This is a genomic window from Roseateles albus, from assembly GCF_028595345.1.
Classification (GTDB): Bacteria; Pseudomonadota; Gammaproteobacteria; order Burkholderiales; family Burkholderiaceae_C; genus Paucibacter_A; species Paucibacter_A albus.
In genome coordinates, this window is record NZ_JAQQXT010000007.1 from 56,410 (window position 1) to 170,388 (window position 113,979).

The 113,979-nt window shown below is 61.4% G+C and carries 100 protein-coding genes, 1 pseudogene and 1 riboswitch (2 of these 102 cut by a window edge); of the genes and pseudogenes, 45 read left to right on the forward strand and 56 right to left on the reverse strand.

The window, feature by feature from the left end:
- The 7 genes in view from PRZ03_RS12490 to PRZ03_RS12520 are tightly spaced (at most 54 nt apart) and all read left to right on the forward strand, a layout consistent with a single transcriptional unit that may run on beyond the window.
- On the forward strand, positions 1-253 hold the 3' portion of the coding sequence (locus PRZ03_RS12490; RefSeq protein WP_273600596.1) for a hypothetical protein. The gene continues 212 nt to the left of window position 1, outside the view; the window shows 253 of its 465 coding nt (coding positions 213-465); the start codon falls outside the window, past its left edge; its stop codon occupies positions 251-253.
- A 27-nt stretch (positions 254-280) separates the two neighbouring features.
- On the forward strand, positions 281-1,048 hold the full coding sequence (locus PRZ03_RS12495) for a C39 family peptidase (RefSeq protein WP_273600597.1): 768 nt from the start codon (positions 281-283) through the stop codon (positions 1,046-1,048).
- 2 nt (positions 1,049-1,050) lie between these two features.
- Positions 1,051-2,058, forward strand: a complete 1,008-nt coding sequence (locus tag PRZ03_RS12500) for a transporter (protein ID WP_273600598.1) — start codon at positions 1,051-1,053, stop codon at positions 2,056-2,058.
- Between the two features lie 7 nt (positions 2,059-2,065).
- Positions 2,066-3,694, forward strand: a complete 1,629-nt coding sequence (locus PRZ03_RS12505; RefSeq protein WP_263532351.1) for an OmpP1/FadL family transporter — start codon at positions 2,066-2,068, stop codon at positions 3,692-3,694.
- A gap of 42 nt (positions 3,695-3,736) precedes the next feature.
- Entirely contained in the window at positions 3,737-4,297 is a 561-nt protein-coding gene (locus PRZ03_RS12510) for a DUF2059 domain-containing protein (RefSeq protein ID WP_273600599.1), read from the forward strand.
- A gap of 54 nt (positions 4,298-4,351) precedes the next feature.
- Positions 4,352-5,443 (forward strand): carbohydrate kinase, encoded by a 1,092-nt coding sequence (locus PRZ03_RS12515; RefSeq protein ID WP_273600600.1) that lies wholly within the window; start codon positions 4,352-4,354, stop codon positions 5,441-5,443.
- A gap of 5 nt (positions 5,444-5,448) precedes the next feature.
- A complete protein-coding gene (locus tag PRZ03_RS12520; RefSeq protein WP_273600601.1) occupies positions 5,449-6,372 on the forward strand; it encodes a pseudouridine-5'-phosphate glycosidase in 924 nt (307 codons plus the stop codon).
- Positions 6,373-6,389: 17 nt separating this feature from the next.
- Here the strand turns inward: PRZ03_RS12520 and PRZ03_RS12525 are convergent, their stop codons facing one another.
- Entirely contained in the window at positions 6,390-6,932 is a 543-nt protein-coding gene (locus PRZ03_RS12525) for an MOSC domain-containing protein (RefSeq protein WP_273600602.1), read from the reverse strand.
- 131 nt (positions 6,933-7,063) lie between these two features.
- Between PRZ03_RS12525 and PRZ03_RS12530 the strand changes: the two genes are divergently transcribed.
- Positions 7,064-8,314, forward strand: a complete 1,251-nt coding sequence (locus tag PRZ03_RS12530; RefSeq protein ID WP_273600603.1) for an efflux RND transporter periplasmic adaptor subunit — start codon at positions 7,064-7,066, stop codon at positions 8,312-8,314.
- Positions 8,311-11,400 (forward strand): efflux RND transporter permease subunit, encoded by a 3,090-nt coding sequence (locus tag PRZ03_RS12535; RefSeq protein ID WP_273600604.1) that lies wholly within the window; start codon positions 8,311-8,313, stop codon positions 11,398-11,400. Before PRZ03_RS12530 ends, PRZ03_RS12535 begins: the two co-directional genes overlap by 4 nt.
- Here PRZ03_RS12535 and PRZ03_RS12540 read toward each other — a convergent pair.
- From PRZ03_RS12540 to PRZ03_RS12555, 4 genes are read right to left on the reverse strand one after another with little or no spacing between them, the layout of a single operon-like run.
- Positions 11,397-12,197 (reverse strand): ChbG/HpnK family deacetylase, encoded by an 801-nt coding sequence (locus PRZ03_RS12540; protein ID WP_273600605.1) that lies wholly within the window; start codon positions 12,195-12,197, stop codon positions 11,397-11,399. The two genes, PRZ03_RS12535 and PRZ03_RS12540, sit on opposite strands and share 4 nt — an antisense overlap.
- On the reverse strand, positions 12,194-12,583 hold the full coding sequence (locus PRZ03_RS12545; RefSeq protein ID WP_273600607.1) for a GtrA family protein: 390 nt from the start codon (positions 12,581-12,583) through the stop codon (positions 12,194-12,196). Before PRZ03_RS12545 ends, PRZ03_RS12540 begins: the two co-directional genes overlap by 4 nt.
- A complete protein-coding gene (locus PRZ03_RS12550; RefSeq protein WP_273600608.1) occupies positions 12,580-13,629 on the reverse strand; it encodes a glycosyltransferase family 2 protein in 1,050 nt (349 codons plus the stop codon). Before PRZ03_RS12550 ends, PRZ03_RS12545 begins: the two co-directional genes overlap by 4 nt.
- Positions 13,626-15,104 (reverse strand): ArnT family glycosyltransferase, encoded by a 1,479-nt coding sequence (locus PRZ03_RS12555; protein ID WP_273600609.1) that lies wholly within the window; start codon positions 15,102-15,104, stop codon positions 13,626-13,628. The genes PRZ03_RS12550 and PRZ03_RS12555 overlap by 4 nt, the downstream gene beginning before the upstream one ends.
- A 268-nt stretch (positions 15,105-15,372) precedes the next feature.
- Between PRZ03_RS12555 and PRZ03_RS12560 the strand changes: the two genes are divergently transcribed.
- On the forward strand, positions 15,373-16,239 hold the full coding sequence (locus tag PRZ03_RS12560; RefSeq protein ID WP_273600610.1) for a hypothetical protein: 867 nt from the start codon (positions 15,373-15,375) through the stop codon (positions 16,237-16,239).
- A gap of 44 nt (positions 16,240-16,283) precedes the next feature.
- The gene (locus PRZ03_RS12565) at positions 16,284-17,399 is read left to right on the forward strand and encodes a helix-turn-helix domain-containing protein (protein ID WP_273600611.1); all 1,116 of its coding nucleotides are present in this window, start codon (positions 16,284-16,286) and stop codon (positions 17,397-17,399) included.
- Between the two features lie 16 nt (positions 17,400-17,415).
- Here PRZ03_RS12565 and PRZ03_RS12570 read toward each other — a convergent pair whose 3' ends face one another.
- From PRZ03_RS12570 to hemE, 4 genes are all read right to left on the reverse strand, one after another.
- Positions 17,416-17,694 carry a hypothetical protein gene (locus tag PRZ03_RS12570; protein ID WP_273600612.1) on the reverse strand — a complete coding sequence of 93 codons (279 nt, stop codon included), beginning with the start codon at positions 17,692-17,694 and terminating at the stop codon, positions 17,416-17,418.
- A 318-nt stretch (positions 17,695-18,012) separates the two neighbouring features.
- Positions 18,013-22,671, reverse strand: coding sequence for a choice-of-anchor D domain-containing protein (locus PRZ03_RS12575; RefSeq protein WP_273600613.1), 4,659 nt, complete (start codon positions 22,669-22,671; stop codon positions 18,013-18,015).
- 145 nt (positions 22,672-22,816) lie between these two features.
- Positions 22,817-24,958, reverse strand: coding sequence for a primosomal protein N' (locus PRZ03_RS12580; protein ID WP_273600614.1), 2,142 nt, complete (start codon positions 24,956-24,958; stop codon positions 22,817-22,819).
- Between the two features lie 363 nt (positions 24,959-25,321).
- Positions 25,322-26,407, reverse strand: a complete 1,086-nt coding sequence (hemE, locus tag PRZ03_RS12585) for a uroporphyrinogen decarboxylase (RefSeq protein WP_273600615.1) — start codon at positions 26,405-26,407, stop codon at positions 25,322-25,324.
- A 109-nt stretch (positions 26,408-26,516) separates the two neighbouring features.
- Between hemE and PRZ03_RS12590 the strand changes: the two genes are divergently transcribed.
- The 4 genes from PRZ03_RS12590 to PRZ03_RS12605 all read left to right on the forward strand — a co-directional run bounded on the left by PRZ03_RS12590 (position 26,517) and on the right by PRZ03_RS12605 (position 29,581).
- Positions 26,517-27,377, forward strand: a complete 861-nt coding sequence (locus PRZ03_RS12590; RefSeq protein ID WP_273600616.1) for a DNA ligase — start codon at positions 26,517-26,519, stop codon at positions 27,375-27,377.
- 139 nt (positions 27,378-27,516) lie between these two features.
- Positions 27,517-28,137: a LemA family protein gene (locus tag PRZ03_RS12595; protein ID WP_263532366.1), complete on the forward strand. Its 621-nt coding sequence runs from the start codon at positions 27,517-27,519 to the stop codon at positions 28,135-28,137.
- An 83-nt stretch (positions 28,138-28,220) separates the two neighbouring features.
- Positions 28,221-29,051 carry a TPM domain-containing protein gene (locus PRZ03_RS12600; RefSeq protein WP_273600617.1) on the forward strand — a complete coding sequence of 277 codons (831 nt, stop codon included), beginning with the start codon at positions 28,221-28,223 and terminating at the stop codon, positions 29,049-29,051.
- A gap of 2 nt (positions 29,052-29,053) precedes the next feature.
- Positions 29,054-29,581 carry a TPM domain-containing protein gene (locus tag PRZ03_RS12605; RefSeq protein ID WP_273600618.1) on the forward strand — a complete coding sequence of 176 codons (528 nt, stop codon included), beginning with the start codon at positions 29,054-29,056 and terminating at the stop codon, positions 29,579-29,581.
- 16 nt (positions 29,582-29,597) lie between these two features.
- On the opposite strand, the gene ppk2 is transcribed toward PRZ03_RS12605, so the two are convergent.
- The 14 genes from ppk2 to PRZ03_RS12675 all read right to left on the reverse strand — a co-directional run bounded on the left by ppk2 (position 29,598) and on the right by PRZ03_RS12675 (position 41,188).
- Positions 29,598-30,416, reverse strand: a complete 819-nt coding sequence (gene ppk2, locus PRZ03_RS12610; RefSeq protein WP_263532369.1) for a polyphosphate kinase 2 — start codon at positions 30,414-30,416, stop codon at positions 29,598-29,600.
- Between the two features lie 65 nt (positions 30,417-30,481).
- On the reverse strand, positions 30,482-31,339 hold the full coding sequence (locus PRZ03_RS12615; RefSeq protein ID WP_273600619.1) for a D-hexose-6-phosphate mutarotase: 858 nt from the start codon (positions 31,337-31,339) through the stop codon (positions 30,482-30,484).
- Between the two features lie 118 nt (positions 31,340-31,457).
- A complete protein-coding gene (locus PRZ03_RS12620; RefSeq protein ID WP_263532371.1) occupies positions 31,458-31,874 on the reverse strand; it encodes a F0F1 ATP synthase subunit epsilon in 417 nt (138 codons plus the stop codon).
- A gap of 70 nt (positions 31,875-31,944) precedes the next feature.
- A complete protein-coding gene (atpD, locus tag PRZ03_RS12625; RefSeq protein WP_263532948.1) occupies positions 31,945-33,369 on the reverse strand; it encodes a F0F1 ATP synthase subunit beta in 1,425 nt (474 codons plus the stop codon).
- A gap of 50 nt (positions 33,370-33,419) precedes the next feature.
- On the reverse strand, positions 33,420-34,304 hold the full coding sequence (atpG, locus tag PRZ03_RS12630; RefSeq protein ID WP_263532372.1) for a F0F1 ATP synthase subunit gamma: 885 nt from the start codon (positions 34,302-34,304) through the stop codon (positions 33,420-33,422).
- 52 nt (positions 34,305-34,356) lie between these two features.
- A complete protein-coding gene (gene atpA / locus PRZ03_RS12635) occupies positions 34,357-35,910 on the reverse strand; it encodes a F0F1 ATP synthase subunit alpha (RefSeq protein WP_263532373.1) in 1,554 nt (517 codons plus the stop codon).
- An 85-nt stretch (positions 35,911-35,995) separates the two neighbouring features.
- Positions 35,996-36,529 carry a F0F1 ATP synthase subunit delta gene (locus PRZ03_RS12640; RefSeq protein ID WP_263532374.1) on the reverse strand — a complete coding sequence of 178 codons (534 nt, stop codon included), beginning with the start codon at positions 36,527-36,529 and terminating at the stop codon, positions 35,996-35,998.
- 2 nt (positions 36,530-36,531) lie between these two features.
- Entirely contained in the window at positions 36,532-37,002 is a 471-nt protein-coding gene (locus PRZ03_RS12645; protein WP_263532375.1) for a F0F1 ATP synthase subunit B, read from the reverse strand.
- 42 nt (positions 37,003-37,044) lie between these two features.
- Positions 37,045-37,290, reverse strand: a complete 246-nt coding sequence (gene atpE / locus PRZ03_RS12650; RefSeq protein ID WP_263532376.1) for a F0F1 ATP synthase subunit C — start codon at positions 37,288-37,290, stop codon at positions 37,045-37,047.
- Between the two features lie 79 nt (positions 37,291-37,369).
- Positions 37,370-38,266 carry a F0F1 ATP synthase subunit A gene (gene atpB, locus PRZ03_RS12655; protein ID WP_263532377.1) on the reverse strand — a complete coding sequence of 299 codons (897 nt, stop codon included), beginning with the start codon at positions 38,264-38,266 and terminating at the stop codon, positions 37,370-37,372.
- Between the two features lie 25 nt (positions 38,267-38,291).
- Positions 38,292-38,855, reverse strand: a complete 564-nt coding sequence (locus PRZ03_RS12660; protein ID WP_273600620.1) for an ATP synthase subunit I — start codon at positions 38,853-38,855, stop codon at positions 38,292-38,294.
- 95 nt (positions 38,856-38,950) lie between these two features.
- Entirely contained in the window at positions 38,951-39,865 is a 915-nt protein-coding gene (locus tag PRZ03_RS12665) for an SMP-30/gluconolactonase/LRE family protein (protein WP_273600622.1), read from the reverse strand.
- Positions 39,866-39,951: 86 nt separating this feature from the next.
- On the reverse strand, positions 39,952-40,443 hold the full coding sequence (locus tag PRZ03_RS12670) for a GNAT family N-acetyltransferase (RefSeq protein WP_273600623.1): 492 nt from the start codon (positions 40,441-40,443) through the stop codon (positions 39,952-39,954).
- 46 nt (positions 40,444-40,489) lie between these two features.
- Complete coding sequence (locus PRZ03_RS12675; RefSeq protein ID WP_273600624.1) at positions 40,490-41,188, reverse strand: cytochrome b/b6 domain-containing protein; 699 nt, start codon at positions 41,186-41,188, stop codon at positions 40,490-40,492.
- Between the two features lie 147 nt (positions 41,189-41,335).
- Between PRZ03_RS12675 and PRZ03_RS12680 the strand changes: the two genes are divergently transcribed.
- Positions 41,336-41,794 carry a c-type cytochrome gene (locus tag PRZ03_RS12680; protein ID WP_273600625.1) on the forward strand — a complete coding sequence of 153 codons (459 nt, stop codon included), beginning with the start codon at positions 41,336-41,338 and terminating at the stop codon, positions 41,792-41,794.
- Positions 41,795-41,821: 27 nt separating this feature from the next.
- Here PRZ03_RS12680 and PRZ03_RS12685 read toward each other — a convergent pair whose 3' ends face one another.
- The 7 genes from PRZ03_RS12685 to PRZ03_RS12715 form a co-directional block, all read right to left on the reverse strand.
- On the reverse strand, positions 41,822-42,454 hold the full coding sequence (locus PRZ03_RS12685; protein WP_273600803.1) for a glutathione S-transferase family protein: 633 nt from the start codon (positions 42,452-42,454) through the stop codon (positions 41,822-41,824).
- Between the two features lie 152 nt (positions 42,455-42,606).
- Complete coding sequence (locus PRZ03_RS12690; RefSeq protein WP_273600626.1) at positions 42,607-43,353, reverse strand: alanyl-tRNA editing protein; 747 nt, start codon at positions 43,351-43,353, stop codon at positions 42,607-42,609.
- 13 nt (positions 43,354-43,366) lie between these two features.
- On the reverse strand, positions 43,367-44,017 hold the full coding sequence (locus tag PRZ03_RS12695) for a VOC family protein (protein WP_273600627.1): 651 nt from the start codon (positions 44,015-44,017) through the stop codon (positions 43,367-43,369).
- Positions 44,014-44,865: a PhzF family phenazine biosynthesis protein gene (locus PRZ03_RS12700; RefSeq protein WP_273600804.1), complete on the reverse strand. Its 852-nt coding sequence runs from the start codon at positions 44,863-44,865 to the stop codon at positions 44,014-44,016. The genes PRZ03_RS12695 and PRZ03_RS12700 overlap by 4 nt, the downstream gene beginning before the upstream one ends.
- A 2-nt stretch (positions 44,866-44,867) precedes the next feature.
- Positions 44,868-46,079, reverse strand: coding sequence for an aminotransferase-like domain-containing protein (locus PRZ03_RS12705; protein WP_273600628.1), 1,212 nt, complete (start codon positions 46,077-46,079; stop codon positions 44,868-44,870).
- Positions 46,080-46,117: 38 nt separating this feature from the next.
- Positions 46,118-46,828 (reverse strand): aspartate/glutamate racemase family protein, encoded by a 711-nt coding sequence (locus PRZ03_RS12710; RefSeq protein WP_273600629.1) that lies wholly within the window; start codon positions 46,826-46,828, stop codon positions 46,118-46,120.
- Between the two features lie 3 nt (positions 46,829-46,831).
- Positions 46,832-47,449, reverse strand: a complete 618-nt coding sequence (locus tag PRZ03_RS12715; RefSeq protein WP_273600630.1) for a LysE family translocator — start codon at positions 47,447-47,449, stop codon at positions 46,832-46,834.
- Positions 47,450-47,606: 157 nt separating this feature from the next.
- On the opposite strand from PRZ03_RS12715, the gene PRZ03_RS12720 reads away from it, so the two are divergent.
- From PRZ03_RS12720 to PRZ03_RS12730, 3 genes are read left to right on the forward strand one after another with little or no spacing between them, the layout of a single operon-like run.
- Complete coding sequence (locus tag PRZ03_RS12720; RefSeq protein ID WP_273600631.1) at positions 47,607-49,010, forward strand: aminotransferase-like domain-containing protein; 1,404 nt, start codon at positions 47,607-47,609, stop codon at positions 49,008-49,010.
- Between the two features lie 52 nt (positions 49,011-49,062).
- A complete protein-coding gene (locus tag PRZ03_RS12725) occupies positions 49,063-49,692 on the forward strand; it encodes a response regulator (protein ID WP_263532389.1) in 630 nt (209 codons plus the stop codon).
- Positions 49,689-50,459 (forward strand): fumarylacetoacetate hydrolase family protein, encoded by a 771-nt coding sequence (locus PRZ03_RS12730; RefSeq protein WP_273600632.1) that lies wholly within the window; start codon positions 49,689-49,691, stop codon positions 50,457-50,459. The genes PRZ03_RS12725 and PRZ03_RS12730 overlap by 4 nt, the downstream gene beginning before the upstream one ends.
- A gap of 36 nt (positions 50,460-50,495) precedes the next feature.
- Here the strand turns inward: PRZ03_RS12730 and PRZ03_RS12735 are convergent, their stop codons facing one another.
- The 3 genes from PRZ03_RS12735 to PRZ03_RS12745 all read right to left on the reverse strand — a co-directional run bounded on the left by PRZ03_RS12735 (position 50,496) and on the right by PRZ03_RS12745 (position 53,995).
- On the reverse strand, positions 50,496-52,391 hold the full coding sequence (locus PRZ03_RS12735) for an ATP-binding cassette domain-containing protein (RefSeq protein WP_273600633.1): 1,896 nt from the start codon (positions 52,389-52,391) through the stop codon (positions 50,496-50,498).
- 148 nt (positions 52,392-52,539) lie between these two features.
- A complete protein-coding gene (locus tag PRZ03_RS12740; protein ID WP_273600634.1) occupies positions 52,540-52,881 on the reverse strand; it encodes a hypothetical protein in 342 nt (113 codons plus the stop codon).
- A 160-nt stretch (positions 52,882-53,041) separates the two neighbouring features.
- Positions 53,042-53,995, reverse strand: a complete 954-nt coding sequence (locus PRZ03_RS12745; RefSeq protein ID WP_263532393.1) for a helix-turn-helix domain-containing protein — start codon at positions 53,993-53,995, stop codon at positions 53,042-53,044.
- On the opposite strand from PRZ03_RS12745, the gene PRZ03_RS12750 reads away from it, so the two are divergent.
- On the forward strand, positions 53,994-55,403 hold the full coding sequence (locus tag PRZ03_RS12750; protein ID WP_273600635.1) for a cytochrome P450: 1,410 nt from the start codon (positions 53,994-53,996) through the stop codon (positions 55,401-55,403). The genes PRZ03_RS12745 and PRZ03_RS12750 overlap by 2 nt on opposite strands.
- On the opposite strand, the gene fghA is transcribed toward PRZ03_RS12750, so the two are convergent.
- From fghA to PRZ03_RS12770, 4 genes are read right to left on the reverse strand one after another with little or no spacing between them, the layout of a single operon-like run.
- Positions 55,351-56,196: an S-formylglutathione hydrolase gene (fghA, locus tag PRZ03_RS12755; protein ID WP_273600637.1), complete on the reverse strand. Its 846-nt coding sequence runs from the start codon at positions 56,194-56,196 to the stop codon at positions 55,351-55,353. The two genes, PRZ03_RS12750 and fghA, sit on opposite strands and share 53 nt — an antisense overlap.
- A gap of 2 nt (positions 56,197-56,198) precedes the next feature.
- Entirely contained in the window at positions 56,199-57,305 is a 1,107-nt protein-coding gene (locus PRZ03_RS12760) for an S-(hydroxymethyl)glutathione dehydrogenase/class III alcohol dehydrogenase (RefSeq protein ID WP_273600805.1), read from the reverse strand.
- Positions 57,305-58,267: a glutathione synthase gene (gene gshB / locus PRZ03_RS12765; RefSeq protein WP_273600638.1), complete on the reverse strand. Its 963-nt coding sequence runs from the start codon at positions 58,265-58,267 to the stop codon at positions 57,305-57,307. The genes PRZ03_RS12760 and gshB overlap by 1 nt, the downstream gene beginning before the upstream one ends.
- A 14-nt stretch (positions 58,268-58,281) precedes the next feature.
- Complete coding sequence (locus PRZ03_RS12770) at positions 58,282-59,448, reverse strand: benzoate/H(+) symporter BenE family transporter (protein ID WP_273600639.1); 1,167 nt, start codon at positions 59,446-59,448, stop codon at positions 58,282-58,284.
- Positions 59,449-59,537: 89 nt separating this feature from the next.
- On the opposite strand from PRZ03_RS12770, the gene PRZ03_RS12775 reads away from it, so the two are divergent.
- Complete coding sequence (locus PRZ03_RS12775; protein WP_273600640.1) at positions 59,538-60,323, forward strand: class II glutamine amidotransferase; 786 nt, start codon at positions 59,538-59,540, stop codon at positions 60,321-60,323.
- A 15-nt stretch (positions 60,324-60,338) separates the two neighbouring features.
- Here the strand turns inward: PRZ03_RS12775 and PRZ03_RS12780 are convergent, their stop codons facing one another.
- Positions 60,339-62,189, reverse strand: a complete 1,851-nt coding sequence (locus PRZ03_RS12780) for a potassium transporter Kup (protein ID WP_273600641.1) — start codon at positions 62,187-62,189, stop codon at positions 60,339-60,341.
- Positions 62,190-62,341: 152 nt separating this feature from the next.
- On the reverse strand, positions 62,342-63,616 hold the full coding sequence (gene gshA / locus PRZ03_RS12785) for a glutamate--cysteine ligase (protein ID WP_273600642.1): 1,275 nt from the start codon (positions 63,614-63,616) through the stop codon (positions 62,342-62,344).
- Positions 63,617-63,740: 124 nt separating this feature from the next.
- Here gshA and PRZ03_RS12790 point away from each other — a divergent pair, with 124 nt between their 5' ends.
- Positions 63,741-64,142: a response regulator transcription factor gene (locus PRZ03_RS12790; protein WP_263532401.1), complete on the forward strand. Its 402-nt coding sequence runs from the start codon at positions 63,741-63,743 to the stop codon at positions 64,140-64,142.
- 94 nt (positions 64,143-64,236) lie between these two features.
- On the opposite strand, the gene amt is transcribed toward PRZ03_RS12790, so the two are convergent.
- Genes amt through PRZ03_RS12805 form a run of 3 tightly spaced genes read right to left on the reverse strand, consistent with a single transcriptional unit; the run spans position 64,237 to position 66,923 of the window.
- Complete coding sequence (gene amt, locus PRZ03_RS12795) at positions 64,237-65,769, reverse strand: ammonium transporter (RefSeq protein ID WP_273600643.1); 1,533 nt, start codon at positions 65,767-65,769, stop codon at positions 64,237-64,239.
- Between the two features lie 26 nt (positions 65,770-65,795).
- The gene (glnK, locus tag PRZ03_RS12800) at positions 65,796-66,134 is read right to left on the reverse strand and encodes a P-II family nitrogen regulator (RefSeq protein WP_263532403.1); all 339 of its coding nucleotides are present in this window, start codon (positions 66,132-66,134) and stop codon (positions 65,796-65,798) included.
- A gap of 36 nt (positions 66,135-66,170) precedes the next feature.
- Complete coding sequence (locus tag PRZ03_RS12805) at positions 66,171-66,923, reverse strand: TorF family putative porin (protein WP_273600644.1); 753 nt, start codon at positions 66,921-66,923, stop codon at positions 66,171-66,173.
- Between the two features lie 258 nt (positions 66,924-67,181).
- On the opposite strand from PRZ03_RS12805, the pseudogene PRZ03_RS12810 reads away from it, so the two are divergent.
- A pseudogene (locus tag PRZ03_RS12810) lies at positions 67,182-68,216 on the forward strand (YifB family Mg chelatase-like AAA ATPase); the annotation flags it as partial.
- 591 nt (positions 68,217-68,807) lie between these two features.
- Positions 68,808-69,998, forward strand: coding sequence for a hypothetical protein (locus PRZ03_RS12815; RefSeq protein ID WP_273600645.1), 1,191 nt, complete (start codon positions 68,808-68,810; stop codon positions 69,996-69,998).
- On the opposite strand, the gene PRZ03_RS12820 is transcribed toward PRZ03_RS12815, so the two are convergent.
- Complete coding sequence (locus tag PRZ03_RS12820) at positions 69,995-70,654, reverse strand: hypothetical protein (protein WP_273600646.1); 660 nt, start codon at positions 70,652-70,654, stop codon at positions 69,995-69,997. The genes PRZ03_RS12815 and PRZ03_RS12820 overlap by 4 nt on opposite strands.
- Positions 70,655-70,899: 245 nt before the next feature.
- Here PRZ03_RS12820 and PRZ03_RS12825 point away from each other — a divergent pair, with 245 nt between their 5' ends.
- The gene (locus PRZ03_RS12825) at positions 70,900-71,475 is read left to right on the forward strand and encodes a recombinase family protein (RefSeq protein ID WP_273600647.1); all 576 of its coding nucleotides are present in this window, start codon (positions 70,900-70,902) and stop codon (positions 71,473-71,475) included.
- Between the two features lie 297 nt (positions 71,476-71,772).
- On the opposite strand, the gene PRZ03_RS12830 is transcribed toward PRZ03_RS12825, so the two are convergent.
- Positions 71,773-73,533, reverse strand: a complete 1,761-nt coding sequence (locus PRZ03_RS12830) for a recombinase family protein (RefSeq protein WP_273600648.1) — start codon at positions 73,531-73,533, stop codon at positions 71,773-71,775.
- Here PRZ03_RS12830 and PRZ03_RS12835 point away from each other — a divergent pair.
- Positions 73,525-74,037 (forward strand): magnesium chelatase subunit ChlI family protein, encoded by a 513-nt coding sequence (locus tag PRZ03_RS12835; protein ID WP_273600806.1) that lies wholly within the window; start codon positions 73,525-73,527, stop codon positions 74,035-74,037. The genes PRZ03_RS12830 and PRZ03_RS12835 overlap by 9 nt on opposite strands.
- 100 nt (positions 74,038-74,137) lie before the next feature.
- On the opposite strand, the gene PRZ03_RS12840 is transcribed toward PRZ03_RS12835, so the two are convergent.
- Both PRZ03_RS12840 and metH read right to left on the reverse strand, forming a co-directional pair.
- Positions 74,138-74,509, reverse strand: coding sequence for a hypothetical protein (locus tag PRZ03_RS12840; protein WP_273600649.1), 372 nt, complete (start codon positions 74,507-74,509; stop codon positions 74,138-74,140).
- A 4-nt stretch (positions 74,510-74,513) separates the two neighbouring features.
- Complete coding sequence (metH, locus tag PRZ03_RS12845) at positions 74,514-77,258, reverse strand: methionine synthase (protein WP_273600650.1); 2,745 nt, start codon at positions 77,256-77,258, stop codon at positions 74,514-74,516.
- Between the two features lie 54 nt (positions 77,259-77,312).
- Positions 77,313-77,431, reverse strand: a riboswitch (S-adenosyl-L-homocysteine riboswitch).
- A gap of 84 nt (positions 77,432-77,515) precedes the next feature.
- Here metH and PRZ03_RS12850 point away from each other — a divergent pair.
- The gene (locus PRZ03_RS12850; RefSeq protein WP_273600651.1) at positions 77,516-78,709 is read left to right on the forward strand and encodes an HD-GYP domain-containing protein; all 1,194 of its coding nucleotides are present in this window, start codon (positions 77,516-77,518) and stop codon (positions 78,707-78,709) included.
- On the opposite strand, the gene PRZ03_RS12855 is transcribed toward PRZ03_RS12850, so the two are convergent.
- The 4 genes from PRZ03_RS12855 to PRZ03_RS12870 all read right to left on the reverse strand — a co-directional run bounded on the left by PRZ03_RS12855 (position 78,710) and on the right by PRZ03_RS12870 (position 82,381).
- Complete coding sequence (locus PRZ03_RS12855) at positions 78,710-79,768, reverse strand: homocysteine S-methyltransferase family protein (protein WP_273600652.1); 1,059 nt, start codon at positions 79,766-79,768, stop codon at positions 78,710-78,712.
- A 109-nt stretch (positions 79,769-79,877) separates the two neighbouring features.
- Complete coding sequence (locus PRZ03_RS12860) at positions 79,878-80,639, reverse strand: ProQ/FinO family protein (RefSeq protein ID WP_273600653.1); 762 nt, start codon at positions 80,637-80,639, stop codon at positions 79,878-79,880.
- Between the two features lie 69 nt (positions 80,640-80,708).
- Positions 80,709-81,389, reverse strand: a complete 681-nt coding sequence (locus tag PRZ03_RS12865) for a DUF4197 domain-containing protein (RefSeq protein WP_273600654.1) — start codon at positions 81,387-81,389, stop codon at positions 80,709-80,711.
- A 26-nt stretch (positions 81,390-81,415) separates the two neighbouring features.
- The gene (locus PRZ03_RS12870; RefSeq protein ID WP_273600655.1) at positions 81,416-82,381 is read right to left on the reverse strand and encodes a fumarylacetoacetate hydrolase family protein; all 966 of its coding nucleotides are present in this window, start codon (positions 82,379-82,381) and stop codon (positions 81,416-81,418) included.
- Between the two features lie 52 nt (positions 82,382-82,433).
- On the opposite strand from PRZ03_RS12870, the gene PRZ03_RS12875 reads away from it, so the two are divergent.
- From PRZ03_RS12875 to glcF, 10 genes are all read left to right on the forward strand, one after another.
- Positions 82,434-83,477: a DUF3108 domain-containing protein gene (locus PRZ03_RS12875; RefSeq protein WP_273600657.1), complete on the forward strand. Its 1,044-nt coding sequence runs from the start codon at positions 82,434-82,436 to the stop codon at positions 83,475-83,477.
- Positions 83,478-83,644: 167 nt separating this feature from the next.
- Entirely contained in the window at positions 83,645-83,938 is a 294-nt protein-coding gene (locus tag PRZ03_RS12880) for a BTH_I0359 family protein (protein ID WP_263532413.1), read from the forward strand.
- 110 nt (positions 83,939-84,048) lie between these two features.
- Positions 84,049-86,349, forward strand: a complete 2,301-nt coding sequence (locus tag PRZ03_RS12885; RefSeq protein ID WP_263532414.1) for an ATP-binding protein — start codon at positions 84,049-84,051, stop codon at positions 86,347-86,349.
- A 59-nt stretch (positions 86,350-86,408) separates the two neighbouring features.
- The gene (locus tag PRZ03_RS12890) at positions 86,409-86,912 is read left to right on the forward strand and encodes a retropepsin-like aspartic protease family protein (protein WP_273600658.1); all 504 of its coding nucleotides are present in this window, start codon (positions 86,409-86,411) and stop codon (positions 86,910-86,912) included.
- Positions 86,909-87,862 (forward strand): TraB/GumN family protein, encoded by a 954-nt coding sequence (locus PRZ03_RS12895; RefSeq protein ID WP_273600659.1) that lies wholly within the window; start codon positions 86,909-86,911, stop codon positions 87,860-87,862. Before PRZ03_RS12890 ends, PRZ03_RS12895 begins: the two co-directional genes overlap by 4 nt.
- A gap of 74 nt (positions 87,863-87,936) precedes the next feature.
- Positions 87,937-88,689, forward strand: a complete 753-nt coding sequence (locus tag PRZ03_RS12900) for a PhaM family polyhydroxyalkanoate granule multifunctional regulatory protein (protein ID WP_273600661.1) — start codon at positions 87,937-87,939, stop codon at positions 88,687-88,689.
- Positions 88,690-88,769: 80 nt separating this feature from the next.
- Positions 88,770-90,269 (forward strand): FAD-linked oxidase C-terminal domain-containing protein, encoded by a 1,500-nt coding sequence (locus tag PRZ03_RS12905; protein WP_273600663.1) that lies wholly within the window; start codon positions 88,770-88,772, stop codon positions 90,267-90,269.
- A 3-nt stretch (positions 90,270-90,272) separates the two neighbouring features.
- A complete protein-coding gene (gene glcE / locus PRZ03_RS12910) occupies positions 90,273-91,355 on the forward strand; it encodes a glycolate oxidase subunit GlcE (RefSeq protein WP_273600664.1) in 1,083 nt (360 codons plus the stop codon).
- A complete protein-coding gene (locus tag PRZ03_RS12915; protein ID WP_273600666.1) occupies positions 91,342-92,034 on the forward strand; it encodes a class I SAM-dependent methyltransferase in 693 nt (230 codons plus the stop codon). The genes glcE and PRZ03_RS12915 overlap by 14 nt, the downstream gene beginning before the upstream one ends.
- A complete protein-coding gene (glcF, locus tag PRZ03_RS12920; RefSeq protein ID WP_273600667.1) occupies positions 92,034-93,290 on the forward strand; it encodes a glycolate oxidase subunit GlcF in 1,257 nt (418 codons plus the stop codon). The genes PRZ03_RS12915 and glcF overlap by 1 nt, the downstream gene beginning before the upstream one ends.
- A gap of 201 nt (positions 93,291-93,491) precedes the next feature.
- On the opposite strand, the gene pssA is transcribed toward glcF, so the two are convergent.
- Together pssA and PRZ03_RS12930 are read right to left on the reverse strand one after the other, a co-directional pair.
- Positions 93,492-94,109: a CDP-diacylglycerol--serine O-phosphatidyltransferase gene (pssA, locus tag PRZ03_RS12925; protein WP_273600668.1), complete on the reverse strand. Its 618-nt coding sequence runs from the start codon at positions 94,107-94,109 to the stop codon at positions 93,492-93,494.
- Positions 94,110-94,183: 74 nt separating this feature from the next.
- Complete coding sequence (locus PRZ03_RS12930) at positions 94,184-95,023, reverse strand: Crp/Fnr family transcriptional regulator (RefSeq protein WP_273600670.1); 840 nt, start codon at positions 95,021-95,023, stop codon at positions 94,184-94,186.
- Positions 95,024-95,394: 371 nt separating this feature from the next.
- On the opposite strand from PRZ03_RS12930, the gene PRZ03_RS12935 reads away from it, so the two are divergent.
- The 5 genes from PRZ03_RS12935 to PRZ03_RS12955 all read left to right on the forward strand — a co-directional run bounded on the left by PRZ03_RS12935 (position 95,395) and on the right by PRZ03_RS12955 (position 100,974).
- Complete coding sequence (locus tag PRZ03_RS12935; RefSeq protein WP_273600672.1) at positions 95,395-97,014, forward strand: PAS domain-containing sensor histidine kinase; 1,620 nt, start codon at positions 95,395-95,397, stop codon at positions 97,012-97,014.
- Positions 97,011-97,691, forward strand: a complete 681-nt coding sequence (locus tag PRZ03_RS12940; RefSeq protein WP_273600673.1) for a response regulator — start codon at positions 97,011-97,013, stop codon at positions 97,689-97,691. Before PRZ03_RS12935 ends, PRZ03_RS12940 begins: the two co-directional genes overlap by 4 nt.
- 565 nt (positions 97,692-98,256) lie before the next feature.
- Positions 98,257-99,093, forward strand: a complete 837-nt coding sequence (locus tag PRZ03_RS12945) for a PEP-CTERM sorting domain-containing protein (RefSeq protein ID WP_273600674.1) — start codon at positions 98,257-98,259, stop codon at positions 99,091-99,093.
- Between the two features lie 320 nt (positions 99,094-99,413).
- Positions 99,414-100,073, forward strand: a complete 660-nt coding sequence (locus PRZ03_RS12950) for an alpha/beta hydrolase (protein WP_273600676.1) — start codon at positions 99,414-99,416, stop codon at positions 100,071-100,073.
- An 88-nt stretch (positions 100,074-100,161) separates the two neighbouring features.
- Positions 100,162-100,974: a substrate-binding periplasmic protein gene (locus PRZ03_RS12955; protein ID WP_273600677.1), complete on the forward strand. Its 813-nt coding sequence runs from the start codon at positions 100,162-100,164 to the stop codon at positions 100,972-100,974.
- 9 nt (positions 100,975-100,983) lie between these two features.
- On the opposite strand, the gene ypfJ is transcribed toward PRZ03_RS12955, so the two are convergent.
- On the reverse strand, positions 100,984-101,874 hold the full coding sequence (gene ypfJ, locus PRZ03_RS12960) for a KPN_02809 family neutral zinc metallopeptidase (RefSeq protein WP_273600678.1): 891 nt from the start codon (positions 101,872-101,874) through the stop codon (positions 100,984-100,986).
- Positions 101,875-101,992: 118 nt separating this feature from the next.
- On the opposite strand from ypfJ, the gene PRZ03_RS12965 reads away from it, so the two are divergent.
- On the forward strand, positions 101,993-102,928 hold the full coding sequence (locus tag PRZ03_RS12965) for a sensor domain-containing diguanylate cyclase (protein ID WP_273600679.1): 936 nt from the start codon (positions 101,993-101,995) through the stop codon (positions 102,926-102,928).
- Between the two features lie 17 nt (positions 102,929-102,945).
- On the opposite strand, the gene trhA is transcribed toward PRZ03_RS12965, so the two are convergent.
- Positions 102,946-103,584 carry a PAQR family membrane homeostasis protein TrhA gene (gene trhA, locus PRZ03_RS12970; protein ID WP_263532432.1) on the reverse strand — a complete coding sequence of 213 codons (639 nt, stop codon included), beginning with the start codon at positions 103,582-103,584 and terminating at the stop codon, positions 102,946-102,948.
- Between the two features lie 54 nt (positions 103,585-103,638).
- Here trhA and PRZ03_RS12975 point away from each other — a divergent pair, with 54 nt between their 5' ends.
- Positions 103,639-104,469: a substrate-binding periplasmic protein gene (locus PRZ03_RS12975; RefSeq protein WP_273600680.1), complete on the forward strand. Its 831-nt coding sequence runs from the start codon at positions 103,639-103,641 to the stop codon at positions 104,467-104,469.
- A gap of 7 nt (positions 104,470-104,476) precedes the next feature.
- On the opposite strand, the gene PRZ03_RS12980 is transcribed toward PRZ03_RS12975, so the two are convergent.
- Both PRZ03_RS12980 and PRZ03_RS12985 read right to left on the reverse strand, forming a co-directional pair.
- Positions 104,477-106,141, reverse strand: coding sequence for an alkaline phosphatase family protein (locus tag PRZ03_RS12980; RefSeq protein ID WP_273600681.1), 1,665 nt, complete (start codon positions 106,139-106,141; stop codon positions 104,477-104,479).
- A 92-nt stretch (positions 106,142-106,233) separates the two neighbouring features.
- Entirely contained in the window at positions 106,234-110,163 is a 3,930-nt protein-coding gene (locus PRZ03_RS12985) for a two-component regulator propeller domain-containing protein (protein WP_273600682.1), read from the reverse strand.
- Positions 110,164-110,430: 267 nt separating this feature from the next.
- Here PRZ03_RS12985 and PRZ03_RS12990 point away from each other — a divergent pair, with 267 nt between their 5' ends.
- Positions 110,431-113,979, forward strand: partial view of a diguanylate cyclase domain-containing protein gene (locus PRZ03_RS12990; protein ID WP_273600683.1) — the 5' portion only. Its footprint extends 1,587 nt past the window's final position; the window shows 3,549 of its 5,136 coding nt (coding positions 1-3,549); it begins with the start codon at positions 110,431-110,433; its stop codon lies off the right edge, out of view.

A 113,979-nucleotide genomic window follows, 5' to 3' on the forward strand; every position in this document is an offset into this window, starting at 1 on the left:
CTATTTGCTGCTGCACAAGCTCAGCGGCACGCTGGATTTGCTCGGCCTGACGCTGCAGGCAGTAGCCGGGCCGGCGGAGATCGGCGACGTGATTCAGCTGACGCTGCCGACCTTTGTGGGCTTCAAGGATTTCGGCGTCAAGGCGATCGGCGTGCAGAGCGATCCCTTGGCCCCGATCGCAGCCAGCCTCGGGCAGATCCAGCTGAACGGCAGCGTGCAAATGCAGGGTCAGGTCTTGCTCTGGGCCAAGTGATGTTGAAACCTTTGGGGACCTTCTGATATGTGGATGATTTTGCTCGGCGCAGTGGCGGCGCTGATTGGCGGCGCGACGGTCAACACCCAGCACCCCTTCCAGGACATGCCGGAGAACCAGTTCGAGCTGCCCATGACTCAGGTGGGCGGCGGCGTGGCGCCGCTGTCGGTGCGGATCGAACCGCTTTCGGAGATCAAGTTCCGCAACATCGTCCACCAGGCCTATGACTACAGCTGCGGCTCGGCCGCGCTGGTGACCGTCATCAACAACTACCTCGGAATTCAGGTCAACGAGCAGCAAGCGATGGAAGGCATGTTGGCCTTCGGCGAGCGCGACAAAATCATCGAGCGGCGCGGCTTCTCGCTGCTGGACATGAAGCGCTATGTGATCAGCCTGGGCGCCGAGGGCGCCGGCTTTCGCGCCTCGATGAAGGATCTGGCCGAGCTGACGCAACCGGCCATCGTGCCGATCGACTATGCCGGCTTCAAACATTTTGTGGTGTTTCGCGGCATCCGCGGTGGGCGGGTCTTTCTGGCCGACCCGGCCATGGGCCACATCGTCTTCTCGACCCAGGAGTTCGAGGAACTCTGGGACCGTAACACGCTATTTCTGCTGACACCGGGCAAAGCCCAGGGCCAGAAAACCCTTTCCCTGCTGGCGATTGGCGACGAAGAGCTGGGCGTCATCGACGACGACCTGGTGCGCCGCCACGCCAACCTTCCCCTGCCGGACAACAGCGAAGCCTTGCGCAACGCAGTCCAAGCCAACTTTGGCATTTTCAATCTCCGACGCTGACCATGAAATCCCTGCTGATCCTCTCCACTGCCCTGCTGTTCGCCGCTAGCTCCCAAGCCCAAAGTACCGAGAAAGCTGCCGCCCCCAGCAAAGATGCCGCCCGCGAGGCCTTGGCCAAGCAAGACGGCGACAGTGACCAAACCGCCATCCTCAAGGCCGCACTGAGCGCCCAAGACAAGCAGTATTCGCTGATCCGCAAGGGCAAGATGGCCCTGACCTATGACTTCGGCTACGCCTATATCGGCGCGCAGCAAATCAATGCCCGCTTCGCCGACTCGACGCTGACCCTGTTCAATATCCAGAACACCCGCTCGCACACCGTCACCAACAGCTTCTCGGCCGACTACGGCCTGCGCGACAACATGACGGCCAATGTCGTCGTACCCCTGGTCAGCAAATTCTCCGAGTCGGAGACTTTTTCCGGCATGAGCAATGGCTTTGGCGACATCAGCCTAGGTATGCGCTGGCAGCCGCTGGCCCTGAGCCGCGACATGCCCTCCTTCACCACCTCGACCACCCTGCGCCTGCCGACCGGGCGCAGCCCCTTCAAGGTGACGGCCGGCCAGGGCTTGAGCACCGGCTCGGGCTACACCGCACTGAGCTTGGGCGCCAACACCTCCAAGGTGATGGACCCGGTCGCCCTGTTCGGCTCGGTCTCGCTGACGCTGGGCGCGCCGGTGCGCCATCTGAGTCAGAAGTTGAACGACAACGCCACGCTGACCGGCGTCGACCCCGGCGCCAGCTTCGGCTTCGGTATGGGCTTTGCCTATGCGCTGTCCTACAAGGTTTCGACCACGGTCTCCTTCCAGGAAACGATCTCGGCCAAGACCCGGCTGATCCTGGCCGACGGCAAAACCAGCCAGACCTCGACCCAGACCTCGGGCCTGCTGAGCTTAGGCCTGGGCGTGCGGGCCGCGCCGCAGACAACCTTCAATGTGTCGGTCGGGGTCGGCCTGGGGCCGGATGCGCCGGCCTTCACCCTGGGGCTCAATATCCCGCTGAACTTCTGAGGCAAGCATGAGCTCTTTTGCAGTGGGCCACCGCCGGCCCGCGCGCCTCGTTGCGGCCGGTTTGGGCTGGGCCCTGCTGGGACTGGCACCGGCGCAGGCCGCCTTGACCGACAACCTCGGCGCCAGCGTCGTCGCCATGTCGCTGGGCAATGCGGTGGTGGCCGACCCACCGGGCATTGACGCCATCCATTTCAACCCGGCCGGTCTGACCCGGATCAAGCACGACCGCAAACAGGATTCGATCTTCGGCGCCAGCATCAAGCCCTATGCGAGCTTTCATCAGCCCGAAGGCTTTGATATTGGTGGCTTCAAGGAAGACCCGCTCAACAACACCCACACCGGTGACAACGTGCGCAGCTCGCTCTTCCTGCCCATCTACGGCCCGGTGCCCGTGCCCATGCCCAGCGCGATCGGCGCCGGCCTGGGCCTGGCCTTTCACGAGGCCGACTCGAAATGGACCTTCGGCACCGCCTCATATGTGCCGATGGCGGTGGGCATTGACCGCACCAAGGACCCCAATGACCCGGCCCGCTTCGATGGCCGCAAGGTGGTGATGCAGCGTCTGGTCTATTTGTCGCCAACCGCCGCCTACAAGTTCAGCGATTCCCTGAGCTTCGGCCTGGGTGTGCCGATCGCGCACCAGGGCTTCGCCTTGAACACCGATATGCGCATGCCTAACGAGTTACTCGGCACCATAGGCAAGCTGCAGGATGCCTGGTGTGGCGACAACGGCAACCCGCTGGACGCGCTGGCCTTTGGCCTGTGCGGTGGCGGCAAGGAGGGGCGTGTGCGGCCGTTTGGCAAGGCCGGCAATATGGACTTCGAGCTGACGGCGCCGGTTGACCCCACGCTCAATATCGGCATGTTGTGGGAACCCAAGGACTGGTTCGCTTTTGGCGCCAGCTACCAGTTCGGCTCCAAGACCGCGATGACGGGGCGTTTCACTTTCAGCGCCGAACCCATGCTGCGCAAATTCGTCGAGGGCATGTATGCCAGTCTGCAAGGCCCCATCATGGCCGCCACCTTCGGCATGCCGACCTCCATTCCCGAGGTGCAAAGCGGCAATGTGACCCTGGTGCTCCCCTTCCCCGAACATGCGCAGGTCGGCATCAAGGTCAAGCCGCTGTCCTTCTTGCAGTTCAATATCGATGCGAACTGGACCAACTGGAAACGCTGGGACAAGATGACCTTCCAGTTCGACCAACAGATCGCCTTGCTGCAAATGGCGCGCCTGTTCGGTCAGGCCGACGCCAGCAAGCTGATCATTCCCCGCGACTACAAAAGCCCGGTGCACTTTGGCTACGGCATGGAGTTGAGCGTGGGCAAAAGCATCGTCGTTCGCGCCGGCTACGAGCCGCGCAAGAGTTCGATCCCGCGCTCGGCGCTGGATCTGATCGCGCCGATGCCGGATCTGGTCGTGCAAAGCCTGGGTCTGGGCTACACGACCAAGGGCGGCACCCGCTTCGACCTGGCAGCCAGCTATGCGCATGGCAAGTTCGACCTGCCGGCCAACACCAGTTGCAAGCTCAATTGCAACAACTTCTTCAACGTGATCTACAACCCCTATGCCGGCCTGGACATCAACGGCGGCATCCGCATCCGCTATGCCGGCGTGACGATGTCCCATGATTTTTAAGCCGCTCTTGCCTCTTGCTTCCCAATGAAAACTCTCTACAAAATGACTCGCCTGACCGCCCTCACAGCCCTCACCTTGAGCGCCAGCCTGCTGTGCAGCGCCGTACAGGCTCAGACCCAAACGCTAGCCAGCGCCGACAGCCGCCAAGCCTTGGTCGACAAATTGTTGTCGCTTTGGCATGTCGACGATGTCGCGGTGGTGATGGTGCAGCGCCCGGCCGCCAGCGCCATGGAGCAGGCCCGCATCGCGCTGCAGGGTCGCGTCAGCGCCGACAAGCGCGACCGCACGCTCAAGGACATCAGCACCGATGTGCAGACCTATGTTGATGAAGCCACCCCCTTGGCGCGCCAGAGCGCGCAGCGCTTGCTCAAACCAACACTGAGCCCCTTGCTGCTGCAGCACTTCAATGACGAGGAGTTGCGCCAGATCATCGCGCTGCTGGAGTCGCCGGTGAAGAAGAAGTTCGAGAAACTGGCCCCCGAGCTTGAGCGCACGCTGGGTGAAAAAGTCGCCGAAGACAGTGGCTCTGCCATCAACCCCAAACTGCAAACGATGACGCAAGCGGTAGGGCTGAAGCTGCGGGCGGCCTCAATCGCACCTTGACCGGCCATCAAGACAACTGTCTTTGTCAAAGGACATTTGTCTTATGATGCGCCGATGGACTCCAAAAAAGAGCAGCTGCTGCAGCTTGTTCAACACAACCCCTTCATCAGCCAACAAGACCTGGCCGAGCGCCTGAGCTTGTCGCGCTCGGCGGTAGCCGGCCATATTGCAGCGCTGACGCGCGAACGGCGCATCCTCGGCCGCGCCTATGTCTTGCCGCAGCGAAGGCCCCTTGTCTGCATAGGCGGCAGCAATATCGACCGCAAGCTGCGCAGCCAGGCCTCCATCCAGATGGGCAACTCCAACCCGGCAGTCTCAAGCGAGAGTCCCGGCGGCGTGGCGCGCAATGTGGCCGAGAACCTGGCCCGGCTGGGCATGCCCGTGCATCTGCTCAGCGCCTTTGGCGAGGACGCAGCCGGGCGCTCGCTACTGGCGCAGGCCGCGAGTTTGGGCGTGGACAGCAGCGCCAGCCTGATCACGGCCGACGCCCCGACCGGCAGCTACACAGCGGTACTCAACCCGGACGGCAGCCTGGCCCTGGGCCTGGCGCAAATGGATTTGTGCGAGCGCATGACACCGGACTTCCTTGACCAATGCGCGGCGCAACGCGCACCAGCAAGTCTGATCCTGATCGACCTCAACCTGCCCGCCGACAGCATTCAACAACTGCTGCTAGAGGCGCAAGCCGAGGGCAGCGCGCCCTTGATCGCAGTGGCGGTGTCGGCACCCAAGATGGCGCGACTGCCCCTTGACTTGCGCGGCTTGAGCCTGCTGATGCTGAACCGCGATGAGCTCTCGGCCTGCGCTGGCATGGCCATCGACAGTGACGCCGATCTCGAACTGGCTCATCAAGGCCTCAGCGCGCGTGGCCTGCAGCGATTGATCGTCACGCAAGGCGCCGATGCGATCTGGTTTGGCGCGGCCGGCGCGGCCTTGAAATCCCTCAAACCCAAGCGCGCCAAGGTGGTCGACGTGACCGGCGCCGGTGACGCTTTCGCCGCCGGGGTCTGCGCGGGCTTGGGCCAAGCGCCCGATGACTTGGCTGCTGCATGCCGACTAGGTATGAGCTTAGCCCGGCTGACCCTGCAATCCGAACACACCGTCTCGCCCGAACTCAGCCCTGCGCTTCTCTCACTGCAAAACTAGGCCCTATGAACAACGCTTCCGTATTCCTGAGCTTCTCAGCCGAGGTGGCCGCCGCCCGCGCCGCCGGGGCGCCCATCGTGGCACTGGAGAGCACCATCATTTCGCACGGCATGCCTTACCCGCAGAATGTGCAGACCGCACGCGAGGTCGAGGCCCTCATCCGCGCCGGCGGCGCCGTGCCGGCCACCATCGCAGTGCTGGAGGGCAAGATCCGCATCGGCCTGTCCAACGCCGAACTGGAGCTGCTGGGCCAATCGCCCGACGCGATGAAGGTGAGTCGGCGCGACCTCCCTTACGTCTTGTCGAGCGGAAAGATCGGCGCCACCACCGTGGCCGCGACGATGATTTGCGCGGCGCTGGCCGGCATCCGCGTCTTTGTCACCGGCGGCATCGGCGGTGTGCACCGTGGCGCCGAGACCAGCTTCGACATCTCGGCCGACCTGCAGGAACTGGCACAAACATCGGTGGCGGTGGTCTGCGCCGGCGCCAAGTCAATCCTGGACATTGGCCTGACGCTGGAATACCTGGAGACGCAGGGCGTGCCGGTGCTCAGCATAGGCCAGGCCAACTTCGCCGCCTTCTACACGCCGGACAGCGGCTTCAAGGCGGACTTCCGCATTGATGCGCCGGACGAGCAGGCAGCCTTTTTGCGTACGAAATGGGCCTTGGGACTGGCGGGCGGCGTTGTGATCAGCAACCCGGTGCCGACTGACGAGGCGATGCCGCGCGAGGAGATCGAGCACATCACCGCCCAGGCCTTGCTCGAAGCCACGAGCCAAGGCATCAGCGGCAAGGCGGTCACACCGTTTTTGCTGGCCCGCATCAAGGCCTTGACCGAGGGCCGCAGCCTGGCCACCAATATCGCGCTGGTGAAAAACAATGCCAGGGCCGGCGCGCGTTTGGCTGCGGCCTTGAATCAGACCCGCTGAGCCTAGGTTAAACCCGCTTAAACCCGTTCCAACGGCCGCTGTTCGCCCTGCGGCAACTCGATCCGAATTTGATCCGAGGGCTTGACCTCGCCGCCCGCCAACACGACACCCATCACGCCAGCCTTGCGGATCAGTTGACCCTCGGGGCCGCGATCCAGCACCGCGGTCAAGAGTCCGGGCAAGAAGTTTTCGATCTGCCAGCAAGGGTTGCGCAAGCCGGTCAGCTCGACGATGGCCTCGGCACCTATCATCAGCTTGGTGCCTTGCGGCAGGCTCAACAGATCGATGCCCCGGGTCGTGATGTTCTCGCCCATCTGCCCCGGCGCGACGCTGAGGCCGCGACCGGCCAACTCGTCAAACAGCTCCGCCTGAAGCAGATGCACCTGGCGCAGATTGGGCTGGGTCGGGTCCACCGCCACGCGCGAGCGGTGCTGCACCGTGACGCCGCAATGCGCGTCACCCTCGATGCCCTGACCTTTGATCAGGACCAGGCTCGGAGCAAGTTGTTTGCTGAAGCGATGGGCGTGGTCTTTGTGCAGGGCGAAGACAATCGGGGACATAGCGCGGGTCGGATGGCAAAGATCGCGCATCTTAGCCAGCCCTTGCGCAGCGCCGTCCTGGCAAGCCTATCCATTAAGCTCTGCGTCTGCCGCCTCCAGGTCGCACCACATCAAACAAGAAAGTTGGATCCATGCTTCGCAAGTCGTCCCTTGCCCTGATCGTCGCTGCCCTGCTCGCCACCGGGGGCTGGTGGATCTGGCGTCAGCAAACTCGCGCTACTGCGCCTGAAAGCGCGTCGGGCGCCGCGCCGGCACAGGCGGCATCGGCTGCCCCCAAAGGCGGCCCACAGACGGTCGGCGTCTTCAGCGCCCTCAAACAGGATGTGCCGGTCACTTTAGAGGCCAGCGGCACCGTCGCGGCCTTGAATCTGCTGGACATCCGCGCGCAGACCACCAGCATCGTCAAGGACGTGTTGATCAAAGACGGTCAGACGGTGCGCAAGGGCGACTTGCTGTTCCGCTTTGACGATCGCGCAGCCCGCGCCGACCTGGACAAGGCCCGCGCCCAACTGGCGCGTGACCGCAACAACCTGGCCGACCTGCAGCGCCAGCATCAGCGCGCGGTCGAATTGCGGGCGCAGAACTTCGTGGCTCAAAGCGCCGTCGACACCGCTTTGAGCAATTTGGAGGCGCAGCGCTCGCTGCTGCAACTGGACGAAGCCGCCGTGCAGGCCGCGCAAGTGGCGCTCAGCTACAACGAAATTCGCTCGCCGATGGCCGGCCGCGCCGGCAATGTGAATGTGGTGGCCGGCAGCCTGGTGCAGGCCAACTCGAGCGCCCTGCCCTTGGTCAGCATCGCGCAGATCAACCCGATTGCGGTCGGTTTCACCTTGCCCGAAACGCAGCTGAGCGCCTTGTTGCAAGCGACGCGCAATACCAAGGCCGAGCCCTTGATGGCGCAAGTGCTGATGCCCGGCGCGCGCGCCGGGATGAAGCCTGCCAAAGGTGAAGAGGCCGCTGCGCCCCCACAAGGCCGCATCACCTTCGTCGACAACCTCGTGGACGCCGCCAGCGGCACCATCAAGGCCAAGGCCGAGTTCGATAACGAGCAGCAACTGCTTTGGCCCGGCCAATATGTGCGCGTACGCCTGCAGCTGCGCGTCATCAAGGATGCGACCGTGATCCCGGTCGCCGCCATCATTCAGCGCGGCAATGAGCGCTCGGTCTTTGTCGTCGACGCCGACAAGCTGGCCCAGCAGCTGCCGGTGCAGATTCGCCACAGCTTCGGCGAGATGGCCGTCGTTGAAGGGATCAAGCCCGGCGACAAGGTGGTGCTGGACGGCAAGCAGAATCTGCGACCCGGCACGGCGGTGAAGGAGCAAGCTGCCGCCCTGAACCCCGCAGCACCAAAACGTGCAGCTTCAGCGGCATCCGGCACATGAGTATTACCGAGCTTTTCATCCGCCGCCCGGTCATGACCGTGCTGCTCAATCTCGCCCTCATCATTGCCGGGCTTGCCGCTTGGAGCAAGATCCCGGTCGCGGCGCTGCCGTCTTACAACACGCCGGTCATCAATGTGCAGGCCTCGCTGCCGGGCGCTTCGCCCGAGACCATGGCGTCCTCGGTGGCCTTGCCGCTGGAAAAGCAGTTCTCCACCATTGCCGGCCTGGCGACGATTTCATCCACCAGCATTCTGGGCAGCACCTCCTTGACGCTGGAGTTCGAGTCCTCGCGAAATATCGATGCGGCGGCGGTCGACGTGCAGGCGGCGCTGTTCCGCGCCCTGCGCTCGCTGCCAACCGAGATGACCTCGCCGCCCAGCTACCGCAAGGTCAACCCGGCCGATGCGCCGGTGCTGCTGATCGCGCTGACCTCGCCGGCCATCAATCTGTCGGAGCTGAATGACTTCGCCGAGAACCTGCTGACGCCCAGCCTGTCCACCATAGACGGCGTCGCGCAAGTTGCCATCTATGGGCAAAAGCGCTTTGCCGTGCGCATCAAGGTCAACAACGATTTGCTCGGCCAGCGCAATATCACGCTGGAAGAGCTGCAAGCGGCGATTCGCGGCGCCAATGCCAACACGCCGGTCGGCGTGCTGGACGGCAATCGCCAGACCCTCACCATCCAGGCGAATAAGCAGTTACGCAATGCCAAGGAATTCGGCAGCATTGTGATCGCCAGCCGCAACGGCGCGCCCATCTTTCTGCGCGATGTGGCCGAGGTGCAAGACAGCTTCGAGACCACCAAGTCCTTCTCCAATTTCAACGGTGAGCGCTCCATCGTGCTGGCCGTGCAGCGCCAGCCGGACGCCAACACGGTCAAGGTGGTCGATGCGGTGAAGGCCATGCTGCCGCGCTTTGCAGCGCAGTTGCCGGCCTCGGTGCAGATGACGACCCTGAACGACCGATCGGTGTCGGTGCGCGAGTCGCTGCATGACGTTTACTTCACGCTGGCCTTGACCGTCGCCTTGGTGGTGCTGGTGATCTTCTTGTTCCTGCGCCGCGCGGTGGCGACGCTGATCCCGACCTTGTCGCTGCCGATCTCGTTGATTGGCGCGCTGACCCTCTTGTACGCGCTGGGCTACAGCCTGGACAATATTTCGCTCTTGGGCATCACCCTGGCCGTCGGCCTGGTGGTGGACGATGCGATCGTGATGCTGGAGAACATCCACCGCCATATCGAGGCCGGCATGGAGCCCTTCTCGGCGGCGGTGCGGGGCGCGCGCGAAATGGCCTTCACGATTGTTTCGATCTCGATTTCGCTGGTGGCGGTCTTGATCCCTATCTTCTTCATGCCGGGCGTGATCGGCCTGCTGTTCCACGAGTTCGCGGTCATCGTCGGCCTCTCCATCTTGGTCTCGGCCGGGGTGTCTCTGAGCCTGGTGCCCATGTTGTGCAGCCGCTTCCTCAAGCCCCATGCGGCGCACGAAGAAAGCGCCTTGGGCCGCAGCTTCGAGCGCGCTTTCAACGCCGTGCTGGGCAGCTACACGCGCAGCCTGGATCTGGCCTTGAAGCATCGCAATTGGGTGCTGGGCGTCGCCGTGGCCAGCTTCGCCGCCACCATCTGGCTCTATATCGCCATTCCCAAGGGCTTTTTCCCCGAAGAAGATATTGGTCAGATCCAGGCCAGCACCGAGGCGGCCGAGGATATTTCCTTCAATGCGATGACGGTCTTGCAGGAGCGCGCGGCCGCCATCGTCAAGGATCACCCGGCCGTCGCCAGCGTCTCGGCGGCGGTGGGCGGCGGTGGGGGCGGCGGCAATGCCGGCAACAGCGGCCGCATGTTCATCAATTTGAAGCCCCGCGACCAGCGCCCGCCGATGAAGGCCGTGCTGGAAAGCCTGCGCAAAGACTTGCGTGCGGTGCCGGGGCTGGCCGTCTATCTGCGCCCGGTGCAGAACCTGCAATTAGGCGGGCGCCAAAGCAAGAGTCGCTATCAGTACACGCTGCAATCGGTGGCCGCCGCCGACTTGAACCTATGGGCCGGCAAGCTGCAGGAGAAGCTGCGCGCCGACCCGCTGTTCCGCGACGTCACCAGCGACTCGCAGCTGCGCGGCCTGCAGGCCAATTTGATCATCGACCGCGAACGCGCCGGCGTGCTGGGCGTGCAGATGCAAGACCTGCGCAGCGCGCTGTACGACGCCTTCGGAGAACGCCAAGTCTCCAGCATCTACGCCGAGAGCAATACCTATCAGGTGATCATGGAGGCCAATGACAGCGAGCGCCAGACCGAGGATGCCTTCGCCAAGATCCAGCTGCGCGGCAAGGGCGGCGCGCTGGTGCCCCTGACGGCCTTTGCGACCGTGCAGCGCGGCCTGGGGCCGACCTCGATCAACCACCAAGGCCAGTTGCAGGCCATCACCCTGGCCTTCAATCTGGCGCCCGATGTGCCGCTGGGTGACGCGACCGCCAAGCTGGACGGTTATGTCAAAGCGCTGCAACTGCCGGCCAGCATCATCACCAGCTATGGCGGTGATGCGGCGGTGTTCCAGGATTCGCAAGGCGGCCAGCTCTTGCTGATAGGCCTGGCCGTCGCGGTGATCTATGTGCTCTTGGGCGTCTTGTACGAGAGCTTCATCCACCCGCTGACGATTCTGGCCGGCCTGCCCTCGGCGGCCGTAGGCGCCTTGCTAACCCTGCAAATCTTCGGCATGGACCTGACCCTGATCGCCACCATTGGCATCCTGATGCTGATCGGCATCGTCAAGAAGAACGCCATCATGATGATCGACTTCGCGCTCGAAGCGCAGCGCCATGGCGGCATGACACCCGAACAAGCGATCCGCGAGGCCTGCATCCTGCGTTTTCGGCCCATTTTGATGACGACGCTGGCGGCCTTGATGGGGGCGCTGCCGATCGCGCTGGGCCTGGGCGCCGGAGCCGAACTGCGCCAGCCGCTGGGCCTGGCGGTGGTGGGCGGACTGATCCTGTCACAGGCGGTGACGCTCTACATCACGCCGGTGATCTATCTGGCGCTGGACCGCTTCAGCGGCAGCGGACCGGACATGCGGGTGATTCAGCAGGCCTAAGCCTGCGGCCAGTCCTCGCAAAGCCCGAGCTGCACGCCCAGGCTGGCCAGCAACTCGCCGGCCTCGGCGCTGAGCCAGAAGGCACGCTCCCGGGCACGCGCGGGGCGGATGGCATCCGGCCTGGTTTCAGTGCCTGCACTTCGGCCCGGGTGCGTCATCAGAAGGCCGCCGTCGGCCATGCTGGCCAGCCAGTCACCGACCAATTGGCCATAGTCGGCTGCCGGTGAAAAGCCATAGACCCCGGCGAAATCGCTGTTCATACGCAAGCCCGCAGCCCTGGCCCGCTGACGCAGCGCGCCGGCGCCAAGAAACTCGATCACGGCGGCCTTGCTGCCGCGCCAGCTGCTGGCGCGCGTCGACCGCAGGGCGCAGCGCTGCCCATAACGCTCAATCAAGGCGGCAAGCAAGGCCTCGCGAATGACCGGCAATTGATGCAGATGCTGATGGCCGTCGACGAAATCGGGGGCGCTCTGCATCGCAGACTCGAACGCATCTAACTGCTGATTCACCCAGCTGCCTGCCACGCCTATGTCCAGCTTTCGCAAATAGCTGCAGCCTATCCAAAGGCCCAAGCTGCGACCCTCGGCATAGGGCGCAAACTCATTCAGATCGAGGTGCAAACCATAGTCGGCCATGCCTTTGCGCTCCCGCAAGGCCGACGCCCAGTTTGGCCAAGCGGGGGACAGCACCATGCAGCCGGTCGCGCTGATGCGGCCGGCGTCTATGCATTCCAGAATGCCCTGGCTGATTGCCGCATCAAAACCGTAGTCGTCGGCGCAGATCTGGATTCGTTTCATAAAGGGGTGGGCGTTCGAGTCGTGCGAAAGGCCCAAAAGCGGCTCAGCAGCCAGGTCATCACCGCCACCGCCAACAAGACCAAAAACAGCGCCAAGCGGTAATCAAGACCGGCCGCCAAGAGTAAGGCATAAAGCAGCTCATTGGCAGCAAAACCGAGCAGTGCTACCAGGGCAAAGCGTGGCAAGGCCTGACTGGCCAGCGCCTGCTGGGCGCCAAAGCTGAGCCGGTGATGGCCGACAAAGCTCACGCCAAAGGCCAACGCAAAGCCCAGCACATTGGCCACCAAGGCCGCCATCTGCCACTGCGAAACCAGCAGCCAAACTACCGCCAAATGCACAGTCGCCGCCGCGGCGCCGACCAGGCCGAACCAAGCCAAGGAACTCACGCCCGCTCCTTGCTGGCTTCGGGCGGGTCGGTGGGCAAAAGCTGGTTCTGCAAAGGCGGGGTCAGGTCTTGCAACACATAGATAGGCCGGTGCTTGACCTCGTCGAACACACGACCCAAATACTCCGCAATGATGCCCAGACAGAGCAGCTGCACGCCGGCCAAAAAGGTGATCGAGGCGGCCAAGGTGGTGAAGCCCGAGACCGGCTGTCCCAGCAAGGTCTTTTCCAGCACGACCCAGAGTCCAAACACCAAGGACAAGAGCGACACCACGAGCCCCAGCACGGACACCAGGCGCAGCGGGATTTTGGTAAAGGCTGTCAAGCCGACCAGTGCAAAAGACAGCAGCTGCGCCAGCCCGTAGCTGGACGCACCATGCTCGCGCCGATGCGGCACATAGTCGATCGCCCGCGCTTGGAAGCCAACCCAGGCGAACAAACCCTTCATATAGCGGGCACGCTCGGGCAAGGCGCGCAAGGCCAGCACCACCCGCCTGTCCAGCAGGCGGAAGTCCCCGGCGTTGGGCGGCATATTGATGCGCGAGCCATGATGAATCAGCCAATAGAACAGGCCGGTGAAGCGACGCCTGAGCAAGGTCTGCGACTCGCTGCGGCCCGTCTGCACGCCGTACACCACATCAAAACCCTGGCGCCAATCGCTGATCATTTGCAGCGCCGTCGCGATCGGGTGTTGGCCGTCGGCGTCCATGATGATGACCGCATCACCGTCCGCCGCGTCAAGCCCCGCGCACAGCGCTGCTTCCTTGCCAAAGTTGCGCGACAAGCGCAGCAGCCGCACCGGCAGGCCCTGGTGAATCAGCGCTTGAACCGCCAGGGCGGTGTCATCGCTGCTGCCGTCGTCAACAACCAGCAACTCCACTTGCCGGGCTTGGTCTTTAAACGCAAGAGCGAGCGCGGGCAGCAGCTCGGTCAAATTGAGCGCCTCGTTGAAGGCCGGCAAGACGACGGACAGCAGACCGGGTCGCTCGCGCGGTGGCTGCGTGGGCGAGGCTGGAGAGGTGCAGTGTTCTCTTGTCAATTGATTCAACGATTCGAGTTGACGAGCGCGGCATCGGCATCAAGGTCACGCAACAGGCATTGATCTCTATTGCAAGCCAAGGCGTCGCTTCGCAAGGGATCGTCTTTTGCCAGATGAATAACCTTGAAGGCAGGCGCCGAAGCCTGCCCCGGCATGCCGGCATACAGCCGCCCGGCGGTGTAGAAATAGGCCGAGTAATCAGGCTTGCTCGCATAGCTCAAGCGGCAGCTCTGCGAACCGCAAGCCTGCTCGTAGGCCGCGATCAGGGACTGATCGGAATGCTTGGCCGCCTCTTGCGGCAGCTTGAAAACAAAGGCCCAGGCGTACAGCAGCAGCAATGCCAGGCCCAGACCCCAACTGATGGTGCGTTCAAACCAGGCTTGCGGGCAGGCCATCACGGCAAGAATTGCCAAACCCGGCAAGGCGGTCATTGCATAGGTCCAGATCAGGTTGCTAGCGGCCGAAAACAGCAGCAGCGGTGCGAGCGCGATGCACAGCGCGTAGCAGGCCAGATCCACCCCGCCGTCCGTTTGGTGGAACTGTGCGCGCAAGGCGCCGGCACCTTGGCGGATGCGCAAATAGGGCAGGCGCAGCAGCAAGATCAGCGCGGCCGGCAAGGCCGCCACAAAGGTGTAGGGCCAGATGATGCCCAGCGGCTGGGCATGCGCGAAGCCATAGCGATCGCCGCTCCAGCCGGGCTGCATGAAGCGCATCACATGCTCGCCCAAGACGAAGTACTCCATAAAGCCAGGCGTCTTGAGTTCGGCCGCCACATACCAGGGCAGCGCCACCCCCAGACAGATCAACCACACCCAAACATCGCTCGCCACTGCCCGAATGGCCGGCCAATGCCGCCGCCAGGCAGCGTGCATAAAGATTGGCAGCAAGGTCAAGACCACGGCGGCCGGCCCCTTGGTCAACAGCGCCAGGCCCACCCCGAAACCCAGCCAGCGCGCCAGGCGCAGCCGCTCAGGCGCACTGTGAGAGCGCAAGACCCGCCACCAGGCGGCCTGCACGAATAGCGTCGTGGCGGCCAGGGTGGCATCGGTCATCACCGCTCCCGCCGCAATAAAGAACAAGGGGCTCAGCGCCAGCGCCACCAAAACGACCAGCGTCTGCAGCCGGCTCAAGCTGCCCTTGAGCATCCAGCCCGCAGCACCCAAGGCGGCGCAACTCCACAGCACAGCGGGAAGGCGTGCCGCCCAGGGGCTGACGCCGAATACAGTCATGGACAAGGCCTGCGACCAGGTCGACAAAGGCGGCTTGGCCCAAAAAACTTCGGTGGGCGTGATGTGGGGGCTGATCCAGTCCTGCAACTGCAACATCAGGCGCGCAATCTCGGCGTACCTAGCCTCGGTATGGTCGGTCAGCGGCAAGCTGGCCAGCGTCAGCAAGCGCAGCAGCAGGATCAGCGCCAGCAGCCCGTACCAGACGCGCTGCGGATTGCCTTGCGGGTGACTGGGAGACTGAGGTAATTTAGGCACGGTAGAAGCAAAAAAGATAACTTTTTGATGATGCCACCGGACATCCGGGGGAACTGTGACAAGTTCCTTCGCAGTTGACAGACGTCAATCCCAGCACCGGATTGGCAACAAACTGAGCCGGTTGGCGGTGCCTGCTACTGAATTTGTCATCTTCGGTCGAAGCACACAGCTACAGCACCCTCGCCCAGCAAGATGACTGCGTCTTCTCACCGAGACAGACCGGCAGCAATGCCGCCCTTCCATTCATTCATTTCAAGCTGACTTCACCATGCCCATCCACACCATGTTTTTCTCTATGCCGCGCCGCGCTTTGCCGGCCTTTTTGTCCCTCGGCCTGCTTCTGCTCGGGTCAGCTTTGCCCGCCACTTCGGCGCAGGCCGATGAGGCCATGTCCGCCCATGAAACCCTGTCCCGGGCCGGCCTGAGCGGCATGGACCTGAACCTGCAGATCGAAAAAGTGCTGCCGGCAGGCGCCAGCGGCGTGCCCAACCAGGGTGCAATCGTCAAACGCTATCTGCCGCGCGGCCAGTGGACCTCACAAGGCGCCGGAGGTAGCGGTCACCGGGTGGCCAGCGGCAGCTATCAGCTGAGCCACCGTGGCCACAACACCGTTGAAGATCGCTCGGTCGAAACCGGCGGCCAGCTGCAATCCACCACCCGCTACACCTTTGAATCGGCGCAGAGCGGCACATGGGTGCAGACCCTGAGCAACGGCAACCAGGTGCTCAGCGGCCACTTCACGGCAACGCCCAGCCAGCCGAGCGCGTCTCAACTGCTGGCGCCGGCCAGCAATGCCGGCCTGCATGTGGCGCTGATCATCAAGGCGGCCGTCGCCCCGCAGCTGCCACCGGGCGTCTACCCGACCGCAGGGCTGGTGCTACAGACCTATGCGCAAGACGGCACTTTGACCTTGCAGGGTTTCGGGCCGGGCAATATCAACTCCAAAGCCACTTTCAGCTACAAACGCCTGTCGGCCAACACGGCGGTGGAGGAAGCCATCCAGACCAGCGACTTCTTCAGCTGGCCCTACACCATGGTCTACACCTTCAAGACGCCCAACTCCGGCACCTGGTATCAAAGCTTGAACAACGGTCTGATCCAATTCTCGGGTACCTTCGATACCTTCCCACGCTGAAGGCAAGGCAAGCCAAGCAAGAGGCCAAACTCCGCAGCCCGTCCATGATTGATTCCATCGAAACGCAGAAAGCCTGGTTTTTGTTTTCCTTCAGCCTGGGCTGCTGGACCTTGCTGACCTTGCTGCTGAGCCGGCGCGGCGAGCGCCGCAGCCGGCTGACCATGGCCGCCTTTGTGGCGCTCTTGATGCTGCCGCCACTGAATGCCTATCTGAGCCTGGCGCGCAGCGGCGTGCCCCTGCCCTGGCTGGAAGCCTTGCGCTATCAATTAACCTGGGCCTGGGGACCCTTGATGCTGTTGAGTCTGCGCCAGGCCTTGCTGCTGGCGCCGGCTTCAGCCCTGTCCACAGCGCTGCACTTCTTGCCTCTGGGCTTGAGCATCGCCGCAGCGCTGGGCGGCGCCAGCTGGCTGGGCGCCCCCGTCTTGGTGTGGCTCTTGCTCGTGCAGGTGCTGAGCTACTGCGGCTATAGCCTTTGGCTTCTGCGCCGGCACAAAAGCAAGCTGCAGCATTTACTACAAGACCATCGCAACACCAGCTACTACTGGCTGCTCTACCTGGCATTGGGCCTGTTCGCAGCCACTTGCTTCGATCTGGCGATTTACGCCTTGATCGGGTTGGATAAGCTGCCGCCCCAAGCGCTGCTGCAGGGTTCGGCCATGGTGTTGGCGCTGTATGTCAATCTGATCGCCTTGTTCGCCGTCTATCAGCCCGAGATCTTCATTCGGCAAAGCGAAGACAAACAAGCGGTGGCGCTCGCCACCGTCGCCGAAGCCCAGCCCGGCGTGCGTGCGGTGGAGCTATCGCCCACGGCAGCCCACGAACTCAGCGAGCGCTTGCAGCAAGTTGTCAGCCTGCACAAGCCGCACCAAGACGAAACGATGTCGCTGGCCAAGCTGGCCGCCTTGCTGGACATCAGCTCGCACCAACTCTCCGAGCTGCTCAATCTTCATCTGGGCAGCAGCTTCTACGACTACCTCAACGAGCTACGTTACCAAGAAGCGCTGCAGATGTTGGACAGCCAAGGATCGCCGACCTTGACCGTGGCCGACATCGCCTACCGCGCCGGCTTCAACAACCGCAACAGCTTCTACAAGGTCTTCAAGGACAAAACCGGCGCCACGCCCGCCGAGTACCGAAAGACCCGGCGCCGCCAGGCTTGAACAGCAAAGGCCCCGGTCACCCGTCTCGCCCAAGGACGGCTATCACAAACACCAAACCACCCAAGCCCAGATTGAGTCTCACCCGTTGGCGAATGCTGTTGAGCACTGCGCCGACCAGTGGCCAGTCCTGCTCAGCCATCGCGCGCTGGAGGCGCGGGTAAAGCGCCCAAAGGATATGCGAGTACAGCTCTATCATCAGCAAGCCCAGCGCCAGCATCAAAAAGCCGCTGGCGAGCAAGATCGTGATGGCGATCTGCACCAAGGTGAAAAAACGCGCCGAGGTTGCGCTGAGCATTTGCAAACGCAAGTGAATTCACTCAAGCACGTGGAGAGCAGCCGGCCGCTCTTACCAGGAAAAACGTTGCCATGCCGCCGACCCAAAAGGCGGCTGCGAGCAGGTGGAGGCATAGCAAAACATAATGCAGCGTCCTTCAAAAATATCCATCTCGACAAGAAGCCGCACGCGCATCAAGCGCAACAAAAAAACTGTTCCCAACACGCCACTTCCAGCCAAGAGCAAGCCTCTCAAGAAACAAAACGCTTCGCTTTGCGAAACGAAGCCAAACAGGCCGGTTCTTCGCGAATGCCGGGCTTCGTCAGGTTCCTGGGATGCTCACTGGCGAGCGGCCCGACGTCGTCCTGTGCCGGCCAAGCAGAACAAGCCCATCAACATCAGCATGACGCTGCTGGGCTCAGGCACGGCAGCCACATTTCCTGTCAGGTGCAGTTCGATATCAGCCAAGGCCAAGCCGCTCGGATCGCTGACGTTGGTGCTGAAACCGCGCAGCCGAATCAACTGTTCTTGCTGGCCCAGCGTCGAGGTGTCAAACCGGAACTGCAAAGCGTTCAATGCCGCGCCCGCATGCAAGCCTGAAAACGCCTCCAGCCCCGTCCAACTAAAGCCGCTGACGCCAGGCTGGCCAGTGTCGGCTTCAAAGTAGCCGGCCAGTTCGTCGGCCGTACCAGTGACCCCATTTGACAAGACCAGCCAGGCAGTCGCCGCTGCACCACCTTGTTTCACGGACCCAAAGTCAAGCCAGTACTGCAACCCTGAGCCGCTCAGAACCGCTCCGCCGTCGAGTTTGTCGAAGCGTGCTGCGGCGATGCGATTGATTTGCGCAACAAAGCTGATGTCGCGACTACCCAAGTCCAAATCAGCCATCTCAGCATTGCGACTGCTCAATGCAAGGCCAGCCTGTCCGGTGAACAGGCCGGCAGAGGACGTATCTACGCTAACCATCAGGCTGCTACTGTCGCTGCTGCCTGCGCCCACGGCATCGGCGTTGCCGGCAGCGACAAATACGCCAGCAGAACCGCCGGCATTGCCGAAGCTAGCGCGCAAGCTGTCGGTCAAATTGCCACTTGCTGTATTGCTCACCTTCAGGCTGCGGGTCACCACCTCGCCAACCCGTACGATGCCGAAGTTCAAGCTGCTACTTTCCAGCACCGCCAACGCCGGCGCATAGGCGCGAGCGCTGATCAGCAGAGTCTGGCCGGGCACGTTGTCAAAGTTACTAACGATGCCCAGACTTTGGCCCAACAAGGTGCCGCTGCTCAGCGGATTGAAGCGAACGCTGAATTCCTGGCTGCTCGACCCTGGTGTTGGCAATATCCAGTTTTGCGCGCTCACGCCACTGCCCGCTAGCCCTTCCTGGGTGATCCCGCTCGTCTGCAAAGCCCCGCGCAGCGTCGGCCCGTCATTGCCGCCATGTTGAATAGCGAAACTCGCGCTGCTGCCCCCGTGGCCGAGGCGCACCGCAGGCAGATGCAATATCGGGGAGTCTGTCTCTCCGGCCTCGATCCGATCTCCAACGACGATCAGCCGCGCCGAGCCAGCAGCCAGAATCTGACCAGCACCGGCCACGCCGGCGCGCCGATCAAAGGCATTGCCGAGGCCGAAATGGCTGTTGCTGTAGTCCCGATGGATGGTGATATCGGCATCCAATTGCAGCAACTCGCCCTGATGATTCAACTGCCCCGCGCTACTAGGCGCGGCCAGCAACATACGCGCGCCTGGCTCGATCAGCAGACTGCCTGCAGGGCCCTGCACGCCCCCTAGCAAGCTCAGCATGGGCGCTGGAGGCTCGTTGGCCGACGGGCTTGCCGCGCTGTTGGCAAAACTCGACCCAAGCGCGCTACGCCTCGACGTACTCTCTTTGAGCAAGCCACTGCCCGAGCCCATGCCTGCAACGATTTGGCCGCTGTTGGCAATCGCTGCATTGAGGCTGCCATAACCCGTGATCAAACCAGCATTGCTGAGCTGAGCCGCACCCAGGTTGATACCATTCATTTGCAATTGCGCACCGACTTGGTTGGTGTAGCTGCCAGCTATGTCCAGCGTGCCTTCGCCGATGACAGTCCCAATGCCTCCGATGATGCCGCCTCCAGACTGGATCGACAGGATGGCACCCGCAGCCACCTCCAGCACGCCAAAATTGGCAAAACTGCCGCTGTTATTGAGGGTCAAAAGTCTTCGGTTGGCGCTGATGGTGCCGTAGTTAACCAGATCGTTGAGGCCCGCCGGGTCGAAGACCGATGCGCCAAAACTGCCGCTGCCCTGCACCCTCATTTCGGCGCCCAAAGTCAGAGTCCCGCCGCCATCCATGGAGACTTTGGCCTCATATGGCGTCCCCGCCCAGGAAGCATTGCCCAACAGCAGCCGTGCCTTGTCGAGGGTCTGGGTGCCCGTGAAACCGAGCACATCCTCGCCCGGCTGATTGCTGCTGTCATGGAGCCGACCCACGTTCACTGCGCCCGGTGTCAAGCCATCTTCAGACAGCAGACTCAAGCCATTGCTGATTCGCAGCTTGGCTCCTTGGCCTCGCCCAAGATCTACAACATTGAGCTCACCCCAGACCGTCACCGCATCAAAAGTTGAAGCACCAGTTGCCCAAGCCCCGCTCGTGGTGAGTTGGCCCGAGCCGGCTTGCTGAATCACGCCGCCGCGTACCTGGCCACCCTGCAACTGTAGAGGCCCCAATAGATTTAGGTTCAGCCTGCCGGCACCCACGCTATTGTCCAAGGCGCCAGTCAAGTACATGCGAGCGCCAGCCTGATTGTCAATAGCAGCGTCGAGCAATTGTTGACGCGTGAACGAGCCTCCCAGGAGCACGCTGCTGGCGCCGTCCGCAATCAAGATATGGCCACTGTTACTCAGCCGACCGATGTCAAGCCCAAGCTGTCCCCCTTCGCGAGCTTCCAACAGGCCTGCATTGCTCACGCTGCCGGTCAGATAGACGCCGGCATATTGGCCTTGCGCGCTGACGATGCCGCTGTTGTTCAGCGGGCCATTCAAGCTAACAAAAGAGTTTTGCCCGATGATGAGACTGCCACTATTGATCAAGGAGGCATTGATCTCCAACCGAGCATGATTGGCGGCCCTGATCATGCCAGCATTGTTCACGCCCTCGGCTGGATTCAAAGCGAGCCAGCCATCATTTGATTCGATCAGCCCGGTATTCAGCAGGCTGCCGTTGTTATTGATAGTTAGGTCACTGAAACCGTCGATCCTTTCGCCGCGAATCGTCCCGGCGTTGATCAAATCATTGCGCCCCGACTCATAGCGCTGCTCACCAAACACACCACTGCCTTGCAATAGGGCATCCTTGCCCAGGGTCAGGGTGCCGCCACCATCCAGGCTGACCACGCCGTCACGCCAATTAGCTCGGCCAAGATTGATCGTGAGTCGATCCAAGGTCTGCGTGCCCATAAAGCTCAAGCCTCCGGGGCTCCATCGGCTCACGTCCACATTCAGCAGCCCAGGCCCATAGCCATCGGCGCTCAACAAGGTCAAACCATTGATGATGTCGAGTCGTTCTCCCCATTGCACCAGATTCAAGTCCCCGTGAACGGTCACTGCATCCAGTCGCCCGCCTCGGCTCGAGAAATTCAATGTTCGACCGACAGACTGCAAGATACTGCCGCCCACAACCAGCCCGCCTGTCAGCTGCATGGCGCCAATATCGGCCAAATTCAAGCTGCTAGCGGCGTTGTTCATCACGCCGCTCAGGGTCAATCTGCCGCCGACGCTGTTGTCGACTTTGGCGATGTGGGCGGTTTCAAAGCTACCCGTAAGATCGAGGGTGCTCAGCGCGTCTGCAACGCGGGCCTGCCCTAAGCCACTCAAGCGGCTCGGGTCAAGGCTCAGTAAACCGCCGTTGCGCGCTTCGAGCAGACCGCCATTGAGCACGGATCCTTGCAAATAAACCGCTCCGCCATCGGCGATGATCGAGCCGGAGTTCTGCAAGCCACCCTCAGGAAGAAGGTAGAGCGCAGCGCCTGTTTCGGCTTGCATGATCCCTTTGTTCACCAGTTCACCGCTGGGATTGACCGTCAAACTTGTGCCTGGGCGATTGGCCTTGATCACGCCCTCATTGATCAGATTGTTCTTGCTGCCATCCCCCCACTCAAATGGGTTGCGGCCTAGAGTTCCGGCCCCCTGCAGCAAGAGGTCGGGACCAAGGGTCAAACTAGCGTTGCCCTGCAAGGACGCGATGGCATAGGGGCCATTCATGTTCAGCGTGGCATGGTCCAAGGTTTGGCTACCGCTGAAGGTCAATATGGCGCCGCCACGCAGGGGCTCTTCCCAAATCCCTAAGTTCAACACGCCTGGACTCACACCATCTTCGCCGCGCAAAGTCAAACCATTGCTGACGCGAACCCGAGCCAAGTAGGGGTCAGCAATATCGCCCAAGTTCAAAGCCCCATGCACGGTCAGCCCATCCAGCATGCCGCCATAGTGGCTAAATACCAAGCCATTGCCACCGGACTGAACCACGGTACCACCGCTTAGCGTGCCACTGCGCAAAGCGATCTGCCCAGTGGCCTGAAGAACGCCGCTCAACTCAAGCCTGGCATCCCAGCCATTGAGATTGATTTCCCCGGAATACCCACCCACAACCCTCAATGCTGCAGGGCCGCCGGCCATCAGATTGATGACGGAGCGATTGTCTAGAAAAGACGTGGCCAATGCACCAGCCTGAAAGCTGAGCGTATTGCCCTGTTCGATCAGCAAGCTGTTGATGGAGTTGTCGCCTTTCCGATAGAAAATCTCGCGACTTCCAAGCAGAGCCAATCGAACATCATCCAAGTTTGCTGGCGCGGCGGTCGAGCTCCAATTGCTGCCGATATCCCAAAACGAGGGGCCGGCGGATGCATCGACCCATTCGACTGTCGATGCTCGGGCAGCCAAGCTGACAGTCAAGCTGGCTGCAGCGTACGCCACTGCGCGTAGCACCGGGGCCACGATCATTTTTTGCTTGTGCTGATTCATTGTTTTGCGATCTCCCATGGGATGTCGATATTAGGGTAATGGCAAGAACAATCAGCTTCACTCTAGTCAGTACATACCCGAAGCTTCGACCGAGTGCCGAAACAGGCCCGGCATTCGCCAGGCCCGGTCATTTCACTCATAGCCATCAAATCGCCAGCGGGTCGACGTCCACCGCCCAGCGCATCAACCCCTTGTGCTCGCGCTTAAGTGCATGCAGCTCGGGGTTCCACAGCCACAGCAGTCGCTGCAAGGCGCTGCGGCTGGGAGCCTCGACCAGCATCTGCATGCGTTCGACGTTAGCAATGCGGGCCACGCTCATCGGGATACAGGGGTAGATCAAGACCTCGGCGGCCACCGGCAAGGCTTGAGCCCAACGAGCGGCGGCATCCAGAAAAGCCTTGGCCACTTCGGGTGTGCGCGCCTCGGCGCGCAGCATCGCCAAGTGCGCAAACGGGGGCAAGCCGGCCGACTCGCGCTCGGCCAGCTGGCTTTTGGCGAAGTCCTCGAAATCATGCTTGGCCAAGGCCTTGTAGAGCGCATGCTCGGGGTGCCAGGTCTGCACCCACATCTCGCTGCGTGCCGCTTGTTCGGCATCGCGCCCGGCGCGCCCACCGGCCTGCATCAGCAGTGCAAAAAGACGCTCAGGCGCACGGAAGTCGCTGCTGAACAGCGCGCCGTCCGGGTTGACGGCCGCGACAAACGTGATGCGGCGGAAGTCATGGCCCTTGGTGATCATCTGCGTGCCAACGACGATGTCAACCTCGCCCGCATGGACGGCGGCCATATGCGCCTCCAGCTCGCCCTTGAGCTTGGTCGAGTCGGCGTCGATGCGCAGTACGCGTGCGCCCGGCAGTTGCTCGCGCAGCTGTTCTTCCAGCCGTTCGGTGCCGCGGCCCAGCGGTGCGATGTCCTGGTTGCCGCAGGTCGGGCAGGCTGCAGGCACACGCTCGCTGAAGCCGCAATGGTGGCAGCGCAAGCTGCGATCACCCTTATGGAACACACGCCAGGCGCTGCAATGCGGGCAGTCGCTCTTCCAATTGCATTCGCTGCAATGCAGCACCGGCGCATAGCCACGCCGGTTCAAAAAGATCAGGCTTTGCTCGCCGCGCTCCAGACGCAGGCGCAGCGCCTCCAAGAGCGGCCGGGTCAGCGCCGTCGTCACGCCTTTGCTGAGCGGCATCAAGCGCATATCGAACAGGCGCACCCGCGGCAGCGCGCCGCCGCCGATGCGCTCGGGCAAGGCCAGGCGTTTGTAGCGCCCCTGATTGGCATGCTGCCAGCTTTCCAAGGACGGTGTGGCCGAGCCGAGGATGACCGGGATCTTCTCCAGATGAGCGCGGTAGACCGCCAGATCGCGGGCCGAGTAGCGGGCGCCGTCCTGCTGCTTGTAGGAAGGGTCATGCTCCTCGTCGACGACGATCAGGCCCAGCCTGGGCATAGAGGCAAACACCGCCAGCCTCGTGCCCAAGACCAGCTCTGCCTGCCCCTCATGTGCGGCTAACCAGTTACGCAGGCGCTGCGCCGGCGTCAGGCCGCTGTGCAAGGAGACCAGCACGCGGCCGACAAAGCGCTCGGCAAAACGGGCCTCCAACTGCGGCGTCAAGTTGATCTCTGGCACCAGGACCAAGACTTGGCGGCCCTGCTTCAAGGCGTGCTCGGCGGCGCGCAGATAGACCTCGGTTTTGCCGCTACCGGTAACGCCGTAGAGCAAGACCGGCGCTTGGGCGCCCTTGGCTGTCGCCGAGGCGGGCTCGGTCAGCAGCGCGTCCAGCTGGGCCAGCACTTCGGCCTGGGCTGGGCTCAGCGTGGGTCGGCTCGGGCTGGCTTGAACTGGCGCGGCAATCTGCTCGGCCACCCATTTGCGCATGCGTTTTAGACGCAGCTGCAACTGCGGGCTCTGAAGTTCACGCAACTGCGGCGGCAATACCGACAAAGCCACCTCGCCCACCCCGCGTTGGTAATAAGCAGCGGCAAATTCAAGCAGCCGGCACCAGCTCGCGCTCAGCGGCGTCAAACCCTCCAGTACGGCCAAAATGGCGCGCAATTTGCTGGGGTCGGCATACTCGGTCGGCTCAATAGCCTGCGCGCCGCGCGGCCAAACAATACCCAGTAACTCGCGCTTGCCCAGTGGCACCCGCACCAAACTACCGGGAGCCAGGACCACCTCGGATACATAGTCGAGCGGCCCGCCGATGCCGCTGTGTTGGGGCGCGTCTACGGCCACTTTGATTCGCGGCAAATCTGCTCCGACCGGCGCCGTCATCAGCTGCTGCGCTGTATCAACCATAGGACCTGGCCCGCGCTGACTCAGGCTTTGATTGAACTTTTGCGCTTAAGTGCATGATTTCAAAGGACTCAGCGGCGAATCCACAAAATCTGTGGATAACTTTGTGGGGAAAGTTCTAAGAGTTGGTTTTTACTCAACTTGTCGTCGCCAGGACCGTGGCTTGACCGTTCCCAATATGCCGCAGACAGGCTCTTATAAATCAAGTACTTAGCTCGCAATCGGGAAAACACTTAGCTGCAGTGCAATATCGAAGCTCTTGTCTGCTCGCTCGCCTCAAACTGGGGATAAGTCCCGACCCTAAGTGCTCACTTCACATTCACAAAGCCATCTAATTGGGTTTGAGCGGGCTCAGCCCGCCCCGAATTAGGCCCTTATGCGGCGCGAATGCGCATGCACCTCATCCACCAGCACCGAAACTATTTCAGGCGGGGTGAATTGGCTGATGCCATGCCCCAAATTGAACACATGGCCGTCCCAAGTGCCATCGGCGCGACGCGGGTTGCCGAAGCTGTCCAGCACCGCGCGTACCTGCTCGCGCACTGCGTCGGGTGGGGCGAACAAGACGTTCGGGTCCAGATTGCCTTGTAGCGCCACGCGGCTGCCGACTTGGGCGCGCGCACGGCCCAAATTGGCCGTCCAGTCCAGGCCCACCGCATCGGCGCCGGCATCGGCGATCTCGTCCAGCCAGAGCGCGCCACCCTTGGTGAACAAGATGCGCGGAATGCGCACTCCCTCATGTTCAGTCTTCACTTGCGCCAGCACGCGGCGCGAGTAGTCAAGGCTGAAACGTTGGAACATGCCATCGGCCAGCACGCCACCCCAGCTGTCGAACAGCATCACGGCCTGAGCGCCGGCTTCGATCTGTGCGTTCAGGTAAGCGGCTACTGCATCGGCGTTGATGCTGAGGATGCGGTGCATCAGGTCGGGCCGCGCATACATCAGGCTCTTGACTTGGCGGTAGTCGTCCGAGCCACCGCCTTCCACCATATAGCAGGCCAGCGTCCAAGGGCTGCCCGAGAAACCGATCAAGGGCACACGGCCATTCAGCGCCTTGCGGATTGATGTGACCGCATCGAACACATAACGCAGCTTTTCCATATCCGGCACCGCCAGTTCGTTGACGGCGGCCTCGTCACGCACGACTTTGGCGAACTTGGGGCCTTCACCGATCTGGAAGGACAGGCCCAGGCCCATCGCGTCCGGCACGGTCAGGATGTCGCTGAACAAAATGGCCGCGTCAAGGTCGTAGCGTTCCAGCGGCTGCAGCGTCACCTCGGTGGCGTAATCGCGATTGGTGGCCAGGCCCATAAAGCTGCCCGCCTTGGCGCGGGTGGCGCGGTACTCGGGCAAGTAGCGCCCGGCCTGACGCATCAGCCAGACAGGGGTGTAGTCGGTGGGCTGGCGCAGGCAAGCGCGCAGAAAGGTGTCGTTCAGAAGAGGTGCATGCATAGTGCGGGGATTATCCAATGCGCCGCGCCTATTCTTGGGGCTGACGCCAGCGGCTTTGCGGCTAATCAATACAGCAGTACGCTCGCTGCTGGCAAATTGGAGGTTTCCCATGCACAGACGCCAGCTCCTCTGCGCTTCGGTTTTCGGTCTCTTGCTGCTGCGCCATGGCCGGCCAGCACTCGCCGCCGACAGCAATATCCTCCTTGCCAACGTCTATCGCGAAGGCATAGACCCCGCCGACTACTGGGTCAGCGAGAAGCTGGATGGCGTGCGCGGGGTGTGGGATGGCCAGACCTTGCGTCATCGCAGTGGCAATCCGGTGCATGCGCCGAAGTGGTTCACCGATGCGCTGCCCCCGGTACCGCTGGACGGCGAGTTGTGGATTGCGCGCCAGAGTTTCGACAAGCTTTCCGCCATCGTGCGAAGGGACGTGCCCATCGACGAGGAATGGCGGCAGGTGCAATACATGATCTTTGAAATGCCCGATGCACCGGGCAGCTTTACCGAGCGCATCGCGCTGATGCACGCCACCATCAGCAAGGCCAATATCAATCACGGCGCGCCCTGGCTGCGGCCGGTCGAACAATTTCGCATCGCCGACCGCAGGGCGCTTGCGGCCAAGCTCAAAGAGCTCGTCAAGCTCGGTGCCGAAGGGCTGGTGCTGCACCGGGCCGACGCAGCCTATGTGACCGGTCGCAGCGACGTGCTGCTGAAGCTCAAACCTATGCTGGATACCGAGGCGACCGTCATTGGCCACATGCCCGGCAAGGGACGCCATTTGGGCAAGATGGGCTCCTTGCTGCTGGAGACGCCCGAGGGTCGACGCTTTCGCATCGGCACCGGATTTTCCGACGCGGATCGCGCCAATCCACCACCGATTGGTACCGTGGTGACCTATCGTTACCGTGATCTGACTTCGACGGGCTTGCCGAAGTTTGCAAGCTATCTGAGGGTGCGGGAAAGCTTCTGAGTCGGTACAAGGCAGGTGAGGAAGTAACGCGTTTCTTTGCAACACCACAAAGACGCTGCGATACTGCGCCCGATCTTGATTCTGATCAGGGCGACACCACCTGAGGGGTGGTTCCAATCACCGACCGGAGGATTTCAAAATGTTTTCATCATTGCTCAAACGTGGCGCCATAGCCGCCACCTTGCTGGCAAGCGCGCTCACGCTGTCCGGCTGCGGCTACAACCAATTCCAGAGCCTGGACGAGCAGGTGAACGCAGGCTGGTCCGAGGTACTGAATCAATATCAGCGCCGCGCCGACTTGATCCCGAACATCGTCAACACCGTCAAGGGCGAGGCCAACTTCGAGCAGGAAACCCTGACCAAGGTGGTCGAGGCGCGCGCCAAGGCGACCAGCATCCAGGTCACGCCCGAGCTGGCCAATGACCCCGAGGCGATGAAGAAGTTCCAGGCCGCGCAGGGCGAAGTTTCCAGCGCCCTGAGCCGCTTGATGATGATCACCGAGAACTACCCTAACTTGAAGGCCAATCAGGGCTTCCAGGATCTGCGCGTGCAGTTGGAAGGTACGGAAAACCGCATCACCGTGGCGCGCAATCGCTATATCAAGACGGTCACCGAGTACAACACCCACGCCCGCAGCTTCCCCAACAACCTGACCGCGATGGTGATGGGCTACAAGGTCAAGCCCAACTTCACGGTCGAGAATGAAGCCGCGATCAAGGTGGCGCCGACGGTCAGCTTTGACAAGCCAGCCGGCAAATAAGGTCAGCGATGCTCGCCCGACTGCTTTCACTTGTCTTGGGTCTGTGCCTTTGCCTACCAACATGGGCGCAAGAAGAAGTGAAAGTGCCGGCGCTAAGTGGCCGCGTGATCGACCAGACCGGCACACTCAGCGCGGAGCAGCAAGCGGCGCTGAGTGCCAAGCTGGCCGCTTTTGAGGCCGAGGCGGGCTCGCAACTGGTGATTCTGATCGTGCCGACGGTGGCGCCGGAAGACATCACGTCCTATGCCCAGCGTGTGGGCGACACCTGGAAGATCGGGCGCAAGGATGTGGGCGACGGCCTCTTGCTGCTGGTCGCCAAGAACGACCGCAAGGTACGCATCGAAGTCGCCAAGACGCTGGAGGGCGCAGTACCCGATCTAGCGGCTCGGCAAATCATTCAAAACGCCATCACGCCAGCCTTCAAGAAGAATGACTACGCTGGCGGCCTGAATCTGGCCGTCGACCAGTTGGCGATGCGCATACGCGGGGAAGAATTGCCGGCGCCGAAGAAACAGGGCGGCCAGGGGCAGAAAAAAAATGGCTTCAGCTTCGAAGAGTTGGGCGCCTTGTTCTTCATCGGCGTGCCCGTATTGGGTGGCATTCTGATCGGTATCTTTGGCCGCAAGCTCGGTAGCTTGCTGACCGGCGGCGCGGCAGGCGCGCTGGGCTGGTTCTACGCGTCCAGCCTCTTGGTCGCAGGTTTGGCCGGCATTGCGTCGATGATTCTTGTCGGAGTGATGGGCGTCGGCGCAGGCCGCGGAGTCGGTAGGCGCGGCGGTGGATCGGGTGGCCCGGTGATTTGGGGAGGTGGCGGCGGTGGAGGCGGCGGTTTTGGTGGCGGCGGTGGCGGCGGTGGTTTTTCTTCCGGTGGCGGCGGCGATTTTGGCGGCGGCGGCGCCTCGGGAGATTGGTGAATATGCCTCAACAACAGCTCAAGAAACCGCTGCTGAGCCGGATGCTCAAGCATCGCTGGACCGATCAGACCGACCTGCGGCGCGCTCTACCTGCAGCTTCGATCGCTGGGCTGGAAGCCCGCATTCGTGCCAGCGAATCCAGGCACAGTGGCGAGATCTGCGTTTGTGTCGAAGCCGGCTTGCCAATGTCCTACCTGAGCAAGCGCCTGAGTGCTCGGCAAAGAGCGGTGACCTTGTTCGGCAAACTGCGCATCTGGGATACAGAGGCCAATAACGGCGTGCTGATTTATCTGCTGCTGGCCGACCGAGCGATTGAGATCGTGGCCGACCGAGGCCTCAATGCCCACGTCAGCGAAGCTCAATGGGCCGGCATCGTTGCAACGCTGCGGAGCAGCTTGACTAAAGCTGAATTTGAGCAGGGTCTGCAAGCGGCGATTGACGCCGTCGACGCGCTGTTGCAGGCTGAATTCCCACTGGCAGCCGGGCACAGCAATCCGAACGAATTGTCTGACGCGGTGGTAATTCTCTAGTTGGACGCCTTCGGCCCTACTTGATGGGCCGATGCTTGCTACCGAAGTGTTCAAGCAAGGGTGCGTGGCCCAAGGGGCCAAACTTCAGCTTGGGCTGCGGTACCGTTACATCGGGCAGGTGATCCAATAGATGACGGATCAAGGCCAGCCGGCCACGCCGCTGGTCATTGAAGTCCACCAGCGCCCAAGGCGCTTGGCGCGTATGAGTGGCGTTCAGCATCACATCGCGTGCCTCGCCGTATTGCTTGTACAGGCGCCGCGCTTCCAGGTCGATCGGTGACAGTTTCCAGCGCTTGAGCGGGTCGGCCAGGCGCTCGGCAAAGCGCAATTCCTGCTGCTCCTGGTCGACCGTCAGCCAATACTTGAACAGCAACACGCCGTCGTCAACCAGCATCTTTTCAAACACCGGCACCTGCTTCAAGAACGCCGCCGTCTGCGCTGGCGTGCAAAAGCCCATCACGGTCTCGACGCCGGCCCGGTTGTACCAGCTGCGGTCAAACAAGGCGATCTCGCCGGCCGCCGGCAAATGCGGCACATAGCGCTGGAAGTACCACTCACCGCGCTCGCGGTCGCTCGGTTTGCCCAGAGCCACCGTCCGGCATTGGCGCGGGTTGAGCGTCTCGGAGATTGCCGAAATCACACCGCCCTTGCCGGCGGTATCGCGCCCCTCCACCAGCACCACCAAGCGCTGCCCCTTGTGCTGCAGCCAATGCGCCATTGCATTGAGCTCCAGATGCAGGGGGATCAATTGTTCGAGATAGTCGCTCTTGCTGAGCTTGGCAACAGAATTGCCGTTGGAACTCGTCTTGCCCTTGCCTGCAGTTTTGCCAGCCATCTTGCTAACTCCCAAATGAGTCGCCAGCTTAAGTCAGGCTTGCACTGCAGGGCAAGAGAAAACGGTCAGAGCAGGGTCAGCGTTTGCATGCCGGCCCAGCTTTCACCCGCCGCCAGACGCAAGGGTGCCTCAATCGCTGCCGCCTCGACGCACAGCATGTGCTTGTAGCCATCGGCCGGCATATCGGCCAGCGCCGCGCATTTCTCGGCACCCGGGTTCCACACCACGGCATCCTCAAAGCCTTGTTGCGCAATCTGCAGACGCCGCTCGCTTGTGGCCAAGCGCTCTTTCAGCGTCATGCTTTCGCGCACGCGGTGGTAGATGCGGTCGAGATCGCCGCCAGGTAGCAGCAGATCCACCCGCTGGACCTTCTCCATCTCATCGACCGAGTCCCAGTAGCGCATCGCGGTCAAGCCTTGCAGGCTGGTCGAGTCGATATCGGCGACGCGCAAGTAACTGTGCAGCGCGCTGGTGAATTCGAAGGCCTCTTCGCCCTTGTTTTCGCACGCGAGCTCGATCTGGATCTCCCGCCCGCTGATGCGCACACTCAGTTCCAGCTCGAAGGCATGGGGCCAGAACATGCGCGTTGCCGCGTCGTCGCACAAGCGCAGCACGGCCAGTGCATCATCCTTGCCCTGCTCGGCCATCACCAAGGCCCAGGGCTTGGTGCGTGCAAAACCATGGCGCTGCAAGGGACCGCGAGCGGCGAACTGCGGAAAAATCACCGGCACACCGCCGCGAATCGCTTGGCCCGAGGCGAAGGCGGACTTGGGCGACATATAGAGCTGCTCATCAGCGCCGACTGGTTGCCAAGAAACCAAGTGGCCGCCATGCAGCAGCACAGTGGCGCGGGCGCCATCGGGCGCGACAAGCTCGATGGCATCCATGCCATGAACACGGGAAAGAGCAATGGACTTGGACATGGCGTTTACTTCGGTTTGTCTATGAAAAACGCCCGCCCGACTTGCGTCGGCGGGCGTTGCCTAATCAGTTGAGGACAGAGCTACTCGCTTGCGCTCGGGCGGTCTGCCCCCAAAACCATTAGTTCTTGCGGAACTTGCGCAGCGCAGCGATTTGGGCGGCCATCGCAGCGAACTCGCCTTGCGCCTTGGCAAAGTCGATATCTGTCTTGGCGTTCTTCATCGCTTCTTCGGCCAATGCCTTGGCTTCAACGGCCTTGGCTTCGTCCAGGTCCTTGCCGCGAATCGCGGTGTCGGCCAGCACGGTGACACGGCCCGGCTGCACTTCCAGCAAGCCACCAGCCACGAAGACAAACTCTTCCTGGCCGTTGTCGGCGCGCTGGATGCGCACAGCACCCGGCTTGATGCGAGTGATCAGCGGCGCGTGGTTAGGCAAGATGCCCAACTCACCGCTTTCACCCGGCAGTGCAACAAACTTGGCTTCGCCGGAGAAGATTTGCTCTTCGGCGGAGACCACATCGACATGGATGGTTGCCATCTTGAATCTTCCTTAGCGTTGAGGTGGAGAACTGTGCTGAATCGGGGAGGCCTTGGTCTCCCCGCTTTGATCAGCCCAGCTTCTTCGCCTTTTCAAACGCTTCGTCGATGGTGCCAACCATGTAGAAGGCCTGCTCTGGCAGGTGATCGCACTCGCCGGCAACAATCATCTTGAAGCCGCGGATGGTTTCCTTCAAAGGCACGTACTTGCCAGGCGAGCCGGTGAAAACCTCGGCCACGTGGAAAGGCTGCGACAAGAAGCGCTGGATCTTGCGAGCGCGGGACACCGACAGCTTGTCTTCAGGCGACAGCTCGTCCATACCCAGAATCGCAATAATGTCGCGCAGTTCCTTGTAGCGCTGCAGCACTTGCTGAACGCCACGGGCGGTCAGGTAATGCTCTTCGCCGACCACGTTCGGGTCCAGCTGACGCGAGGTCGAGTCGAGCGGGTCCACGGCGGGGTAGATACCCAGCGAAGCGATGTCACGCGACAGCACCACGGTGGAGTCCAAGTGGGCGAAAGTCGTCGCAGGCGATGGGTCGGTCAAGTCATCCGCTGGCACGTAAACGGCCTGGATGGACGTGATCGAACCGACCTTGGTCGAAGTGATCCGCTCTTGCAAGCGGCCCATTTCTTCGGCCAGCGTTGGCTGGTAACCCACGGCGGAAGGCATACGACCCAACAGCGCGGACACTTCGGTACCGGCCAAGGTGTAGCGATAGATGTTGTCCACGAAGAACAGCACATCCTTGCCTTCGTCACGGAAGGACTCGGCGATCGTCAGACCGGTCAAGGCCACGCGCAGACGGTTGCCTGGAGGCTCGTTCATCTGACCGTAAACCATCGCGACCTTGGAGTCCTCGAGCTTCTCGAGGTTCACCACGCCGGAGTCGGCCATCTCGTGATAGAAGTCGTTACCTTCACGAGTACGCTCGCCCACACCCGCAAACACCGACAGACCGCTGTGGGCCTTGGCGATGTTGTTGATGAGTTCCATCATGTTCACGGTCTTGCCCACACCGGCGCCACCGAACAGACCCACCTTGCCGCCCTTGGCGAACGGGCAGATCAAGTCGATCACCTTGATGCCGGTTTCCAGCAGCTCTTGCGACGGGCTCAGCTCGTCGTAAGCAGGCGCAGCGCGGTGGATGGACGCGACTTGCGTCGCCGCCACGGGGCCGCGCTCGTCGATGGGCGCGCCCAGCACGTCCATGATGCGACCCAGGGTCGCCTTGCCGACTGGAACTTGAATGTTCTCGCCGGTATTGAAAACTTCGGTGCCGCGGCGCAGGCCGTCGGACGAGCCCAAAGCGATGGTGCGCACGATCCCGTCGCCCAGCTGCTGCTGAACTTCCAGGGTCAGGGTGCTACCGTTCATCTTCAGCGCGTCATAGATCTTGGGCATCTGGCTGCGTGGAAATTCCACGTCCACCACGGCGCCAATGCACTGAACGATCTTGCCAACGGCGTTGGTTTGAGTGTTCGACATATCGATTCCTTAAAACAATCAGTATTCGTTGCGTATGGTTTGGCGATTGGCGGGCATCAGCCCACCGCAGCCGCTCCGCTGACAATCTCTGACAACTCTTTGGTGATGGCTGCTTGGCGGGTCTTGTTATAGATCAGCTTCAGCTCACCAATCAAGGTGCCGGCGTTGTCGGTCGCGGCCTTCATCGCCACCATGCGTGCCGATTGCTCGGACGCCATGTTTTCTGCCACGGCCTGGTAGACCAGCGCTTCGGCATAACGCACCAGCAACTCGTCAATCACCGCCGCTGCATCGGGCTCGTACAGATAGTCCCAAGCGTGAGCTGGGGAACCATCGGCATTGGCCGTCTTCATGCTATCGGTCGTCAAAGGCAGCAACTGCTTGATGACGGTTTCCTGCTTCATCGTGTTGATGAATTGGGTGTAGCAGAGGTAGACGGCGCTCAACTTGCCTTCGGCGTACGCGTCGAGCAAAACCTTGACCGGTCCGACCAGCTTTTCGATGTGCGGCTTGTCGCCCAGATGAGTGACCTGAGCCACCACCTTGGCGCCGATGCGGTTCATGAAGCCCAAGCCCTTGTTGCCGATGGCAACGACTTCGGCTTTTTGACCGGCAGCCTCAAGATCTTTCAGCTTGGTCGTGGTCGCACGCAACAAGTTGGTGTTCAGACCGCCGCAAAGGCCTTTGTCCGTCGTCACCACCACGAAGCCGGCAACTTTCGCGCCGGGGTTGGCGGTCAAGAAGGCATGCTTGTACTCGGGGTTAGCCTGGGCGAGATTGGCGGCGATGTTGCCGATCTTCTCGCTGTATGGGCGACCCGCACGCATGCGTTCCTGAGCCTTGCGCATCTTCGACACCGAGACCATTTCCATGGCCTTGGTGATCTTCTTGGTGCCTTCGACCGACTTGATCTTGCCGCGAATTTCCTTGCTTGATGCCATGATTTCTCCTTTTCAGATTGGGTGAATTTTCAAGCTCACCCAGTCAATGGCATTAAGCGAAGGACTTCTTGAACGCGGTGATTGCAGCGTTCAACTCGGCTTCGGCATCCTTGTCCATGGCCTTGTCGGCTTCCAGCTTGGCCAACAGAGCGGCGTGGCTGGTCTTCAGGAATTGATGCAGACCCGACTCGAAAGCCAAGACCTTGTTCACCGGCAGGCTGTCCATGAAGCCCTTGTTGACCGAGTACAGCGTCGCGCCCATCAAGCTGATGGTTTGCGGCGAGTACTGAGCCTGCTTGAGCAACTCGGTCACGCGAGCACCGCGGTCCAGCTGCTTGCGGGTGGACTCGTCCAGATCGGAAGCGAACTGCGCGAACGCAGCCAATTCACGGTACTGGGCCAGGTCGGTACGGATACCGCCGGACAGGTTCTTGACCAACTTGGTTTGCGCAGCGCCACCGACTCGCGACACCGAAATACCGGCGTTGATCGCAGGGCGGATACCAGCGTTGAACAGCGAGGTCTCCAAGAAGATCTGGCCGTCGGTGATCGAAATCACGTTGGTTGGCACGAAGGCAGACACGTCACCGGCTTGCGTTTCAATGATAGGCAGCGCGGTCAAAGAACCGGTCTTGCCCTTCACTTCGCCCTTGGTGAAGGCTTCGACATAGTCGGCGTTCACGCGAGCAGCACGCTCCAGCAGACGGCTGTGGAGATAGAACACGTCGCCAGGGTAGGCTTCACGGCCTGGTGGACGGCGCAGCAACAGGGACACCTGACGGTAGGCCACGGCTTGCTTGGACAGATCGTCATAAACGATCAGCGCGTCTTGACCGCGGTCGCGGAAGTACTCGCCCATCGTGCAGCCGGAGTAGGCCGAGACGTACTGCATCGCAGCCGATTCGGAGGCCGAGGCTGCCACGACGATGGTGTAAGCCATCGCGCCGTTGGCTTCCAGAGCGCGCACCACGTTCTTGATCGACGAAGCCTTCTGGCCGATCGCAACGTAGACGCAGGTCATGTTCTGACCCTTCTGGTTGATGATGGCGTCGATCGCGACAGCCGTCTTACCAGTCTGGCGGTCACCAATGATCAGCTCGCGCTGACCACGGCCAACCGGCACCATCGAGTCAATCGACTTCAGGCCGGTCTGCATAGGCTGATCAACCGACTTACGGGCGATCACGCCTGGAGCGACCTTTTCGATCACGTCCGTCATCTTGGCGTTGATCGGGCCCTTGCCGTCAATGGGGTGACCCAAGGCATTGACCACACGGCCAATCAACTCAGGGCCGACCGGCACTTCCAGAATACGGCCCGTGCACTTGACGGTGTCGCCTTCGGAGATGTGCTCGTAGGCACCCAAAATCACGGCGCCGACCGAGTCGCGCTCGAGGTTCAAGGCCAGACCGAAGGTCTGGCTGCCGTCTGCAGCAGCCGGGAACTCCAGCATTTCGCCTTGCATCACCTCGGACAAACCGTGGATGCGGACGATGCCGTCGGACACAGACACCACGGTGCCCTGGTTGCGGACGTCCGTCGAAGTGCCAAGGCCCTCGATGCGGCTCTTGATCAATTCGGAAATTTCAGCAGGATTCAGATTCATTGCTATAGCTCCCAGCTGGCCTGCGCTCGGTTTCCAGAGCGCTCGGCACAGGGATGAATGAAGGGTGAAATTGCGCTCAAGGCCATCAGGCCGTGAGCGCTACTTTCATGCGTTCCAGACGGTACTTGACCGAGGTGTCCAGCACCTCATCGCCAACCACCACCCGAATGCCGCCAATCAGTGACGGCTCCAAGACGACCTGTGCGTCGAGCTTGCGTGCGAAACGCTTCTCCAGCGACACCATCACCTCGGCCAATTGGGCCGCATCGATGGGGTATGCGCTGTAGATCAAAGCGTCCGCCACGCCGGCTGCGGCATTGGCCAAGACATGGAATTGCTGCACCACGGCGGGCAAAGCGCTCAAGCGGCCGTTCGCGATGACCGTGCGCAGAAAGTTCTGCACGCCTTCGGCCAGATCGAGCTTGGCGGTTTGCGCGGTGACCGCGTAAACCTGCTCGGCCGTAGCCTTGGGGTGGTCAGCAAATGCGAGCAGCTCAGGCGCCTCGGCCACTTGGGCCAAGGCATCGAGCTGCAAGCCCCAAGCCTTGACGTCATGCTTGCGCGCTACTTGAAACAGCGCTTCGGCGTAAGGTCGTGCAATGGTTGCGAGCTCGGCCATGCTTACAGCTCCGTCTTCAAGCGACCCAGCAACTCAGCGTGCACAGAGGCATTGACCTCGCGCTGCAGAATTTGCTCGGCACCCTTGACGGCCAGCGCGGCGACTTGCTCGCGCAAGACCTCACGGGCACGCACGGATTGCGCTTCGGCTTCGGCTTGAGCGTCGGCCACGATCTTGGCGGCCTTCTCTTCGGCTTGGCCGGCTGCAGCTGCCACGATTGCTGCGGCACGCTTTTCAGCGTCGGCCAGCAGCTTGGTGGTTTCGCCACGGGTCAGCGCCAATTGCTCGTCGACCTTCTTGTTGGCGTTAGCCAACTCGGCCTTGGCCTTGTCGGCCGCAGCCAGACCTTCGGCGATTTTTGCGGCGCGCTCATCCAAGGCCTTCATCATTGGAGGCCAGATGAAGCGCATGGTGAACCATACAAGGATCGCAAAAACGATCGCTTGCAGGAACAGTGTTGCGTTGATATTCACAGAGCTATCCTTTCAACCGTGAACGGTTGGCGCATCAATTAATTAGATGGCGAAAGGCTTGGCGAATGCGAACAGCAGAGCGATAGCCACACCGATCAGGAACGCGGCGTCGATCAGACCAGCCAAGATGAACATCTTGGTTTGCAGTTCGTTCATCAGCTCAGGCTGGCGAGCCGAAGCTTCCAGGAACTTGCCGCCCATCAAAGCGATACCGATAGAAGCGCCCAATGCGCCCAGACCAACGATGAGACCGCAAGCCAGTGCTACGAGACCGAGAATGTTTTCCATGATTTGCTCCAGAAGGAAAGGTAAGTAAAAAGAAAAGGAAACGAGAGAAAAAACGAACTATCCGATGTTCGGTCGCAGATCAATGTTGATCGTGCGCCTGGCCCGTGTAGATCAAGGTCAGCATCATGAAGATGAAGGCCTGCAAGGTGATGATCAGGATGTGGAACAGCGTCCACACCGTACCAGCCACCAAATGGCCCAGACCCAGCCAGAAGCCACCCGACAGCGGGTTCAACTCCCAGGCCCAGACGCCACCCATCAGCGCGATCAGCATAAACACCAGCTCACCCGCAAACATATTGCCGAACAACCGCATGCCGTGCGAGACGGTCTTGGCAGCGAACTCGATCAGCTGCATCAGGAAGTTGATCGGATACAAGAACCATTTGTCGCCGAATGGAGCGGCCAGCAATTCATGCGTCCAGCCGCCAATGCCCTTGATCTTGATGCTGTAGAAGAAGCACATGATCAGCACGCTGGTCGACAGGCCCAGCGTCGTCGACAAGTCGGCGGTTGGCACCACACGCATATAAGCGTGATGCGGATCGTGACCCATGGAACCAAACACCTTGGCCCACAAGGCTGGCAGCAGGTCAACCGGCAGCATGTCCATGAAGTTCATCAGGAAGATCCAGACAAACACGGTCAATGCCAGAGGGCCGATCACCTTGCGGCTGGCGGCGTTGTGAATCACGCCCTTGGCCTGGTTCTCGACCATTTCGGACAAGATTTCGACCGCCGCTTGGAAGCGGCCAGGGACGCCGGAAGTCGCCTTGCGCGCAGCACGCCACAAGACGAAACAACCCAACACACCCAAGATCACTGCATAGATCAGCGAGTCCAGATTGAACAAGCTGAAGTCAACGATGCTGGTCTGCTTGACCAATTCACCCTTGAAATTCATCTGCATGTGCTGCAGGTGATGCTGGATGTATTCCCCAGCGTTGGGTCCTTGCCCGTGTCCTTCGGCTGCCATCGTTAGTTTCCGTCCTGCGTATTTACTAAATTTGACTCGTCCGACCCTGCCAAAGCAGAGCCAACCAATTTACTTTCAAGCACCCGACCAATCCCGCCAGCATTGCCAGCCAATTCAAATCCGGCACCCAAACCGCTGCCACCGCCAAAATGGCAACAGCCGTCATGATCTTGATCAGCTCCCAGAACATGAACCCCAGCACCGCAGCCGCCGGCATTCCTCTGAAGAGCCTGGTCATCCCCCACGCCATCAAGGCATTGGGAAAAACCACTGCAGCCGCACCCCAAAGAGCCGACTGCGCTGTTTTGCTTTGCCCGGTCACCAGATAGGCAAGTACGGCAATCGCCACACCCACCAAAGCCTGGATCCCGACCAATCGCCAAACCGAAATCGGCGGGTGCTTCAGCCTCAAGGCCTGCGCTTGTTCTCGCGTCAGGGTCTTGAAAGGCAGCTCCTCGGCCTCATCCTCTTTGACATCGCCCCATGCATCTTTTTTGTCATCCCAATCAGCGCTGGCCGGAGAGACTTTGGATCTTTCCGCTTGCACTGGTCTGGTCATAAACGTCTGATGAATGTCGGCAAAACCCAAAGATTATATGTGGAAACCCGTAGGTTTCCGAGAAGACCCTTAGCGAAGGCTCAAGATGGACCTGTGACTTCCGGCACAGGCGACCTGATCGAAGCTCAGAGCTTGAGCAGATTGGGGGCAAGCCCGGCCACTTCGACGCGCACTTTCAGCACACAACCCGCCAGGGGCTGCGCCGCCAATTCTTCGGCCGAGCGGCCCTCGCTGGCGGTGGTGATATAGAGCGTGCGCAGGTCGACACCCCCGAAAGTGGGCATGGTCGGGCAGCGCACCGGTAGGCGCAGTTCACGCAAGACCTGACCCTGGGGCGACAACCTCAGCAGGCGCTGGCCCTCAAACATCGCCACCCAGTAGCAACCCTCGACATCCACGGCGGCGCCGTCGGGGCGGCCGCCATATTGATCCAAGGCTTCACCGGCCGTGCGCTGGGCGAACTTGGCGAACATTGCCCGCTCGCCAATGGCGCCGGTCGCAAGGTCAAAATCCAAGACATAGACCTCATGCGCCTTGGTGTCAGACCAATACATCTTGCGCTGATCAGGACTCCAGGCCACACCGTTAGAGGTCACGATGCCCTCGGCCATGGACTCGAAACACCCGCTCGCATAACGATATAGACCGGCGTGGGGAGCACGCGCGTCATCGATGGTGCCGATCCAGAAGCGGCCTTGCGCATCGGGCTTTCCATCGTTGAAACGCTGCTTTGTACTGTCAAACGGCGCGGCCGCCAGCTGCCGCTGCGCGCCCGTCTCGGTGTTCAAGTGCCACAGGCCGTCGCGTTGCGCCACGGCCAAGCCGCCGCCTTCTATCAAGGCGATGCAACCGGGCTCGCTGTCCAATTGCCAATGACGCAGCTCCGCCGTGACCGGTTCAAGCCGCAGAACCTGGCGCTTTGGGATATCGACGTAATAGAGGCATTGCTCGGCAACGCTCCAGAGTGGCGATTCGCCCAAAGCGGCAACAGCAGGGCCGGCGGCCTCGATTTGATAGAGCGTTGAGTCTGAAGCATTCATCTTGGCAAATTGGTCTGGCGGCGCGATCAGGTGCGCAAGCTGCGATGCTAAGGCTGTAACTCGACGTAACTCCAACCACGCCTCAATCAGCCCAAATCCACCTTCAAATAATGCGCACCCGGAATGGGATTGAAGTAGTAAGGCGGTACCGACTCAAAGCCCAAGCTTTCGTACAGCCCGCGCGCCGACTCCATATCGTCGAGGGTGTCCAGCAGCATGGACGAGTAGCCGGCCTGCGTCGCCGCATCAATCAAGCCCTGGGCCAATAAACGCCCGAGGCCAAAGCGGCGGAAAGCAGGACGGACAAACAGGCGCTTCATCTCGCAGGCATTCACGTAGTCGACATCGAGCAAGGGCCGAAAGCCGCCGCAGCCCGCGACCTGACCGTCCACCATGGCCAGCAGCATGATGCCGCCGGGCGCTTCGTACTGCCCCGGCAGACATTGCAATTCCGCCTCAAAATCCTGAAAACACAGGTCAATATCCAGGCTGGCGGCATAGTCGCGAAGGATCCGGCGGGTCGATTCCCAATCGTCGGCCGAAGCGGGCGCAATGAGCGAAATGTCGGGGTTGTTCATGGGGAAAGATGTACGGCTGCTCGCAGTGTACTCAGGCGAATCGACATCAAACCGTCTCCAGGCTGACCAGCAAATACACCGCCGCGATACATGCCCCCAACAATGTCAGCGCAAACAGACGGCTTGCCAAACTGTCTATGGTCGCCGGCACGGCGCTAGGCAACTGTTTGTCGCCGCTGATCATCGGCCCGATCAAATCGTTGCGATGCCGCAAGCGGTAGAAGACGATCGCGGCCACATGCAGGCCGACCAAAGCGAACAAGCCCCATTGACCGTAGCTCTTGTGATACGAGGTCCAGGCCAGACTGAGCTCCCCCGATACAAAACGGATCAAGGGGCCGGTGCTGGCGATTTCGTCGTCGGCAATCAAACCCGAACCCACCTGCACCAGCAGCCATGCCAACATGGCCAGGACCGAATAAGCCCCCAGCGGGTTGTGACCGACCTCGAAGTGATCGTCTGCCTTGGGCCGGCCTTGCAGATAACGCAACAAGGCTGCCGGCGAATAGACAAAGCTGCTGAAACGCGACCAGCGCCCGCCGACCAAGCCCCAGAGAATCCGAAAAGCCACCAGCGCCAGCACCGCATAGCCCAGTCTCATATGCCAAACCACGGCATTGCCGCCAACCTTGGCACTGATGACCGAGCCCAAAACACAAATCACCAAAGCCCAATGAAACAGCCGTGTCGGCAAGTCCCAAATCCTGACCGGACCCAACAAGTCTTTGCGCACGTTTTTTTGCATAACTACTCCGTGGCGTGGTGAGCAACCATAACCCAAGCGGCACGCCCTGCAAAGATAGAGTTTGCTGTCTACACTGCACCAAGCCGGCGGCTGAACGCGCCGGCTCAACCCGCCAGCTAAAGCACCACCAACCCCAAGGATGCCAGCATGAAGAGAAAACTCCTGATCGGCCTAACCTGCCTGACCGGCCTGTGCGCAGCCCTGCCCGCCAGCGCGCAGTTCGCCAAGCCAGAAGACGCCGTCAAATACCGCAAGGCCGCTTTCACCGTGATGGCCAATCACTTCGGCCGCATTTCCGCGATGGCCCAAGGCAAGGTGCCATTTGACGCTGCCGCGGCCAGCGCCAATGCCGAAATCGTGGCCACAATGGCCATGCTGCCTTTCTCAGCCTTCCCAGAAGGCACGCATGGCACAGACAAGGGCACACCCAAGGCCAGCGTGTGGAGCGAGCGCGCCAAGTTTGATGAAGGCGCGAAGGCCCTGCAAGCAGAGTCCGTCAAGCTTGTCGCCGCAGCCAAGTCGAACAATTTAGATGCGCTGAAGGCAGCTGTGGGCAACACTGGCAAGACCTGCAAGTCCTGCCACGACAACTTCCGTAACGAGTGATTTAGGCGAGCAAAGAACAGGTCGGCTTCAAGGCATGCCGTTGCGGCCATGCATCATGAAGCCCGGCCTTTCCGCCAAACGCTCGCAATAGTCCGCGATGGCGGGCAATTCCGGACGGCCGTGCGCCTCCAAAGGCGCCATCAACCAACGCTGCGCCGACAAACCCAAGACCACATCGGCCAGGCTGAAGGTATCACCGGCCACAAAGGCGCCGGTCTGTTCCAGGCGCCGCGCCAGGATTTCGACATGGCGGTTCCAGCCCGCCACGCCGGCGGCCAACAATGCGGCGTCCTGATGCGCCGGGCTTTGCCGCACCAGACTCATGAAGGCATAGCGCCATGAGTTGTTGAACTCGCCGGCCTGCCAGTCCATCCACTGCTCGACGATGGCGCGCTCTTTAGCTGCCGCCGGCAGCAAATCAAGCCGCTGCTCGCGGGCCGCCAAGTAACGGCATATGCTGTTGGACTCCCACAGCACAAAGTCGCCGTCGATCAAGACCGGCACCATGGCGTTCGGGTTCAAGGCCAGGAACTCGGGCGCATCGGTCGCTTGGAAGCCGGAGCCCCAGTCCTCACGCTCAAATTCGAGGCCGAGTTCGGCGCAAGTCCAGAGCACTTTGCGAACGTTAATGGAGGTGGCTTTGCCAAGAATTTTCATGATGGTAGGAATGGCTAGGGAATAACAAAACCGCGCCTTCAGCCTGCGGCTGACTCGGCAAAGCTGAGCACGACCCTTCGGGTCGAGTTCGAGCTCTTCTGGTGATCACCCACTTCGGCTGCGCCGAAATGAGTGCTCCCCGAAGAAAAGCGCCTTCAGCCTGCGGCCGAATCGGCAAAGCCGAGCACGACCCTGCGGGTCGAGGCGCTTTTCTTTTCAATCTTCGTGACGAAGATGGGGCCGATTTCGGCGGTGTTGGCAATATGCGTGCCCCCACAAGGCTGGAGATCCACGCCTTCGATGTTCAATACCCGCACCCGCCCCATGCCGCGCGGCGGCTGCACACTCATGCTGCGCACCAGACCCGGATTGGCATCCAGCTCGGCCTCGCTGATCCAAGCTTGACTGACCGGGTGCGCCCCTTCGACCAAGCGGGCCAGCCCCGCTGTCAACTCTTCCTTGCCCAAAGCCTCGGTCATATGGAAGTCCAGCCGCGCATAACTCGGCGTGATTGAGCATCCATCAACCGGATGCGGCACCAGCGCGCACAGCAGATGGGTGGCCGAATGAAAGCGCATCAAGGCATGGCGGCGCTGCCAGTCCAGGCGGGCCGTCACAGCAAGCCCCGCCTGCAGGCCGGCCAGCAAGGCTTCCTGACCGGGTGCCGGCAGGTGCAAGATTTCGCCCTCAGCGCCCTCTCCCTTGCCCTTGCGGGTGTCGGCAATGGCGATCACTCGGCCATCGGCCAAGAGCAGCTCGCCCGCATCGCCAGCCTGCCCGCCACCCAAGGGATAAAACACCGTCCGATCCAGCAGCAGGCCGCGCTCATCGATGCGCAACAGTCTGGCTGCACATTCGCGCAAGGTGGAGTCCTCTCGAAACAGCTCTTCGGTTTGCGCCATCGTTGTTCAACCTTCAAGTCATCAATTGCAGCGAAACAAGCCCCAATGGCGTCTGCAGCTGAGCGTGCACATGCGCCTCTCCGGTCTCGACAAGCAAACCCGCCAGCAGCGCCGGCTGCGGCAAGCTCAGCTCGAATTTGCACAGGTTCACGGTCGCGCCGGCTAGCCCATCTGCCGGATGCACCTCGCCCCACTCGATCAGCAAAGGCAAAGCACCGCTCGAGAGCCGCTTGCCGTCACGCCGCAAAGCGATACGCCAGCGCAGCTCGCCGGCCGGCGTCATGCGCGAGGCCGCGACCGCCTCGCCCGCATCAACGCCCAGCTCACGCCAATGATTCAGTTGCGCGTCCAGATCGCCGTCAACCCTGGCCACCCAATGAATCAGGCCTGGCCCCTCGACCCGCAAACGCTCTTGCAAAGCCGGCGAATCGAGATCGAACCAGCGCGCCCGCCCAGGCGGCGGAGCATCCGGATCGATGGCGATGATCTCCAGATAACAGCGCGGGAAGCCCGGCCCGCTCAGATTGAGCAAACGGTTATGCGTCCCCATCAAGCCATGCTTGCCCCCGCCAACAGGCCTCACCCCCAAGGTCGCCTCGCACCAGGCTTCGCCCTCGGCCAAACTGGCAGCACCAATCACCAGATGGTCGAACGCCAAATTCACAGTCGTACTTCTCCGTTGATCATCGGCGTGACGTCACCGCCTATCCAGACGTCGGCACCACTGCGCTGAACATGGATGCGCCCAGCGCGCCCGAGCATCTTGCCCTGCGCCACCACATAGTTGTCGCTGCACAAGCCGGCTTCCAGCATCCACAGCGCCAGGCCGGCATTCAAGCTGCCGGTGACGGGATCTTCGGGCACGCCCATGCCGGGCACAAAGGCGCGCACCTCGAACTGCTGTTTAGAGCCGCTCGGGTAGGCACCGATGACGCCGAGTTCGATGCCGGCCATGGCGTTGAAATCTGGCGTTAAGGCCAAGACAGCCTCGGCGCTCTTCAGCCGGGCCGCGATCCAGGGTGGGCCGTTGTCCACCCACACCACATCGAGCACCTCTTCGGCGGCCAAACGCAGCGAGCGCAAAACCTGCTCATGCAGCGCGGCCGACACCGGGCCACCGCGGCGCAGCGGTGGTGCCGCAAAGGCGAGCCGCTCCTTGCCACTGCGTTCAACCACGCGCTTGATGCGCACCAGGCCGATACCGCATTGCTGCAGCAACTCGCCCTTGTTGCGTGGCGTACCGCCAGCCGCCAGCCAGCAATGCGCCGAACCCAGCGTCGGATGACCGGCAAAGGGCAGTTCGCCACCGGGCGTGAAGATACGCACGCGGTAATCGGCTTGAGGGTCGGTCGGCGGCAACAAAAACGTCGTTTCCGACAAATTGGTCCAACGGGCAAAGCTGGCCATCGCCGCGTCACTCAGTCCCTCGGCGTCTATAACCACCGCCAAGGGATTGCCCAACAAGGGCATGGCGGTAAAAACATCAACCTGCGCGAATCGTCTGGTCTGCAAACTCATGGCGCTGATTCGGCACCGATATCATCCAGTGCAGCCCGCAAAACCCGACCGAGTATGGCAACGCCCTCTTCGATCTGCGGCGGCGTCAAGGTCACGAAGGACAAACGCATCGCGCGTGGGTCCGGCGTATGGGCATAGAAGGCCGCGCCGGGCACGAAGGCGATGCCCGCGTCAACCGCCTTGGGCAGCAAGTCCATCGCGTTCAAGCCCTCGGGCAGGCGAATCCAGAAGAACATGCCGCCCTTCGGCATTTGCCATTCGCAGCCCGGCGGAAGATGTTGTTTGAGCCCCTCGGCCATCGCGTCGCGGTTGGCCTTGTAGCGGGCGCGGATCTTGGGCACATGCTCATCCAGGAAACCGTTGCGCACCACCTCGTAAACAACCCGCTGATTGAAGCCCGGTGTGTGCAGATCGGCGGCTTGCTTGGCCTGCAAGAGCTTGGGGTACAACTCGGGCGGCGCGATCATGAAGCCCAGGCGGAAGCCCGGTGTCAAAACCTTGCTGAAGGAGCCCAGATAGATCACGCCCTCGGGCCACATCGAGGCCAGCGATGGCATCGGCGGCTCATCGAACCAAAGGTCACCGTAAGGGTTGTCTTCAATGATGGGCACACCGGCGGCCTTGGCCGCAGCGACCGCTGCTTGGCGCCGCTCCAAGCTCATCACGCGGCCGGTCGGGTTTTGATAATTGGGCAACAAATAGGCGAAGCGCGTGCCGGGCGCATCATGCGGCAGCTTGGCGATGGCAGCTGGGTCGACGCCTTGCTCGTCGCTGTCCAGGCTGGTGAAGATGGGCTCGAACGGCGTAAAGGCCTGCAGCGCGCCCAGATAGGTGGGCGTCTCGACGGCCACCGGTGCGCCGGCGTCACACAGAATTTTGCCCACCAGATCCAGGCCTTGTTGTGAGCCACTGGTGATCAACACCTGATCGGGCGTGACCTGCATGCCCAGACTCTGCACCCGTTGCGCAACCCATTCGCGCAGCGGCGCGAAACCCTCGCTGGCCGCGTATTGCAGTGCTTCTTTGGGGTTCTCGGTCAGCACCCGGTCACAAGCCGCTTTCAACTCCGCAACTGGAAAGGTATCGGCGGAGGGCAGGCCACCGGCCATCGACAAGATGCCGGGCTTTTCGGTGACCTTGAGGATTTCGCGAATGATCGAGGGGTTCATGCGGGCGGCACGCCGCGCTTGGGTCCAGACTGAGCTCATGGGTGTCTCGCTTGATGTTTGCGGCTAAAAATTGCCGGCTAAGCCGACGTTGTACCACCCAACATCCAATCGACCGCCGCCTTGGCATGCAGGGCGGTGCCGTCGAACAAGGGCGTTTGGCTGTCGACGGACGGATCCAGCAACAAACAAATTTCGGTGCACCCCAGGACCACGCCTTCGGCGCCGGCTGCGCTCAAATGCTGGGCGATGCGCTGAAAGCGAGCGCGTGAAGTGTCGAGAATCTGCCCCCGGCACAGCTCCTCGAAGATCACACGGTGAACCTCGTCGCGGTCCTCGGGGCCGGGCACGATCAGCTCGATCCCATGCCTATCCTGCATGCGGCCACGGTAAAAATCTTGCTCCATCGTGTAGCGGGTAGCCAACAAACCGGCCCGTTTGATGCCGGCAGCCTTCAGCGCAGCCGCGGTCGCGTCAACGATATGGATCAAAGGCAGGCCGCTCAAGCGCTCCACCTCGTCGGCCACCTTGTGCATGGTGTTGGTCGCGATCAACAGACCCTGGGCACCGGCCGCCTTCAGCCCGCGCCCGGCCTCACCGAGCAATTGGCCGGCCGCGGCCCAGTCGCCGGCACGCTGCAGCGCCTCGATCTCGGCGAAGTCAACGCTGCGCAGAATCAAATCGGCGCTGTGCAGTCCACCCAGCCTGGCTGCCACGTCCTGGTTCAGCAGTTTGTATAAATGAGCGGTCGACTCCCAACTCATGCCACCCAGAATCCCCAAGGTCTTCATTTCTCAAGCTCCCAACATCGGCCAGATGCTGGCCAGCAATGACAAGGCCATCACTGCATTGAAGGCTCGGCGGCGCGAGGGCTCAGCCAGGAAGCGGCTCAGTTTGGCGCCCGCCAAGGCCCACAGACCCACACAAGGCGCATTGACCAGCGCGCAGACCAAGGCCAGGCCCAGCATCGCCGTCCAGCCGCCATCCGGCGCCGTGAAGCCCGCCACCGCGCCGATCGCAATCATCCAGGCCTTGGGATTGACCCACTGAAAAGCTGCCGCACCCCAAAAGCCCATCAAGGCCGCCGCCGCTGGGCTGGCTTGATCGCGGCCGGGCTCGGAAGGTGCCTCGGCATGCCAAAGCTTCCAAGCCAACCACACCATATAGGCGACGCCGAGCACCTTCAACGCAAAGTAGAGTTGCGGCCACTGCTGCAGCAGCGCGCCCAGCCCCAGCCCTGCCGCCAACAACAAGACCATCAAACCGATGCTGATGCCGGCGATATGCGGCAGCGTCTTTTTGAAGCCATGATTCACACCCGAGGCCAGCAACATCATATTGTTGGGGCCCGGCGTGATCGAGGTGACCGTGGCAAACGCCATCACGGCCAAAAGAGTGGGCAAGGTCATCATCGTGGCAGCCCTCCGGCCAACTGAAAGAAGAACTGCAGTATCCCGCCCAACACCAATACAGCTGCAGTACACTTTTACAGACAATTCATTCATCTGTATCGGCAAAATGACCTACACAGAAAGCCCGCAGCACGGACCGAAGCCCGGCCCACAGAGCATGCCGCTCATACGCAAGGCCAGCCAACCGCTGGCGCAGCAGCTGGCCGAGCGCTTTGCCGAGCGCATCCAGCAGCGCCTGCTTTTGCCCGGTGCGCGCCTACCCTCGGTGCGGGAATGCGCGCGCCATCACGGCGTCAGCCCCTACACCGTGGTAGCGGCCTACGACCAACTGCTGGCCAGCGGCCTGCTGGAAGCACGCAAGCAACGCGGCTTTTTTGTACGCGAGCGGCAAGCCGGGGCGGCCAGTCGCCAGCCCACGCAGCCCGCACCGCAATCGGTGCCGGTGGACGCCACCGCCTTGATACGCGGCATGTTCCTGGCCGATGCCAAGCGCGCACCGGGCCTGGGCACCTTGCCGGCGGAATGGCTGGATCTGCCCATGCTGCAAGCGGCCATGCGCCAAGTGCTCAAGGCCGGCGGCGGCAGCGAACAACTGGCCCTGCATTACGGCGAGCCGGCCGGCGATGCCCGCCTGCGCAGAGCCTTGGGCCTGCGTCTGGCCGATCTGGGTATCGCCTGCCCGGCCGAACAAATCGTCACCACCGTCGGCGCCACCCATGCGCTCGACCTGATCACCCGCACCCTGCTACAGCCCGGCGATGCGGTGTTGGTGGATGACCCCGGCTGGGCAATCGAATTTGCCCGCCTGACGCAGGCCGGCATGCGCTTGCTGCCGGTGCCGCGCGGCGCCAATGGGCCAGACCTGGCCGTGATGGCGCGGCTGATCGAGCAGCATCGCCCTCGCATGTATGTGACGGTGTCGGTGCTGCACAACCCGACCGGCAACAGCCTGAGCTTGGCCAACGCACACCAGATCCTGCGCATGGCCGAGCAGGCCGACTTTCAGATTGTCGAGGACGACACCTATGCATTCTTGGCGCCCAATCATGCACCGCGCTTGTCGGCGCTGGACGGCTTGCGCCGCAGCATCTATGTTTCCGGCTTCTCAAAGATCCTGACGCCGGCCTGGCGGGTCGGCTATCTGGCGGCCAACCCGGCCTGGGTCGAGAAGCTCACGAACCTGAAGCTGCTCAGCAGCCTGACGACCAGCCCGCTGCTGGAGCGCGCCGTCGCCCATTGCCTGGAGCAGGGCCAATTGCGCCGCCATGCCGACCGGGTGTTGACGCTTTTGGATGCCGCCCGCCAGCGCAGCATGAAGCTGGCCGAGGCCGCAGGCTGCCGCTTTATGGCGCCGCCGCAAGGCTTGTTTGGCTGGGTCGATGTGGGCATGGACACCGAGCGCCTGGCCCAGCTGATGTTGGATGAAGGCTGGCTGACGGCGCCCGGCATGCTGTTCAGCGCCAGCCGCCAAAGCAGCACGCTGATGCGCATCAACTTCGCAACCGCGCAAGATGCCCTGTTTTGGCGACGTTTGCAAACCCTGCGCGCGGCAGCGACCTGAACAAGCCGTTACCATCAGGCCCTCTTCATCAGCCAGCCGCTTTGCCTTGCCCATGTCCGCCGATCTTCGATTTCTAGTGGTAGATGGCCTTGCCGGCGTTCAAACCTTTGCTCGTCAAATGCTGGAAGGCTTCGGCCTGCCGGCCGAATGCATACGCAGCGCCAGCGATCCCGAGGCCGGTCTGGCCATAGGCCGGGACTTCAAGCCCGATTTCTTGATCACCGACTGGTTCCCCAAAGGCGCGATGACGGGCATCGCCTTGCACGAACGCTTGAATGAGCTCAACCCCGGCTGCCGGCTCGCCCTGCTGAGCTTCGAAGTGACGCCCCAGCATGAAGCCGACGCCATTGAAGCCGGCTCCAACTTCCTCTTGCGCAAGCCCTTCACCGCTGCGGAACTGAAAGCCACGATGTTGAAGGCGCTCGAAGCGCTGGCCAAGGAGCGGCCCGAGTTGCATGCGCGACTCAGCGCCGTGATGAAAAGCGCTCAGCCGGCCGGTGTGAGCCGCCCCCCGCCAAAGATTGTGTTGCCGGTGATCCCCAGCCTGAAAGCAGGCGACAAGGTGAGCTATCTGGACAAGACGCAGACGGTTCAATACGTGGTCGTCAGCCAAGGGGAGTTGGTCGTGCAACTCAATGGCAACCCCGGCTTGATTCCGGCCTCCAAGCTGAAGAAGCTGTGAGCGCCGGCGAGCAAATCCAACTCAGCCAAGCCTTGGCGCAAGCCTGGCAACAAGGCCTGCGCCTTGCTGCTGCCGATTGGCTTGACGCCGTGCCCGATGCGGATTGCGCTTATGCGATTCAACAATCGGTCGCACAGACCTTGGGCTGGTTGCAGCCCGGCCGCCCGCAGTTTTGGAAGAGCGGCGGCGCCTCGCGCCAAGTGGCGCTGACGCACGCGGTGCTGGCGCCGGCCGGCGTTCGCATCGGCCCGGCCAACTTCAGCGATCTGCGCTTGCAGCAAGCCGGCATCGAGGCCGAGATCGCGCTGCGCCTGGGCCGCGAAGTCACACCCGAATTGGCGGCGCACTTGAGCCTCGCGGATGCAAGCGACTTCATCGACGGCATGGCCGTCTCGGTGGAGCTGGTGGCCTCACGTTGGCGCGAAGCGGGTGAAGCGCCCGCCTTGCTGCGACAGGCCGATTTCCTCTCGCATGGCGCACTGGCCCTGGGCGAGTGCTTGCCTTATCAAGCGCGCGACTGGTCGCAGCAGGCCTGCGAGCTGCGCGTCAACGACGGGTCCGCCTTGCACTGCGTCGGCGGCCACAGTCTGGGCGACCCGGCCTGGGGTCTATTAGCCTGGTTCAAGCATGCCTGCCGGCATGGCCAGAGTTTGCCGGCCGGCAGCGTGGTAACGACGGGGGCTTGGCTGTCGCAAGCAGGGCTGCAGCCGGGTGACCGCGCCACGGTCGGCTTTGCCGGCCTGGGCAGCGTGAGCGTGCAGCTCTAAAAAAGAGTGCTCGCATCCCGGCCGCGGCTGCAGTCTTCACTTCGCGTCGAGAGCTTCCCAGCGTTCCATCAGCGCCAGCAACTCGGCGTCGATCTGGCCGCCGCGCTCGGTGACTTCGGCAATCCGCGCCGCACCCTGCGAGTAGAGCTCGGAGCCATTCAGCAAGGCATTGATCTGCACTTGCTCGGCTTCCAGCGCCGCCACCTTGGCCGGTAACTCATCGAGCTCACGCTGCTCCTTGTAGCTGAGCTTTTTCTTGTTGGCGACCACCGGCGCGGCAGCGGCGGCCACCGGTGCCGGCGCAGATGCAGCAGAAGAAGCAGCAGCGGGCGCTTGCTTAGCCTTGGCTTCATTGATGGCCGCGGCTCGCTTGCTCTGCACCAACCAGTCCTGCACACCGCCCTCGTACTCGCGCCAACGGCCATCGCCCTCGTTGACAATTGTCGAGGTGACGACGTTATCCAGGAAACGCCGGTCGTGACTGACCAGGAAGACGGTGCCGTCATAGTCGGCCAGCAGCTCTTCGAGCAGCTCCAGCGTTTCGATGTCCAGGTCATTGGTTGGCTCGTCCAGCACCAGCACATTGGCGGGCCTTGCGAACAAACGCGCTAGCAGCAGGCGGTTGCGCTCGCCGCCGGACAAGCTCTTGACCGGCGAATTGGCGCGCGCCGGCGAGAACAAGAAGTCGCCCAAGTAACTCTTTACATGCTTGCGCTGATTGCCGATCTCGATCCACTCGCTGCCGGGGCTGATGGTGTCGGCCAGAGTCGCTTCCAGGTCCAGCACATCGCGCATCTGGTCAAAGTAGGCGACATTGATCTTGGAACCCATATTGACCGTGCCGCTGTCCGGCGCCAGCTGGCCCAGAATCATTTTCAGCAGCGTCGTCTTGCCGGCGCCGTTGGCACCGACCAAGCCGACTTTGTCGCCGCGCAAAATGGTGGCGGTGAAGTCGCGCACGATCATGCGGTCGCCATAACTCTTGCAGACGTCTTCCAGCTCGGCCACGATCTTGCCGCTGGCGCCGCCGGTGTCGATGTCCAGCTTGACCTTGCCTTGCACATCACGGCGCGAGGCATGGGCCAAGCGCATGGTCTCCAGGCGCTGAATACGCGCCACGCTGCGGGTGCGGCGGGCTTCGACGCCCTTGCGGATCCACACCTCTTCTTGGGCCAGGATTTTGTCGAAGCGGGCGTTGTAGAGCGCCTCGTTCTCCAGCTCATAGAGCTTGGCGGCGGTGAAGGCAGCGAAGTTGCCGGGATAGTTGCGCAGCTGGCCGCGGTCCAACTCAACGATGCGGTTGGCCACGTTGTCCAAGAAGCTGCGATCGTGGGTGATCAGGAGCAGGGAGCCCTTGAAATTGTTCAGCAACTCCTCCAGCCAGGTGATCGCGTCCAAGTCCAGATGGTTGGTCGGCTCGTCGAGCAGCAAGACATCGGGCTGGGCCACCAAGGCGCGGCCCAGCGCCACGCGCTTCTTCAAACCACCCGAGAGCGAGCCAATCAGCCGCGAGCCGTCCAGGCCCAGGCGCTGCAGCGACTCCTCCACGCGCTGCTCCCAGTTCCAGGCACCGATATGCTCAATGCGCTCGGCCACCCATTCCAGATCGTCCTCGGGATCGTGGATTTCATAGCGTGCGCGCAAGGCCTTAGCCTCGGCCACGCCCTCGCTGACCGCTTCAAAAATCGTTGCCTCAGGGTCCATGATGGGCTCTTGCGGCACGTAGACGCTGGTCAGACCTTGCTGCAATTGCAACAGGCCGTCATCGAGTTTCTCCATCTGGGCGAGGATTTTCAGCAGCGACGATTTGCCGGTGCCGTTGCGGCCAATCAGGCCGACACGCTCACCCATTTCGAGCGAGAACGAAGCGCCATCCAGCAAGGCAACATGGCCGTAAGCGAGATGGGCGTTGGAGATAGATAGGACTGCCATAGCCCGCCATTGTCGTTGACTGGCGACACATGCCAGTAAGTCGGGCCAATCTGCCGTCCTTGAATGGCGGAGGCGCCTTCGGCCAAGCCCAAAAGAAACAAGGGCGATGCTTAGCATCGCCCTTGTGAAAACCTGCTGGACCGGCGACTTACTTCTTGGTGGCCTCGGCCGTCTTGACAGCTGCGGCAGCAACAGGCTGCACCGGCGTCAGGGGTGCACTGGCGGCGGCTTCCGCTTTGGCCACTGGCTTGGTTTCAGCCTTGGCAGGCACGGCTTTGCTGCTTGCCGCAACGCTCGGCGTGGCCTTGGTGGCGGCCGCAGGCGTGGCAACCGGTGCTGCGGCAGTTGCAGCACCGGTTGCAGCAGTTGCGGCAGTTGCGATTGGCGCCGCAGCCACGGCCGCCTTGTCCTGAGCCATGCTGGCCTGGGCAGCAAACACAGCAATCACAGCACCAAGGACAGTCGAAGCAGCCACAGAAAACTTAGTCATCTCAGAACTCCAATCAAGGTCTTGCCATCCAGCGCTGAGGCAGCTTTCACCGTCTTGGGAATCTGCTGCTTTCAGTCGCCTGGCCCCTGCACAACGGGCGTTGGGTTCAAGCTGTTGACCATGCAATTGTGAGCAAATGCAAGCGAGCGCTTGGCGCGCGTCAAACCCAGACGCGATAGGCCCAGAACGCCTCGTCGGTCTCGATGCGCTGGCGCAACTCATCGGGGCTGAAGCCGGTGACCCGGCGTGTTTCGCGGCAGAGATGGGCTTGGTCGGCATAGCCAAGATCTTGTGCCAGCGCGCTCCACACCAACTCGCCCGCTTCGAGTTCACGCCGCACCTGAAAGAAAGTCTGCTCCGAGCGGCTGACCCGCCGCAAGGCACGCAGGCTCTGCCCACTCCACTGCTTGATGCGGCGCTCCACTTGACGCAGGCTGGCCCCGTGGCCGGCTGCCACGGCGCGGGTCGCTAACTGCTGCATCCAATCGCGGTAACGGCGCGGCGACGGCCCGCCGATATCGCGATGTGCGCGCCAACGCGGCAGCAAAAAGGCTTCAAAAATCTGCTGACATTGCGCTTCATCTTCAGCGGCGAGCAGCCGCGCATTCAGGGCCTGCCAGTCAGGCCCCAGCAGCGCGTCGATGCTGCCATGTCGGTCGACCAAAAGGCTGAGATCCAAACCGGTCAGCGCATGCAGGGACTCCGGCAGTATGGCCACCATAAAAATACGCGCCCCGGCCGCCGAGCGAAACTGAACCGGGCTGCTGCGTGGGCCAAAGATCAGGCCGCCGCTGGGCAAGGCCTGCAGAGCGCCCTCACCCAGCACCTGCGAGCCGCAACCTTCTATCGTCCAACTGAGACCACAAAAAGGCGTGGCCGGGAACCAGCCACTGCGCTGTTCCTCCGTCAAATGGGCGGCACGCGTGGTGTCGCGCCAAATATAGGCATGCACGCAGCCGCTCAGGCCCAAACTTGGCGCCAGCAAGCGCGCCACCGTATCAGGATGCAAGTCCGAGTTACTCATGGCGGCAGTGTAGAACTCGCCAGCTGCCTGCTCGCTCATGTCGCTTTCGTTCAAGACGCCGCGCCGCGCAACACGCAAGATGGCCGCCATGCACAGTCAAACCATTGCAACTACCCCTGCCGCCCTGCCCCCGGGCCCGCCTTGCCGCTTCTTCGGCTTCCCAGAACTGTTCAGGCTTGGGCGCGACTACCTGGGCCATCTCGGCCGCCAGCAGCGCCGCTATGGCGATGTCGTGTACATGCGATTTGGCAGTTACCGCGACTACAGCTTTTTCCATCCGGAGCATTTGCGCGAGTTGCTGCTGGGCTCGCATGAGCAGATGATTCGCTGGGAGCGCGCCACTGAGGTCTTCGCCGCTGTGCATGGCCACAGCGTGCTGGTGGCCGAAGGCGCCGCCTGGAGTGAAAAGCGCCGCATGTTGCAGCCGGGCTTCGGGCCCAAGCGCGTGGTGGGCTTCGCGGCGGCGATGGTGGCGGCCGGCAGCGAGGGTCTGGCCAGCTGGCCCGAGCAGGCGCAGTTGGATCTGGACTTCGAACAAGCGATGACGCACCTGACCATGGATGTGATTCTGCGCACGCTGTTCAGCAGCAGCGCCACCGCCGAGGCCAGGCTGGCCGAAGATGCCGTGAGAGTCTTGAGCATCGAGGGCATGCGCGAGATGTACTGGCCCAAGAGCGCGCCGCTGTGGGCGCCCTGGAAGGCGGGCAAGCGGCACGCAATGAAGGCGCTGGATGGGCTGATTCGCGGCCACATCGCCGCCCGGCGCGGTCTGAAGGGCGCTGCGCCCGATGACTTGCTGAACATGCTGATGCAGTTGCGCCATGAGGACGGTCAAGCGCTCAGCGACACCGAGTTGCGCGACGAGTGCATGACCATCTTCCTGGCCGGGCACGAGACCAGCGCGGCCGCACTGACCTGGTGGGGTTGGTGCATGGCCGCCAACCCCGCTGCGGCGGCCCTGGCCCGCGCGGAGGTCGACCGGGTGCTGGCGGGGCGCACACCCTGCTTCGATGACTTGGCTGCTTTGCCCTATCTGACTCAAACCATCAAGGAAACGCTGCGGCTTTACCCGGCCGCCCCCGCCTTGATGAGCCGCCGAACGACGGCAGCCATCGAAATCGCCGGCCTGACGGTGCCGGCCGGTGCGCTGATCCGCTTGACGCCCGGGGTGACACAGCGCGATCCGCGCTGGTTCCCTGAGCCCGAATCCTTCAAACCCGAGCGCTTTGCCGCGGATGCCGCCGAGATTCCGCGCGGCGCCTACCTGCCCTTCGGCGCAGGCCCCAGGGTCTGCTTGGGCAGCCATTTCGCGCAGACCGAGATCAGCTTGATCGCGGCCCTCTTGCTGCAGCGCTTCGAGCTGCAGCGCATTCCAGGCAGCGCAGCACCCGAACCGGTGCTGCACATCACGCTACGGCCCAAGCAAGCGCTACGCTTGCGCCTGCTCAGGCGAGCAGATGGGCCGCGTGATGGCGAAGATGGTCGTTCACAAAGCTAGCGATGAAGTAATAGCCATGGTCGTAGCCGGCGTGCCGACGCAGGGTCAGGTCTTGCCCGGCGGCCAGGCACGCGGCCTCGAAAGCCTCGGGCATCAGCTGCGTCGCCAGAAAGGGGTCGGCCAGGCCTTGGTCGATCAGGATGCCGGCGGGGAATGGCGGGCGAGTTTGGCTCAGCATCAAGGCACTGGCGTCATGGGCGGCATGGGCCGCATGATTCGCCCCCAGATAGCCGGCGAAGGCCTTTTGCCCCCAGGGGCATTGCATCGGCGCGCAAACCGGCGCAAATGCCGACACCGAGCGGAACGAACCGGGATGACGCAGCGCCAGCGTCAGGGCGCCATGGCCGCCCATCGAGTGCCCGAAAAGGCCGGTGCTTTGCGCACTGAGCCCGAGTTCCTTTTGTACGCCCGGCAGCAGCTCATGCAAGAGGTAACTCTCCATGCGCCAATGCTGGGCCCAGGGCTGCGCGCTGGCATCGAGATAGAAACCAGCAGCGACGCCAAAGTCCCAGCTGTCGGCTTCGCCCATCACGCCTGCCCCACGCGGGCTGGTGTCGGGCGTCAACAAAGCCAAGCCCAGTTCGGCCGCCAAGCGCTGCGCGCCGGCCTTGATGGCAAAGGTCTCCTCGCTACAAGTCAGGCCGGCCAGATAGACCAGCAAGGCGCGCGGCTGAGGCGGCACAAAAAGCCCGAAGCGCATGGGCAGGCCGATCTGGGCCGAGGCGTGGCGGTAAAAGCGCTGCTGGCCGCCAAAGCAGCCATGTTCCGCCAGCAGCTCAAGCCCCTCCAACATGCTCAGAACTCCACCACCGCGCGGATCGACTCGCCACGCTTCATTAAATCAAAGCCTTCATTGATGCGCTCAAGCGGCAGCTTATGCGTGATCAAGTCATCGATATTGAGCTTGCCGTCCATATACCAATCAACGATCTTCGGCACATCGGTGCGGCCGCGGGCGCCACCAAAGGCCGAGCCTTCCCATTTGCGGCCGGTCACCAGCTGGAACGGTCTTGTGCTGATCTCGGCACCGGCCTCGGCCACGCCGATGATGATGGAGCGACCCCAGCCCTTGTGCGTGCACTCGAGCGCATCGCGCATGACCTTGGTATTGCCTATGCACTCAAAGCTGTAGTCGGCGCCGCCATCGGTCAGTTGCACGATCTCATCCACCACGTTGGCAACATTCTTCGGGTTGATGAAGTGCGTCATGCCGAATTTGCGCGCCATCGCCTCTCTGGCGGGGTTCAGATCGACACCAATGATCTTGTCGGCACCCACCATCTTGGCGCCCTGGATCACGTTCAGGCCGATGCCGCCGAGACCGAAGACGACCACATTGGCGCCGGCCTCGACCTTGGCGGTGAACAGCACCGCGCCGACGCCGGTGGTGACACCGCAGCCGATATAACAGACCTTGTCAAAGGGCGCGTCCTCGCGAATCTTGGCCAGCGCGATGCCGGGCACGACGATGTGGTTCGAGAAGGTCGACGTGCCCATGTAATGAAAAATCGGCTTGCCGGCTATCGAGAAGCGCGAGGTCGCGTCGGGCATCAAACCGCGCCCTTGCGTGGAGCGAATGGCTTGGCAAAGATTGGTCTTGCGCGAGAGGCAGAATTTGCACTGCCGGCATTCGGGCGTATAGAGCGGGATCACATGGTCACCGGGCTTGAGCCAGGTGACGCCCTCGCCGACTTCGAGCACGATGCCCGCGCCTTCGTGACCCAGGATGGCCGGGAAGATGCCTTCCGGGTCGGCGCCGGACAGCGTGTAGTAGTCGGTGTGGCAAATGCCGGTGGCTTTGACCTCCACCAAGACCTCGCCGGCGCGCGGGCCGTCGAGTTGCACCTCTTCAATCGTCAATGGGGCGCCGGCTTTCCAGGCGACGGCGGCGCGGGTCTTGATCATGCTGATTTCTCCTCGTTCAGCGCCTTCTCCAGCGCATCGATAAACATCTTGGCCACATCAAAGCCGGTCTGGTCGGTGATTTCCTGGAAGCAGGTCGGGCTGGTGACGTTGACCTCGGTGAGGCTGTCGCCGATCACATCCAGGCCCACCAGCAAGAGGCCGCGTGCGGCCAAGATGGGGCCGGCGTACTCGGCGATCTCGCGGTCGCGCTCACTGATGGGCCGGGCCACGCCTTTACCGCCGGCCGCCAAGTTGCCACGCACCTCGCCGCCCTGCGGAATACGCGCCAAACAGAAGGGGACTGGCACGCCGCCGATCACCAGCACGCGTTTGTCGCCGTCTTTGATGGCGGGTAAGTAACGCTGCACCATGACGGTTTCGGCGCCGCCCTTGTTGAGGGTTTCGATGATGGCGCCGAGGTTCATGCCATCGGCCCCGACGCGGAAGATGCCGGTGCCACCCATGCCGTCCAGCGGCTTCAGGATGATGTCGCCATGCTCGGCGTGGAAGGCGCGGATCGCCGCCTCGCTGCGCGTCACCAACGTGCTCGGGCAGAACTGCGGGAACTGCATCAGGGCCAGCTTCTCGGGATGATCACGCAGCGCCTGCGGTTTGTTGAAGACGCGCGCGCCCTCGCGCTCGGCCTGCTCCAGCAAATGGGTGGCGTAGAAGAACTCGCTGTCAAAGGGCGGGTCTTTGCGCATCAAGACCGCGTCGACCTCGGCCACGACCAGATCCGCACGCTCGGTTTCGGTGAACCAGTTGTGCGCATCTCCGGTCAAGGTGATGGCGCGGGCCTGCTGCGCCATCACGCGCCCACCCGAGCGCCAGATCAAGTCCTGCACCTCGCAGGCCCAGAGCTGATACCCGCGCTTGGCCGCTTCGCGCATCATGGCAAAAGTGCTGTCCTTATAGGTTTTGAAGGAAGCCAAGGGGTCGGCAACGAAGAGCAGTTTCATAACAATCATTCCTCTTATTTCGAACGCAATTGATGCACGGACAAGGCCAGGCCACCCGCCACGGCGCCCCAAAAGGCCGAGCCGATGCCGGCGACCTGGAGGCCAGACAAGGTCACCAAAAAAGTCAGGCAGGCCGCGTCACGGTGTTTTTCTTCCTTCAGGGCGGTGGCCAAGCCGCCGGCGATGGTGGAGATCAAAGCCAAGCCCGCCACCGCCGCCACCAACTCGCGCGGAAAGGCGACCAACAGCCCGACGACCGCGCCGCCGGCCAGACCCACGGCAATGTACACAAGACCGGCCGACATGGCTGCGGTGTAGCGCCGCGCAGGGTCAGCGTGCGCCTCGGGGCCGTTGCAGATCGCCGCCGTGATGGCCGCGAGGTTGAAGGCAAAGCCGCCAAAAGGGGCCAGCAACAGGCCGGTGAAGCCGGTCACGGCCAAGGTGGCAGATACAGGTGTGCGGTAGCCGGCTGCGCGCTGCACCGCCACGCCGGGCAAATTCTGCGAGGCCATGGTGACCAAGAACAAGGGGATGGCCACACCCATCACGGCAGCGAAGCTGAAACTCGGGGCGGTCCAGACCGGCTGCACCCAAGCCCAGTCGACAGCCGCCATCTGAACCCGACCCTGCCCCAAGGCAAGCGCCATGCCGGCCAGCAGCACGCCCGGCACCGCATAGCGCGGCCAGCAGCGCTTGCCCAAGAGGTAGGCGCCGGCCATCAGCAAAACCAAGGTTGGCGCCGACTTGACCGCCAGCACCGCATCAAGACCGAAGCGGGCCAGTACACCGGCCAGCAAGGCGGCGGCCACGGCCAGAGGGATGCGGTCCATCAGGCGCTCGAACCACCCGGTCAGCCCAAACAACAAGATCAGGCCGGAGCTCAGCAAAAATGCGCCGATGGCCTCGGGCATGGAAACGCCCGCAGTGGCGGCGATCAAGGCGGCTCCCGGGGTTGACCAAGCGGTCAAAATCGGCTGGCGGGTCCAGTACGACAAGCCCAGACTCGTGACTCCCATGCCCAGGCCCAAAGCCCAGATCCAGCTGCTGGTTTGAGCCGCTGTGGCGCCCAGCGCTTGTGCGGCCTGAAAAATAATCGCCACCGAGCTGGTGAAACCCACCAAGACCGCGACAAAACCGGCCACCATGCTTGAGACTGAGAGATCATTGAGGCAGCGCTGCATGCGCACAGCATAGCTGCACGGACGATGTGGCGCAGGCGAGAGCCGCACCGCTGGGTTTGAGCGCTAGAGATTGAAAGGAACTTGCGCCGATGTGTAGATTTCTCGCCTATCTGGGGCCATCGATTTTCTTGGATGAGCTGGTGTGCAAACCGCAACATTCGCTGGTGCGCCAATCCTTGCGGGCCGATCAGGCCAAGGCCGTCACCAACGGCGATGGCTTCGGCGTGGGCTGGTATGGCGAGCTGACTTCACCCGGGATTTACCGCGAGGTGATGCCGGCCTGGTCAGACGAGAACCTGCTGGCGCTGTGCAGCAATGTGCGCTCGCATCTGTTCTTCGCCCATGTGCGCGCCGCCACCGGCACCGGCATCGCCAGGCAGAACTGCCACCCGTTTCGCTACGGCCCCTATCTCTTCATGCACAACGGCCAGATTGGCGGTTATGGGCAAATCCGAAGGGCGATGGAAGCGCGGCTGCCGGATCATCTTTATGCCGAGCGCCGAGGCGCCACCGACTCGGAGTTGCTGTTCTTGCTGATCATTGCGCGCATCGAGGCGGGCCAGCCCGTCACGCAGGCGGTCAGCCAGATCCTCAATGAGACGCTGGCGATGATGCATGTCTTGAACATCCACGAGCCCTTGCGCTTTGCGGGCGCCTTGGCCGATGGCCAGCAGGTGCATGCTTTTCGCTTCTCCAGCGACCATCGCGCACCGACGCTGTATCTGCGCCGGGATGGTGGCGAAGGCCTGGTGGTGGCCTCGGAGCCGCTGGCCGACGACCAGGACGGCTGGACCCTGATCGCGCCCGGCAGCGTCGTGCATCTGGCGGCAAACGGGGCGAGCAGCAGCGAGGTGCTGATGGAAACCATCAGCTGAGTCCTCTCCTGCGGCTTAGATTTCGACTTTAGAGCCCAACTCCACAATCCGATTGGTCGGCAGATGCAGGAAGTCGGCCGCTGCGGCCGCGTTGCGGTGCATGCTGGCGAAGAGCTTTTCGCGCCACATCGCCATGCCGCCATTGCCTATGGTCGGGATCACGATGTCGCGGGACAGGAAGTAGCTGGTCTCCATGTCTTCCAGGATGACGCCGTTTTGCTCCAGCAGGCGCAGCGCATCGGGCACATCGGGCTCGTTCTTGAAGCCAAAATGCAGGCTCACCGCCCAGCACTGATTGCCCAGCGCCACCACTTGCACGCGCTTGTCAAAGCCCACCCAGGGCACCTCATGGTGCTTGACGGTGACGAACAGATTCTGCTCATGCAGCACCTTGTTGTGCTTCAAATTGTGCAGCAGGGCGTTGGGCGTGACGCCGGCCTCGGCCGACAAAAACACGGCCGTGCCCTCGACCCGTACCGGCGGACTCAGGAACACCGCGTCGAGAAAACTCTTCAGGTCGATCGCATCCTCGCGCAGCTTACTGCTGAGCATGCGCCGGCCTTGCTTCCAGGTCAGCATCAAGGTGAACATGCCGATGCCAATCATCAGCGGGAACCAGCCTCCCGCGACCAGCTTGAGCATGTTCGAAGCCAGGAAGGTCAGGTCGATGACGAAGAAGAAACCGGTCGCGGCCACGCACAAGGCCAGCGGGTACTTCCAGCCATAGCGAATGACGAAGAAGGTCATCACCGTGGTGATAGTCATGTCTATGGTGACCGCAATACCGTAGGCACCGGCCAGCTTGCTGCTGGAGCCGAACAAGACTACCGCCAAGATGATGAAGACAAACAGACCCCAGTTGACGAACGGGACATAGATCTGGCCGGTATCGCGCTCGGAGGTGTGCAAGATGCGCATGCGGGGCAAGATGCCCATTTGCACCGCCTGCTTGGTGACCGAGAAGGCCGCCGTGATCAAGGCCTGCGAGGCCACCACGGCCGCGGCGGTGGCGAGTAAAAAGAGCGGAATCTCCGCCCAGGCCGGCGCCAAATTGAAGAACGGGTTGACGACCGCTGCGGGCTGCTCCAGGAGCATTGCACCTTGGCCGAAATAATTGACCACCAAGGCGGGCATGACGATGCTGAACCAGGCCAGGCGAATAGGCTTCTTACCAAAATGGCCGAGGTCGGCATACAAGGCCTCGCCCCCGGTCACCACCAGAACAACCGCGCCCAGCGCCACAAATGCGGCCCATTTGTGCTCCAGGCAAAACGCCAAGGCATAGGCCGGGTTGACGGCTACCAACACATGCGGATTTTCCAGGATGTGCGGCAGGCCCAAGAGCACCAAGCTGCCGAACCAGGCCAACATGACAGGGCCGAAGGCCTTGCCGATGCCGCCCGTTCCCAGGCGCTGCACGGCGAACAGGCACGCCAACACGATCAGGGTCAAGGGCAGGATCAAATCATGCAGCTGCGGTGCATACACATCGATACCCTCAACGGCGCCCAACACCGTCATCGCCGGGGTAATGACCGCGTCGCCATAAAAGATCGCCGTGCCGAACAAGCCCAGCAGCATCAACTTGCGGCGCAGCGCCGGCTGGTCATTGACGGCATTGGTGGCCAGCGCCAGCATCGCGATCAAGCCCCCTTCGCCGTTGTTGTCGGCGCGCAGGATCAGCAGCACATACTTGATCGAAACGATGATGGTCATCGTCCAGAACAACAGCGACAGCACACCGAGGATGTTGTCATGCGTCGGCAAGATGTGGCCGCCATGGAACACCTCCTTCATCGCATAGAGCGGGCTGGTGCCGATGTCGCCGTAGACGACGCCCAAGGCGCCGAGGGTCAATCCGGCCATGGCCGTGTTCGAATGACCCCCAGATGGGGCAGTGTTTGAAGAACTCACGTGGTGTTGCCGCGCGCGCTGCGCCGCCAAGCCAAAAGCGCTATTCTGCGCCCACTTTGCTGCACTGCGTCAAAACGAATGCGCAGTTTTTTCGACCAAGCGGCTCAGGCGTAGACCTCGGCCTCCGGGTCGGTCACTTCCAGCTCATAGCTGGCCGCCACCGCACCCAAGCGTGCGATCACGCCGTACATATAGAAGCGATTCGGACCGCTGGAGCCCGGCTTCTCGCCCAGACGCGGCAGTTGAGAGGCCTGCGCAAAGGCCAAAGGCACATAGCTGGCACCTGGGGCGCTGAGGTTTTCATCCACGCCGCGGTCGGCATGCACGCGGTAAAAACCGCCCACCACATAGCGGTCCATCATGTAGACCACCGGCTCGGCCACCGCATCATTGACCCGCTCATGCGTGACAACGCCCTCTTGCACCACGAGCTGCGTCAGCCCTTGCAGGCTTTGCGATGCGCTGAGTTTGGCGCTGAGCTCTTTGGCATCCCGCAAGGTGATCGGCCCCGCGCCCTGACTGCCAGCATCGGGCTTGATCACCACAAAAGGCTTTTCTTGGATGCCGTATTCCTTGTATTTGCGTCGGGTTTTGGTCAAGACCGCATCGACCTGCGTCTGCAAGGCTTCCAGGCCGGCACCGCTGCTCAGATCCTCGCCCGCCACCGCGACCGTCAGCGGATTGATCAGCCAGTGGTCCATGCCCAGCAGCTTGGAGAACTTCTTGGCCACTTCTTCATAGGCCTTGAAATGCTGACTCTTGCGACGCACCGTCCAACCCGCATGCAGGGGCGGCAGCAGATACTGCTCATGCAAATGCTCCAGCACGCGCGGCACACCGCTGGCCAGATCATTGTTGAGCAGCACGGTACAGGGGTCAAAGTCCTTCAACCCGAGCCGGCCGCGGCTGCGGATCAAGGGCTCCAGCGTCAAGCTGCTGCCGTCGGCCAGGTTCACAGCGGTCGGCTCGGTGATGTTCGGGTCCAGCGAGCCCAGGCGGACGTTTAAGCCAGCCTGGGTGAAGATGCGTTTGAGCGTCGCGATATTGCTCAGGTAAAAGCTGTTTTGCGTATTGCTCTCCGGAATCAAGAGCAAATTCTTGGCCTCGGGGCAGATTTTCTCGATCGCGGCCATGGCTGCCTGCACCGACAGCGGCAACATGTCTTGCGTCAGGTTGTTAAACCCGGACGGAAACAGATGCGTGTCGACCGGGGCCAATTTGAAGCCGGCGTTACGCAGATCCACCGCGCTGTAAAAGGGCGGCGTGTGCTCCATCCATTCGAGCCTGAACCAGCGCTCAATGGCCGGCATCGACTCCAACACGCGCTGTTCCAACTCATTGATCGGGCCAGTCAGTGCAGTTATGAGGTGGGGAACCATGGATGTACTCGAAGCGGGATTGACTGATTCTAGAGACAAGTGCACGTGGGGCCGTTGTTCTGAAAACCAAGGCCGGCCGAACAAGTCTATGCTTAGGGTCATTGCTTCCAGGGTCCGCCATCCGATGTCAAAAATACTCGTCGTTGAAGATCACGCCGACATCCGTCGTCTGGTTCGCTGGGCCTTGGAGGACAGTGGGCACACGCTCTATGAAGCGCCCAATGGCGCCTTGGGGCTGGAGCTGGCGCGCACCGTCCATCCGGACTTGGTCTATTTGGACGTGATGATGCCCGGCGGCTTGGACGGTATCGAGGTGTGCGCTCAGATCCGCAAGGATCCGGCCCTCGCACACACCTTGGTCGTGATGCTGACCGCCGACGCGGCGCAGCAGACAAAAGCCAAGTCCTTGGCGGCCGGCGCCAATTTCTTTTTGCCCAAGCCCTTCAGCCCGGCCAAGTTGCTGGAGTTGACCGAAGTCTTGCTCAAGGCCAGACCCAAACCGGAGGCGCCCGCCGAACGCAGCTAGCGAACGGTCGCGAAAACCAAAAAGGCTGCCCGAGGGCAGCCTTTTGCTTCAGCAGCGCAAGCTCAACCAAGCCGCACCACCCTCTGCTTGCTTTTTACTTGTGATAAGCGGTCTCGCCGTGCGAGCTGATGTCCAGACCTTCGCGCTCTTCTTCTTCCGTCACGCGCAGACCGATCACCAGATCCACCAGTTTGTAAGCCGCCAAAGAGACCACGGTCGACCAGATCACGGTCAAGCCAACGGCCTTGGCCTGAATCCAGACCTGACCCGCGATCGAGAACGCTTCTTGCGTCACCATCGTGACCGTGACCCAGTCGCCCACCAAGCTCGGGCCACCCAAGGCGGGTGAGTTGAAGACGCCGGTCAGCAAGGCGCCAACGATACCGCCCACACCGTGCACGCCGAACACATCCAGCGAGTCATCTGCACCGAGCAGCTTCTTCAGGCCGGTCACACCCCACAGGCAGGCAAAGCCGCCGATGAAGCCGATCACCAGTGCACCACCGATGCCGACGTTGCCGGCTGCCGGCGTCACCGCCACCAAGCCCGCCACCGCGCCGGAAGCCGCACCCAGCATCGACGCCTTGCCCTTCAGCAGCGCCTCACCCAAGCACCAGGCCAAGACCGCAGCAGCCGCTGCCACCAGCGTATTGATAAAAGCCAGCGCGGCGAAGCCATTGGCTTCCAAGGCGGAGCCGGCATTGAAGCCGAACCAGCCGACCCACAGCAGCGAAGCACCGACCATGGTCAGCGTCAGGCTGTGTGGCGTGAAGGCCTCCTTGCCGTAGCCGACACGCTTGCCGATCATGTAGGCACCGACCAAGCCGGCCACCGCCGCATTGATGTGCACCACGGTGCCGCCGGCGAAGTCCAGGGCACCCATTTGCCAGAGGAAACCGGCCTTGGCGTTCATCTCGTCCACCACACCAGCGGCCGTGTAAGCGTCCGGGCCCATCCAGAACCAGACCATGTGCGCGATCGGCAGGTAGCTGAAGGTGAACCACAGGGCCAGGAACATCAGCGCGGCCGAGAACTTGATGCGCTCGGCGAAGGCGCCAATGATCAAGCAAGCGGTGATGCCGGCAAAGGTAGCCTGGAAGGCGGCGAAGACGATCTCAGGGATGACCACGCCCTTGCTGAAGGTCGCCGCGTTGGCGAAGGTGCCGGCCGCGTTGTCCCAGATGCCCTTCATGAACAGGCGATCAGTGCCGCCGATAAAGGCATTGCCTTCGGTGAACGCAAAGCTATAGCCGTACAGCACCCACAGGACGACGATCATCGAGAACGCGACCATCACTTGCATCAGCACCGACAGCATGTTTTTGCTGCGCACCAGGCCACCGTAGAACAGGGCCAGGCCGGGCACCGTCATCATGATGACCAAGAGTGTGGACAACAACATCCACGAGGTGTCGCCCTTGTTGGGAACGAGTGCCGGCGCAGCGGCCGAAGCGGCTTCAGCGGCAGGTACAGCCGCTGCTGCAGCCGCCGGCGCCGCGTCTGGCGCCGAAGCTGGGGCCATCACGGCGCTGGCTACAGCCGCCGGGGCGGCAGCATCTTGTTGGGCCCAGGCGGCAGGTGCAAGCACCGCTGCGGCCAGAGCGAGGCAGGCGAGAAGTTTTTTCATGTCTTGTTCTCCACGGAAATCTTGCGTCAGAGGGCTTCGTTGCCGGTCTCGCCGGTGCGAATGCGCACCACTTGGTCCAGCGGCGAGACAAAAATCTTGCCGTCACCGATCTTGCCGGTGCGGGCGGCGGCTTCGATGGCATCGATCACCTGCTCGACCACGGCGTCATCCACGGCGGCTTCGATCTTCACCTTGGGCAAAAAGTCCACGACATATTCGGCGCCGCGGTAGAGCTCGGTATGGCCTTTTTGGCGGCCAAAGCCCTTCACCTCGGTCACAGTCAGGCCCTGCACGCCGATGGCGCTGAGGGCTTCGCGAACTTCATCAAGCTTGAAGGGCTTGATGATGGCTGTAATCAGTTTCATGCTGTCTATCTCCGATTTCTATTGCTGGATACGAGCTCAGAAAGTCTTCTTCACCGACACGACCAGACCGTCTTTGCCCAGGTTCTTCATAGACGGGCCGCCCTTGTAAGCGTCCGTGTTGGTGCCCACCACCGCCGCGCCAAAGGTGAAGCCGGCGTAGTCCTTGTTCAGCGTCAGCGAGTAGTCGGTGTAGCTGGCCGCGCTGTTGTTCTTCACCTTTTGGTAGCCGACATGCGGCACCACGGTGAAACCACCGCCTACGTCAAAGGTGGCCGACACATCCAGGTAGCCACTGCCCTTGCTGTCGGCGGTGCCGAACAAATTGGTCACGCTGTGCGAGTACTTGGCCGTCACCGGGCCAAAGCTCAAAGCACCGTAGACCTCGGTGGTGTCGGCCTTGGGGTTCAGATCGTTGCTGGGGTAGATGTAAGTCAGCGCGCCAACATCCAGCGTCAAGCCGCTGGCGATCTCGGTCTTGTAGCCGCCATAGACGTCGATTTCCACATTGGCGCCGCCGTTGTAAGGCGCATCCTTGATCCACTTGATGGTCGAGGCCCAGGTACCAATGTAAAAACCGTTGGCAAACGCGTAATCCGCGCCGCCTTGCAGCGCAGGGTTCAGGCGCGACTGCGACAGACCGCGGTAGCGGTAGTCCGAGGTCACACTGACGTTGAAGGACAAGGGGCTGGCAGCCTCGGGGGCGGCCTCGGTCTTCGCCGCTTCTTCGGCCTGAGCCATGGTGGCGCCCAGAGTCAGCGTGACAGCAAGCACAGCAAAAATCGACTTCATGGCAGGTTTCCTAGCTTTGGGATTAAAAAAGGGGTGGATCAGAATTTCTACGGGACCTGCTCTCCCTTTGCAGCTTTCGTGCCAAGTCATATCGCCCCCTAGCCATCAGCTTGCAGGCGCTTCGCACCAGAATGGATCTGCGCTGAGCACAACCCAAACTGGTGCGCGCACCATGGCTGTGCAAATAGCTGCGCAGGCCCTCACAGCGTGCACAATTGCTGACAAGGTCCCGGCAAGACGGGGCCAGGGGAGCGCCCTATGTCATTGGCGATCGTTCAAAGCCGGGCTCTGGACGGCTTGAGTGCAGCGGCCGTCAGCGTCGAAGTGCATCTGGCCAATGGACTTCCTTCTTTCACGCTGGTTGGGCTCGCGGAGACCGAAGTCAAAGAATCTCGTGAGCGGGTGCGTGCGGCGCTGCAAAACAGCGGTCTGAGCTTCCCCCACAATCGCCGCATCATCGTCAACCTAGCCCCTGCCGAACTCCCCAAAGAAGGCGGACGTTTCGACCTGCCGATTGCTCTGGGCCTGCTGGCTGCCAGCGAGCAGATCGATGCGGCACGACTGGCCGAGTTTGAATGCGCCGGTGAGTTGTCGCTGGGCGGCGAATTGCGGCCGGTGCGCGGCGCGCTGGCCATGAGCCTGGCACTGCGCCAGGAGCAATCGACCCGCAGCCTGATCTTGCCCCCAACCAGCGCGGCCGAGGCGGCCTTGGTCTCGGGCATCAAGGTCTTGCAGGCCGACCATCTGCTGGATGTGGTCGCAGCCTTGGTGCCCGGCAGTGATGCGCCGCTGGCACCGGCCACGCCCTTGACCCGCGCCGAAGCGCCGGCCCCACCCGATCTCAGCGACATCAAAGGTCAGGCCGGCGCCAAACGCGCGCTGGAGATCGCCGCGATCGGCGAGCACAGTCTCTTGATGGTCGGCCCACCGGGCACCGGCAAGTCGATGCTGGCCCAGCGCATGGCCGGCTTGCTGCCGCCGCTGAGTGAGGAAGAGGCCTTGGCCTGCGCATCGGTGCTGAGCCTGGCCGGGCAGTTTGAGCCAGCACGCTGGGGCCAACGCAGCCTGCGCAGCCCACACCACAGTGCCTCCAGCGTGGCCCTGGTCGGCGGCGGCTCGCCGCCTCGCCCGGGTGAGATTTCGCTGGCTTTGCACGGCGTATTGTTTTTAGACGAGCTGGCCGAATTCAGCCGTAGCGCCTTGGAGGCGCTACGCGAGCCGATGGAAACCGGCCGCATCCTGATTTCGCGCGCGGCCCGGCAGGCCGAGTTCCCTGCGCGTTTTCAGAAGATCACAACACAACAATGAACCATTAAAAGATGAACCTATCCCGACTAGGTAGAGTCTCTGATAGAACCTGTATCCACCTCTTTAACCTCTCAGATATTAAGAAAATATCCTTATAAATCAAGTACTTAGCTGCGTTTTCAATCTATTAACTAGCAATAACTAGCAATCTTATTGTCAAGTATTGCAATATATATTTTATAGTAATTGCAAAATAATATAGTAATTCTATTGACAAACTGAATATTTATTATAGAATAATAATTCGGACTACAAATAATTAAAGCCCGCATTCCCCTAATTGAGCAGGAGAATAGCGGGCTTTTCTACGTCTAAACTTTTATCAACATCAAGTCAAGCTCATTAGCAATTGCCTCATTTTGGAGCACATCGAAAAGACAAATCCGCCCTTTCAAATATTGCACTTTTAGACATCAAGTAATGAACTACAGCCCAACAAATACGGGCTTTCTAGCGTTTTAATTCGATGCTCTAAATTCTTCAGAATAGATACACCTGTATATAGACCCATTTATCACAGGTTAAACGCAACAACAGCTAAGAGTCTTGACTTACCCAACGAGAGGTAAACCGAGCATGTCAAACATCTTCAAATCAGCTAATAGAAATATTACTACAGAATCAACTTTTAACGATCTAGAACTCTACGCCAACAGCAAATCAAGTAAAGGCTTTTACGTTGACATCTTAAATAAAATAGAAGAGCTTTTAATGTTTAGCTTAGTTAACTTTACAGACCCAAAGGTAAGCCACTTTACGATTGATGAACCAAACCAAGACAAACTACAAGAGTTAAGGAAAGACCTTGCCAGATTCCTAGCATCAAGAGCTAAAACAAAAGGAACAAAGGAAACAAAGTTCCTCTATCTTGCAACTTTAGAGATTCGACCAAAGAACAAACAGGAGCATTTGCACTTAGCATTCTTCTTTGATGGCCTAAACACCAAAGACTTGAACTTACTAGAAGAAAGATTAGCCAAGTTCAGCAATTCCAACAAAGCAAAGCTGAACCATAGACGCTTAGATTGCCTCCCTCTTGATATATATACAGAGACAGGCGAGATTAAATACAACAAGAGAGGCAACTTTGCTAGAAAAGGCTCTACCGCATGGCATGAACTCAGAACAGATTCTATAGACGCCTTCAAAAGACTGAGTTATTTAGCCAAGGTCTATTCCAAAGCAAAGGACTATCACCTTAGCTCAAGCCGATTACCCAGCAAACTAGCAGCAAAGCCATTTGAAGCCCCTGCAGCTAGCCTTCAGACAAAATCAATACCAATCCAACTCAAAGGCCTTGAACTCGCTGTAGAGCCTTCTAAAGCAGCTCAAGAGGATTCTAAAATCCTAGCACCTTTAGATAATCCAAAAAGACTTCACTCTCCCGTCCTTCTCATCTATCAGCGTCAGCTAGATATGAAGTTCAAGGTATGGCTGCGATACGATCTACAGACCTACAGCTTTAAAGGAGAAAAAGAGATAGACAAGAACCTAGTTATCCAAGAACTTCTAGCTATCCCTAGTCTCTACCGCTTCAAGGTACTGGCTGGATCAACAGAACCAACTTCAGTGACACCAGAACGAGCCTTAGCGATCCTTAGACAAGCTCCAGGCCACTCGCTGAAAGGAAGAGAATTGACCTTCCAAGCTCCAACTATGCCAACCGGACGAGGCAGAACCATTGATAAAAATAGATGCCAACCTAAAGCGACAGATTGGCAAAAACCTTCTATTCAACTAGTTGCGCCTGTTCGAGCGCATCATTAACCAACTGACTTCTTCCGCATTACGTATCCAACGGCAGAAAGCCCCAACATTAACAATGCAAAGGGATTAGGCTCATCTACAGCGGAAACTGGCGAAAACTTCGCAGTAAATCCCAAACTTGCGTAGGAGGAGTCACCATGCCAGACATTATTCGAGGCATCAGGCAATTGAGGGTTGAACGTTGAGCTGTAAAAGAACCGCCCATTGAGTCCACCGTTTGAAGAGGTCGTTGCCTGAACAGACATATCAGTCAACGGACTATCTACACCCGAAACAGAAAGAAAGGCTATGTACGAAGAGTCCGCAAGAATAGTATTTATAGAAGAGAATTTTAGCTGGCCGTAATATGGACCCGCGTAATGAATTGGAGCACTCTCATAGATAACAGGCCCAACAACTCGTTGGCTGTCCCACCTTGAAATCAAAAGCTTTACATTCCCTGCGCTACCTGCTAGCGGGTAAAAAGTCCAATCGTCCAAACGCTTAGTTTCACCGAGTTCAAAGGTCTGGCCAAAGCTGGTAAACCGACCACCTCCGAGTTCACCGTATCCCGAACCATTTAAGAATGACTGGTTCGAATACGTTTGCGCTCCAGCTTGAAATGCAACGAACGATGCACCTAAGGCCAGCAATACAGATTTAATATTTGAAGTCATAAAGATTGAGTAGTTGATAGGGCTGATCCCTAGCCACCTAATGGCAAGTAAATTCCCGCCATCAGCATAGAGCACAACTATTCAATTCGAGCACCCCCCAAAAGTAGGAGTCATGTACAGACACGGCTGTTAAAAAGCACCTCCTTTCCAACGCCGTAGCCTTACCCTGTTAGAAACATAGCTATTGACACTTTCCAACATGGGCAATAAACTAACAGCACTTTCCAACACCTAAGGAGTGCGAAATGTCTAGAGTCTTTTCATACAGCCGAGTAAGCACAGCAGAGCAAGTCACATCTAACCAAGAGCTAGAGATTAAACAAGCTGGCTATTCTGTAGAGCCTCATAGAAGCGTTCAAGAACAAATATCAGGAAGCGTCCAAGCGCAGAAGCGACCAGCATTCCAAGCCCTACTAGCAAAACTTGAGGAAGGCGATACGCTAGTAGTGACAAAGCTAGACCGTATTGGCAGGGACAGCATAGATGTTCAGCAAACCGTAGAGCTATTCCAGACTAGAAAGATTAAGCTTGTAGTCCTTCAGCTTGGCAATCTCGACCTAACCTCAACTGCTGGCGCTTTGATGATTAAGCTGCTAGCTGCTGTAGCTGACTTTGAGAGAGAACTAATTATCGAACGTGTTCAATCTGGTGTAGCAAGAGCTAAAGCAGAAGGTAAGCACATGGGCCGACCTAGTAAGACTACTTCAGAGCAGAAGCAATCTATCAAAGCTTCCTTATCCCAAGGAATTTCTGTTAGTGCAGTAGCCAAGGAGTTCAATATCTCTAGAGCTTCTGTTATCGCTATCAGGGACACAAAATAACCAAGGAAGGCTTTAAACAGCCTTTCCAAGGCACTTAATGCCATTAGGATATCCAGCCCCTTGCTAACCCTTAAAAGCTGCTGTAGGGGCTATAAAGCGCCTTTCTGAACCTTCTAGCTATCCTATTGATATTTTAGGATTATAACCAAGTGCTAAAAGGGACTACGGATGTAGATCAAGCACCAAAGCCAAGCTGCTAGTAGTTATTAACTTTTTTTATAATTTATTCGCACGATGTTACTGTGTACGTCGCATTCTCGTGCGTAAATATAATTTTACCACACGCTCCAAATTTCGTCAATTTTTAGCAACACTCTCAGCTAGTTGTGCTAGTACTTCCGCTTCTGTGTCAGCCTTAGCTAGAACAACTCCTTTAGCACCAATTGCATAGAATTTAGTCCAGCTAGGTTCTGTTATCCAGCTAGGTTCGATCAAGAGAGCTTCTGCAGGTACTTCAGGAATCTCAACCTTAACAAGATAAGCATTAGCAAACTTCTGAAGCCTTCGCGTCAAGGTGAACTCTTCTCTATTTCCAGTGCTCAGAGTAGCTACCTTTCCATCTATGAAAATCTGATAACCAAATTGCTTAAGCAAGTGCCTAAGCTCCAAGAGAGGAAGTTTATTTAGATAATTTAAATCAGTGCTAAGGCTTCCGTTGAACCCTTCATCAAATTCAGCGCCAAACAAAACAGCTACCGTACTAGCTACTATAGACTCTCTATCCTTCTTCTTGATATGCAATAGGTCTAGATCAGTCTTGCATTGCTTAACAACATCAAGATATTTAAGATCACCTGTAGCATCAAACAGAGCAGCATTTCTTCCCTGCTTGATCTCTAATGCTGCTATAGCTTCTTCAATCTCTTTAAGCTCCGCATCTGGTTTTCTATCCTTTGACATGTGAATGTCAGCCAAGACTTGAGTTAAACCGTATTGATAGACGAACAACAAAACATCATAAGGCCATGTGGCATTGTTGAAGCACTTCCCATTCTTCAAATAGTCGCTGCAATTACAGTAAAGGATAGCGGGTTTAGCTAAATATGCCTCAGACCCTGCTGGCGCTGCTAGTGTTGCTTTAGGCTTCTGTCTTCTAGTGTGAAACGTACTCTTGCAGCTAGCACAGCGCACCAAGCCTGCTAATTCGTAATCATTAGACTTACTTGGTGCAACTTCTTTACTAGCTCTTCTAACTTTCTCTTTCTGGATAGCTTGAAACTCAGAGCTAGTAATCAGAGGCTCTAGGCAATTCTCAATCAATCCTTCTTTGCTTAACCAGTGACCCTCTAGCTCGGGGGCCTTCAACCACTTAGATACAGTTGTAGCGTTAAGCTTATTACCGTACTTATCTTCCAGAATTTTAGTATTCCTAATGTCCTCTTGAAGTTCTACAACTATCTGTCTAGTGCCGTAACCCTGCAGATAGAGTTTTACTGCTTTCTTTACCAGAGAGGCAAAAGGTTCTAAGGATTCATGCAGCTTGCCATCTTTTAGCCAAGGTGCTGATACAAGCTTAGAGACAGTTTCTCCCGCTCTTGCTTTTTTCCTTTTGCTTTCATGCGCTGCAGCTACACGAGCACCAAGTCTCTTGCTGTAGTCATGAGCACCTCGAAGCGAAGCAATCAAAGAATAGATAGCATCCCCATCGAGACTCTCAGCACTGTAAGTAGTCCGATTCTCTAATGTAAGGATGGAGACACCAGCTCTAAGAATGTCTCTGACCAAATCAAAGCTATCAAGTACAGCTTGCCTACTTAACCTATCTATTGCTTCGACTACTAGCAAATCTCCCGATTTAACAGAGCCATCAGCAATAAGGCTCAGGAAGGTGCTTAATCGACCCTTAGCTGCATTCTTGCCCTTATAGGCTGATACACCCCTATCTTCAAGATAAAACGGCGTATAGGCTGTTCTATGACCTTCCAACCATTTCTCAAAGCTTAGAAGCTGTCTCTCTATAGAACTTCCCTTAGCCTGACTGCCGCTGCTAAAGCGTGCATAGCTTATAGCTCTAGGAAGGTCTGGTGCTGGCGCTGCTGGTGCTGAAGGCTGGTTCATAGTTACCAGTCTAGCTTCCAATTGCTGGCCGCCATGAACCCCTGCCCCTGCGGGCATCTGGGCAATCCGCTGCGCGCCTGCCGCTGCAGCCCCGATCAAATAGCGCGTTACCAAGGCAGACTCAGCGGCCCATTTCTGGATCGACTGGATCTATTGATCGAAGTCCCAATGATACGGCCGAGTGAGCTGGCCGGCATGGCCGCTGGCGAGAGCAGCGCCGTCGTGGCGGCTCGAGTCGCGGCGGCACGCGAGCGCGCCATGGCTCGGCAAGGCTGTAGCAATGCACGGCTGGCAGCTCAGCAACTGGAGCAGCACATAGGGGCCGAGCCCGCCGCACAGGCCTTTTTGCTGAAGGCAGCCGGTCAACTCGGCCTGTCGGCACGCGCCTACCACCGGCTACTGAGGGTCGCACGCAGCATCGCCGATCTCGAAGACAGCCCGAGGGTCACAACCCCGCAAATGGCTGAGGCGATTCAACTGCGGCGCGGCCTGCGCTCGATGTAGGCCGCAGAAGGTAAAACCACAAAAAAGGTCGCGTCCTTAGACACGCCCCTGGTGAGCTATCGGCAGCCAAGGCCGCCGTCCTATCTCAGTCACGCCCGCCTTAACGCCTGCGCTTGCTGAGCTGGCTCAAGATCCAGTAGGGAACGGCGACCAGCATGATCAAGGGCAACAGCGGGAACATCATGAAGCGAGGCATCCTCGACCCACTGGGGATATTCATATCGGCCGCGACGAACAAGAGCGTCAGCACCAAAGCAAAGCCGGCGACCACCCACAAGGCCGTGCTCGCCGAGATCAAACCGAAATAGGCGAAGGGCAGTGGGGCTGCCAACAGCAAGGCCAGTTGACCGAGCAGGGTCGCACAGCCGCGCTTGCCCGACGAAGCGTCGGCAACAACGCAAGTGGTCAGAAGCACGATCAGATAGGCCACCAGACCCAGCAACCAGGGCGATACATCCATATAGGCCTTCATCGCTTTACAGCAGCGGCGCCAAGGCACGCTGGGCGGCCTCTTGGTTCAGCTGCATGCGCTCGGCCCAGTCCTGCACCTGGTCCTCGCCAATCCGACCCACATTGAAGTAGGCCGCGTCCGGGTGAGCAAAGTAAAAGCCCGAAACGCTCGCCGCTGGCGTCATCGCCATGCTGTCGGTCAGACCCATGCCGATTTCTTCCGGCGCCAAGGCCTTGAACAGCGCACGTTTGACCAAGTGATCAGGGCAGGCCGGATAGCCGGGTGCCGGCCGGATGCCGCGGTACTGTTCCTTGATCAATTCCTCGCTGCTCAGCGCTTCGTCCGCCGCATAGCCCCAGAACTCTGTACGCACGCGCTGATGCAGTCGCTCCGCAAAGGCCTCGGCCAGACGGTCGGCGATGGCCTTGAACATGATGGAGGAGTAGTCATCCAGATCGGCGACGAATTGCGCTTCCTTCTTCTCGACACCCAGGCCGGCCGTGACGGCGAACAGGCCGATGTAGTCAGGCACAGATCCCTTCGGCGCAACAAAGTCCGACAAGCAACGGTTCGGGCGCCGCACGCCGTCCACCACCGGCCGCTCCGACTGCATGCGCAGGCCATGCCAGGTCATCAAAACCTCGCTGCGGCTCTCGTCGGTGTATATCTCGATATCGTCGTCATTCACCTGCGCGGCCGGGTACAAGCCGAACACGCCGCTGGCCGTCAACCAGCGTCCGGCGATCAGGCGCTGCAACATCCGTTTGCCGTCGCTGAACACGCGCTGCGCCTCGGTGCCGACGATCTCGTCCTTCAGGATCGCCGGGAAAGGCCCGGCCAGATCCCAGGTCTGGAAGAACGGCGCCCAGTCGATGTAGTCGGCCAGTTCGGCCAGGTCGTAATTGCGTATCACCCGGCGGCCAATGAACTGCGGCACTGGCGGGGCGTAACTTGCCCAATCCACGGCATGCTTGTTGGCCCGCGCCTGGCTCAGGCTGACCATAGGCGTCTGCTTCTTGTTGGCATGCAGATGGCGCACCTGGTCGTAGTCGACCTTCAGCTCGGCGATGAACTTGGCGGCTCGGTCGTCGCTGAGCAAATCACTGCAGACGCCGACGCTTCGCGAGGCATCCGGCACATAAACGACCGGCCCCTCGTAATGCGGCGAAATCTTCACCGCCGTATGCACCCGGCTGCAGGTGGCGCCGCCAATCAAAAGCGGCGTGCCGCGCGAACGGAAATGCTCGTCGCGCTGCATCTCGGCCGCCACATGCTGCATTTCTTCCAGGCTTGGCGTGATCAGGCCGGACAGGCCGATGATGTCGGCGCCCTCTTCCTTGGCCTTGGCCAGAATGTCCTGGCAAGCCACCATCACGCCCATATTGACGACTTCGAAGTTGTTGCACTGCAAGACCACGGTGACGATGTTCTTGCCGATGTCATGCACATCGCCCTTGACTGTCGCAATAACGATCTTGCCCTTGGGCTTGGCCTCGCCGCCGGCGTCGATCAAGGCCTTTTTCTCGGCCTCGATATAGGGCAGCAAATGCGCGACCGCCGCCTTCATCACCCGCGCCGACTTGACGACCTGGGGCAAGAACATCTTGCCAGCGCCAAAGCGGTCACCGACCACATTCATGCCGGCCATCAAAGGGCCTTCGATCACATGCAGAGGGCGCCCGCCACTGGCTTGTATCGCTTGCCAAGCTTCTTCGGTATCGGCGGTAATGAATTCGGTGATGCCGTGCACCAGCGAGTGGCTGAGCCGCTCGTTGACATCACCGGCACGCCAGGCGAGGCGCGCCGTGTCATCGATCGACATGCCCTTGGCGCGCTCGGCCACTTCGATCAGGCGCTCGCCGGAATCGGGGCGGCGGTTCAAGACGACATCCTCGACCCGTTCGCGCAACTCGGCGTCGAGGTCGTCGTACACACCCACCATGCCGGCATTGACGATGCCCATATCCATGCCGGCCTTGATCGCGTGATACAAGAACACGGTGTGGATGGCCTCGCGCACCGGGTCATTGCCGCGGAAGCTGAAGCTCACATTGGAGACGCCGCCCGAGACCTTGGCGCCGGGCAGGTTCTGCTTGATCCAGCGCGTTGCCTCGATGAAGTCGACCGCGTAGTTGTTGTGCTCCTCGATGCCGGTCGCGATGGCGAAGATGTTCGGGTCGAAGATGATGTCCTCGGGCGGGAAACCGACCTCATCCACCAGCAGCCGGTAGGCGCGCTCGCAGATCTCGATCTTGCGCGCAAAAGTGTCGGCCTGGCCCTGTTCGTCAAAGGCCATCACCACGGCGGCAGCGCCGTAACGGCGCACCAGCTTGGCCTGGCGCTTGAACTCGGCCTCGCCTTCCTTCATCGAGATCGAGTTGACGATGCCCTTGCCCTGTATGCACTTCAGCCCGGCCTCGATGACGCTCCATTTGCTGCTGTCAATCATGATGGGCACGCGGGCGATCTCGGGCTCGCCGGCGATCAGATTCAGAAAGCGCACCATCGCGGCCTGGCTGTCCAGCATGGCCTCGTCCATATTGATGTCGATCACCTGCGCGCCGTTCTCGACCTGCTGGCGGGCGACGGCCAAGGCGTCCTCGAACTGACCATTCAGAATCAGCCGGGCGAAGGCCTTGGAGCCGGTCACATTGGTGCGCTCGCCGATATTGACGAAGAGCGTGCCGGCATCAACCTGCACCGGCTCCAAACCGGAGAGCTTCATCGCCGGTGGCGTTGAAGAAAAGGTGCTGGCGGAATTTGTGTTCATGGCGGCCTCGAGAAAACATCGGGCCGCGAACTCACCGCGGCCACGAAAAGCATGGATCGGTGAGCGTCGTTATCAGCAGCGGGGGGAAAACCAAACTGCCTGTTCAAGCCTGGCGAGCCTCCGCCGATCTCGCGATCGATGCGGGTGGACTGGTCGCAACGCTCCTTGAACCGTGCGCGATTTTACGCACAGCGCGGCTTTGCCCTGAATTTAGCGCCTGGGCGGCCGACAATCATGCAGCGAAAACTGCAAAGCCCATGGACTTGATACAGCTCCCCCCCAACAGCCTGCGCGTCGGCCAGGTTTTGACGTTTTCCCTGCGTGACGCGAGCGGCAAGCTGCTGGTTGCCAGCGGCCAGACCCTCAGCAATGCGCCGCAAATGCAGGCCTTGCTGGCCAGCGGCGTCTGGGTGTTGGCGCATGAAACCAAGGAATACCAGCGCGCCATGGCGCACAAGATGGACACCTTGATGCATCAAGGCGCCAATCTGGGCGACATCGTCAAGGTGCAGGCCGACTTCGTCAAACCCGATCGCAATAAAAAAGTCGATCTGGGCGAGCAGGCCGCCTGGGCCGATCTGCAAATGCATGCGCACAGCCTTCTGCGCGACCCACGCACCGATGACTTCCGCGGCCGCTTCCAACAGTTGCACAACGACGCCGTCGCGCGCCTGAACAACAAGCCCGACGCCATCTTGATGCTGCTGATTTTTGACGCCACCCAAGGTTTCGAAAAGTACAGCGGGCGCCACGCCCTGCTCTGCCTGGCGCTGGCCGAACTCTGCGCGGCCAAGCTCGGCTGGCCCGATGACTGGCGGCTGGCGCTGACGCAAGCGGCACTGAGCATGAACATCAGCATCAGCGCCCAGCAAGACCGCTTGGCCTCTCAGGTCGAAGAACCCTCCTACAGCCAAAAGCAAGCCTTGGTTTCGCACGGCGACCGCTCGGCCGCCTTGTTGAGCGAGTTGGGTGCCAGCTCCGAGCTGTGGCTCAAGACCGTTTGCCTGCACCATGACGCCGGCCCTGGCCCTTTGGCGGGGCGCGCCCCAGCCGAGCAACTGGCGCGGCTGTTGCGGCGCATCGACATCTTCGCCTCCCGCATCAGCCCACGCGGCTCCCGCAAGGCACAACCCGGCGCGATGGCCGCGCGGGCGGTTTTTCTGGATGAACTGAAGCAACCCGACGAGGCCGGTGCGGCCATCGTCAAGACCCTTGGCCTTTACCCACTGGGCAGCTTAGTGCGCCTCGCCAATGGCGAGGTCGGCATCGTCTTCAAGCGCGGCCACAGCGCCACCGAACCTATGGTCGCCAGCCTCCTAGGCAAAAGTGGCAACCCTTTGAGTGAGCCCGTGCCGCGTGACACGCGATTGGCCAGTCAAGCCATCAGCGCCAGCCTGGCGCCGCATGAGCTGAAGCTGAGGGTGTCGATGGAGAAGTTGCTGAAACTCTAATTAGCCAGCCACCAGCTCACTGAAAAACTTCTGGCCGCTGGCCCGCGGTTTGTAGGCCGAGACCTGGCGCGCAATCGCCGCGATATGGTCGGGTGTCGTGCCGCAGCAGCCGCCCGCGATGTTCAAGAAGCCGCTACGGGCAAACTCTTCCATCAGGCGGCCGGTCACATCCGGCGTCTCGTCAAAGCCGGTGTCGCTCATCGGGTTGGGCAGGCCGGCGTTCGGGTAGCAGCTGATTGCCGTGGCACCCGCCGCCTTGGACAGCTCCTCGATATAGGGGCGCATCAGCGTGGCACCCAAGGCGCAGTTCAGGCCAATCGCCAAGGGGCGGGCGTGACGCACCGAATGCCAGAAGGCGGTCACCGTCTGGCCCGACAGAATGCGGCCGGACGCATCGGTGACGGTGCCGGAGACGATCACCGGCAGGCGCTCACCGGTGTCTTCCATCAACTCGTCCAAGGCAAAGATGGCGGCCTTAGCGTTGAGCGTATCGAAGATGGTTTCGACCAGGAACAGATCGACCCCGCCTTCCAGCAGCCCCTTGGCCTGCTCGTAGTAGGCTGCGCGCAAGGTGTCGAAATCGACATTGCGGGCACCGGGGTCATTGACGTCGGGGCTGATGCTCGCGGTGCGCGGCGTGGGGCCAAGCGCTCCGGCGGCGAAGCGGGGTTTGTCGGGCGTGCTGTATTTGTCGCAGGCGGCGCGGGCAATGCGGGCTGCCGCCACATTCATTTCAAAAGCATAGGCCTCGAGGCCGTAATCCTCTTGCGCAACCGAGGTGGTGCCGAAGGTATTGGTCTCGATGATGTCGGAACCGGCCGAGAGGTATTGCTCGTGGATTTCGCTGATCACATCGGGCCTTGTCAGCACGAGCAAATCGTTATTGCCCTTCAGGTCCTTGGGGTGGTCGGCAAAGCGCTCACCCCGGAAATCGGCCTCCGTCAGTTTGTAGCGCTGGATCATCGTGCCCATGGCGCCGTCGAGAATCGCGATGCGTTGCTGCAGGATGGCGGGCAGGGTCGCGCCGCGCGTGTAGGTGATGTTGGAGGCGGTATTCATGCCGCCATTGTAGAAAGCCGCTGAAGCTGTGCAAAAAAACGGCTTGAAATAACAAAGACGCCCGCTGGAAGGCGGGCGTTCACATCAAGAGATGGGCAACTCAGGCAGCTTAGGTGCGCGGGCGGCCTTGACCGCCACCGCGCCGGCCGCCGCGACCGGCGTCGCGCTCTTGCGTGCGCTCGCGGCTGCGAGGTGCATGCTGCGGGCGGCCGTCGCGCGGGTCACGCGCCTCGCGTGCCGGCGGCCGCGCGGCAGCTTCCTGGCGGGCAATCTCCAACAGGCCCGGCAACTCCTCGGGCGTCACACCCTTGAGTGCGCAGAAGTTCGGCAGGGTCAGCGTGGTGCGCTCGAAATCATGCAAGAGCCCGGCACGATTGCGCGCTTGCGTCTGTTCCAGCTCGAGTCGCTCTTGCTGCAGCCCACGACGGCGAGTCAATTCTTCGACCGCTGCCGCTCGGTGTTCGTCGCTCAAATCACCGGCCGGCTGGCCGTCCAAGTCAAAGCGGGTGCGTGCCTTGCTGATCGCCATCAGATAGCTGGTGCTGCCGGTATGGCGGCGCAAAAAGGCCGACAAGGCCGCCTTGGTGAACACGCCCGGGGCACGCTCTTGAATATCGGCCTGAACGCGCAGCTTCAGCGGCTTGACACCGCCACCGACGAAAAGCGCTGGGAACAGCTCTTTGAGCTTGGCCGCACAGGCGGCCGGGCTCATCTCCTTGGCGGCAAGCACGGCGGCGGTCGCTGCCTCGGCCGTTGCTTCAGGCGCAGGGACTGCGGCCTCGGCCTGCACGGCGCCGGCTGGGGCTTCCACAGGGGCTTCGGCCGGGATGTCCAATGCCGGGATTGGCGCGGGGGTAAGAGCTTCGTTCATGGGCGGGCGCTGAAAAACTTCAAAAGGAATCAAGCCCGTATTGTCCACTGGACCGGACTTGACCCGAAATCAGCCGCCAAACACCTTTTTCAGCAAGGCGCTGCCGCTGGCCAGCGGGTCTTTGCGGATCTTGCGTTCCTCCTCGGCAATCATCAAAAACAAGCCGTCCAGCGCCCGCTTGGTCACGTATTGCTGAATATTGGCGTCCTCAGCCTTGACCAGCCCGAAACCGACACCTTTGCCGGCCACCGCGTTGTATTTGTCGGCCAGCGCGACCTTTTCGGTCGCGTGCGTCACGATGGGCAAGAATTGCGCCGTCAAGGGCTCACGCGTCTTGCCGGCAAAGAAGCGCGTCACCGAGTCGTCATCGCCCTTGACGATCTGCAGCGCGTCTTCAACGCTCATGGACTTGACCGCATTGAGCAACAAGGGCCGCGCCGCCGGCACTGCGGCTTCGGCGGCGCGGTTCATGGCCAGCAACAAGTCGTCCACCTGCTTGCTTTGACCCGTCATCTTCAGCAACTTGGCGCCGTCTTTCAGGTAACCGGGCAGCTCGATCTTGACGGCCGGGTTGCCCATAAAGCCATCCGTTTTGCCCAAAGTCGCAATCGCCGCTTCGGCACCACGTTCAAGTGCCAGGCGGATGCCGGAAGCGGCGTCGCTCTCGGTGACTGCGGCCCAAACCATCGCTGTGGGCGCCAGCATGCCGCCACCCATGGCCGCCCAAATCATCATCTGTCTGCGTTGCATCTTGTTAGCTCCCGTTTTGGAAAAACTCAGGCCTTGATCGCTTCGGAGGCTGCCTCGGCAGCTGCCTCAAACAAGGCCCCGACGTCCTGATCAATCGCGCCGAACACGCTCAAGCCATCGCGGCCCTTTATTTCAACGCGAATGCTATCGCCGAATTGCATGTACTCGGTCTTGGCTTGGCCGGCTTCCAAGGCTTCGAGCGCGCGCTTTTCGGCAATGCTGGCGAAGCCCCGGGACGCATCCTTGTTGGCAACATAGCCCGAACCGATGACGCTGCCGGCACGCAAGCGGCGCGTCTTGGCGGCATGCGCGATCAGCTGGCCGAAGTGAAAGCTCATGTCGGACCCGGCTTCGCACAAGCCCACCTTGCGGCCGTTCCACATCACCTGCAGCGGTAGATCAACCCGGCCGGCGCTCCAGGCCGCGCCCAGCTCATCGGGCGTGACGGCGACCGGGCCGAAGGCGCTGAGCGCTTGGCTGTGCAGCTCGCCCGAGCGCACATGGCGCAAGCGCCAGTCATTGACCAGCGCCAGCAGGCGCACACCCTCCAGCGCTTGCGCCGGCTGCGTGCCGCAAGCGATGTCGCCGGTGATCACGGCCAACCCGGCTTCAAAATCAATGCCCATTGCCTCGGATGCGAACAAGGCTGGCTCGCAAGGGCCCAAAAAATCATCGCTGACGCCGCGCGCCATTGCCGGCTCGCTGAGCTGGCTGGCGGCCGTGCTTGGATAAGCGCCGCCGCTCACCCGTTGATAGGCGCGCGGCAGCGGCGCCATGCATTGCTTGGGCTCGAAGTTGAACGCATGGCGCAGCTTGCCATGGTTCAGCTGGGTGTAAAGCTCCTCCAGCTGTGGCGACAAAAAGCCCCAATCGTCCAGCACCTGCTGCAGCCTCGTGGCGATGCCGTTGGCGTAGTGCGCCTGACTCATATCGCGCGACACAACGATCAGTTGGCCGTCGCGCGACCCATCTCTATAGCTGGCAAGTTTCATCGGGGGTTTGAAAGCGGCAAAGCGTTAAACAAAAAGCTGGCAGCATTGTCCAATGCGCAGCGTACCAAGGATCAAACCAACTCGGCTTTTAAGGCCCGGGGCCGCCGGCTCGCTGCGCCCATGGGTTTGGGGCGCAGTGCTGAGCCTGGGCCTGCACTTTCTGCTGATGGCGCCTCGGCAAAAGCCTGCCCAGCCCGTCCAGGCCCACGCGCCGGCCATCAAGCTCAGCCTGCCAAGCGGCGCAGCAGCAGCAGCAGCAGCAGCAGCAGCAGCAGCAGCGCCCGAGCTGCCCAAGACAACTGAGAGGGCCACCACCGCCGCTGCAGCCAAGCCCGCGCCGGTAAAGCAGCAGATAGAGAAACCCTTTGTCGCACCGCCCTTGCCCGAGGCTGTGGCCTCAGACTTGCCGGCTTCAACTGCAGTTGCAGTCGCGGTCGCACCGGCCGTCGATTGGCGCTATTTGCTGCTGCAGAACGACGCCCGAGGCCAGGCCAGACTGAGTTGGCAGCCGGGTGGCGCCGTCTATACCCTGCGCCTGGAACGGGAGCTGGAAGGACGGCCACTCCCGGGCTCAAACAGCCAGGGCCGCCTGGATACGCAGGGCCTGAGCCCCGAGCGCTTCACCCAGCAGCGACCGGGGCGCCAGGGTCAGGCGCCGCGCGATGCAGCCGCGACCAATTTCCGGCAGGGTGAAAGGCAAGACCAGATCAGCTTTTCCGCAAGCGCCGAGCAAGTTCCCATGCCAGGCGGCGTACAGGACCGCATCAGCTGGTGGCTGCAGCTGGCCGCCATCGTTGCCGCGACGCCGCAGCAGTTTGTGCCCGGCCGGGAATTGCGCATGATGGTGGTGGGCCTGCGCGGCGAAGCTCGCGAGTGGGTCTTTGAGGTGCTGGATCGCCAAGACCTTGCCTTGCCGGTGGGCCCCATACCCCAAGCCGTGCACCTGCGCCGCGCTGCACTGGGGCCGTACAGCGGCGAAATTGAGCTTTGGCTAGACCCCGCCCGCCACCACCTGCCGGTACGCCTGCTCGTCAAGCTGCCCGACGAACGAGACTGGGAACTGCAGCTGCTGGATGAGGGTTTGCCTCAACCCTGATTCAGGGGGGAGATCGATAATTTTTGACGCTTTGAACATGAATATCTGTCTTCGATGCGCCGAAATGAACCGAGTTCTGACATTATTTGTGCACGGTCAGGTGCTTTTCTGCCGATAAGGCTTGAAACAGGCGCCGCTGGCCGCAGTTGACGCTGAAAGGAGCCACCATGCACATGCTTTACAACTCCCCCAGTTTCAGTGTCGTCAAGTTCGACATTCAAGTAACTGAGCCTTTGCCGGGCGAATTTTTGCTGGCCAACCCCGACTTGCAGCTGAACCGCGGCGGATTCGAGATCGTCGACAAATTCAGCCGTAAAGAAATCTTCATCGAAGGCGCGCTGGCCCAGCAGTTTCAGGACGGCGTCGAGGCCTTGATCGAGCAAGATCCGAGTGAAGAAGATCTGGATGACTTCATCGAGGGCTACGCCAAGATGGGCCATCAACCGGTGGTCATGCACTGAAAAGGGCTGAAAAACAGCGCCTGACCCACTTGTCCTCGGCGCGCGGCTGAGACAAGATCGGGCAGCGCCGCGCAGTCTGTGGTGCACAAGACTGCAAGGAGCTGTCCATCATGGTCAAGCGTTTGACTGACGCGCGTGTCCTGCCGTCACCGGGCCTCAAGGAGGCGCCGGTGATGGATCGGATGTGCACGCAGTTCGTGCTGACGCTGACCGTCAAGCATGCCGGGCGCTTCAATCTCCGCCGCGACTTCAACGGGCTCTTGTCCTTCACCGGGCGCCACTTGGTCTGGCCGACGCGTGTCTTGGGCCGGCTGCGCGACTACCTGAATCAACGCTGCGTGGCCAATGAGTTGTGGAGCGGCCATGAGGCGCTGAGCGATGAGGCCTTTTTGCAGCGCCACGGCGTCTGGAGTGGGCCGTTTTCGGAGTCCACGCTGTTCTTCTACCTCGACGAATATGTCAAGGACGCGCCCAAGGACATGATGGCCTTGCTGGCCACCACCAGCGAATGGCTGGACCGCCAACTCAGGCGCGAGTCAACCTTGGTGGAAAAAAATATCGAGGCGCTGGGGGCGCTCTTGCAGCTCAATCCGGCCGAAAGAGCACTGCTGCTTTATGGCACGCTGGCGCGTTACCAACGCGAGTTACGCGGTGCGCTCGTCGAGTTCAAGGTCAACACCGCGCAGGAAGCTTTTGCGGCAATCGCGGCGGTAGCCGGCGTCAACGCGCAAGAGGTGGCCGAAGCCTTGCGCGCAGGCTCCCGGCTCGAGCGCATCGGCATGGTCGAGAACCTGATCTCAGAGCACAACATCACCGACCTGGCCGACCTGATGAAGGTCAGCGATCAGCTGCCGCCGGTCCTGATGCGCGAGTACAAGGGACCGCACGATTTGATGGCGGTGTTCACCCGGCCGGCCGCGCGCAGCCTGCTGAGCGCCGAGGACTTTCAGTTCGTTGCCGATGATCTCGCCGTCTTGAACCGCCTGCTGGGCAACGCGGTGAAGCGCCACGAAGCCGGCGTCAACGTATTGCTCTATGGCCCGCCAGGCACCGGCAAAACTGAATTGGCCAAGGTCGCGGCGCAAGCCGCCGGGCTGGATCTCTATGAAGTCGAATATGCCGACCGCGAAGGCAATTCGTTGTCCGGCCGCGACCGCTACCGCTCGCTGCAAATCAGCCAGGTTTTCCTCAAGGCCAGCGAGAACGTGGCCTTGCTGTTCGACGAGGTGGAGGACGTGTTCCCGCCCTTGTCCAGCGACACCGCGCAGCTGATTGCACGCATGGACTCGGCCTTGGACGCGCCGACCTCGGGCTCGGTCAGCGGCAAGGCATGGGTGAATCAGATTTTGGAGACCAACCCGGTGCCGGTGATCTGGATCACCAACCGCATCGAGCAAATCGATCCAGCCTTTCGGCGCCGTTTTCAGTACCACCTGGAGCTGAAGTCGCCCCCGCCTGGCGCACGCCTGGGACTGGTCACCAAGGCCTTGGCCGATGTGCAGGTGAGTGCCGACTTCACCGCCAAGCTGGCCGAAAGGCGCGGCCTGACGCCGGCGCAAATCCGCACGGCCGTGCGCTTCGCCCAACTGGCCGGGCAAGGCGACGAGTGCGAGCGCATGATAGAGCGCCAACTCGAAAACGCCGACAAGGCGCTGGGCCAGCGCAGCCGCGAGCGCTTGGCGCGGCCGGTCGTCACCCAATATGCGCTGGACTTGTTGAACTGCGAATCTCGCTTTGAGATCCCGCGCATCGTTAGCGCGCTGGAGAAACGCGGCTGCGGCAATCTGTGTTTTTATGGCCCGCCCGGCAGCGGCAAAACCGCGCTGGCCGAACATATCGCGCAGACTCTAGGCCGGCCCTTGATGATCAAGCAAGCGAGTGATTTGTCCAGCAAGTTTGTCGGCGAGACCGAACAGAATATGGCGCGCATGTTCGAAGCAGCAGCGGCCGAGAACGCCGTGTTGCTGCTCGACGAGGCCGACAGCTTTTTGCGCAGCCGCCGCATGGCCGAGCGCAATTACGAGGTGTCCGAGGTCAATGAGATGCTGGCCGGCATGGAGCGCTTTGCCGGTATTTTCATCTGCACGACCAATTTGTTTGAAGACCTCGACGAAGCGGCGCTACGCCGCTTTGCCTTCAAGATTGGCTTCAAAGCGTTGACGCCGGCTCAGCGCGAGCGGATGTTTCTGCGCGAGGCGCTGGGCGACGAAGGCGCAAGGCTCGATGACGATCAAATGCAACGTTTGGCTGCCTTGGATGCCTTGACGCCGGGCGACTTTGCGGCCGTGCGCCAGCAGGTCGAGATTCTCGGCGAGCCCTTGACGGCGGACGAATTCTTGGCACAGCTGGAGGCCGAGCATCGCATCAAGCCGCAGGTCCGCAATCGACGCGCGATGGGTTTCAATCACTGAGCGGAGCAAATTCCAGCTTCAGTTCATGGCAAGCCAATATGGTGTTGCACACTAAGGCCATGAACAAAGAATTGCCACAAGGCCTGAAACTGCTGACGATCTGGCTGCTGATCCTGCTCGTGGTCTTCATGGGCTTCAAGGCCAGGGAGCATCAGCGCGCGCAGACCCTCATCACCGTTGACGGCGGCGCCATCACACTCAAACGCGGCCCGGACGGCCATTTCCATTGGCCGGGCCAGGTCAACGGCGTCGCTGTGGAGTTTTTGGTCGATACCGGCGCCACCAGTACCGCCCTGCCTCAAGCCTTAGCCGAACAGGCCGGTTTGGTGGCAGAGGCGGACGTCAGCTCGCACACGGCCGCCGGCCTGGCGCGCGGCTACCGGGCGCGCGCCGACATCGCCCTAAAAGGCGGCGTCCAAGCCGAGCGGCTGGCGGTGACCGTATTGCCGGCCTTGGGCGCGCCGCTGCTGGGCATGGACATCTTGTCCAAGCTTGATTTCAAGCAGCAAGACGGTGCTTTGCATATCCAGCGTAGCCCGCATCTTCGGGCGGGGCGCCCATGAGCTGGCTGAGACTCGCCTGCACCCTGCTTCTCGGCTTGTCGCTTGGCGGCCCAGCTTTCGCAGCTACGGCTTGCCCGCCGGCGCCAACGCAAGCCAGCCCCGAGCAATCCGCGGCCTGGGGCCGGCAGGCGCAGGACCGCGGCCTGCTTTACCGCATCAGCCGGGACGGCCGGGACTCTTTTGTTTACGCCACCATGCATATAGGCCGGCCGGAATGGGCCTATCCGGGGCCAAAGCTACAGGCGGCGCTGAAGCGCGTGGATGTCTTGGCGCTTGAACTGGATCTGAGCGATGCGGCCACGCTACAGGTCTTGAGCCGCCCGCCCGCGCATGCGCCGGACCTCAAGCTCCCGCCCGCGCTGCGCAAACGGCTCGACGCGCAGGCCCGCTTGGCCTGCTTGCCTGCCGGCGCCTTGGCCGGCCAGCATCCGTTGATGGAACTGAGTACTTACACGGTATTGGCCGCGCGCTGGGATGGCCTCGATCCCAGTTTCGGCCAAGAGTTGCTGCTGAGCCTGTGGGCACGCGAGCAGGGCCTGCCCATCATTGGGCTTGAAGATGCGGCCAGCCAGCAGCGGGCCCTGATCCCCGGCGACGCGAAACTGGCCTTGCTTAGCCTGCAAAAAGGCTTGGACCAGCTTGAGCAAGGTCGTGTGCGCCCCCTGATGAAGCGGCTGGCCCAGGCTTGGGCACAGGGCGATCTGGCGACGATGCAGGACTACGCTCGCTGGTGTGACTGCATCGAAGACGCGCAGGACCGGGCCGATTTCATACGGCTCAATGATGAGCGCAACCCGACGCTGGCCGCCGGCATAGAGGCGAAGCACGCCCAAGGAAAGTCGGTGTTGGCAGCGGTGGGTGCCCTGCATCTGAGCGGGCAAGCGTCGCTGCTGAAGCAGTTGCGCCAACGCGGCTTTGTTGTTGAGCAACTGCACCCCGGCCCGCGCTGACAAGAACTGCAGCACGCCGCGCCAAGTTGGGGCAAACTTGGCCGCGAACAACAACATCGCTTCACGGAGACCCCATGGCCGACAACAGCTTCAGCAAATTCGTTCCAGGTTTTGACTTTCTGCAAGGGCTGGTCAAGGGCGCCGGCGCCGCCATGCCCGGCGTCGGGCAATGGGTCGCACCTACCCTGAACCCCGAGGAGTTGGGCAAGCGCATTGATGAATTGCGCACCGTGCAATTCTGGCTGGAGCAAAACGCCCGCATGCTGGGCGCAACGATCCAAGCGCTGGAAGTCCAAAAGATGACGCTGGCGACGCTGAAGTCCATGAATGTGCCGCTAGAGCAATTGAGCGAAGCCTTGCAAGCGCCGGCTGCCACCTTGGTGAACCCGCTCGCAGCGGCTTGGCCGGGCTTGACACCGGAGGTGAAGACGCCCGCCGCTCCTCAAGCAGCGCCCCCCGTCGCACCTCCCGCAGCAGCTGCCGAGCCAGCCGCCTCAGAAACGCCGGGCGCAGAAAAGCCTCTCGTGCCCCCCATCGTCGACCCCCTGCAATGGTGGGGCGCTCTGAGCCAGCAGTTCACGCAGCTGGCGGCCAGCGCCATGAAGGACGGCGCCAGCGACAGTGCCAAGAATCTGGCCGGCAATATCGTCAAGCAGTCTCTCGACGTCGCCGGCGACACCTTGCGCAAGGCCGGTGCCATGCCGGGCGCCGTGGCGGAGCAAATGGCCAAAACCTTGGTTCCCACGGCTGCGACCAAGGCGGCCGCCAAAGCTGCGCCGCCGGCCGCAACAAGCAAACCTGTCGCTGCCCGCAAACGCAAGCTCTGAGCCCAAGTTGCCTGTTGCTGACATTCAGCGGGCAGCAAGCAAGGCTGCGCTACAGTGTTTCGCAGCCCAGGAGACCTTGCTTGATTGCAGCAGACCCCAACACCAGTGACCCCGCCCAGCGTGCCCAGCTCCAAGCGCGGGTGGTGCAGGCCTTAGCGGACGAACTACCCGCTCACGCGCTGCTCTGGCACGGCGAAGACACCACGCCCTATGAATGCGACGGGCTGAGCGCCTACCGCCAGCGCCCCTTGGTGGTGGCGTTGCCGGAGACGCAGGCGCAGGTCGCCGCCGTCTTGCGCACCTGCCATGCACTGCAAGTGCCCGTCGTGGCGCGCGGCGCCGGCACCGGCTTATCGGGCGGCGCGATGCCGCATGCTTTGGGCGTGACGCTGGGCCTGGCGAAGTTCAAACAGATCATCCAGATCAACCCACTCGCGCGCACCGCGACCGTGCAATGCGGCGTGCGCAACTTGGCCATTTCCGAGGCCGCCGCGCACCACGGCCTCTACTACGCGCCCGACCCGAGCAGCCAGATCGCCTGCACCATAGGCGGTAATGTGGCCGAGAACTCGGGCGGCGTACATTGCCTCAAATACGGCCTCACCTTGCATAACGTCTTACGTGTGCGCGGTTTCACCATGGAAGGCGAGGCGGTCGAATTCGGCTCCGAAGCACTGGATGCAGCCGGACTGGACTTACTCAGCCTGATCGTCGGCAGCGAAGGCATGTTGGCCGTCATCACCGAAGTGACGGTCAAATTGATCCCCAAGCCCAGCTTGGCCCGCTGCGTAATGGCCAGCTTCGATGATGTGCGCAAGGCGGGCCTGGGCGTCGCCAACATCATTGCCGCCGGCATCATTCCAGCGGGGCTGGAGATGATGGACAAGGCGATGACGGCCGCCGTGGAAGACTTCGTCCATGCCGGCTACGACCTCAGCGCAGCGGCGATTTTGCTGTGCGAAAGCGACGGCACACCCGAAGAAGTGGCCGAGGAGATCGCGCAGATGCAAGCGGTTTTGATGGCCAGCGGCGCCAGCCATTGCGAAGTCAGTGCCGATGAGGCTCAGCGGCTGAAGTTCTGGAGCGGCCGCAAGAACGCTTTCCCGGCCTCGGGCCGGATCAGCCCGGACTATATGTGCATGGACTCGACCATTCCGCGCAAAAACCTCGCCGATATCTTGTTGGCGATTCAGGAGATGGAGAAGAAGTACCAACTGCGCTGCGCCAATGTATTCCACGCCGGCGACGGCAACCTGCACCCGCTGATCATGTTTGACGCCAAAGACCCGGATCAGATGCGGCGCTGCGAGGAATTTGGCGCCGAGATTCTGGAGACCAGCGTCGCCATGGGCGGCACGGTGACGGGTGAGCATGGTGTCGGCATTGAAAAACTGAACTCGATGTGCGTGCAATTCTCTGCCGCCGAGTTGGCGCAAATGCATGCCGTCAAACTGGCCTTTGATCCGCAAGGCCTGCTCAACCCCGGCAAGGTGATCCCGACCCTGCATCGCTGCGCCGAATATGGGCGCATGCATGTCAGCCGCGGCCTGCTGGCGCACCCTGATTTGCCGAGGTTCTGATTGATGCTCAAGCAACTGCAGGACCGAATCCAAGCCGCAAGCGCCAGCAACACCGCACTGGAAATACGCGGCCACGGCAGCAAGGCCTTTTACGGCCAGACCCCAAAAGGCGAGTTGCTTGATATGTCGGGCTACGTCGGCATCAGCAGTTATGAGCCGAGCGAACTGGTCGTCAGCGTCAAGGCGGGTACGCCGATTGTCGAGTTGGAGCGGGTCTTGGCCGAGCAGGGCCAGTATCTGGCCTTTGAGCCGCCACGCTTTGGCGGGCAAGGCCGGGGCACCGTCGGCGGCATGGTGGCCACGGGCCTGAGCGGCCCGGCCCGGGCCAGCATGGGCGCCCTGCGCGAGCATGTCTTGGGCGTGACCATGTTGAATGGTCGGGGCGAGGCCATGAGCTTCGGCGGCACGGTGATCAAGAACGTCGCCGGCTATGACGTTTCGCGCTTGATGGCCGGCTCCATGGGCATTCTGGGTTTGTTGCTGGAGGTCTCGCTGAAAGTGCTGCCCTTTCCCACAGCCAGGGCGACCTTGCGTTTCGAGCTGAGCCAGGAGCAGGCCTTGAATCAGCTCAATCGCTGGGGCGGTCAGCCCCTGCCCATCAATGCAAGTGCCTGGTGGGATGGCGCGCTGGTGCTGCGCCTGGCCGGGGCACGGGCGGCGGTGCAGGCGGCCTGCGCAAGCCTAGGGGGCGATTTGATTGAAGACGAGTTGGCCACGCCCTTTTGGACCGGTTTGCGCGACCACAGCGATGAATACTTTGTAGGCGCGGCGCGCGCGGTCGAAGGCGGCGCCAAGCTGTGGCGGCTGTCACTGCCGCAAACGGCGCCTGCCTTGACCCTGCACGGCGAACAACTGCTCGAATGGGGCGGGGCGCAACGCTGGGTCGCAACGCCGATGGCGGCTGACGCTGTGCGCGAGGCAGCAGCCAAGGCCGGCGGTCACGCCACGCTGATGCGCGGCGCCGACAAGCGCTGCGGTGTGTTTGCACCTTTGTCGGCGCCGCTGCTGCGCATTCATCGCGAGTTGAAGAAATCGTTCGACCCGCAAGGTATTTTCAATCCGGGCAGGCTTTATGACGAGCTCTGAAATCAGTGCTGAACGTTCGACGACCGAGCAGATGCCGCGTTACTACGCGCAGCGTGCGCGCGAGTACGAGCAGGTCTTCGACCGCCCGCATCGGCAGGCCGATATCACCACCCTGAAGCGCTGGCTGGGTGAGCAGTTCAGAGCACGCCATGTGCTGGAGGTGGCCACCGGCACCGGCTTTTGGCTGCCCGCCGCAACGGCAGACGCTTTGAGCTGGCAAGGCACCGACATCAATGCCGAGGTGCTGGAGGTCGCCAAGACCAAGTCACTGGACTTTGACAAGGTGAGTTTTCGCTTGGCTGACGCCTACGCGCTCGACCTGGTGCCCGCCGGCCATGCCTCGCCCTTTGATGCCGCTTTCGCTGGATTGTGGTTTTCGCATGTACCGATGCAGCGCAGAGCTGACTGGTTAGCTCAGCTGCATGGGCAACTGGCACCGGGGGCCTTGGTGGTTTTGATGGACAACCGCTTCGTGGCGGGCGACAGCACGCCGATTGCACGAGTCGATGCCGAGGGCAATGGCTACCAAGTTCGCAGCCTCAGCGATGGCAGCCAGCATGAGGTGATGAAGAACTTCCCTACGCTTGAGCAAATGCAAGCCTTGTTGGCCCCACAGGCGCAGGACATCGAGTGGCAGGAGCTCGATTATTTCTGGACCCTCAAGTACCGGCTGCGCTGATGCAAACTCAACTCGCCCCCGAATTCCAAGGCACGCCCGAAGGGGCTGAGGCCGAGGCCATCTTGAGCCGCTGTGTGCATTGCGGCTTTTGCACCGCCACCTGCCCCACCTACCAACTGCTGGGCGACGAGTTGGACGGGCCGCGCGGGCGCATCTATTTGATCAAGCAAGTCTTGGAAGGTGCGACACCGACACGCAGCACGCAACTGCATCTGGACCGCTGCCTGACTTGCCGTAACTGCGAAACCACATGCCCGTCGGGCGTGCAGTATGCCCAACTCCTGGAGATCGGGCGCGGCATCGTCGAGGCCAAGGTGGCGCGGCCCAAGCAAGAACAGGCGGTGCGTTGGCTGTTGAAGGAGGGGCTGACCTCGCCGGCCTTCAAGCCAGCAATGAAGCTGGGGCAGCTCGTGCGGCCGCTGCTTCCGACTCGCTTGAAGGACAAGGTGCCCGCCCCCAGCAGCGCCCGGGCGCACGACTGGCCGACCCGCGTCCACGCGCGCAAGGTTGGCCTGCTGCTGGGCTGCGTGCAGCCCAGCATGGCGCCCAATATCAACAGCGCCACTGCCCGCGTGCTGGACGCAGCAGGCATCCAAACTTTGGTGGCCGAGAGCGCCGGCTGCTGCGGCGCCATTCGCAGCCATCTGAACGACCATGCGGGCGGCCTGGCCGATATGCGGTGCAATATCGATGCCTGGTGGCCGCTGGTCGAAGGGATGACCGAGGCCGGCAAGATCGAAGCGCTGGTGATGAACGCCTCAGGCTGCGGTGTGACTGTCAAAGAATACGCTCACGCCTTGCGCGACGACCCCGATTACGCCGTCAAGGCGGCCAAGATCAGCGCCCTCACGCGCGACCTGAGTGAGTTGCTGCCAGACTTGCTGCCCGCACTGAAGCCGCTGCTGAAAGGTAAAGCACCGCACAAATTGGCCTATCACCCTCCTTGTACCTTGCAGCATGGTCAGCAACTTCGGGGCGGCGTCGAGGCAGGCCTGCGCGAGCTGGGTTTTGAGGTCCAGTTGGCCAGCTGTGACAGCCACCTTTGCTGCGGCTCTGCAGGCACTTATTCGGTCTTGCAAGCCAAGCTGTCCAAGCAACTCCGAGATCAAAAGCTGCAAGCACTCGCGCCCTTACATGCCCAAACCATCGTCTCGGGCAATATTGGCTGCATTCAACATCTGCAAAGCGGCACAACGACGCCGGTACGGCATTGGGTCGAAGTGCTGGATCAAGCACTGAGCGAAGCCCCGCAATAGCTTGTGCGAATAACGCACAAGCAAGGGCAAATACTAAGACCACTGTAGAACCAAATTCCCATAATTGGGCACAAATACAGGAGGGGGAAGCCAACGAGGGCCCCAAGCCAGCCAGTCCAGGCCAAGCCGGACCAGCCAGCCAAAGCGATCAGCCCGGATGCCGTGAACGGTATCCGGGCTTTTCTTTTTGTGCCTGCCGGATCAGAACTTGGGAACGCGAATTCGGCTGACCATCAAGGAGCCGGAAACAGCGTAAAGCAAGACCAAAGGGTGCAAGTAGAACCCGGCGATTTCGAGCCTACCCAGCCACAGCTGATCGCCGATCGCCCCAAGAGCCGCCGCGATCCACATCACGATCACCAGCACCAGAGACGTTGGTATTGGGGTGCCCTCAAAGTACTTGACCTTGTCTCCCCCCTCGCTGAGCGCTTCGGCTGTGACGTTGAAGCGCGCCAGCCGAGACACCCCGCAGGCCACAAAGAAGACCAGCACGATCCGGTCAAACAGACCCTGCATGCCGCAGGCATAGGCAATCGCGGCGGGCGCCACGCCAAAGGAGATAACGTCGGCCAAGGAATCCAACTCGCGGCCCATGATCGACGACTGCTGGCGCCAGCGCGCCACGCTGCCGTCCAGTACATCGAACACAAAGGCCAATGGGATCAAGGCGCAGGCGTAGTAGATATGCTTGACATCGCCCGTCTGCAAGAACGTCATCACCGAAAACAGCGCCCCCATGCCGGCAAACGAGTTCGCCAAGGTGAACCAGTCGGCGAGGTGGAACTCGCGGATCATGGAGAAGGGTTTGGGTTTATTCATAGGCGCAGCATAAACCAGCCCGTCAAGGCCCCGCGCGCGACGCTCCCCCGCCCCGGGCAATGCCCAAGATCTCTTTAGGCACCGGCGCTTGCGCGCATGCGTGCCGCTGGTTTACCCCCTGAAAACGAGCCGTGCCCTGCCTCTTTCGACAATGCTTTCAAGGCTACAAGTGCCTCTGACTCTCGACTCATTGCGCCCGCTGTACCCACCTCATCTGCCTTGCTGGCCCGGCATCTGGCCTGATTCATCAGGTCCTCACTGGAGCCTCGCGTGCTGCGCGCGAACTCGATCAAGGCGGGAAGGTAGTGGATCTCGACTTCGCGATTTCTGACCTGCAGATAGCCTAGATCTGCCAAGGCAGTGAAAGACCGGCTGACGGTTTCATGCGCGACACCGAGATGGCTGGCGATGTCACGACGGCACATACGCAACAACAAGCGGCGAGGCGACTGACCACGCGCCTGCATGCGCGCCGACAAGTTCAATAAAAACCGCGCCAAGCGCACTTCGGCGGCGACGGCCGCCATCACATCCGTCACTTCGCCATGTCGAGTCAACTGCCTGCTGACGGCAAGATGCAACATACGGTCAAAAGCCGGTGTGGCCTGACCCAGGGCAAAAAGCTCATGCAAAGGGACTACGCAAACCCGCGAGTCCTCCAGGGCTAGCGCTTCGGTTGGATGACTGTGTGTGCACAGTGCGTCGTAGCCGAGCAACTCCGCAGCGCCGACAAAGCACAGCACTTGCTCGTAGCCATCCTCGGCGGTACGGAACACCTTGAACGAGCCCATGCTGACGAAGTAGATCGCATCGGCCACGCAAGACTGTCGAAAGAGTGTTGCGCCGGCCTTCACCGCACGGCTAGCCACCGGGACACGGTCACTTGCGGGGCTGGTTTCTGCGCGGGGGTCCATCAACAAAAGCAAGTCCGACAGTGTATGCAGAGCTGGCGCGTTAGCTCGCGAGCTTGCGGTCCACGCCGCTCGGGTGGACTGCAGCACTGTTGCTCCAAAACCTAGTTCCATGGTTAGCCTCCTCAGCTGTCCTAATACCGGATTCACGATGACCGAAGCATGCGCGGATTGGCCGGCCCTTTCCATCGGCGCTCCGGCAGACTATTTGTCGGAACAAGCCCAGGGTGCGCAACGCTTTCCGGGTCAAATTAGAGAAAATTCCTACGCCAAAGAGTAGGACAGTTGCCGCTAAGATGGATTGAGGCGAGCCAGGCCGCAAGGCGGCCTTGGTTGATCGCCACTTGCAGCCGGATGATCAATAAGTTGCCCCCATGAACGAGATCAAATCCCCACGGCCCCTGCGGAAGAAGCGCCTCGGCAACGTCAAAGCTTGCGACTCACTGAGCAGCAGGCTTGATCAGGTCGATGCGAACCGAAGCGCCGTACATGCTGCCTGCGAGGGCATCATCAGCGTCAACGCCAAGCAACAAATCGTCATGGTCAATCCGGCGGCGTTGCAGATGTTTTCTTATGCTGAAGCGCAGGTGATTGGCCAGGACTTGCAGAGACTGATACCTCCGGAGCAACGCGCCCATCATGCCGAGATGGTCCGGGCTTTTTTAGTCTCGGATCAGAGCGAACAGGCCATCACGGATCAAGACGGACTGCTGGGCTTACGCGCCAATGGAGATGTGTTTCCCATTTCGCTGATCCTCTCCAAGAGCCATTCGATGGTCGAGCGCGGCCAAGCCAAACCCCTGTTCACCGCCTTGGTGCGCGACCTGAGCGTGGAGCAAGGACTCCGATCAGAGTTGGCGGGGATTAAAAATCAGTTCCGACGGCTTTTTGAGTTAGCCCCGGTGGCGATGCTCATCACTGAGGAGGAGATCATCGTCTTCGCCAATCGAAGCTGCCTCGGTCTGCTGGGCGCAAAAAGTTTGGACCAAGTGATTGGCAAGCCGGTCTATCACCTGATCCACTCTGACTCTCACGCCGTCATGAATCAGCAAATCAAGCGTGCGGTTGGCGTTGCGGCGGGCAGTTTGTGCACGATGACAGAGAAGGTGACGCGCATGGACGGCAGCCATCGCCTGGTCGAGATCGCGATCGCCACCATGCCCGGCCTGGAAAAGTCAACGGTGCAAATGGTACTCAGCGATGTCACTCTTCAGGAACAAGAAAGCCTGGAGTTGCAACAGTCCCGTCATGAGCTGCGCCGCCTGTCTGCGAGCTTGATCGACACGCGCGAGGAAGAGCGCCGACGCATTGCGCGCGAGCTGCATGACGAACTGGGGCAACGCTTGAGTGCGTTGAAAATGGACCTCTCCGAAGTCGGGGCCGAACTGCACGGCCGAGCCAGCCAGACGCGTGTGGTCAGCATGCTGGATATGCTGGATGCGACCATGGCCTCGGTCCGGCATATTGCCGCTGATCTGCGCCCTTTGATGCTCGATGACCTCGGGCTTTACGCCGCGATCGAATGGCTGGCCCGCGAGTTTGAACGTCGTATGGGCTTGAAAGTGACCGTTCGCCTCGGCCACGATGAACCACAGATGGATCCCCGTACTTCCACCGCGCTGTATCGCATGGTTCAGGAGTCCCTCACCAATGTGGCGCGCCATGCGCACGCCACCGCCGTAGAAATAGACCTCGGGGTTGAGGGTAAAGAGTTGGTGCTCACCGTGCAGGACAACGGCGTCGGATTCGCGGCCAAGGCTTTGCGCAAGGAAGGCTCTTTTGGCTTGCTGGGCATGCGGGAGCGTGCGCTGCTGCTGGAGGGGCAGATGCAGGCCGACAACACCTTGTTCGGCGGACGCATCCGAGTGCGCTTGCCGCTACCGCGTCAATTGCCACGCAGCCAGCTCCAAATGCCGACCATGCCCTGGGAACAAGCGCCTGAGGAGCAACCCGCTTTCGCTGCCAATGCTGACGCCTCCAAGGAGATGCTATGAACGCCATCCGCCCAGAAGGCAGTTTGCATATGCTGCTGGTAGATGACCATTCGATCGTGCGCGAAGGCGTGCGCCGGATCCTGCAAGCGCATAACGCGCTGTGGCTGATCGATGAAGCCGGTTCGGGATTTGACGCCTTGGATTTCTTGCGAACGCGCCCCTCCGATCTTGTGATCGCTGATCTGTCGATGCCGGGGCTGAACGGCGTTGATTTGATCCAACGCATTCGCGCGCAGCGCCCCGCCATTCGCATTCTGGTGCTGAGCATGCATGCGGAGGAGCAATACGCGATGCGCTCCTTCAAGGCCGGCGCGAACGGCTATCTGACCAAGGACAGTGCTGCCAAGGAGTTGTTGGCAGCCGTCAACAAGTTGCTCAGCGGCGGCTCATATGTCAGTGCGGCGCTGGCAGAGAAAGTGGTGCAGCAGCTCAACGGCGGCGCGGCCATGGCCAGCCACGCCAAGCTCTCCAACCGCGAGCTGGAAGTGTTGCGCCGTTTGGTGGACGGGCACCGCCTGACGGACATTGCCGAGCAATTGCATCTGTCGATCAAAACCGTGAGCACCCACAAGACTCGCATTCAGGAAAAGCTGCAACTCCCCAACCTCGCCGCGATTGTTCGTTACGGCATAGAGAACCAATTGGGTGAACAAGCCAGCGCCTCGCTGGCAGGGTAAGCGAGCGCAGCCTAGCCGCCTGAGCGCGAAGCGGCAGCAGGCTGCGCCCCCTTCAGGCTTGGGATGAAGCCCTGAAACAGGTACGCATACAAGTCTGCGCCCCGCCAACGCATGAATTTGCAGCCCGATCGGCCTGCTGCAATTGAGCATCAATCCAGCACCGACGCGCTGTTTTTGCTCCACCGCCTTGTTCGGCCGCGATATTCCGGTTCAGGCCCGCGCATTGCCGTGACTGCGTAAAACTAGCCGCTGCCCCATACCGCTGCAGCGGCTGCCTTGTAAATCCCCCACTTGAATTGTCAGCCGGCCTGAAAAATGTTCGGCGCTTGCGTGCGCTCAATTTTTTTATCTCTTGAAACGGTCTACTGACGTCAGGAGATCAAACGGTGCGGCCCAAATCACGAAAGCAATTGACTCTTGCTCAGTGACCACGGTCATATTCAGTTTATCAAGCCGGAGGCTCCTGATTGAGGTACGCATGTCATGACGCCCAGAGGCACTTAAAAAATAATGGGTGCCGACAGGTTTATTTTTCTCATCAATCAATTTAACTTAGGGAAACATCATGAAATTCAAACTCTTGGCTACGGCCGCTTTGTTCGCCACCACCATCGGCATGGCGAATGCAACCGTGGCAATCAGCAGCGCCGGCGGCGATTTGAAGGCCTGGATCAATCCAGCCGGCAACTTTGACGATACTGCAGCAGGCATGTTGCAATACAAGGGCACCGAATATATCAGTCTGGGTGCCCCAAGCAGCTGGTACTGGTTTGATGAATCAGGTAACTCCCATATTGAGAATTACAATTCCAACCCCTTTGGCGCCAACACCTACGCCGTAGGCCCCGGCGCCGCTGCCACTACCATCGCCAGCGGTGGCTGGTCATTCAGCCAAGTCATCAATGCTGTTTCTGAAAATAAGTTGACCGTGACCTTGAACGTCACAAACAACACAGGTGCGGATGCGACAAGAGCTGCCTGGACCATCGGCTTTGATCCAGACCAAGGTGTGCCTCAAGGCCTGGGCAACTCCACCCACAACAAAATTCTAGACCAAGGCAACAACGCGGCCGTCAGTGCTTGGGCAGGCAACCGCGGCGTCACACTGCAAAATGACACCAGCGCATCAGCACACGCCATTTCTGCCTATATCAACAAAGGAGACTGCTGCTCGCCAGTAAATCCGCATTCCGCTCTTCTCGCCAATCAAGCTGTCGGTACGTCAACCTTTGCCGACGATTCCATCAACCTGGCTTATGACCTGGGCACCATCAAGGCCGGTCAAACTGTCAGCATTGGTTACTCCTATGTAATGGCCGTGCCAGAACCACAAACCTATGCCTTGATGCTGGCTGGCTTGGGCGCAATTGGCTGGCTGTCGGCTCGCCGTCGCCGCGGCTGATTGAAAAACAAATCCTTGGGGGATTTAAGAAGGTGCTCAGGCACCTTTTTTTATTTTTTGGCTGCGCAAGCATTTGCGCCCCGAAGAGTTATTGGTGATGGATTCATCAATAAATCTCTCCATGCGCGAAACTCCAAAGCCCAGCTCAAATCTCGAAGAGCAGCGCGACTCAAAAAAATCTCCACGCCATATTGCGACTGATTTTAATCAACGCGCTCGGCCAGAATTACTGAAGAATGAAACCCAATTCATTGGATATTGCTGCCGGGTCTTCTTGCTCGACACATTGCTCCAGCCGCGCGGATTGAAAGGACGTCGCCATGTTTGGCACTTCACAGATTTCTATAGGAGAACATGGCCTGACTGGGGATTTGTACATTGGCGCGCGCGCTCGCGGCTTGGTCGTGTTCCCACATGGGCGGGACAGCAGCCGAAGCAGCCGGCGCAGTCAGCAGGTAGCACAGAGTTTTCGACGCCAAGGTCTGGGCACACTGCTGCTGGATTTGTTGACCGACCAGGAGCGCGCAGCGCAGGCCGGCGATGGGGTCGACGGGGTCGATGAGGAGGGGCTAGCTGTCGAATCTCTTGCCCAGCGCCTGTTGGAAGTGCCCGCAGCCTTGCCGTCTGAGGCGCGCGTGATGCCGCAGGCCTTGTTCAGCGGCGGCATGGGCGCAGCGGCGGCCTTTGTGGCTGCTGCGCGTCAGCCAGAAACTTGGCGCGCTCTGGTCTCTCGCGGCGGCCGGCCCGATCTGGCGTGCAACTATCTGGCGCAGGTGCGTGCCGCCAGTCTGTTGATCGTAGGCGCCGAAGACACCGAAGTCTTGGCTCTGAACCGGGCCGCCTTCATCCAACTCCACTGTGAAAAACGTATCGAGATCGTGCCAAGAGTTCATCATTTACTCGAAGAATCGCGCAGCCTGCAGGCGGTCTCGCTGCTGGCTGGCAACTGGTTTCTCAACCATCTGGCCGTGGTGGCCTGAAGCCATCGTCCCAGTTTCAAGAGGAGGCAGGCTGGGCCCGGGCAACAATGCCCCGACAATTGACCCATCAATCAATGACGGTCACCCCATGTCGATACAGGCCTGCAAGCACATTGTTCTGCAATTCCTGCTCAGCGTTAGCACCCTGCTAGCGGGCGCCCAGCCCGCCTTGGCGCAGTCCACCCAAGCGAACGCCACAAGCCTCAATGTGCTTCTGGAGCCCGTCCCGCCCTATTCCTTTCTCGATGACAAAGGTAATCCGGCCGGCTATGCGGTCGAGCTGATGGAGGAGATGCTCAAGCGCAGCGGTTTAAGCCATCAGACTGAGTTCAACTCCTGGGCGCGGATTTACCAGCGCGCAATCTCCCAGCCCTTGACGCTGATCGTCAGCATGGCACGTCTGCCGGAACGGGAGGCGCAGTTTCATTGGATAGGCCCAACCGCCGCCAGGCGCGCTTACTTGTACCGACTGAAGTCCAGGCCTGATGTCCAGGCTCCGACGCTGGACGCCGCCAAGGCCTACAAGATTGCAGTCGTGCGCGATGACGCGGCCGAACGTGCCCTGTTGGCCCATGGCTTTGAGTTTGGCAAACAACTCGACCGCAGCCCTGACCACGTGGCCATGCTGCGCAAGCTTTTTGTCGAGCGCGACGAATTGATCGCCGCCAACAGCGTCGTGCTTGCCGCCATGATGGGGAAAATGGGCTATGACCCTCAAAAAATCGAGCCTCAAGCCAAGCTGTCCGAAGTCAGCCTGTACATGGGCCTGAGCAAGGGGGAGGGTAGCCCGGCCATCTATCTCAAACTGCAAACCGCCTGGGACAGCATGCGCCGGGACGGCACGGTGGCGGCGATCGCCGCACGCCACCCCTATATCGTGCTTGCAGGCAAGACCGACTGACCCCGCCCTTTAAACCGGGCCGCTCTTGAAGGTGTCACAGGCCTTCAAGTCCCCCGACTCCAATCCGCGCTTGAACCAGCGGGTGCGCTGCTCGCTGCTGCCATGAGTGAAGCTCTCCGGCACCACCGTGCCCTGCGACTTGCGCTGCAAGGTGTCATCACCGATTTGCGCCGCGGCGTTCAGGCCTTCTTCAATATCGCCTTTTTCCAGCCAGCCCTTGCCTTGCTGCGAATGGAAGGCCCAGACGCCGGCATAGCAGTCTGCCTGCAGCTCTAAACGCACGCTCAGCGCGTTGTAGTCGCGCTCGGACACGCGCTGGCGCGCCGCGTCCATCTTGGCCGTCGTGCCCTGCAAGTTCTGCAGGTGATGGCCCACCTCATGGGCAATCACATAGGCTTGCGCAAAGTCACCCGGCGCGCCGAGTCGGTCGCGCAGCGTGTCATAAAAAGCCAGGTCGATATAGACCTTACGGTCGGCCGGGCAGTAGAACGGCCCCATGGCCGCCTCGCCCAGCCCACAGCCGGTATTGCTGCGGCCACGGAACAGCACCAGCGCCGGCGGCGGGTATTTCTGCTGCTGTTCGGCGAAGTACACCGCCCAGACATCCTCGGTATCGGCCAGCACGGCGCTGACAAATCGCCCCCCCTCGTCCTGCAGCTTGGCTCCCGTGTGCGACCGGGCCGCCGGCGCAGGCTCGGGCGCAGCGCCGCCGCCCATCAAGCCCAACACCGTCATCGGATTGATCCCAAAGGCCCAGGAGGCCAGCAAGGCAATCACGATGCCGCCCAGGCTCAGGCCGCGACCGCCGCCGATGCCGCGGCCCCCGCCGAAACCACCTCCGCCGCCGCCATCACGCCGGTCTTCGACGTTATCACTCTGGCGCTGATCTTCCCATTTCATTGCTGACTCCTGTTACGGCCCGGGCCTGAAAACACAGTGCGCATGGTAACGACACAAAGCCCCGCGGGGACACAAACAAATACAGCAAAATAGGCCACCACGCAGGAGTGACAAGCCAATGACAGATGCATCAGAGCCCTTGCCCCCGGCGCCGGCGCCGGCCGACATCTTGCTGCAGATGCATGAGCAAAGCCCGCTGATGGTGGCCTTGTTCGATGCCCAGGACGTTTTGGTTCACGCCAACAAGGCCTTCCGCCAAGCCTATGCCGTCGAGCCTGACGGTCAGCTCACATGGGCCGACATGATGCGCGACAACCATGCCCATGGGCGCGGTGCGTCGATACAGACCGATGACATCGAGGCCTGGTTGGCGGGGGTCTCGTCGCGGCGCGGCAAGACCCCTTACCGAGCTTTTGAGGCCGATCTGTGCGATGGACGCTGGATCTGGATGACCGAGACGACTCAGTTGCATGGCCCTATGTTGTGCGTTGCCAGCGACATCACCAGCCTACGCCAAGGCGATCGCTCGCTGCGCCAAGCGCATACGCAGGCGCTCGCTGCCGCTCACACCGATGCGCTGACCGGCCTGAGCAATCGCCGCCATGGGCTGCAATTGCTGCGCGCAGCCCTATCGCAGAGCGAGCCTTGGCCGCTGTGTATCGCGGTGCTTGATCTGGACCTCTTCAAGCAGATCAACGACAGCCTCGGCCATGGCTCGGGTGACTTGGTGATCTGCGACTTTGCCCGCCTCTTGCAGGCCGGCAGCCGCCGCGAAGATGGCTGTGCGCGCCTGGGCGGCGAGGAGTTCTTGCTGGTTCTGCCGGCGGCCGGACTGCCGCAAGCGCAGTCGATTGTTGAGCGTTTGCTGGCCCGCGTGCGCCAGTCGCGCCCGCTGCCCGAGCATCCCGAGCGCGGCTATTCCTGCTCCGCCGGCTTGGCTCAAGCGAGCTGGGGTGAAACGCCCGAAGCCTTGCTCAAGCGTGCCGACTCCGCGCTCTACCAAGCCAAGGCTGCGGGCCGCGACTGCATGGTCACCGCCGAGCCCGGAAGTTAGCCGAACTCAAACAACACTTAAACCGCGTACCAGAGTGCGGCCACAAAGTGGCAGCCGCTACCGGCCAGCACGAACAAATGCCAGGCAAAATGAGCGTAGCGCACCCGGTGATCCAGCATGAACACCACCGCGCCCAGCGTGTAGGCGACGCCGCCGGCCACCAGCCAGATCAGGCCGGCCGAGGCCATGCGGGCCATCAAGGGCCCGAGTGCAAAAATAACCAGCCAGCCCATCGCGATATACAAGCCGGTTGACCACAGCGGGTGACGCAAGCGGTTGAATAATTTGGCGGTGATGCCGACCAAGGCGCTGGTCCAGACTAGGCCGAACAGCACCCAGCCCCAAGCGCCATGCAGAACGCCCAGCGCAAACGGCGTGTAGCTGCCCGCAATGAACAGGTAGATGGCGGCATGGTCCAGCCGGTTCATCCACAGCTTGCCACGCCCCTCGGGCAGCGCGTGATACAGCGTCGAGACCAGATACAAAATCATCATCGTGACCGAGAACACCGCCGCCGCGACTACATTGCGCGCCGAGCCCTGCTGAGCCGCCGAATAGGTCAGGATGGGCAGCGAGGCCACGGCCAAAAGGAAGCCCAGACCGTGGCTGATGGCATTGGCGATTTCTTCACCGAAGGATTGCGTTCGATCACTCATGCCGGCATTGTGCACAGGGCCTGTGACCAAAAAACCTGTCATATTCTTGGCCTTATGCCATTCAGATCAAGCTTTGCTGATTCATCGCTGCCCGCCAAGCGCCGCTCGGTGCGCCGCGACTGCCTGCGCGTGCTGCTGCTTGGCGCGGGAAGCTTGGGCTTATGGGCTAGGGCGCTGAGCCAAACGGCGGGCATCAAGGTCTTGATGGAGGAGTTGCCGCCCTATAGCTACACCGACGTCGAGGGCCGGCCCGCCGGCTACGCGCTGGAGTTGGCGCAGGAACTGCTCGCACGCGCCAAAATGCCGGCCAGCTTTGAGTTCAATTCCTGGGCGCGGGTACTGCTGCGCAGCAGCAGCGAGGCACAGGTACTGGTGCCGGCCATTGTTCGGCTGGCCGAGCGCGAGGCCCAATTCCATTGGCTGGGTCAGATTGCGACCCGCCGCGGCACGCTGTTCAAGCTCAAATCCCGCAGCGACATCAAACTCGACAGGCTCGACAAGTTCAAGGCCGCAGGCGGCCTGCGCATTGGTGTGGTCAAGAATGATGTCTCCGAGCGCGAATTGATCGCGCTGGGCTTGGACACTGGGCAGTCGCTGGACCGCAGCGCCGACCATATCAGTCTGTTGCGGCGCTTTTTCGCCGGCCGCACCGATCTGCTGGCTTTGAACGCCTCGCTCGCGCCGGCGCTGCTGAAACAATATGGCTTCGACCCCGGCCTGATCGAGCCGGTGCTGCAGTTCTCCGAGTCACGCCCTTCGATAGCCCTGAGCTTGGCCACCGATGAAGCCACCCGTCAGCGTCTGCAGCAAAGCTGGGACACGATGCGACGCGACGGCACGGTGGCCGCCATCGCCGCACGCTACCCGTCAATTACCTTGGAATAGTCCGCGCTCACTTGGCCGCAGCCTGCGGCCAGGGCAAGACCTGACCCTGCGACTGACTGGGCACGCGCAGGCGCAGAATTTTTGCCAGGCTCGGGGCGATATCGACCACCTCGACCTTTTGCGCCACCTCGCCACGTCCGACCCATTGTGGCCCCCAGGCCAGGATGGGCACATGGGTGTCATAGGCATAGGGCGTACCGTGCGAGCTTCCGCTGGGCCGCGAGCCAAACAGCCAGCCCGGTTTGACGACGATTTGAAGCGGTGCCGCGACTTCCGGGTGCCAGGCCTTGCGCATGGACTCCAGATAAGGCGTGACGGTGTCACCGCTTTGCAGCTGCGCCAGCGTGAACACGTCGGCAATGCCCGTCATGGGCAGCAGCAAGCGCTTGGCTTCGGCATACATCTCTTCGGGCTTGATGCCTTGCGCGGCCATCTGCTTCTCGTTGAACAAGATACCGGCGGCAGAAAAATGCGTGGCCCAAGCCCCGGCTCCGGCGCCGAACTTCTTGACCAAGCCCGCATTCAAAGCCGTCATCACCTGGGTCGGGTTGATGCGCCCGACATCAAGTCCTTGCGACTTGGCCCATTCGGGCGTGTCGGCAAAACCGTGGTCGGCCGTCAGCACCGCCACATAGTTGCCGGCGCCGACTGTTTTGTCCAGGTATTTAAAGAAGTCCTGCAATTGCAGATCCAGCTGCAGCATATGGTCATGCGAGAGCCGCGACTCGGGGCCGAAGGCATGGTTGATGTAGTCATGGCTGGACAGGCTGACCGAGAGGATGTCGGGCTTGGCGTCAAGACCCAACTGCTCACCCTCGATGGCCGCGCGCGCGAAGGCCAGGGTCAACTGGTCGCCAAACGGCGAAGGCAAGATATTGGCGTAGAACAAGGGGCCGGGCTTGTCATGCTTGTCGCCCAGTACCGCCGGCAGCTTGTTGCCGTTGCCCCCGTTGAACTGCCAGGGCTGGCCGTCCGGCACCGAACGCGCATAGGCAGCCTCGGGCAGCAGCGGCGCCCAGGCCTTGCCAAAGAAGGCATCGGCCGGCTTGGCCGCATTGAAGTCGACAACCCATTTCGGATGGCTGGCCATGTAATAAGTGCTGGACGCAAATTCGCCGCTTTCACTCATATACATATAGGCCACGCCCTTGTGACCGCCGGGCAGAATCGCGCCCCGGTCCTTGCCCGAAATGGCAATCACCTTGGAGGCGCCGTCTTGCTCGCGCAGCACATCGCCGACCGTTTCGGCGCGCAGATTACGCGGGCTGGTGCCGGCCAGCGGGTCGGTCTTGTGGCCGATGTAGTGATAAGCGGTGTCGCCGGTGTTGTAGACCGGCTCACCGGTCTTGGCATCGCGCCACTCATTGCTGATGATGGCCGTGCGCTGCGGATAGGCGCCCGTCAACATCGTCGCGTGGCCGGCCGCCGTGACGGTATGGCCCTGGCCGTAATGGGCATTGGCAAACCAGGCCCCCTGATCCAGGAAGCGCCTGAAACCATCCGGTTGCAACTGATCCCGGTAAGCCAGCACCTGGCGCATCGGCAAGCCGTCCACCACCATGAACACCACCAGCTTGGGCGGCGGGCTCACCGCCGGAGGCTGGGTCGGTGCCGAAGAACAGGCCACCAAGGCGGCGCTGCACATGGCAACAATCAGGACGAGTCTGGGCATGGTGGTCTGCATGGGCTGTGTCTGAGCAAAAGGGGCTACAGCTTAGTCGATCTGGCCGGGCTCCAGGCAGCTGGCGCGCGCGCCATCGCACATCAGGGCGCTAGGCAAGGGATGATGATGGTGAAGCTGGCACCTTCGCCGGCTACGCTGCTGGCGCTGATGCTGCCGCCCAAGACGCCGCTGACGATGTTGTAGCAGATGTGCAGACCCAGGCCACTGCCGCCCTGCCCCAGCTTGGTGGTGAAGAAGGGCTCGAAAATGCGCCCCAGATGTTCGGCGCTGATGCCGCAGCCGTTGTCCTTGAAGTAAATCGTTACCTGACCCTCTGCTTGCGTCTGCGCAGCCAACGTCAGCAGCCCGTTGCGGCGCCCCTCAAAGCCATGCACCAGCGCATTGATCACCAGATTGCTCAAGACTTGGCCCAAGGGACCGGGGTAGCTGTCCATTTCGATGCCGCCGGGAACCTCCAGGCGCAGCTCATGCCCGCCTTGATGCAGGCGATTGGCCAGCGTCAACGCCACTTCATCACACAAGGTGTGCAAGTCGAACCGACGCCTTTGCTCGGAGGTCTGATCTACCGCCAACTGCTTGAAGCCATTGACCAGGCTCGCCGCCGCCCCCAGGCTGCGCACCAGCAGCCCGGCCGAATCGGCATTGCTCTGGCAGAACTGCTCCAGCTCCGAGCGACGCAAGCCCCCCGCCTGCATGCGCCGCAAAAACTCGCCACTGACATCCCGCATGGTGCTGGCCACCAGCAGGCTATTGCCGAGCGGCGTGTTCAATTCATGCGCCACGCCCGCCACCAGCGAACCCAGCGCAGCCAATTTTTCCTGCTCCACCAGCTTGGCCTGGGTCAGTTGCAATTGGCGGTACGCCTCCGCATTGTCAAGCGCCACCGCCGCATATGCGCCCAGCGTGCGCAAGATATCCAGCTCCGCCGTGCCAAACGCATCCGGCCGATCGCTGAGCAGGCTGATGATGCCAATCACCTCGCCCTTGAGCAACATCGGCACATAGATGCCGGAGCGCGCGGCCTGCGGCTCGCTGCCATCTTGCAGCTGCACCCGCCCCGCCCCACCGTCAGTGCTGCTGAGCTCGCGGTTATCTTGGCTGAAGGACTTGATGCACAGCTCCTTGGCCTCCAGCGCGCAACGCACGGCGGGCTGCTCGCGCGCGTCCAGGCTGCGGCGGTAGGGTTTGAACGCCTGACCGCGCTGCATCACGAAATCGAAGTTCAGCACCCGCTGGCGCCGGTCGAGCAAGCCAACACCAAACACCGAGGCATCGACCAGGTCCTGCACATGCTTGTACAGCGTTTGCTGGATCGCGGCGACGTCCAGCGAGGCGGTGATCTGCCGCCCGATCTCGCTCAGCAGCCCGATGTCGCGCCGGGCCTTCTCGGCCACCTCGCGCTGACCCAAGGCCACTTGCTTTTCTTCGGCCAATTGCTGCGTGCGCGTCGCCACCTCTTGCTCCAGGACTTGCTTGGCTTGTTGCAAGGCCCGCGTGCGCAGCGTATAGGCGCCAAGCAAGGCCAGTGCCGCCAGCAGGGCCAGCCCCGCCCTCCACCACCAGGTGCGCCAGAACGGCGGCAAGACCGTCACCTCCAGCAGCGTGGCCGGCTCGCTCCAAACCCCATCGGGGTTGGCCGCTTTGACTCGCAGCCGGTAGTGGCCGGCATCCAGATTCGTATAGGTCGCCAGCCCCAAGGCGCCTTGACCAAAGATCCAGTCACCGTCAAAACCCTCCAGCATCCAGGCATAACGATTCAAATTGACGCGATCGAAATGCAAGGCGGCAAGCTCGAAGCTGACCATGCTTTCGCGCGGACTCAGGGTCATGGACTTGGCCAAATGCAGCGGCCCCGTGATGCCGAGATCGGCCAGACTGAGGCCCGGCGAGCTGGCCGCCACAGGCATGGCAGCACCGGCCTTGTTCAGCAATGAGCGGTTGAGAATCAGCAAATCGCTCAACACGACCTTGGGCGCGGCCGGGTTGTCCCGCAACTGCGCGGGCCAGAATCGCAACAAGCCGGGCCCGCCAAAAAAGAGGCTGCCGTCGGGGCCGCGCGTCGCCGCCGCAAAATTGAAGCCGCGGTCAAACAGGCCGCGTCCTCCGAAGAAGCGCGCCTCCCGCTGCGCCGGCCGCACCCGCGTCAAGCCTTGCTCGCTGCCCAGCCAGATTTCGCCATTCAAGGCATCTTGAATGGAATCAAAGCCGCCGGCCGGCATACCCGGCGTGTCGCGCCAAGACTTCAGCGCCCAGGTCTTGTCGGCGGCGGCGAGCAACTCGAACAGGCCTTGGTCGGTGGCCAGCCAAATGCGCCCCTGCTGGTCTTGCCGCATCCCGTGTATCGCCGGATTGACCTGGCCGGGGGTGGCGCCAAGCACCGGGACTGTCGCTGAAAAACCATCGGCGCGCTCGTCCCGCACTTGCAGGCCGCCCTTGCTGCCGATCCAGAGTCTACCCTCGCGGTCCCGCAGCAGACTGTCGATGATGGAGTGAACCAGCGCGCCCGGCCGCTTGGCATCGGCGCGGTAGGCCCGCACCGTAAGGTCGGGCTCTATCCTATACAGGCCCGAAGAACTACTGGCCCAAACAGCGTCCCCATCGGGGAGCAGGGCGCTGATCGAGACGCTAGTGCCGCCACGCTCATCAAATGTGACGCGTTGGCTGCGCCCTAGGCTGGGGTCAAACAAAACCAGGCCGCGATCCCCGCCGACCCAAAGCCGGCCCGCGGCCGCCTGCCCCAAGGCCTTGACATGGCTGATGGGCATATCTTTGAGGGCGATTTGGCGCGCCTTGCCGCTGGGCAGGTGCAGGTGATTGAGCCCGCCGCCATAACTGCCTACCCACGCATGCTCGGTGCCGTCCAACAAGGTGGCCATCACGATCGGCGAAGACAGGGTTTGCGTATTGCCGGGAATGCTCAGGTAATTGCTGAAGCCTCGGCTGCTCAGGTCCACCAGATTGACGCCGGTCTCGGTGGAGCCTACCCACAGGCCGCCCGAGCGGTCCTGCATCAAGGAGGCCATGCTGTCACTCGACAAGCTGCCGCTGACACCGGGCAGATGCCTGAAGGTCTCAAGCGCGGCCGCGCCGGCGCGCCAGCGGTGCAAGACGGCCAACTCGCCGATGCCTATCCACATCGCCTTGTCGCGGTCCAACAGCAGCGCGTGCACCATTTGCCGAGGCAATTGCAGCGACGCCCCGAGGGGGTCGGGGCGCACGCCGTCGGGATCGATCCGCCAGGTCTGCACGCCCCCAAGCATGCCAAGCCAGAGGCGACCCTCTGCATCCAGCGCCATCCGATTCACCGGCAGTTCAGCCGGATTCAAGCGCGCCGAACTCGTGCCCTGGGCGGTACTGAAGCTGCGGCCCTCGGTGTAGCCATCTGCCCCGGCGCCGATGTGGGAGACCTTATCGGCCAGGGCCACCCAGACACCGCCCGCGCCGTCGGAGATCATTGCCGTGATGCGGCCGGGCACTCCGGTTCGGCCCGCCGGCCAAGGCGAAAACAGTTCCCGGTCGGGGTCAAGCAGGTACAAGCCACCCCTGAATGCCACCCACAAGCGCCCCGCATCGGCCGGCGCCAAGGCCAGCACAAGCCGATCGCGGTGGCTCAGCTCCACCGGCGGGCGCAGCCGCGCGACCCGCTCGGTCAGCAGGTCAAGCCTGTCCAAACCGCCATTGCTGCCGACCCAAAGCACGGGCCGCTGACTATCCTCCAGCAGCACTTGCACCACCCCATTGCTCAGCGTCGTTGCTTGCAGCGGGTCATGCACAAAGCTTCTAACATGGCGGCCGTCATAGCGTGCCAAGCCGCCGGTTGTGCCCAGCCAGATCAGACCATGCCGGTCCTGCAAGCTGCTCAGCACATAAGGGCTGGGCAAGCCGTCTTCCAGGCCCAGCTGGGTGAAGCGCAGGCTGTTCAGCGCCTGCGCGGCCGCAGGTGGCGCAAACAGGCACAAGAACCCCGCAAGGCCAAGCGCCAGCACCGCGCCGAAACAACTTGCCCACAAGCGAAACCAAACCCGCATCTGCCGCGCCCCTGTTCCCGCCAAAGCTTGTGAGCTTGGCAAGCCGGAAGTATGCCCGCTAGAAGCATGTATGACGGCAATAAGAATGCGTGACAAAACAGCTCAAGTCGCAGGCTTTCGCAGGCGCAAACGAAAGAGCCGCTCAAAGGCGGTGATACTTGCCCCCCAGCGTCAGAAGACAGGTCAATTTCCCATTCCTGAAACGTTTTCAAGCCCACGCGCCGGCCGCCATAGCAATAAAGAAGATTCATGATCAAGCTGGAAGGCTATCTGCTCGCAGAGCCACTGTTCGAGAACACGCCGATTTCCATCCTCAAGGGCGTGCGCCAAGCCGACGGGGCGCCCGTGATCGTCAAGATCTTGGCCATCGAGTTCCCCTCGCCGCTGCAGCTGGCGCGCATTCGGCATGAGTACGAACTCGTCAGCAGCCTGAACCACCCCGGCATCATCAAGGCGCATGGGCTTGAGAAATTCCAGCATTCGCTGGCCATCGTGATGGAGGATTTCGGTGGCCAGCCTTTGCGAGCCCTGGCGGCCACGGCTGCCTTCTCCCTTCAAGACAAGCTGCTCATAGGCCGACGCATTGGCGCCATCCTCGGCGAGGTCCATCGCCAGGGCATCGTCCACAAAGACGTCAATCCCAACAACATCCTCATCAACCCGCAGACGGGCGAGATCAAGCTGATCGACTTTGGCAACGCCGCCCGCATGGCTCATGACAATGGCCAAACGAACAGCCCCGAGCATCTGGAGGGCACGCTGGCCTATATCGCGCCGGAGCAGACCGGCCGCATGAACCGGCCGGTGGACTACCGCAGCGACTACTACTCGCTGGGCATCACGCTGTATGAGCTGCTGCTGGGTCGGCGGCCCTTCGAAGCCCAGGACGGCATGGAGCTGGTGCATCAGCACATCGCCGTCATGCCGCCCCAGTTGCACCTGCAAGACGCCACCATCCCGGTCGCGCTAGCGCGGGTGATAGACAAGCTGATGGCCAAAAATGCGGAGCAGCGCTATCAAAGCAGCGCCGGCCTCTGCGGCGACCTGGACGAATGCATCGCAGCGCTCGCCGCCGGCAGCCTGCTCGAAGGCTTCGAGCCCGGCCGCCACGAGCTGCCCGAGCGCTTCAGCCTGCCGGCCCGGCTCTACGGCCGGGACGCCCAGGTCCAAAGCCTGCTGGATGCCTACGCGCGCGCCTGCACCGGCTCGCCCGGCTTCGTGCTGGTAAGGGGTTACTCCGGCATCGGCAAGTCCTCGCTGATCAACGAAATCCACAAGCCGATTGCGCATAGCAGCGGCTATTTTGTCTCCGGGAAGTTCGACCAATTTCGCCGCAACATCCCCTATGCGGCGCTGATACAGGCTTTCCAGAGCCTGCTGCACCAGATCCTGACCGAGAGCGACGCGCGCATCGCGCATTGGCGCAAGCGTCTGCTCGCCGCCATGGACGGCAATGCGCGCGTCGTGATGGACGTCATTCCGGAGCTGGAGCACATCCTCGGCCCCCAGGCCGAAGTGCCTCCGCTGGCGCCACATGAAGCGCAGAACCGGTTCAACTTCTACTTGCTCAGTTTCGTGCGCGCTTTCGCGCAGGCCGAGCATCCGCTGGCGCTGTTTCTGGACGACCTGCAATGGGCCGACCAGGCCTCGCTGAACCTGCTTGAGCTGCTGGGCGCCGACGAGGGCTGCCGGCACCTGCTGATCATCGGCGCCTATCGGCAGATGGACCTGGACAGCGCGCACCCATTGCATTTGGCGCTGGCACGAATCAGAAGCGCGGGCCTGGCGCTGCAGGAAATCGCGCTCGAGCAGCTCCCGCCCGAGGTCGTCCAGGAACTGGTTGCCGACACCATGTGCTGCACGTTCGAGCGGGCGCAGCCGCTGGCCGCCTTGGTCTCTCGCAAAACCGGCGGCAACCCCTTCTTCATCAACCAGCTGCTGAAGAACCTGCACGACAGCGGCCTGCTGAGCTTTGATCCCGCCGCCCGCTGCTGGAGCTGGGACATCGCTCAGATCGACCGCGTCGGCATCACCGACAACGTCGTCGAGCTGATGTCGGGCATGATCCGCAAGCTGCCCGCCGCCACGCAGCGCCTGCTGCAGATGGCCGCCTGCATAGGCAACCAGTTCACGCTGCAAGAACTGGCCGTGGTCAGCGAGGCCACGCCCGCCGCCTTGGCTGAAGCCTTTCGCGCGGCCCAGCAGGCCGAGCTGGTCATTCCCATCGGCGACGAATACAAACTGCTGGATAGTGGCGTTAGCGCTTCCAGCGACAACAGCGGCATCACTGGCATTGGCGCCCAGACCATGCCCGATTGCCTCGTACGCTTTCGCTTCTTGCATGACCGCGTGCAGCAGGCTGCCTATGACCTGCTGAGCGAGGCCGAGAAGATGCAGGCCCACCACAGGGCAGGCACCCTGCTGCTGCAAAGCACCCCGCAAGACCAAGTCGACGACAGGTTGTTCGACATCGTCAACCACCTCAACCAAGGCCTGCCCCTGGTCAGCGACGCTGCGCTACGCCTTCAGCTGGCCGAACTCAATCTCAGGGCCGCCGGCAAGGCCAAGCAAGCGATCGCCTACCAGCCCGCGCTGCAGTACCTGGCGGTAGCCCAGTCCCTGCACACAGGCTTGCCGCAGCGCAGCCCGCAGCTGCGCTGGCGCATCCTGTTCGAGCGCGCCGAGTGTGAACACCTGAGCGGGCAAAACGAAGCCGCGCTGCACGCCTATCGCCAAGCGCTGGAAGATGCACCGGACGAGGCGGCCCTCTCCTCGGTCTACGAGGCCCTGATTCATTTCCACACCAACACCGGCAATTTCCAGCTGGCCTACCAGACCGGGCGGGAGGCGCTCAAGCGCTTCGGCGTGTCCTTGCCTGCGGGCTTCGCCCCGCCGCTGTTCGCGCTGGACCTGGCCGAGCTGAAATGGCGCATGCGCGGCAAACAAGTCGCCGAGCTGATCGATCTGCCGCTGTGCCGGGACGAAAAAATGTGCAGCGCGATGCGCCTGATCGGCGCGCTGCTCAAGGCCGCCTATCAGATCCGACCCGAGCTGTGCGTCGCCAATGCCGTCAAGGCGGTCAATCTCAGCCTCAAGCACGGCACGATGGAAGACAACGCCGTCGCCTACCTCGTGTTCGGCGGCATCTTCCTCGGCGGCGTGCTCGGTCGCCATCAGGCCGGCTATGAATTCGGCCAGCTCGCCTTGGCGATGAACGCGCGCTTTGATCAAGCAAAGCAGCGCAGCGAGATCAATTTCGTGGCCGGCTACTTCACCCATTTCTGGCTGAAACCTGCCCGCGACACCGAGGCCTATTACCGCACCGCCTTTGACAGCGGTCTGCAGACCGGCGACTTCTTTCACCTGTCCTGCGCGGCCTGCACGCTGCTGGAGAGCCAGTACATCCGCGGCGTCGCGCTGCCCGAACTGCACAAGCTCGGGCGAGACTATCTGGCCTTGATGGAGCGGATCGGCAGCCATGAGCCGGCCGACGCGATCAGGTCTGTCTTGCGCGCCGTCCAGAATCTCGAAGGCATGACCGAGGGGCCGGCTTCGTTTGGCGACCATCACTTCAGCGAGGCCGAGTTGGTCGGCCGGCTGGAGAAGTTCTCCTCCAAGCACTTCGCGCATTTCTATTTCGTCAACAAGATGCAGACGCTGTATCTGTGGCGCCGGCCCGCCGAGGCGCTGGAGATGGCACGTCAATCGGCGCGCTATCTCAAGCATTCGCTCGCCATGTTGCACACGGTCGAGCACCATTTCTACCATGCACTGATCCTCTGCGCGGCCTTTGAGGCC

What these genes read in the sequence shown, in the direction of transcription:
- PRZ03_RS12495 (WP_273600597.1), top strand. Translation starts at nt 281, where the DNA reads ATGTGGATGATTTTGCTCGGCGCAGTGGCGGCGCTGATTGGCGGCGCG.
- PRZ03_RS12500 (WP_273600598.1), top strand. Translation starts at nt 1,051, where the DNA reads ATGAAATCCCTGCTGATCCTCTCCACTGCCCTGCTGTTCGCCGCTAGC.
- PRZ03_RS12505 (WP_263532351.1), top strand. Translation starts at nt 2,066, where the DNA reads ATGAGCTCTTTTGCAGTGGGCCACCGCCGGCCCGCGCGCCTCGTTGCG.
- PRZ03_RS12510 (WP_273600599.1), top strand. Translation starts at nt 3,737, where the DNA reads ATGACTCGCCTGACCGCCCTCACAGCCCTCACCTTGAGCGCCAGCCTG.
- PRZ03_RS12515 (WP_273600600.1), top strand. Translation starts at nt 4,352, where the DNA reads ATGGACTCCAAAAAAGAGCAGCTGCTGCAGCTTGTTCAACACAACCCC.
- PRZ03_RS12520 (WP_273600601.1), top strand. Translation starts at nt 5,449, where the DNA reads ATGAACAACGCTTCCGTATTCCTGAGCTTCTCAGCCGAGGTGGCCGCC.
- PRZ03_RS12525 (WP_273600602.1), bottom strand. Translation starts at nt 6,932, where the DNA reads ATGTCCCCGATTGTCTTCGCCCTGCACAAAGACCACGCCCATCGCTTC.
- PRZ03_RS12530 (WP_273600603.1), top strand. Translation starts at nt 7,064, where the DNA reads ATGCTTCGCAAGTCGTCCCTTGCCCTGATCGTCGCTGCCCTGCTCGCC.
- PRZ03_RS12535 (WP_273600604.1), top strand. Translation starts at nt 8,311, where the DNA reads ATGAGTATTACCGAGCTTTTCATCCGCCGCCCGGTCATGACCGTGCTG.
- PRZ03_RS12540 (WP_273600605.1), bottom strand. Translation starts at nt 12,197, where the DNA reads ATGAAACGAATCCAGATCTGCGCCGACGACTACGGTTTTGATGCGGCA.
- PRZ03_RS12560 (WP_273600610.1), top strand. Translation starts at nt 15,373, where the DNA reads ATGCCCATCCACACCATGTTTTTCTCTATGCCGCGCCGCGCTTTGCCG.
- PRZ03_RS12565 (WP_273600611.1), top strand. Translation starts at nt 16,284, where the DNA reads ATGATTGATTCCATCGAAACGCAGAAAGCCTGGTTTTTGTTTTCCTTC.
- PRZ03_RS12570 (WP_273600612.1), bottom strand. Translation starts at nt 17,694, where the DNA reads ATGCTCAGCGCAACCTCGGCGCGTTTTTTCACCTTGGTGCAGATCGCC.
- PRZ03_RS12575 (WP_273600613.1), bottom strand. Translation starts at nt 22,671, where the DNA reads ATGAATCAGCACAAGCAAAAAATGATCGTGGCCCCGGTGCTACGCGCA.
- PRZ03_RS12580 (WP_273600614.1), bottom strand. Translation starts at nt 24,958, where the DNA reads ATGGTTGATACAGCGCAGCAGCTGATGACGGCGCCGGTCGGAGCAGAT.
- hemE (WP_273600615.1), bottom strand. Translation starts at nt 26,407, where the DNA reads ATGCATGCACCTCTTCTGAACGACACCTTTCTGCGCGCTTGCCTGCGC.
- PRZ03_RS12590 (WP_273600616.1), top strand. Translation starts at nt 26,517, where the DNA reads ATGCACAGACGCCAGCTCCTCTGCGCTTCGGTTTTCGGTCTCTTGCTG.
- PRZ03_RS12595 (WP_263532366.1), top strand. Translation starts at nt 27,517, where the DNA reads ATGTTTTCATCATTGCTCAAACGTGGCGCCATAGCCGCCACCTTGCTG.
- PRZ03_RS12605 (WP_273600618.1), top strand. Translation starts at nt 29,054, where the DNA reads ATGCCTCAACAACAGCTCAAGAAACCGCTGCTGAGCCGGATGCTCAAG.
- ppk2 (WP_263532369.1), bottom strand. Translation starts at nt 30,416, where the DNA reads ATGGCTGGCAAAACTGCAGGCAAGGGCAAGACGAGTTCCAACGGCAAT.
- PRZ03_RS12615 (WP_273600619.1), bottom strand. Translation starts at nt 31,339, where the DNA reads ATGTCCAAGTCCATTGCTCTTTCCCGTGTTCATGGCATGGATGCCATC.
- PRZ03_RS12620 (WP_263532371.1), bottom strand. Translation starts at nt 31,874, where the DNA reads ATGGCAACCATCCATGTCGATGTGGTCTCCGCCGAAGAGCAAATCTTC.
- atpG (WP_263532372.1), bottom strand. Translation starts at nt 34,304, where the DNA reads ATGGCATCAAGCAAGGAAATTCGCGGCAAGATCAAGTCGGTCGAAGGC.
- atpA (WP_263532373.1), bottom strand. Translation starts at nt 35,910, where the DNA reads ATGAATCTGAATCCTGCTGAAATTTCCGAATTGATCAAGAGCCGCATC.
- PRZ03_RS12640 (WP_263532374.1), bottom strand. Translation starts at nt 36,529, where the DNA reads ATGGCCGAGCTCGCAACCATTGCACGACCTTACGCCGAAGCGCTGTTT.
- atpE (WP_263532376.1), bottom strand. Translation starts at nt 37,290, where the DNA reads ATGGAAAACATTCTCGGTCTCGTAGCACTGGCTTGCGGTCTCATCGTT.
- atpB (WP_263532377.1), bottom strand. Translation starts at nt 38,266, where the DNA reads ATGGCAGCCGAAGGACACGGGCAAGGACCCAACGCTGGGGAATACATC.
- PRZ03_RS12665 (WP_273600622.1), bottom strand. Translation starts at nt 39,865, where the DNA reads ATGAATGCTTCAGACTCAACGCTCTATCAAATCGAGGCCGCCGGCCCT.
- PRZ03_RS12670 (WP_273600623.1), bottom strand. Translation starts at nt 40,443, where the DNA reads ATGAACAACCCCGACATTTCGCTCATTGCGCCCGCTTCGGCCGACGAT.
- PRZ03_RS12675 (WP_273600624.1), bottom strand. Translation starts at nt 41,188, where the DNA reads ATGCAAAAAAACGTGCGCAAAGACTTGTTGGGTCCGGTCAGGATTTGG.
- PRZ03_RS12680 (WP_273600625.1), top strand. Translation starts at nt 41,336, where the DNA reads ATGAAGAGAAAACTCCTGATCGGCCTAACCTGCCTGACCGGCCTGTGC.
- PRZ03_RS12690 (WP_273600626.1), bottom strand. Translation starts at nt 43,353, where the DNA reads ATGGCGCAAACCGAAGAGCTGTTTCGAGAGGACTCCACCTTGCGCGAA.
- PRZ03_RS12705 (WP_273600628.1), bottom strand. Translation starts at nt 46,079, where the DNA reads ATGAGCTCAGTCTGGACCCAAGCGCGGCGTGCCGCCCGCATGAACCCC.
- PRZ03_RS12710 (WP_273600629.1), bottom strand. Translation starts at nt 46,828, where the DNA reads ATGAAGACCTTGGGGATTCTGGGTGGCATGAGTTGGGAGTCGACCGCT.
- PRZ03_RS12715 (WP_273600630.1), bottom strand. Translation starts at nt 47,449, where the DNA reads ATGATGACCTTGCCCACTCTTTTGGCCGTGATGGCGTTTGCCACGGTC.
- PRZ03_RS12720 (WP_273600631.1), top strand. Translation starts at nt 47,607, where the DNA reads ATGCCGCTCATACGCAAGGCCAGCCAACCGCTGGCGCAGCAGCTGGCC.
- PRZ03_RS12725 (WP_263532389.1), top strand. Translation starts at nt 49,063, where the DNA reads ATGTCCGCCGATCTTCGATTTCTAGTGGTAGATGGCCTTGCCGGCGTT.
- PRZ03_RS12735 (WP_273600633.1), bottom strand. Translation starts at nt 52,391, where the DNA reads ATGGCAGTCCTATCTATCTCCAACGCCCATCTCGCTTACGGCCATGTT.
- PRZ03_RS12740 (WP_273600634.1), bottom strand. Translation starts at nt 52,881, where the DNA reads ATGACTAAGTTTTCTGTGGCTGCTTCGACTGTCCTTGGTGCTGTGATT.
- PRZ03_RS12750 (WP_273600635.1), top strand. Translation starts at nt 53,994, where the DNA reads ATGCACAGTCAAACCATTGCAACTACCCCTGCCGCCCTGCCCCCGGGC.
- PRZ03_RS12745 (WP_263532393.1), bottom strand. Translation starts at nt 53,995, where the DNA reads ATGGCGGCCATCTTGCGTGTTGCGCGGCGCGGCGTCTTGAACGAAAGC.
- fghA (WP_273600637.1), bottom strand. Translation starts at nt 56,196, where the DNA reads ATGTTGGAGGGGCTTGAGCTGCTGGCGGAACATGGCTGCTTTGGCGGC.
- gshB (WP_273600638.1), bottom strand. Translation starts at nt 58,267, where the DNA reads ATGAAACTGCTCTTCGTTGCCGACCCCTTGGCTTCCTTCAAAACCTAT.
- PRZ03_RS12770 (WP_273600639.1), bottom strand. Translation starts at nt 59,448, where the DNA reads ATGCAGCGCTGCCTCAATGATCTCTCAGTCTCAAGCATGGTGGCCGGT.
- PRZ03_RS12775 (WP_273600640.1), top strand. Translation starts at nt 59,538, where the DNA reads ATGTGTAGATTTCTCGCCTATCTGGGGCCATCGATTTTCTTGGATGAG.
- PRZ03_RS12780 (WP_273600641.1), bottom strand. Translation starts at nt 62,189, where the DNA reads ATGGCCGGATTGACCCTCGGCGCCTTGGGCGTCGTCTACGGCGACATC.
- gshA (WP_273600642.1), bottom strand. Translation starts at nt 63,616, where the DNA reads ATGGTTCCCCACCTCATAACTGCACTGACTGGCCCGATCAATGAGTTG.
- PRZ03_RS12790 (WP_263532401.1), top strand. Translation starts at nt 63,741, where the DNA reads ATGTCAAAAATACTCGTCGTTGAAGATCACGCCGACATCCGTCGTCTG.
- amt (WP_273600643.1), bottom strand. Translation starts at nt 65,769, where the DNA reads ATGAAAAAACTTCTCGCCTGCCTCGCTCTGGCCGCAGCGGTGCTTGCA.
- glnK (WP_263532403.1), bottom strand. Translation starts at nt 66,134, where the DNA reads ATGAAACTGATTACAGCCATCATCAAGCCCTTCAAGCTTGATGAAGTT.
- PRZ03_RS12805 (WP_273600644.1), bottom strand. Translation starts at nt 66,923, where the DNA reads ATGAAGTCGATTTTTGCTGTGCTTGCTGTCACGCTGACTCTGGGCGCC.
- PRZ03_RS12815 (WP_273600645.1), top strand. Translation starts at nt 68,808, where the DNA reads ATGTCAAACATCTTCAAATCAGCTAATAGAAATATTACTACAGAATCA.
- PRZ03_RS12820 (WP_273600646.1), bottom strand. Translation starts at nt 70,654, where the DNA reads ATGACTTCAAATATTAAATCTGTATTGCTGGCCTTAGGTGCATCGTTC.
- PRZ03_RS12825 (WP_273600647.1), top strand. Translation starts at nt 70,900, where the DNA reads ATGTCTAGAGTCTTTTCATACAGCCGAGTAAGCACAGCAGAGCAAGTC.
- PRZ03_RS12830 (WP_273600648.1), bottom strand. Translation starts at nt 73,533, where the DNA reads ATGAACCAGCCTTCAGCACCAGCAGCGCCAGCACCAGACCTTCCTAGA.
- PRZ03_RS12840 (WP_273600649.1), bottom strand. Translation starts at nt 74,509, where the DNA reads ATGAAGGCCTATATGGATGTATCGCCCTGGTTGCTGGGTCTGGTGGCC.
- metH (WP_273600650.1), bottom strand. Translation starts at nt 77,258, where the DNA reads ATGAACACAAATTCCGCCAGCACCTTTTCTTCAACGCCACCGGCGATG.
- PRZ03_RS12850 (WP_273600651.1), top strand. Translation starts at nt 77,516, where the DNA reads ATGGACTTGATACAGCTCCCCCCCAACAGCCTGCGCGTCGGCCAGGTT.
- PRZ03_RS12855 (WP_273600652.1), bottom strand. Translation starts at nt 79,768, where the DNA reads ATGAATACCGCCTCCAACATCACCTACACGCGCGGCGCGACCCTGCCC.
- PRZ03_RS12860 (WP_273600653.1), bottom strand. Translation starts at nt 80,639, where the DNA reads ATGAACGAAGCTCTTACCCCCGCGCCAATCCCGGCATTGGACATCCCG.
- PRZ03_RS12865 (WP_273600654.1), bottom strand. Translation starts at nt 81,389, where the DNA reads ATGCAACGCAGACAGATGATGATTTGGGCGGCCATGGGTGGCGGCATG.
- PRZ03_RS12870 (WP_273600655.1), bottom strand. Translation starts at nt 82,381, where the DNA reads ATGAAACTTGCCAGCTATAGAGATGGGTCGCGCGACGGCCAACTGATC.
- PRZ03_RS12875 (WP_273600657.1), top strand. Translation starts at nt 82,434, where the DNA reads ATGCGCAGCGTACCAAGGATCAAACCAACTCGGCTTTTAAGGCCCGGG.
- PRZ03_RS12880 (WP_263532413.1), top strand. Translation starts at nt 83,645, where the DNA reads ATGCACATGCTTTACAACTCCCCCAGTTTCAGTGTCGTCAAGTTCGAC.
- PRZ03_RS12885 (WP_263532414.1), top strand. Translation starts at nt 84,049, where the DNA reads ATGGTCAAGCGTTTGACTGACGCGCGTGTCCTGCCGTCACCGGGCCTC.
- PRZ03_RS12890 (WP_273600658.1), top strand. Translation starts at nt 86,409, where the DNA reads ATGAACAAAGAATTGCCACAAGGCCTGAAACTGCTGACGATCTGGCTG.
- PRZ03_RS12895 (WP_273600659.1), top strand. Translation starts at nt 86,909, where the DNA reads ATGAGCTGGCTGAGACTCGCCTGCACCCTGCTTCTCGGCTTGTCGCTT.
- PRZ03_RS12900 (WP_273600661.1), top strand. Translation starts at nt 87,937, where the DNA reads ATGGCCGACAACAGCTTCAGCAAATTCGTTCCAGGTTTTGACTTTCTG.
- glcE (WP_273600664.1), top strand. Translation starts at nt 90,273, where the DNA reads ATGCTCAAGCAACTGCAGGACCGAATCCAAGCCGCAAGCGCCAGCAAC.
- PRZ03_RS12915 (WP_273600666.1), top strand. Translation starts at nt 91,342, where the DNA reads ATGACGAGCTCTGAAATCAGTGCTGAACGTTCGACGACCGAGCAGATG.
- glcF (WP_273600667.1), top strand. Translation starts at nt 92,034, where the DNA reads ATGCAAACTCAACTCGCCCCCGAATTCCAAGGCACGCCCGAAGGGGCT.
- pssA (WP_273600668.1), bottom strand. Translation starts at nt 94,109, where the DNA reads ATGAATAAACCCAAACCCTTCTCCATGATCCGCGAGTTCCACCTCGCC.
- PRZ03_RS12930 (WP_273600670.1), bottom strand. Translation starts at nt 95,023, where the DNA reads ATGGACCCCCGCGCAGAAACCAGCCCCGCAAGTGACCGTGTCCCGGTG.
- PRZ03_RS12935 (WP_273600672.1), top strand. Translation starts at nt 95,395, where the DNA reads ATGAACGAGATCAAATCCCCACGGCCCCTGCGGAAGAAGCGCCTCGGC.
- PRZ03_RS12940 (WP_273600673.1), top strand. Translation starts at nt 97,011, where the DNA reads ATGAACGCCATCCGCCCAGAAGGCAGTTTGCATATGCTGCTGGTAGAT.
- PRZ03_RS12945 (WP_273600674.1), top strand. Translation starts at nt 98,257, where the DNA reads ATGAAATTCAAACTCTTGGCTACGGCCGCTTTGTTCGCCACCACCATC.
- PRZ03_RS12950 (WP_273600676.1), top strand. Translation starts at nt 99,414, where the DNA reads ATGTTTGGCACTTCACAGATTTCTATAGGAGAACATGGCCTGACTGGG.
- PRZ03_RS12955 (WP_273600677.1), top strand. Translation starts at nt 100,162, where the DNA reads ATGTCGATACAGGCCTGCAAGCACATTGTTCTGCAATTCCTGCTCAGC.
- ypfJ (WP_273600678.1), bottom strand. Translation starts at nt 101,874, where the DNA reads ATGAAATGGGAAGATCAGCGCCAGAGTGATAACGTCGAAGACCGGCGT.
- PRZ03_RS12965 (WP_273600679.1), top strand. Translation starts at nt 101,993, where the DNA reads ATGACAGATGCATCAGAGCCCTTGCCCCCGGCGCCGGCGCCGGCCGAC.
- trhA (WP_263532432.1), bottom strand. Translation starts at nt 103,584, where the DNA reads ATGAGTGATCGAACGCAATCCTTCGGTGAAGAAATCGCCAATGCCATC.
- PRZ03_RS12975 (WP_273600680.1), top strand. Translation starts at nt 103,639, where the DNA reads ATGCCATTCAGATCAAGCTTTGCTGATTCATCGCTGCCCGCCAAGCGC.
- PRZ03_RS12980 (WP_273600681.1), bottom strand. Translation starts at nt 106,141, where the DNA reads ATGCCCAGACTCGTCCTGATTGTTGCCATGTGCAGCGCCGCCTTGGTG.